This is a genomic window from Pontibacterium granulatum (genome assembly GCF_029961155.1).
Taxonomy (GTDB): domain Bacteria; phylum Pseudomonadota; class Gammaproteobacteria; order Pseudomonadales; family Balneatricaceae; genus Pontibacterium; species Pontibacterium granulatum.
The window spans coordinates 57672-171193 of the sequence record NZ_JASBRH010000002.1; the positions used below are offsets into that span (position 1 = coordinate 57672).

Below are 113522 nucleotides of genomic sequence, written 5' to 3' on the forward strand. Positions count from 1 at the left end.
TACGAACTGACGTTCGATGATTGCCTGTGCAGTTTTTGCGTCCAGCGCGCGGTTGAAGGCGATGATGCCGCCAAACGCGGAAGTCGGATCGGTCTGGAACGCACGGTTGTACGCTTCCAGGATATCTGCGCCGATGGCTACGCCACATGGGTTAGCGTGCTTTACGATCACACATGCCGGCTCTTTGAATGGCTTAACGCATTCCAGGGCTGCATCGGTGTCTGCAACGTTGTTGAAGGACAGTTCTTTACCCTGCAGCTGACGTGCGGTAGATACAGAGGCTTCAGCCGGGTTGGACTCCACGTAGAACGCCGCGCGCTGGTGTGGGTTCTCGCCGTAGCGCATGTCCTGTGCTTTAACGAACTGGGTGTTGAAGGTACGTGGGAAGTCCGCTGGCTCTTCCTCTTCACCTTCTACGATTGCGCCCAGGTAGTTCGCGATCATACCGTCGTATGCAGCGGTGTGCTCGAACGCTTTAACAGCCAGGTCGAAACGGGTTGTGTAACCCAGACCGCCGTCTGCTTCCAGTTCAGCTGCAACAGCGTCGTAGTCAGATGCATTTACAACGATCGCTACATCTTTGTGGTTTTTCGCTGCGGAACGCACCATGGTAGGACCACCGATGTCGATGTTTTCGATCGCCAGAGGCAGATCGCAATCAGGACGGTTGATGGTCTGTTCGAATGGGTAGAGGTTAACTACGACCATATCGATCGGAGTGATGCCGTGCTCGGACATAACTGCATCGTCGGTACCGCGACGGCCCAGAATGCCACCGTGTACTTTCGGGTGCAGGGTCTTTACACGACCATCCATCATCTCCGGGAAACCGGTGTAGTCAGATACTTCGACTGCAGGGATGTTGTTTTCTTTCAGCAGCTTGTAGGTGCCGCCGGTAGAAAGAATCTCAACACCGCGTGCGTTCAGTGACTGAGCGAATTCTACGATGCCGGTTTTGTCTGACACGCTGATCAGCGCGCGGCGTACAGGAGTGGTGTTCTCTGCCATGGTGATTGGAGTTCCCATTAACTAACAAAAAGCACTAATAAGAAGTACTAGTAAAAAGCGATTACAGCAGACCGTATTGTTTCAGCTTCTTGCGCAGGGTACCGCGGTTCAGGCCCAGAACCTGAGAAGCTTTGGTCTGGTTGTCCTTGGTGTATGCCATTACAGATTCGAACAGTGGTGCTTCGATCTCAGACAATACCATCTGGTATACGTCGGTAACCGGCTGTCCGTCGAGCTGACGGAAGTAGTTGTTCAGCGCCAGGTGCACACTGTCGCGCAGGGTAGTGCCGGTTTCTGCAGTTGCGTTCTGAGTAAGGGTCGGCTGATTAATTTCTTTATATTCCACGGTAATACGTATCCAGTTTGTCAGGCAGCCAGAGGGTCGGCAGCACGCTCAAAGTAAAGCTCAAGCGCTTGCGTCTGCTCTTCTGCTGTTTCCAATACATTGAATTCCTTGCGGAAGGTCTTGCCTTCCGGCTGAGCTTGCAGGTACCACCCTACGTGCTTTCGAGCGATCCGAACGCCTAAGTAGTCGCCGTAAAAGGTTCGTAGCTCCTGCAAATGTCCCAGCAGAACAGTTCTGATCTCATCCAGTGAGGGTTCTTCCATTAACTCACCTGTTGCCAGGTAATGGTTGATCTCCCTGAATAGCCAAGGGCGTCCCTGTGCTCCCCGGCCAATCATGACGGCATCGGCACCGGTGTGCGCGATAACCTGTTTGGCCTTGTGTGGTGAATCGATATCGCCGTTGGCGAAAACCGGGATGGATACCGATTGCTTAACCTCTGCAATGGTGTCGTATTCGGCTTCGCCCTTGTATCCACAGGCGCGGGTTCTGCCGTGCAGTGCCAACGCTGCAATACCGGCGTCTTCCGCCATACGCGCGATGTTCAGCGCGTTGCGGTTATCCATATCCCAGCCGGTACGGAATTTAAGCGTGACAGGTACATCAACAGCCGCAACAACGGTCTGCAAAATGTCAGCAACCAGTGCTTCGTCCCGCAGTAACGCGGACCCCGCAGCTTTGTTGCACACTTTTTTTGCAGGACACCCCATGTTGATATCGATTATTTGAGCACCCCGTTCTGCGTTCATCCGCGCGGCATCCGCCATCATCTGGGCATCACCGCCCGCGATCTGTACAGATCGTGGCTCGGCTTCACCTTCGTGATTCAGGCGGTAGGTAGACTTGCGGGATTTCCACAGACGGGTATCGGAGGTCACCATCTCGGACACAACCAGGCCCGCACCAAACTGCCGACAAAGCTGCCGGAACGGTCGGTCCGTGACGCCTGCCATTGGGGCCAGAATAGTCTGACTGTCAATGGAATATGGTCCGATTCGGAACATGGTTAACCTTAATTTTGGGTAAAAAAATACCGTGAGGCTGCACAGAGCCCCAAAGCGATTTAATACAAGGAAGGCGGACAATGATAACGCTTCAGCGGCAGAGCTCCAAGCCGTTTTTGATGCTTTTTTGTACGATTTTGGCTTGACTGTTTTGGTCTTTTCAGCTCTCGCAGGGCGCATCAGCGCTGGGATGAGGGACGACATTAGGGTCGTCCCTTAAATTTGGCGGGGCGGTATGGAGTCTGCTTAGCGTTTGGTGCCGGTAATGCGGATCCAGCCTTCGCGTTCTACCGGTGCATCCAGGTCAAACCATGGAGAATAGGCTTCGTTAATGGCGTCCGCCTGTTCAGCCAGCAAACCGGATAAGGCCAGTTTGCCACCGGACTTTACGTGCTTGGCGATGGTTGGTGCCAGCTCCACCAATGGACCTGCCAGGATATTGGCAACAATCAGGTCGCCCTCTACGTCCGGGGTGTTCTCCGGTAGGTAAACGTTGAGGCGGTCTTCACTTAGCTTGTTGCGTGCCAGGTTGTCTTTGCTGGCCTGTAGTGCCTGCAGGTCGATATCCACGGCAGTGACGTGGTCAGCGCCCAACAGCAAGGCGGCGATGCCCAGGATGCCGGAGCCGCAGCCGTAATCGACAACCTTGAAGCCGTCCAGGTGCTGCGCATCCAGCCACTCCAGACAGAGGGCGGTGGTTGGGTGGGTGCCGGTGCCAAACGCCAGACCCGGGTCCAGCATCATGTTTACGGCGTCCGGTTCCGGGGCTTCCTTCCAGCTTGGGCAGACCCACAGGCGTTTGCCGAACTGCATCGGGTGGTAGTTGTCCATCCACTCCCGTTCCCAGTCTTTGTCTTCCAGGATCTCCTTTTTGATTGGTGGCAGTGGTTGGCCTGGAAAGAGTTGATCGTGCGCCTGCTGGATAAAGCGGTTGGTGGCGTCCAGATCGTGGTCGGCGGAAAACAGGCCGGTAATCACCGTGCTGTCCCAGAGTGGGGTAGTGCCCTGGTCCGGTTCAAAGATTGGTTGGTCTTTGTTGTCCTGAAAGGTTACGGATGCACATCCGGCAGCCAGCAGCAGGTCTTCATACTGTTCGGCGTGGTCCGGTGTCGTGGTGATTTTAATCTGTAGCCAAGGCATGGTGTTTTCCAATTCACGAGAGAACACCCAGTATATCGCCTTCCAGCGCTGTACGGGAGGTTGAGGCTTTATTGTGCGCACAAAAAAGCCCGTGAAAACACGGGCTTTTGGGATTTTTAAAACCGGTCTTTTTACAGACCCAGTTTTTTCTCCAGGTAGTGAATGTTTACGCCACCTTTCTGGAAGTGGGTGTCACGCACGATATCCTGATGCAGAGGGATGTTGGTGCGAATACCGTCGATCAGCGTTTCGTCCAGCGCGTTGCGCATGCGGATCAGGGCAGTTTCGCGGTCCTCAGCAAAGCTGATCAGCTTGGCAATCAGAGAATCGTAGTGAGGCGGTACGGTGTAGCCACTGTAAAGGTGGGAGTCTACACGCATACCCAGACCACCAGGGGCATGGAAGTGCTTCACGGTACCCGGGCTTGGCAGGAATGACTTAGGATCTTCGGCGTTGATTCGGCACTCAAACGCGTGGCCCTGCACAACAACATCGTCCTGTTTAATGGACAGTGGCAGACCAGATGCGATGCGCAGCTGTTCTTTCACGATGTCGATACCGGTGATCATCTCGGTAACCGGGTGCTCTACCTGAACACGGGTGTTCATCTCGATGAAGTAGAAACCACCATCTTCGTACAGGAACTCAAAGGTACCCGCACCGCGGTAACCGATCTCGATGCATGCTTCCACACAGGACTGCAGTACTTTTGCGCGGGCTTCCGGGTCCAGATGCGGTGCGGGTGCTTCCTCAACCACTTTCTGGTGACGGCGCTGCATGGAGCAGTCACGGTCGTACAGGTGGATTGCATTGCCCTGACCATCGGCCAGAACCTGCACTTCCACGTGGCGAGGGTTTTCCAGGAATTTCTCCATGTACACCGTGTCGTCGCCGAATGCTGCAGCAGCCTCGGAGCGGGTCACATGTACGGAGTTCAGCAGGGATGCTTCGGAGTGGACCACGCGCATACCACGACCACCGCCGCCGGCAGCCGCTTTGATGATTACCGGGTAACCGATGCGCAGTGCGATTTTCTTCATCGCTTCGCCGTCGTCTACCGGCAGTGGGCCGTCAGAACCCGGTACGGTTGGTACGCCTGCTTTTTTCATCGCTTCGATCGCAGAAACTTTGTCGCCCATCAGGCGGATGGTTTCAGCTTTCGGGCCGATGAACTGGAAGCCGGAACGCTCTACCTGTTCGGCAAAGTCCGCGTTTTCAGCCAAGAAACCGTAGCCTGGGTGGATGCCCATGGCGTCGGTTACTTCTGCTGCAGCGATGATGGCAGGGATGTTCAGGTAACTCTGTGGAGATGGCGCCGGACCGATGCAGACAGCTTCATCTGCAAGGCGTACATGCATCAGGTCGCGGTCAGCCTTGGAGTGGATCGCTACGGTCTTGATGCCCAGCTCTTTGCAGGCACGCAGGATGCGCAGTGCGATCTCGCCTCGGTTGGCAATGACAACTTTTTCCAGCATCTGGATGTCCTTGAATCAGGTCTGTGGGAACGCTTAAACGATAGTAACCAGTGGCTGGTCAAACTCGACCGGCTGACCGTCTTCTACCAGGATCGCTTCCACAACGCCGGCTTTGTCTGCTTCGATCTGGTTCATCATCTTCATCGCTTCAACGATGCAGATTACGTCGCCCACTTTTACAGTCTGGCCTACTTCAACGAAAGCAGGGGAGCTAGGAGATGGGGAACGGTAGAAAGTACCTACCATCGGAGACGTTACAACATGACCGGAATGAGCCGCTGGTGCTTCTGCTTCAGCAGCAGGCGCAGCTGCCGGAGCGGCTGCAGGGACAGGCGCTGCCATAGGCGCAGGTGCTGCGTAAGCTACCGCTGGTGCAGCTACGCTGCTGCCACGGCTGATGCGTACAGACTCTTCGCCTTCTTTGATTTCGATTTCGTTGATATTGGATTCTTCAAGCAGTTCGATAAGCTTCTTAACTTTACGAATATCCATTCTGAATTTTGTCTCTTTAGCTGTTTACTGTTGCTGTTCGGTATCACGCAATCTGCGTCATCGCAGATTGCAGCGCAAATTGGTATCCCTGCGCGCCCAGGCCACAGATCACGCCTACTGCTTTATCGGAGAAATAGGAGTGGTGGCGGAACGCCTCGCGAGCATGCACGTTAGATAGGTGGACCTCGATAAACGGTATAGCAACACCCAGTAGGGCGTCGCGCAGGGCTACGCTGGTGTGAGTGAACGCCGCCGGATTGATAATAATGAAGGCAACACCTTCATCACGGGCCCGGTGAATACGTTCAATCAGCTCAAATTCGGCGTTGCTCTGAAAACTGTCGAGGTCGTGACCGGCGGTACCGGCCTGCTGGCTAAGTTCCTGATTGATATCGGCAAGCGTTGTCGAACCGTACACCTCGGGTTCCCGGGTGCCGAGAAGGTTCAAATTCGGGCCGTGCAATACAAGAATTTTCGCCATCGATGCAGCCTTATGCAAACGTGCTGAATAGCACCGCAGAGAGAGATTTAGCGCTATAGTGTGCACAACTCCGAACTCGATGTCTACAACATGGCAAGTTTTAGTTGTTTTCTATCAAATTACCCGAATTTACCCACGATTTCCCTGCGGAGTTTGACTAAAGTCCTGGTTGTTTTTGCAGCAATTTTTATTCCAGGCTGAAAAGCGATTATTTCCCGTTAGTTTGACGTAAATTCCCCACATAACGATTGACGATCGCTTCAATATTTCGGATATTGCAGTGCGGAATCGCTGTTTTTGGCGGGCTCGGAAAACTGGGGATGGAGAGGAGCAATTACGATGATCAGACGCGTTGTATTTAACCAGAAAGGTGGGGTGGGTAAATCCAGTATCGCCGTTAACCTGGCCTCAATCAGCGCCGCCCGTGGATTGCGGACATTGGTTATCGATCTGGACCCGCAGTGCAACTCCAGCCATTACCTGATGGGTGACGATTATATGGAGCTGGACCCAACGGTGCGTAGCTTCTTTGAGCAGACCCTGAGCTTCCAGGTAAATCCGGCTGCGCCATCAAGCTTTATCCACGAAACCCAGTACGAAAACCTGCACATGTTACCGTCGGCGTACAATCTGGGAGACTTGCAATCCAAGCTGGAGTCCAAGCACAAGATCTACAAGTTACGCGATGCGCTGAATAAGCTGGAGAGCGAATACGATGCGGTTTATATCGATACGCCACCTGCATTCAACTTCTTCACTCTGTCTGCATTGGTAGCGGCACAGCGCTGTCTGATCCCGTTCGACTGTGATGAGTTTGCCCGTCAGGCACTCTATAGCCTGCTGGCAAACGTGCAGGAAACCCAGATGGACCATAATGAAGATCTGCAGATCGAAGGGATTGTGGTCAACCAGTTCCAGCCGCGCGCCACATTGCCACAGGCGATCGTTGATGAGCTGCTGGCGGATGACCTGCCGGTGCTGGGTACCAAAATCTCCTCATCGGTGAAGATGAAGGAATCTCACAATGAGGGCATTCCGCTGATTCACCTGGCGCCCAAGCACAAGATGACGCAGGAATACGTCGCGCTTTTCGAAGAGTTGCACGGAAACGGCTAACCAGAACTGGGTGAATAGGTCCAGAAGGGCCCGTTCGTGGTGGCTTATTCCCGATGCTTATTCCCGGTAAATGGGTTGATCGTCGCCAGTTAGGCTATCGGAAACAGGCTGGCGGCGCATCTCGACCGCTTTTGCTCGAAGGCTGAGGAGCCAGAAAAAGAGCAGTGTGGTGGAGACCACCAGAATGACGACTTCCGTCATGATTTAACCATTGGTTGTTTATAACGGTTTCGATTCTATCCAATTTATCCCCGCTGGCAACAGAGAAAAATTCAATCGCCGATTATCCCTTTGTCTTAGGAAGGTGGTGATTGGGAAGAATAGGGCAACAATCAGGTCTAAACAGGTTTTTCCGGTGCTTATTTGCCTTTAATTGCAAAAATTCCGGGGGCGTTACGCCAGTATCCCTGATAGTCCATGCCGTAGCCGAACAGGTAGCGATCCTCTACATCCAGACCAACGTAATCCGCTGTCATATTCGGGCGTGCTTTACGACCGTGCAGTTTGTTGACCAGTACGGCGACGCGTACTTCAATGGCACCGTTTTGCTGACAGTAGTCGCAGATTTCAGCCAAGGTATGACCTTCATCGAGAATATCATCGACGATCAGCACGCTACGACCCTGAAAATCAATGGAAGGTCCAACCTTCCACTCCAAGTCGTTGCCTGAAGTGGTGTTGCGATAGCGGGTGGCATGCAGGTATCCCGCTTCTAATGGAAAGACCAGCTTGGTGAGGAGTTTGCCGCCGGTGACCAAGCCGCCGTTCATCACTGTAAAAACCACCGGATTCTTGTCCATCAGATCGTTGGTGATTTCGACCGCCATTCGCTGCAGGGCTTGCTCAACCTCTGCCTCGCTGTACAGCAGATCAGCCTGCATATATGCCTGCGTAATCTGTTCCAGATCAGGCCTGCTCATGTTCCTGACATTTCTCCATGTTTAGGGACTAAACGAAAGTTGTATGACGCGGTAATATACGCGGCTGAAATGGCGTCGTTTAAATGACATATTTGAACGATTTCGCTAATATTAGCAAGTTTTTCCAATCCTTTCCTTTTGTTTCCAAAAAGCTTCACTTGAGGTCCAAAAATGAGTGTAAAAGAGATCAATCACCCGCTGGTTAAGCACAAGATCGGCTTAATGCGGGCACGGGATATGAGTACCCGTAGCTTCCGTCAGCTGGCTGCTGAGGTAGGCTGTCTGTTGACCTACGAAGCGACTAAGGATCTTGAGCTGGAGACTTACACCCTGGACGGCTGGTGTGGCGATGTGGAAGCGCAACGGATCAAAGGGAAGAAGATTACCGTCGTACCAATCCTGCGCGCCGGTCTCGGTATGCTGGACGGTGTGCTGGAGCTGGTGCCAAGTGCCAAAATCAGTGTCGTGGGCCTGTATCGTGATGAAGAAACCCTTGAGCCGGTTGCTTACTTCGAGAAGTTGGCAGGCGATATCGACAACCGTATCTCCCTGGTGATCGATCCGATGCTGGCGACCGGTGGTTCCATGATTGCGACCATCGATATGCTGAAGAAAGCTGGTTGTACCAGTATCCGTGCTCTGGTGCTTGTGGCCGCGCCGGAAGGTATTGAAAAATTGCAGGCAGCGCACCCGGACGTGGACCTGTACGTGGCGTCTGTGGACAGCCACCTGAACGAAAAGGGATACATTATCCCGGGTCTTGGCGACGCGGGTGACAAAATCTTTGGTACTCAGTAAGTAACAGGAGCTGACCTGAATGAGTGATTCTTCCTTCACAAACCTGCGCACTATCCTTGCGGGTTCGCAGATGCTGTTTGTCGCTTTCGGCGCCCTGGTGCTGATGCCGCTGCTGACAGGTCTGAACCCAAGTGTTGCGCTGTTTACCGCGGGTATTGGTACCCTGTTGTTCCACGCAGTGACCAAAAACTCCGTGCCGGTCTTTCTGGCGTCTTCGTTCGTGTTTATTGCACCGATCACCTACAGCACACAGACCTGGGGCGTTTCCGCTACCATGGGTGCGCTGTTTGCGGCGGGTCTTGTGTACATGGTGCTGGCGCTGCTGGTTAAGATCAAAGGCTCCGGTTTCATGCACCGCATCATGCCTCCGGTGGTAACCGGTCCTGTGATCATGGTGATTGGTCTGGGCCTTGCCCCAATCGCCGTGAATATGGCGATGGGTAAAACCGGTGACGGCGCTATCGAGCTGTTCCCATACCAGGACGCAATGATCGTTTCCATGATAGCACTGCTTACCACGCTGCTGGTTGCGACCCTGGCGAAAGGTGTCTTCCGTTTGGTGCCAATCCTGGCGGGTGTGCTGGTAGGTTACGTCGCGGCAAGCGCCATGGGTATGGTTGATCTGACCAAGGTCGCTGAAGCACCTGTATTTGCGATGCCTGAATTCGTAACCCCGGAGTTCAACCTGGCGGCGATTCTATTCATGCTGCCGGTTGCGATTGCACCGGCAATCGAACACGTGGGTGACGTACTGGCCATCGGTAACGTAACCGGTAAAAACTACCTGAAAAAACCAGGCCTGCACCGCACCCTGCTAGGTGACGGCATCGCGACCTCTGCTGCTTCCCTGTTCGGCGGTCCGCCTAACACAACCTACTCCGAAGTAACCGGTGCAGTGATGCTGACCAAGGCGTTTAATCCGAAGATCATGATCTGGGCGTCAATTTTCGCGATCCTGCTGGCGTTTGTGTCCAAGTTTGGTGTGCTGCTACAGACCATTCCTGCACCGGTGATGGGCGGTATCCTGATCCTGCTGTTTGGTTCCATCGCAAGTGTGGGTCTGAACACGCTGGTGAAGGCGCGCGTTGATATGAGCGAGCAGCGCAATCTGGTGATCGTTTCGACTACCCTGGTATTTGGTATCGGTGGTATGGCAATCGGCAACGGTGACCTGAATCTGCAGGGTGTAAGCCTGTGTGGTCTGGTTGCCATCGCGCTGAACCTGATTCTGCCTATGCATGAAACCGTAGCGGATGATCTGCACGAAGAGCAGGCCGTGGTAGAGGATATGGTAAGTCACGGTAAGTCGTGATTTTCGCCTAATCCCGTATTCGAAAAAGCCCGCCTCATGGTGGGTTTTTTTGTGGGCGAAAAAAATTCAGGCTTTGATATGATTGTCCTGCAATCGACAATGTGATGGGTATTCAGGAAGAGATGAATAAATCGGCAAAGATCAGCAAGCGCAGCCTGGAAAGTCAGGCGGCCGATCTGATGCGGGAAGACATTATAAACGGGAATCTGACCCCGGGAACCCGCTTGGTGGAGACAACCCTGGCCAAAGAGTATGGCTTGTCCCGTGGCACCATCCGTATCGCACTGCACCAGTTGGGGAGCGAAGGGTTGGTAACCCAGGTTCCTTATGCCGGCTGGTCGGTTACTGAACTGAACGATCAGGACCTGTGGGAGCTGTATACCCTACGCGCCACATTGGAAGGGATGGCGGCGCGCTTGGCGGCAGAGCGGATCTGTGAGGAGGGAGCTGAGCGATTGCGTGAGGCCTATCAGCAACTTCTGGCTTTATGTAAGTTGGGGGATCTCAAGGCGATCACCCGCGCCGATCTGGATCTCCACAAGCTGATTATCGAATTGTCCAGTCACTCCCGCTTAGCCAGTCAGTACCAACTGGTCGAGAACCAGTTTCTGGCTTATATCGCGGCCGCCAACCGGGACTTTGAACCGGAGAGTGTGGGCCTCAGTCATGCAGCCCTGGTGGAGGCAATCTGCGAAGGGGAGAGTGATAGGGCGGAAGCGGAGGCAATCCGTAATATCACCGGCTTTGAGGAGCTAAGATAAGCAAACAGCTAAAGGCGTCAGCCGACGCCTTTGTTCGTTTCGGGAGCTCTGCTAGGTAACTCGGTAACGCTGGATGATCTCATCATCCAGCTCCATCCCCAGACCAGGCCCCGTTGGCAGTGGGATCATCCCGTCGAGGGTGATCTGAGGGCCGTTCGTTGCGAGCTGCCAGCGTAAAGGGGATGTGGAGGTTGAAAACTCCACGTATTCCGCCTTCGGTTGTACAGCCAGAAAATGCAGGTTGGCCGCCAGGGTGAGGTCCGTATTCCAACCGTGGGGAATCAGTCGGCAGCTATGTTCAGCGGCCATGCCTGCTATCTGTTTCAGTGCGGTGAAGCCGCCTACCCAGCTGATGTCGGGTTGGGCGATATCAATGCCCGCCTCGGTAAAGAACGGGGTCCACTCTGCAGGGGCGGTCAGGCCCGTATCCCCGGCACCGACCGGTATGTTCGCAGCGCGCAGGGCGGCGAATTGATCGATGAGATCCAGTGGGAATGCTGCTTCAAGCCACTGAATCCGACACTCATGCAATGCAGGCAAAAGTGGCTCCAGTTCCTGATAGCTGCGAAAGCTGGCAGTCGCGTCCAGCATCAGCTCCATCTCATCACCCACAAAACGACGTGCGGCACAGAGCAGCTCCGCGCCGAGTTCAGGCTCCTCCCGCCAGAAGGGATCAATCGCCAGTTTCAGGGCCCTGACCGGGTACACCATCGCCCGCTCCAGTGCCTGTTGCAGTTCTGTCACTGTACGTCCCAACGGGTAGACGGTTGTATAGGCAGGCAGGTGTTGCTGCTGAACATTACCCAGCAGTTCGGCTACCGGTTTTTTTTCCAGTTTGCCTAACAGGTCCCACAAGGCGATATCGACACCACTGATGGCATGCATGACAACGCCACGCCGTCCGCAGTAGCTGGTTTGGTGATACATCTTCTGCCACAGGTCGCTAATATCCGTCGGGTCCTGGCCCAGCAGGATCGACTTCAGACCCATCAGCGTGTTGATGCGGGGAGGTGCGTCAACGATTGCTTTTATAACCGAGGGTAAGCTGTCGACCTCGGCAATACCGCTGACCCCGGCGTCCGTATCAATCCGGATCAAGCAGTTGTTATTGGTCGGATCCAGGTCCAGTTCGCGCTGACCGGGTACCCGCAGCTCAATGACTTCGACATCTGTTATTTGAACCACTTAACCACCTATCGTGTAGTGCCAGACTGCGTGATCCTGAACCGCCTGCCAATCCATTGTGATACCCAGGCCAGCGCCGGAAGGGGCCCGGACTTGACCGTCTACTGTGCGTATTGGTGTTAAGCAGCAGGCTTCGTGGCTGGGATAAGGTACAGGCTGTTCGAAGTACTGACTGTTAGGCAGCGATAACATCAGGTGCAGGTTAGCGGCCTGAGTAAGGCTGTAACCCCAGGACTGCAGTTCAAGGTTTAAACCATTGGCTTCTGCCAGGGCTGCAATAGTGCGACCGGCGGTAAAGCCACCGGCATAGGTAACGTCGGTGCGCAGTGCATCCCAGGCGTCCTCTTTCAGGGCCAGATTCAGAAGGCCCGGGGTGAGCAGGGTGTTGCCGGCCGGCAGTACCGGAACCGTCGTCGCACTGCGCAGTTCGGCATAACCGCGCAGGTCGGTATCCAGCAAAGGGGCTTCCAGCCAGACACAGTTCATCTTCTCCAGGCGTTTGGCGATGACTAATGCATCCTGGCGGTTGTAACGTTCCTCCAGATCGATCATAAATGGCAATTCAGAGCCAAAGACTTCTTCGATTGTATCGAGCAGCGCCAGATCCTGCTCCAGATTGCACCAGACATGGAATTTGATCGTACGGTGTCCCTGGGCCAGCAGTTGCCGGACAAAAGCCACATACTCGGATGGCTGATCGAATACCGGTGTGCTGGCATAGGCATCGATGCTGTTGCGGCTGCCGCCCAACAGACGGTAGAGCGGCAGATCCAGCGCCTTGGCTTTGAGGTCCCATAAGGCGATATCGATGATCGATTGGGGTTTTGGTGTCATGCTGTTGTAGCGCCCCATCAGGTGTTGCCAAATCGCATCCGTATGCCAGGCGTTGCGCCCCAGCAATTCCGGTAGCAGGGACTTCAGGGCGGCTGCCGGCGCGCTGTCAAAGTCGTGTTCCGAGTAGGTGGTAATCCCAGCGAATCCTTGCGCACCACAACGGGTGTTCAGGCGCAGCAGGGTCAGGGTTTCAAATACTTCGCCCATATCTCCCGCCAAGCGGTAACGCTCCACCGGAGGTGTAACGGCGAAGACCTCTGCACTTTTAATTTCAAGCTCTTTCATTCACACAATCCCAAAGTTCGGGGAGTTGTGATCGCCGCCCGATCGGACGGCGGTCACGGTACTCATCTTCAGATGGTTACGTCTGCGGTTGTTTCTTCGCGGCGAGGGGGATGAACCGCTACCGGCACTGGAGCCACGGCTGGCTGTAGACGGTATTCGTCTTCCCGTAACCAACGCACCAGGGAGATCGCCATAATGGCGGTGATGAACAGTTGCGGCAGAGCAAGTGTGATCGCCGCGGTCTGCAGCGCTTTCAGACCGCCAACAAACAACAGGCTGAGTGGCAGTCCTGCCAGGGCAAACGCCCAGAACAGACGGTGCCAGCGCGCCGGATGTTCATCTTCCTTCAGCTCGACCGTTGCGACAGCCGCCATGGTGTAGGCTGCCGAGTCAAACTGGGTGGCGAGGAAGATCAGGGCCAGAATACAGAACAGGGGCAGTATGATGCTGGACAACGGCAAGGAGTTGATCACTGCGATAATGGCCGTTGGCGCATCCTTTTCATTCAGCAATGTGGTCACAGACAGGATGTCGTTCAACTCCAGATGCATAGCATAGTTGCCCAGTGCACCGAAGTAGGCCCAGCAACCCAGGCTGCCAAAGATCAGCATACCGGCGATAACCTGGCGAATGGTGCAGCCGCGGGAGATCTTGGCGACAAACAGCCCCATAAATGGACCGTACGCGATCCACCACGCCCAGTAGAAAATAGTCCAGCCTTCCGGGAAACCGGAATTGGTCACCGGATCGGTCCAGAAGTTCATGCGTATAAAGTTCTGGAACATCAGACCGATGCCGTTGGTGGTGGTTTTGAGGATAAACAGGGTCGGACCCACCGCGACAATGAAGACCAGTAGGGCGATTGCCAACCAGACATTGATATCACTCAGCACCTTAATCCCTTTCTTCAGACCGGAGTACGCGCTGATACCAAAGATGGCTGTGCAGAGCAGCATGACAAATACGCTCAGGCCCATGGTGTTCTCGATACCCAGGATATCGCTCAGACCCGCTGCCACCATCGGTGTGCCCAGGCCCAGGCTGGTGCCGACACCACCCAGCAAACCAAACATAAATAGAATATCGATAACACGACCCAGCGGGCCGTGGGCATGTTTGCCGATCACGCCTTCGCAGGCAGCACTGAGTTTCAATTCCGGCTGCTTGCGGACATGGTAGAGGTACGCCAGAGGAATGGCAGGAACCCCATAGAACGCCCAGGCGGTTATGCCCCAGTGGAACATGCCGTAGGTAGCAGCCCATTCTGCGGCGGCATCAGAGTTTGCTTCAATGCCCAGTGGTGGTGACTGCAGATAATACGCCCACTCGATCACACCCCAATACAGAATACCGGAACCGATACCGGCGCAGAACAGCATGCCGGCCCAGCTAAAAGCGGTGAATTCCGGTTTATCTTCAGGACTACCCAGTTTTACTTGCCCGTAACGGCTCATTGCCAGCCAGACCAGCAGAACAACAGCCGCGATCCCGCCCCAGAGATAAAGAATGCCAAATTTAGACGTCATGATGCCGAAGGCAGCATTGATAAATGCATTCGCTTGCTCGGGCATGGCTAGCAAGGGAACGCAGATGCCGAGCAGTACCACCAATGTGGTGACGAAGGTCGGCCAGTCAGTACGAATACCCATCTTAGGTACCTCATTTATTTTTATTTGTCTGAATCGGTCTTTCCGAATTGTTCGTTTAGTGAACAAGAACAGGGTGGATAATATCATCATATTGTAGATTGTCCAACAATCTACAATATGATGATTGAAATTATATGCCTAAAAGCTCATCGCTTTAGTGATGCAAAAGCAGCACAACGTGGTATCTGATGTTAGAGCTTAGGCGCTTGGTAAACGGTGGATGCTGCAGGAAAGATGGAGGTTCTAAGGTTGTTTGGGAGTTATGTGGGTCGCAAAAAAGCCACCCTGAGCTAAGCTTCAGGGTAAATTTTTGTTTCTTGAACAGGACAAGGTAAGTCGGAGAGACTCAAGGATGCAGATGAAAAGGAACACCGCCCCCTGTGTGCGCAACTGTTGCCTGGATGAGCACGATATCTGTCTCGGATGCGGGCGCTCGCTGGAGCAGATCCTCAATTGGAGTGAAGTCGATCAGGCGCAGCGCCAGCTCTGGTTGGACGAGGCGGCCGAGCGACGGCAAAAGCGCCGCTTGTCGATCTGAATTACCTGATTTAACTGAGCATCTCCACCCGCTTCGCTTGCTGCTGAAGCTGGTACATGGAGCGGTATAAACCCGCCTCTTTGCCCATCAACGCGCTGTGGGTACCCCTTTCCTCAATCCGTCCGTGGGACAGTACCAGTATCTGGCCGGCGTGTTTAATCGTCGAAAGCCGGTGCGCCACAATGATCATGGTAACCTGGCCGTGTAACTCTTTCAGCGCCCGCTGGATCACCTGTTCTGTTTCACTGTCCACATTGGCGGTCGCTTCATCGAGCAGCAGAATGCGCGGTGATGCAGCCAGGGCTCTGGCGATCACCAGTTGCTGACGCTGGCCGGTGGAAAGGCGGGTGCCGCCTTCACCCAGCAGAGTGTCGAGACCCTCCGGCAGTTGCATAAGGGTGTTGCTCAGGTGGGCTTGCTGTGCGGCGCGCAGCAGTTCAGCTTCTGGAAGACCGCGGCCCATATCGATGTTATCGCGTAGGGTGCCGGCAACGATGAACGGCTCCTGCGGAATCAGGCCGATACCCCGGCGCAGGTTGTCGTGGCTGAAACTTTCCAGCGGCTGGCCATCCAGTTGGATAGCATCCGGGTTGCCCTGATAAAAGTTGAGCAGCAGGCTGAGCAGGGTGCTCTTGCCGCTGCCGGTATGGCCAACGATTGCATAGAGTTCGCCCGGTTGCAGGCTGAAGCTGATATCGTGCAGCACCGGTTTATCTGCCTGATAGGCGAAGTTGAGATGGGACACCGATAAGCGACCTTCGCTGACCTGTGCCGGGGTGTTGTGGTACTGCTGCTCGTTTTCCTCGATCAGGGTGTGGACGCGGTCCCCAGCCACCATCGCCTGCTGGTAGAGGTTGAAGCGTTGGGTCACTTCGGCCAGCGGTTCGGTAAACCGGCCCAGGTAGTTAAGGAAGGCGTAAAGCACCCCGACTTCGGCCACACCGGTGGTGACCTGCAAGCCAAACATCCAGATGATCGCGACCAGCACCAGAACACTGAGCAGGTCGATGGCCGGGCGCAGCAGCAGGGCGCTCACCTTGATGGTGCGCATGCGGGCGCGGTAGTAATCGTCGTTGACAGCATCGAACTTGCCGATAAAGCGCTGTTGCTGGTTGGTGGCCTGCAAGACCGACATGCCGGCGATCGATTCGCTGACGTTGGCGTTGATCTCGGAGCGTAGGTGGCGACTGTGCTGCACCGCCGGACCGCTGAACTTTTCGTACAGAAAGATCACGCCAACGACGGTGGGAATCAGCAGGGCAGACGCCAGCATCAGTTGAAGGTCCAGCAGCGCCATGGCAATCAGGATGCCCACCAACAGGATCAGGTTGCTCATTACCACCGACAGAAACTGCACGTAGAGATCCTTGATCGCTTCGGTGTCGTTGGTGATACGGCTGACCAACTGGCCGGTGCGGGCATGATCGAAATAGGCCATCGGCAGGTTGAGTACGTGCTTGAAGGCGCGCTGACGGATGTCCTGCACCGCATTCAGCGCCATGGTGGTGAAATGCATGGTCTGCTTGTAACGCAGCCAGGCGGCTGCAACCTGCGTCACCAGATACAGGCCCAACAGGATGCCCAGCGCCTGGGTATCAAAGTTGCGTGGCATCAGGTAGTCATCGATAAATACCTTGCCCAGGTAAGGACCGAACACGTCGGCCGCAGTCGCCAGCAGCAGGAAAATCGTGGCTTTGCTGAGTAGGGCCTTGTCGCCATAGATATAAGCCGACAGCAGCTGGAAGGTGCCGCGGCGATTGTGGTGTTTTGCAATGCGCTGCTGATTATCGTTCATCCAGTGCCGCCTCCATCTGCTGGTAGGTCCACATGCGGCTGTACCAGCCATCCTGCTGCGTCAGGCTGTTGTGGTGACCCCGTTCGCTGATCTCCCCATGGTTGAGTACCAGGATTTCGTCGGCATCCTCGATGGCCGAGAGGCGGTGGCTGATAATGATCACGCTGCGATTCTGGGTGTCACTGCGGAGATGCTGCAGGATCTGTTGTTCGGTATGTACATCCACTGCCGACAGGGCATCGTCCAGAATCAACACCGGTGCATCGGTGATCAGGGCACGGGCGATTGCCAGGCGCTGGCGCTGTCCGCCCGACAGGGTGATACCACGCTCACCCACCTGGGTGTCGTACCCCTCGGGGAAGCGCTGGATATCTTCGTCCAGCGCCGCAATCCGGGCCGCGTGGCGGATCTCTTCGCGGGATGCATCCGGTTTCGCCAGCGCAATGTTGTCTGCGATGCTGAGGCTGAACAGGAAGCTGTCCTGTGGCACGTAGGCAAAACAGGCGCGCAGCTCATGCAGCGAGAGATCCTGCAACGGCGTGCCGTCGATACGGATCTGCGCGGTGCCGGATTCCCAATGACGCGTCAGCAGCTGGATCAGCGTGGTTTTGCCCGACCCGGTTGGACCGGCGATCCCCAGACGTTTGCCGGGGGGCAGGGCGAAGTTCAGGCCTTTCAGGATCTGTGGGCCGCCAGACTCGTAGCCGAAGTTGAGATTTGCCACTTCAATCGCGGGTGTCTGCGGGCGTGTCTCTCCGCGATCATCGATGGTATCGGCGGTATTGAGCAGCTCATCTACCCGTTTGAATGCCGCACTGCCCCGTTCAACGATGTTCAGCAGCCAGCCAAAGGCCCACATAGGCCAGATCAGTTGGCCCATGTAGAGGGTAAAGCTGGCCAGCTTGCCGACCGTGAGTTCCTGTTGCCACACCAGCCAACCGCCGACCGCCAGGATCAGCAGCAGCGAGGTGGTCAGGCAGAGGTAGATCACCGGTTCGTACAGGGCTTCGTAGCGAGCCACCTGGTAGTTACAGCGTGCGGCTTTTTCGGCGATGCCGTTAAAGGTATCGCTTTCCGCCTGCTCTCGTCCCATCGCCTTGACCAGCCGGATGCCGGCCAGCGCTTGCTGGGTCTGGTTGTTCAGATCGGAAAAACGCTCCAGTGACTCCTGAAAGTGTTGATGAACGGAACGGGAGATCTTGTAAAAGCCGTAGCCCATCAGCGGGAACGGCAGCAGGGCGATCAGTGTCAGGCGCCAGTCGATGGCAAACAGCATCATGGCGATTACCAGAACAAAGGTGAGCGCACCGTCGAAGCCGGACAGCACACCTTCACCGGCCGCCAGCTCGATGGCATCGATATCGTTGGTGGCCTTGGCCATCAGGTCGCCGGTACTTTGCTGGCTGTAGAAGGCCGGTCCCAATCGGGTCAGGCGCTGGTAGAAACGCTGGCGCAGGATGCCGCCCAAGCGGTAGGAGGTGCCAAACAGGATCAGGCGCCAACCTACACGTAACAGATAGATCAACAGACCCATGACCAGCAGCACCAGCAGATACTGTTCAACCGGGCGGCTCAGTTTGCCTTCGGCCAGCAACAGGTCGATGGTCTGGCCGATCAGGTAGGGCAGAGCGGCGTTGAGCAGGGCAACGCCTGCCAGCATCATCAGGGCCAGGGCATAAGTGCGCCGGTTGGCTTTAAAAAACCACGCCAGTTGGTGAAACAATTGCATCTGCAGGTGAGTCCGTTGCTGTCTGCGGGAAAGTTAGGGTCAGGAGCCTGCTGGGGTTGACCGAGCATGAAACCCAACAGGCTCCTAGTTTACAGCGTAGACCGGGTTGAGGTGCAGAGGGAGAGGAGCCGCATAACTGCAACAGAGTGATGCGGCGAATGTATGGAAAGTAGCGCAGGCCTACCTGGACAGGTACTTGATGCCCTGTTCGATGCCGTCGAGTGTCAGTGGATACATCCGGTCCTCCATGATCTGCTGGATCATGCTGATGCTGTGGGTGTAGTTCCAGTAGCGCTGCTGACTCGGATTGAGCCAGATAACCTTGTCCCAGGTCGCCTTGATGCGTTGCAGCCAGACTTGGCCCGGCTCATCATTCATGTGCTCCACACTGCCGAAACGGTCGACGATCTCGTAGGGAGACATGGACGCATCGCCGATAAAAATCACCCGGTAGTCGGGGCCGTAGGTGTGTAATACGTCGAGGGTGGGGATCTTCTCGGCAAAACGGCGGCTGTTGTCCTTCCAGACGTGCTCGTAAACACAGTTGTGGAAGTAGAAGTATTCCAGGTGCTTGAACTCGGTGCGGGCGGCGGAGAACAATTCCTCACACATACGGATATAGGGATCCATGGAACCACCCACATCCAGAAAGAGCAGTACCTTGGCGGCGTTGTGACGCTCGGGCACCATCTTGATGTCCAAGAGGCCAGCGTTGTTGGCGGTGGACTGGATTGTGTCGTCCAGATCCAGCTCATCGGCGGCACCGCTGCGGGCAAACTGGCGCAGCTTGCGCAGGGCTACCTTGATGTTGCGGGTGCCCAGCTCGACGCTGTCATCCAGATTGCGGAACTGGCGTTTCTCCCACACTTTTACCGCACGTTTGTTTTTGCTCTCGCCGCCGACCCGAATCCCCTCCGGGTTGTAACCACTGTGCCCGAACGGTGAAGTGCCACCGGTGCCGATCCACTTATTCCCGCCGGAGTGGCGTTCCTTCTGCTCGTTCAGCCGCTCTTTAAGGGTATCGAGCAGGGCTTCGAGTCCCCCCATGGCCTCAATCTCGGCCTTCTCTTCGTCGGAGAGCTGGCGCAGGAAATTGGCTTCCAGCCAGTGCTCCGGGATCAGTGCGTCGGTAAAGTCTTCGACCAGTTCCAGATCCTTGAAGTAGGCACCGAAGGCCTGATCGAAGCGGTCGAAGTACTTCTCGTCCTTGATCAGGCAGGTCCGCGCGAGCAGGTAGAATTCGTCTGCACTGCAGAAAGCCAGTCGCGCTTGCAGGGCTTCCAGCAGGATCAGCAGCTCCTTGATGGTGACCGGAACACCACTCTTACGCAGGTGGTAGAAGAGGTCGATCAGCATCAGCGGTTATCCCGACGGGCCATAAAGGCCAGGCGCTGCAACATGTGAAGATCCTGTTCGTTCTTCAACAGGGCACCGTACAGCGGCGGCATCGCCTGGCTTGGATCGCGGTTGATCAGGGCGTCGCGGGAGATGTCGTCGGACAGCAGCAGTTTCAGCCAGTCGATCAGTTCGGAGGTGGATGGTTTCTTGCGCAGGCCGTTCACGTTGCGTACCTGGAAGAAGATCTCCAGCGCTTCGCGCACCAGCTCCTGCTTGATCTCGGGGAAGTGCACATCCACGATCTGATGCATGGTCGCCTGGTCGGGGAAATTGATGTAGTGGAAGAAGCAGCGGCGCAGGAAGGCGTCCGGCAGCTCCTTCTCGTTGTTGGAGGTGATGATAATGATCGGGCGGTGCTTGGCTTGTACGCGTTCGCCGGTTTCGTAAACAAAGAACTCCATCTTATCCAGCTCGACCAGCAGGTCGTTCGGGAACTCGATGTCAGCTTTATCCACTTCGTCGATCAGCAGTACCACCTGCTCGTCGGCGTCGAATGCCTGCCACAACATCCCTTTTTTGATGTAGTTGGCGATGTCGTGCACCCGGTCGTCACCCAGCTGGGAGTCGCGCAGGCGGCTTACCGCATCGTATTCGTACAGACCCTGCTGGGCTTTGGTGGTGGATTTGATGTGCCAGCGCAGCAGCTTTTTGCCTAGGGAGGCGGCAACTTCTTCCGCCAGCATGGTTTTACCGGTGCCCGGCTCGCCTTTGATCAGCAGTGGGCGCTGCAGCGTAATGGCGGCGTTAACAGCCATCTGCAGGTCTTCGGTGGCTACGTACTGGTCGGTACCTTCAAATCTCATCCAACATTTCCTCCTATGTCCGGAACCGGCAGTGTACCAAAAGCGTTTCACTGGGTACTAATGAATAAGGGTAATCATGTAATCCGGTGTGATCCATTTGTGTTAAAAATGACCAGTCCGGTTCTATTTAAGGGGTACTGACGGTAGTATTGCTGGACGTCTGATTTGAGATCTATTGATTGGAAGGTGTATGGCAGGTTCCGTCGATGAACTTAGCGCTGAATCCAAGTGTGCAGTAGCGCAAACCGAAGTCCCGATGACAGTGGAGGAGCTGGACCAGATCCTCAAGCTGCAGCAGGAACTGTTTGCCAGTGTGGCGCGTAACGATGATCATCTGTCGATCATTGCGCAGATCTGCGCCTTGGCAGAAGGTTTTCTACCCAATGCGGTGGCGTCGGTCATGTTGCTCGATCCGCAAACTGGATTGATGAGTGTGCTTTCCGCACCGAGTGTGCCGCAGCAGGGAATCGAAGCGCTGCGTGGCCTCAAGCCCGGTAAGTCGGGTGGTTCCTGCGGTAACGCGGTTTTTTCCAATCAGCCTGTGTATGTTCAGGACACCTTCGCCGATCCCCGTTGGGCGGATCTGAGGCAGATCGCCTACGACTTCAATCTGTGTTCCTGCTGGTCGACGCCGGTGCGCAACGAAAAGCTGGAAGCGATCGGTTCTTTTGCGCTGTCCTCCTTTGAGCATCGTTTCCCATCTGCTTTTCATAAACGCTTGCTGGAAGTTGGTGCCCACATTATCAGTATCGTACTGGCGCGCCAGGGACAGGTTGAAGATCTGGAGGCCAGCCGCAAACGGATCGAACTGATGGGTACAGTGCTGACCCAATCCTCGGAAGGTGTATTGGTGACTGATGAGCACAATCGCATTGTAGAAACCAACGCAGCGTTTGAACGCATCACCGGTTACCGCAACCATGAAGTGCGTGGTCGCGACCCCAAATTACTCTCCTCTGGTTTGCAAGATGCAGCTTTCTATGAGCGGATGTGGGCCGAATTGCTGCTGCATGACAATTGGCACGGTGAAATAATCAACCAGCGCAAAGACGGCTCCGAACTGTGTCAGTGGATGAGCTTGAGTGTCATTCGTGACCCGATGGGGCGTGTCCGTAACCATGTGGCGGTGTTTACTGACCTGACCGAGCTGAAAGCGGGTAAGGAGAAACTGGTACACGCGTTGGAGCATGACCAGCTCACCGGTTTGCCCAACAAGTCCAAGCTGACCATGCTGCTGGATGAGGGAGTTCATAGCCGCTCGCTGTTGCTGCTGAATGTGGATAACTTCAGCTACATCAATACGGGCTATAGCCTGGCCTTTGGCGACAAGTTGCTGTGTGCCATTGCTAGGCGTTTGCTGGAGATCGAACCCCACGCCCAGATATTCAGAATCAACGCCGACGAGTTTGCGTTGTACTTCGATCGGGAAGTTGATCTGGTGGCGGTCAATGCCCGCGTACAGAAGCAGTTCTTCTCCCGTCAAATTGACGTGGAAGACTTGGGATTCAACATTACCTTTACCGCAGGAGGTGCCGTTGGTCGCGAAGGCCTGGCGAGCAAAGCGGTGCAGGCGCTACGCAAAGCGCGTGAGTTGGGTAAGAACCAGTTCCACCTCTATGCTGCGGACAGCGACGAGCCGGATCAGGCAAAACGGGCCGAGCATATTTATTGGAACGGTATGTTGCACGATGCGCTGGCGAACGGCGGCATCGAACCGTATTTCCAGGGGATTCGTGATAACCACACCGGCGAGATCGTTAAATACGAAGCATTGGTGCGCCTGCTTGAGGGCGGCACGGTGCATAGTCCATTCCATTTCCTGGACGCGGCGCGTCTATCGGGATTACTACCGCTGATCACCCGTCGTGTGATCGACCGAGGTTTTTCTCAGATTGCCGGTACAGCCATTGAGCTGTCGATCAACGTCACTGAAGAGGACCTCAACCAGCACTACTTGGAGCAATACCTGGAAACCAAGCTGGCTGAATATGCGGTGCAGCCGGAACAGGTGACGCTGGAGATTCTGGAGGGGGTCAGCTCCACCGGTAAGAAGAACCATATTAAGCAGCTGCGTGCGCTGAAGGCACGCGGTTATCATCTGGCGATCGATGACTTTGGCACCGAATACTCAAACTTCGAACGTATCCTCGAGCTGAATGTGGATGTGGTGAAGATTGACGCCAAGTACATCAAGAACATCGCCGAAGACAGAGCGAGTTACGAGATCACGCGGGCGATTGTGTATTTTGCCAAGAACGCGGGAATCGAAACCGTGGCCGAGTTTGTCCACAGTGAAGCTGTGCAGGCGATTGTTGAAGAGTTGGGAATTGAGTATTCGCAGGGTTATTTGTTCAGCGAGCCTGCGGCAGAGATCCATCTGTAAGAAAAGGAAGGTGGGAACCTTCTTACACCTCAATATCAATCAGTGTGCCGATACGTTCGCTGTCGGCCTGCAAAACCTTGGTGCCTGCTTCCGCTTCTGTTTTTGCCAGCTGCAGCTCTACCAGTGATGACTCGATCGGTTTATTGGCCACCGGTGCAAAAGTGTTGGAAGACTTCTGGGCGTCGGTAGTTTCAACCGGAGTATCGATCGGTGCTTGTGCGATCTCGGTTGCCGCCTGATCCATGCGTTGTTGAGACTGGCTGATGGCCTGGTACGCCGACTGACTGGCGGGTTGAATATCCATGGCGGTTCTACCTGATTGGGTGGGATTCAGCCCCTAGGGTAGAGGTTAAAGATGACCGTTACTAGTGTGACTCATGCTTTTTTCGTAGTTCTGTTCTTGCATCAGGCTTTTTGTTGATCTCAGGCAGATAAAATAAAACCCCGCCCAGGTTGCCCTGAGCGGGGTTTTCTAAAGTGTTAAGCAGCCTGAGACTGCTTACGTATTATTTAGCGGCTTCGTATGCAGCGGCAGCTTCAACAATCGCAGCGCGTGCAGCGTCAGCGTTGTCCCAGCCTTCAACCTTAACCCACTTGCCTTCTTCCAGACCTTTGTAGTTCTCGAAGAAGTGCTTGATGCGGTCACGCATCAGCTGAGGTACGTCTTCGATGTCGTTTACATCTTTGTACGCTTTAGTCAGCTTGTCGTGAGGAACAGCAACCAGCTTAGCGTCTTCGCCTGCTTCGTCGGTCATGTTCAGAACGCCTACAGGACGGCAACGGATTACGGAACCTGGGATTACCGGGTATGGCGTCAGAACCAGTACGTCCAGTGCGTCGCCGTCGTCCGCCAGGGTGTTGTTGATGTAACCGTAGTTAGCTGGGTAGAACATAGGAGCAGCCATGAAACGGTCAACGAAGATCGCGTCTTCCTCTTTCTCGATCTCGTATTTTACCGGAGAACTCTCTGCCGGGATTTCGATCACAACGTAGATGTCGTTTGGCAGATCTTTGCCTGCAGGGATTTTAGCGAAGCTCATGCTTGTCTTCCTGTTAACGATTAATAAATTCAGTGATGAGCGGATTATACCCGGATCGTAAACACTCGATGAATACGACTTAACGCTGAGGATAATCCGCTGAAAAGAGTATTTTCGCTTAGCTGTTCAGCTTAGCCGCCTGGGATTCTTCATTACCCTGGTGGTACTCGATCGCAGTGGCCACTTCGTTATGAGAACCCAGTGCGACGGAAACGCGCTGGTGAATGTGGCTTGGCTCAATGTCCAGAATGTTTTCGTAGCAGGTGCTTGCCTTGCCGCTGGCCTGTTCGATCAGCAGTCCCATTGGGTTGCCTTCGTACATCAGGCGCAGTTTACCCGGCTTGTTAGGATTGCGCTGATCCCACGGGTAGGTGAAGATACCGCCGCGGGTCAGTACGCGGTGTACCTCTGCAACCATGGATGCAACCCAACGCATGTTGAAGTTCTTGCCACGTGGGCCTTCTGCGCCCTGCAACAGGTCACCGATGTAGCTCTGCATCTGTGGTTCCCAGAAACGCTGGTTGGACATGTTGATGGCAAACTCTTTGGTGTCCGCCGGGATCGTTACGTTCTGCTCAGTCAGCAGGAAGTCACCGGTGTGTGCCAGAGTGAACATGTTTACGCCGGAACCGGTGGTCAGGGTCAGTACTGCGGATGGGCCGTACAGTACGTAACCGGATGCTACCTGTGCGCGTCCCTTCTGCAGGTACGCTTTTTCGTCAGCACCGGTCAGGCCTTTAGGCAGTTCCAGAATGGAGAAAATGGTACCCACGGAGACGTTTACGTCGATGTTGGAGGAACCGTCCAGTGGGTCGAAGATGATCAGGTAGCGACCGTCCGCGTGACCTGCAACCGGGTCGTCTTCCTCTTCAGATGCGATACCGGCAACCAGCGGGTTATCCAGCATGACCTTTTTCAGTACGTCGTTGGCGATAACATCCAGCTTTTTCTGTGTCTCACCCTGAACGTTGGTATTGTCTGTGGTGCCCAGTACACCCGCCAGTGCGCCTTCACGCAGCTGAATGGCGATCTCTTTACAGGCGATCATCAGGGTGTCAATCAGGTCAACCAGGTTGGTGTCCGTTTTTTGGTGGGTCAGAAACTGGCTCAGAGTCTGCATCAGATCTGTATCTCTCCGCTTGTGGCAGGTTGGTAAATTGCAGGTTGGTAATTGGGTGGCGATTTTACGTGATATGGCCACGGATTGCATGGCCTGCAGGTCAATTAGTGGGCTTTTTTACGAATTCCTTCGTAGCGGCAACGTGACCGCCGGGAAAGCGGTAAAAAACTGTTATTATGGAACGTATTGATTGATCAGGGAGTTTGCTAAGTGCATATCCACATTCTTGGAATTTGCGGCACCTTTATGGGGTCGCTGGCGTTGTTGGCGAAAGAGCTGGGTCATAAGGTGACCGGATCTGATGCCAACGTATATCCACCTATGAGCACCCAGCTGCAAGCGCAGGGGATCGAGCTGATGGAGGGGTACGATCCTGCCCATCTGCAACCTGAGCCGGATCTGGTGGTGGTCGGTAACGCCATGAGCCGCGGCAACCCGGCAGTGGAGTATGTACTGGATAAAGGGCTGAAATATACCTCGGGGCCGGCCTGGCTGCACGATGCATTGCTGCGTGATTGCTGGGTGTTGGCGGTGTCCGGTACCCACGGTAAAACCACCACAGCCACCATGCTGGCCTGGATTCTGGAGCACGCCGGTATGAAGCCGGGTTTCCTGATAGGTGGTGTGCCGCAGAACTTTCCGGTATCGGCGCGTGTCGGTGACTCGCCGTTTTTTGTGATCGAGGCGGACGAATACGACACCGCCTTCTTCGACAAACGCTCCAAATTTGTTCACTACTGCCCGCGTACCCTGATCCTGAATAACCTGGAATACGACCACGCGGATATCTTCCCGAATCTGGCGGCGATCCAGACCCAGTTCCACCACCTGGTGCGCATTGTGCCGGGTAATGGTCAGATCATTCTGCCAAAGGGGCAACCAGCACTGGATGAGGTACTGGAACAAGGGTGTTGGACCGACGTTGTACAGACCAGCGTGGACGGAGGGGAAGCGGATTTTCAGGCCAATCTGCTGAAAGAAGACGGTTCCCACTTCGAAGTGCGTTTTGACGGTGAGATGAAAGGCATTGTGGAGTGGTCGATGACTGGCTTGCACAGTGTGAACAACGGTCTGGTTGCCATCGCTGCTGCACGTAACGTGGGCGTCCAGCCGGAACATGCCATTGAAGCCCTGAACGAATTCGGTGGCGTTAAACGTCGCATGGAGCTGGTGGGCGATGTGGATAACATCCGTGTGTATGACGATTTTGCCCACCATCCAACCGCGATTGAAACCACCCTGGCAGGCCTTCGTGCCAATGTGGGGGACGCGCCGATCATTGCGGTGATCGAACCACGCTCTAACACCATGCAGCAGGGCGTGCATCAGGATACGCTGGCTGCTTCCACCGTGATGGCTGATCAGGTGTTCTGGTATCAGCCGTCCCATCTGGATTGGTCGCTGCAGGACGCTGTATCTGACAGCCCGGTACCGGCAAAGGTATGCAGTGACACCCAGAACATCATCGACCAGGTGGTGGCGCTGGCTGAACCGGGTACCCATGTGGTGGTGATGAGCAACGGTGGCTTTGAAGGTATTCACAGTCGACTGGTGAATGCTCTGCAGGAGAAACAGGCATGAGGTTGGATCGTGTAACGCTAGCCATTACAGGGGCCTCCGGTGCCCAGTACGGTTTGCGCCTGCTGGAGTGTCTGGTGGCCGCAGATATTCAGGTGATGGTATTGATCTCCCGTGCTGCTCAAGTGGTGATTGCGACGGAAACCGATCTGAATCTGCCGGGCGGTACCGCCGAGCAGGAGCGGTTTCTGACCGCCCACTGCAACGCCAAAGAGGGACAGGTCCGTGTCTTTGGGCGCGAGCAGTGGATGTCGCCGGTGGCATCCGGCTCCGGCGCACCGTCGGCGATGGTGGTGTGCCCGTGTAGCACAGGTACATTGTCCGCGATCGCCTGTGGTGCCAGTAATAACCTGATAGAGCGGGCGGCGGATGTGGCCCTGAAAGAGCGACGCCAGCTGATTCTGGTACCCCGGGAGGCGCCGTATTCTGAAATCCACTTGGAGCACATGCTCAAGCTGACCCGCATGGGGGCGGTAGTGATTCCCGCCAGTCCGGGCTTTTACAATAAGCCAACTTGTATTGAGGATATGATCGACTTCGTGGTGGCACGTATCCTCAATCAGCTGGGTATCGAGCAGGATCTGATGCCACGCTGGGGCGATGATCTGATCAGGTGAAATCAGGTCGCGCACAGAGTAGAATTCGCCCCTTATCTGATAACAGGTTTGAGTCATGCCCAAGATTTTAGCGCTGGATACCTCCACTGATGCCTGCTCCGTGGCGTTGGATATCAACGGAAACGTAACGCAGGATTTCCGCATTATTCCTCGTCAGCACACCAAGCAGTTGTTGCCGATGGTGCAGGATATGTTGCGCGAACATGACCTGACTGTAGCGGATCTGGACGCCATCGCCGTAGGGCGCGGACCGGGCTCGTTTGCTGGCATCCGTATCGCCACCGGTGCGGCTCAGGGTCTGGCGTTCGCGGCTGAACTGCCGATGCTGCCAACCTCCACCTTGGCGGCGATGGCGCTGAAGATTCACCGTGATACGGGCGCAGAGTTTATTGTCACTGCACTGGATGCGCGGATGGACGAAATCTATTGCTGTGCGTACCAGATTAAGAATGGCCTGCCCGTTGAATTGATGCCGGAAACCGTGTGTGCACCGCAGCAGCTGAAACTGCCGGATGCGGCAGATAGCTGGACCGTGGGTGGCAGCGGTTGGGTGTATCTGGAGGCGATGTCTGCAGAGGTACAGCAGGCGGTAAACCCGCTGGAAACGATGATTTATCCGGCGGCCGCAGAGATTGTTACATTGGCATTGGAAGATTGGAACGCAGGGAAAGCGGTGGCGCCGGAAGAGGCGTTGCCGGTTTATTTGCGTGATGAAGTTGCATGGAAAAAGAAGGACCAGCAATAAGTTATGGATTGGCTACAAGTTACCATTCTCGCCCTGATTCAGGGGTTGACCGAGTTTCTCCCGATCTCAAGCTCCGCCCACCTGATTCTGCCGTCGCAGTTGTTGGGGTGGGAAGACCAGGGGTTGGCGTTTGACGTCGGCGTACACGTCGGCACCCTGAGTGCGGTGATGCTCTACTTCCGCAAGGATATTGCTGCCATGATTGGTGCGTGGCTGAACTCCCTGCGGGGGCGTCAAACCACGGAAGGCTGGCTGGCCTGGTATGTGGCCTTTGCCACGATTCCCGCTGTGGTCTTTGGCCTGGCGATTAACGATATCATCGACGTATATGGTCGTTCGATTCTGGTGATTGCGGGTACCACTCTGATCTTCGGCGCACTGCTGTGGTGGGCGGATAAGAACCGTACCGAGGTACGCTCGCTGGATAAGATCACCTTTAAAGATGCGATGATCATCGGTGTGGCCCAGGCTGTAGCCTTGATTCCGGGTACATCGCGTAGCGGCATTACCATTACTGCAGCACTGATGTTGGGTCTGGAACGTCAGGCCGCGGCTCGCTTTTCGTTTCTGCTATCTATTCCGGTGATTCTGGGTGCCGGTCTGCTGAAAGGTAAGGAGCTGGTGGAAACCGGCACCGATGCTCAGTGGGCGATGGTGATCGGTGGCGCAATGATCGCCGCCGTCAGTGCGTTCAGCTGTATCCATCTCTTCCTGAAATGGTTGGATCGCATTGGCATGATGCCGTTTGTGATCTACCGTTTAGCATTAGGTGTAGCATTGCTGGTGGTATATTTCGCTGCATAAGCCATCATGGTCATAACGCTGGATAGCTGAAAGAGAGTTTAAATGCAGGTTGGTGCGCACAATACACTGCCACAACTCGCAACGTTGCAGAAGCAGCGGGCGGTGACACGTGCGCAGCCCCTGCAGAAACCGGTTGATAGCCAGCGTACCGATGCCAGTCGCAAAACCAATCACTTTGCTGTGCTGCAAGGCGAATACCTGCAGCAGGGCAGCCGCAGCGAAACCTTTGAACACCTTAAAGGAATAGGTCTTTCGGTGCGAAATGCGCTGGAAACCTACACCGAAACCGCCAGCTTTCAGCCGCGTAACCTGAGCGGTGAGCTGGTGGGTGTTGATCTCTACGTTTGATCCCACTCTGTCCCGAGACTTCCATGAGCGATACTCCCCTGAATCCCTACGCCGTCCTTCCGCTTGGCCCCGCATTTGTTGAGGCAGCGACTGCCCTGGCTGCAGAGATTAACTGTCCGCTGCTGCGCGAGGGTGATGATCCCGAGCAGTTTGAGGTATTACTGCAGGTAGGCGTGCATGGGTTGGGTCTGCAAGCGACGGGCAAGAAAGCGCCCGGCGCGATCAACGCGGACTTTCTGGCCGGGGCCACGGCCCACCGCCGCAAGTTTGGTGGTGGCAAAGGGCAGATGATCGCCAAAGCAGTGGGTATTAAGGGAGGGATTCGTCCTCAGGTGCTGGATGTGACTGCCGGCCTGGGTAAGGATGCTTTTGTGTTGGCGACACTGGGGTGTGAAATGACTCTGGTTGAGCGCTCACCGGTGATCCATGCGCTGCTGCGAGACGGGATCGAACGTGCCAAGCAAGACCCGGAAGTTGCAGAGATTGTAGAGCGTATGCAGCTGAACCATGCCAACAGCATTGACTGGATGCGCGAGCACGCCGCAAACGGCGAACGTTATCAGGTGGTGTATGTGGATCCGATGTTTCCCCACAACGACAAGTCTGCGCTGGTGAAAAAGGAGATGCGTGTCTTCCGTCCGGTGGTGGGTGACGATACGGATGCGGAGGAGCTGCTGGAGGCAGCGCTGGGCATTGCCGAGAATCGGGTGGTGGTCAAGCGCCCGCGCAAGGCGCCAACGATCGGCTCACGGGCGCCGAGTTATCAGCTGGAAGGCAAATCCAGTCGTTACGATATCTATACCCTTAAAAAGTTAGGCTGATAAGGCCAGCGTTTTAAGGCTTAGCGCAGGGGCGTTGAAGCGGTTTTTAACCAGCGCTGCCCAGTTTCTGATCCACTGTCACAATCAGGTGGGGGCGCAGGATACGGCGTGCCAGCTTGAACACCGGCTGCGGATCTTCACCCAGCATTAATCGTCCTTTCGTTTCCCGCAGCAACCCGTTACTCAGGGCCTGTTCGATAAAGCTGCTAAATACCCGTTTATCCGCGTACTCCCGTGACTGGAAGCCATAAGAGTGGTGAATCTGCTTGGCCAGGCGGCTGCTTTGGCTAAGCAGATCGTTCTGATTGATCTGTTGATAGCGATCGACAACGCGCAGTACCAGATAGTAGCGCAGTAACATAGGTTCGGTGCTCAGTTGCAGTAGTTGGCAAATAACCGATTCGGTGGCGCAGACCCGCTGCTCAGACTGGATAAGTAGGCCTGTTTCAGTCAGGCTGTCGCGAATATCACGTAGCACCAGTGTCAGTTCTTCCGGTTGCCACGGGAGGGTGAGTTCAGCGTCCAGCGTGGGATAGAGCTGGCCGATCAGGCGGCTGATCGTTTGTGAGCGACATCCGCCCAAACGCCTTGCTGCCAGGAGATAGAGGCCAGGCAGTGCCACCAGGTGAGAGATCATATTACGGTAGAAGGTGAGGTTTTGTGCCTGCTCTTCACTGACACAGATTACATTTTCCCGGCGGGAGACCAGTTGGTGACGCACCGCTTCATCCAGCCAGGCGTGTGGGGCAGTTTCTGGCAGGCTTAGGTTGACCTTGGGTAAGCGGCGCAGAACATCCAGCAGTTGCTGGCTTCGGGTCAGGAGCTGATCACTGGCCATACGACGGCTTGGTTGGCTGAGCAGGCAGGTGGCCAGCAAGGAGATCGGCAGGGCCGATGCGACCCGGTTTACCTCTTTCAGCGTCTGGCGTCCCAGCAAACGAGCCTGCTCGAAGACGGATTTTTCCGGATCATCCTGCTCTGCCAGAAGCAGAGGTTTGCCTATGTTCAGGTGCACACTGCCAAAGCGTTTCCCCAGGATACCGAGTGACATCAAGCTGTTGCCCAGACTCTCCTGGTTCTTGGCTGCACCGGACAACTCGGCCTGATAACTGGCGCCCTCGATCAGCCGATCATAGCCGATCCATACCGGCACAATGGCCAGTGGTACATTGGGGGTGGTTCGGAAGGACTCGACGGTCATGCGCAGCAGGCCGGTACGGGGATGTAAAAGCCGCCCGGTGCGACTGCGGCCTCCCTCAATAAAGTACTCAATGGCGTGGCCGTGGTGGCTCAACGCTTCGAGGTAAGCCTTGTAGAGGCTGTAATACAGCTTATCGCCCTGGAATGAGCGACGCATAAAGATAGCCCCGCCACGCTTCAGGATCGGTCCGATTACCGGCAGGTTGAGGTTATCCCCTGCCGCTACATGCGGCAACATCAGCCCATGCTGATAAAGTGCCCACGACAGCATAATGTAATCCATGTGGCTGCGGTGGCAGGGTAGATAGATGAGCTGATGGCTTTTCGACAGGCTGTGCAGTTGCTCGGCATTGCGAAGGTGCACACCTCCGGGGTACAAGCGGCGGGTGGCAGCGGTGACGATACTGTTCAGAATCCGGGCGATATTGGGGCTGAAGTCCGCGGCGATGATATCGAGAATCTGGCGACTCTGCTGTTCCGCTGCAAAGCGATTACCGCCGTTTTTACCGCTACTTTGATCCAGTGCTGCTTGCACCTCTTTATGCTGCATCACCTGACCCAGCAGCGTCCGTCGATGGGAGAGGTCCGGTCCGATCACCGTACGGCGGCTGATCTGGAAGTGGGTACGCAGCACGCGGGTCAGTTTACGACTCGCTTCCTCCAGTGGCAGGTCATCCAGTTCGTTCAGCAGGACTGGTTTATCAACGGAGATCAGGGTGTTGCGGCCGTTCAGCAGAATACGCAAAGCGCGGGTCAGCGGGTTGCCCTTAGCCCAGCTTTCGCCAAACAGAGTGCGCAGCAGGCTTTTTTCACGATGGGGCAGGTGGCCGTAGAACACGGACACCGGCACCAGGCGGATCTTGATGTCGGTGTTGCTGCGCTGTGCCTTGAGTAGGGAGTATAGGTCTTCCCCCAGTGGCTGCTCACCACCGGAATCGGCAAACAACAATTGATCTTCAGTGAGTGAGGGGAGTAGGTTACGCAGCACCAGGGGTTGGCTGCTGCGTTTGTATTCGAGAACGTAGTATGTGTGTGGTGCTGTATTTAGGGGGGATTCCCCCACTATGGACGGCTTTACGAACAGTTTCAGCAGTCGTTGCTGCAGCGGTGCGGTCCAGTGCATATACCCGTCTCCCGTACTCCGACTTCAGTAGTGTGGTGGCGGTGGTTCGTCTTCCGTTGAGCTTAGCGGATCGCCGCGCAGGGATTCAAGGTTGCGGTTCAGAATCTTGACCATCTGGGTCAGCATCTCGATTTGCTTCTCCTGATATGCCATTTCTTCGCTCATTTTATCCAAAGCATCTTCCTGAAAAGCGACACGGCTTTCCAGCTCTGTAATGCGTTCTTCGTGTGACACGGAAAACCTCTAAAACGGGTTAATGTTTGGAGTTTAACCTAATTAGGTCAAATTTTATTCAGTATTTGTTACTTAAGCTGTTGAATAAAGTAACTAAATTGATTATATGTGTGAGGTTGATGCTGTTTAGTAGCATTGTTTCATTAAAAACAAATAAAGACGAGTTAAGAGATAGCTAAATGAGTGGTAATAAGCTTATCCGTGGTATTGTGATTAGTGCTTTAGCTGCCGTTCTGTTGCCCGTTTTACTGGGCGCCGTCGGTGGTGTAGAAGTACCAATGAGTGTTCCTGTTCTGTTGGTTGTGTTTGTTGTTGTATTGGCGAGTACTCTGCTTTCATCTATAGGGGAAAGTCCAGCAGCTGCATCTGCGAATATGCAGTCCGGTGCAGAAGAAACTGACCTGTCTGATAAGGATGATGGTCGCGAAATGGGCACGGTTAAATGGTTTAACGTTTCCAAGGGGTTTGGTTTTATCACCCGTGATAATGGAGACGATGTATTTGTTCACTTCCGCAATATTCGAGGTCGTGGACATCGCTCTCTGTCTGAAGGTCAGAAAGTACTGTTTAGCGTGCGCGAAAGCGACAAAGGTTTACAGGCTGAGGATGTTTCTGTCGTACGTGCCTGATAACTTCTCGCGGGGATAGATCCTTATCCCCGCTTTACTTTCTTCGTAAGTTTCCCGCCTTGTTTCTGCGACTATATATAGCGTTCCAGAGTCCTCTGAACCTGAGTCCAGTCCGAGTATCCCAAGCTGATCGGCGTTAGTTTGTCCTCATCTGTTGCCAGGTAGAGGCTGGGAAATCCATTGGCGCCAATCTGCGCGGCCAGGCGCAGATGCTGTTGCAGCCGTTGTTCTGTCTCTTCCGAATACAGCTGGTCGGTAAAGGCTGCCCGGTCCAGCCCCATGTTGTCTGCCAGCTGAATCAGCGTGTCTGCGTCGGACGGATTTTGGGCCTGCAGATAATAGGCGTGCTGAATGGCACGAATCATCGCTTTGCTGCTTCCCGCTTGCTGCTGTTCCGCCGAGATTACGGCACGGCATGCCGGGTAGGTACTGCGCCGTGGTTTGCAGTTTTGCCAGAACTCGTGGTTAAAACGGGTGCCGGTCTGTTGCTCGATTCGGCGCCAGGTGGCACTGATCATCTGTTGCAGTTCCTGTGGCATCGGCACATCAGAGTCGGGGGCAAGGCCTCCCATCACCGTATCAAACGGAATGTTGGGATAGTTGCTGTGTAGTCGATCAATCACCGGGGCAAACGCCCAGCACCAACTGCACATCGGGTCCATTACATATAAGAATCGCATCAGAAAAGAGCACTCTGTTGTTGCTGAAGGTCGGGCCAGTCGCTGAAGCAGACCTGGCCCGGTCGCTGTTCTTCCAGTTTAGACGCAAAAAGGCGTGCGACCTCAGGCGAGCGTTTGTTGTCGGGAGTGTGCAGGAAGAAGAAGGGTGAACGACCTTCGTCGAGCCACTGCACTGCTTTATTGATCCAGGGGTTCAGATAATCCATGCTGCTTTGCCAATCCAGTGCAGTAATAAAGCGCACCATCGGTCGCTGACCGGTCGCCAGAACATGCACAGGCATATTGGGTTTTGCGGATAATGCTTCGCGGGTCACGGGATCATTCTGTGGATGATTAAACAGGGGGCGGGTGTCAAAGGTGATGCGGTTTATATCACGCTCCATCAGCAGGCGATTAAAACTGCGCTCCTGTTCATCTTTTTGGAAAAAACCAATATTCCGTACCTCAACGGCGTAGCTAAAATCCTCGGGCAAATCCTGGAAAAACCGGCTGAGCAGGTCGAGGTTGTCCACGCCAAAACTTTCCGGTAGTTGCAGGCAGAGTAATCCCAGCCGGTCTTCAAACCGATCCATGCAGTTGAAGAGTTCGGTCAGCTCTTTATTGCAGTGCCGGAGTTGTGCCTGGTGGCTGATCGTTTGTGGAAACTTGAAGCAGAACTGAAATGGCGTGTGTGCTTCATTTAACCAACGGCTGATGGCATCGCTGCTGGGTAACCCATAAAACGTGGTGTTGCCTTCCACCGATGAAAAGTAACGGCTGTATCGGATTAAAGGAGAAAGCTGGCTGCTACCAGCCAGCGGGCCGTCATCCCAATCAGGATGATTCCACTGTGGCAGGCCGATATAACACCGGGCTGATCCTGGCTGCACTTGATCTCCTCCCACGTTGTCTAAAGAATAGCGGACGTTACCAAATCAGTATGGAAATACCAGCCCGGAGCTTGTTGATCGGGTTTGTTGTGCGTTATTTGCGCGGTGCAGCAATTTATTTTTATTTCTTTAAAACAAAAGGTTGTCAAAATTGTAACGGAGCTATAGTATACGCCCCACGTTGATGCGGGGTGGAGCAGCCTGGTAGCTCGTCGGGCTCATAACCCGAAGGTCGTCAGTTCAAATCTGGCCCCCGCTACCAATTTTTGGAATTATCAACGTAGTTTATTGATGCGGGGTGGAGCAGCCTGGTAGCTCGTCGGGCTCATAACCCGAAGGTCGTCAGTTCAAATCTGGCCCCCGCTACCAATTTATTGGAATAATAAACGAATTTTATTGATGCGGGGTGGAGCAGCCTGGTAGCTCGTCGGGCTCATAACCCGAAGGTCGTCAGTTCAAATCTGGCCCCCGCTACCAATAAATCATCAGCTAGTATTTGCTACCAACTAGCACTAAGAAACCAGCTTTAGGCTGGTTTTTTTGTGTCTGGAGGTTGGCCTTCGAAGAAGCTGCGTGAGTCGTCAGCCTAGGCGGCCCCAGCTAGGCGCCCCCGATCAAATCTGGTCCCCTGCTACCAATAAGCTATCAGCTAGTATTTGCTACCAGCTAGCGACAAGAAACCAGCCTTGAGCTGGTTTTTTTGTGCCTGAAATTTGCCGCCTCTTGGATGTTAAGTTTTTAGCTTTGAGATATCAGGTAAGTTAGAGTGAAGGACTGCACCGCGGGGGCGGTGCAGTGGAATGGGGAGGATTAACCCATCTGAGACTGCAGGTAGTTCTGGATGCCGATCTTATCGATCAGGCCCAGCTGCTGTTCCAGCCAGTAGGTGTGGTCTTCTTCGGTATCGCGTAACAGGACTTCCAGGATTTCGCGGGTCTGGTAGTCTTTTTCCTGCTCGCAGACTGCAATCGCGTCTTTCAGGGCCTGACCTACTTCGTATTCCACCTGCAGGTCGTTCTTCAGCATCTCCGGGACGTCTTTGCCTACTTTTAGTGGGTCGCGGGATGCGACGTCCGGTGTGCCTTCCAGAAACAGAATGCGTTCCACCAGTGCGGAGGCGTGTTCCAGCTCCTCTTCCTGCTCATGGGAGATACGTTTGTGCAGCTTTTTCAGGCCCCAGTCTTCGTACATGCGGGAGTGAATAAAGTACTGGTCTGCCGCTGACATTTCGTTGGTGAGCAGTTTGTTCAGGATGCCGATAATCTTGGTGTTGCCTTTCATTTGTATACTCCTCAACGAATTTTAGTCGTCCATGGAGGACTGCAGGTAATTTGGCAGGCCAACGTTGCCGATCAGGCTGATTTGGGTCTCCAGCCAGTCGATGCGTTCTTCTTTCACTTCCAGTAGCTTTTCCAACAGCTCGCGGCTTATGTAGTCCTGCAAGGCTTCCGCATCCGCAATGGCTGCAACCAGGTCGGTGCGTGCTTCAGTGTCCAGTTGAAGGTCGCCTTTGAAGATCTCTTCAACGTCTTCGCCAAGAATCAGTTTGCCCAGGTCCTGCAGGTTTGGCAGGCCCTCCAGGAACAGAATGCGTTCGATCAGGTCGTCGGCCACTTTCATGGCTTTGATCGATGCCTTGTATTCATGTTCGTTGAGCTCTTCAAAGCCCCAGTTTTTGCACATCCGCGCATGCAGGAAATACTGGTTGATGGCGGTCAGCTCGTTTTTCAGTACCAGGTTGAGGTGTCTGAGTACTTTCGGATCACCTTTCATAGTTAGGACTCCGCTGTATTTCTTTTTTATCCGGTAGGGGAATCAGTATAGGACAGTCCCCATGGAGTAGGGATTTTCTATCTGATTCAACAGTGGATTGTGTTGTATGAGAATAATTAATGCAATTGATATTGCAAACTGTTCTCATTAAGTAGTAAGATTTGGTCATCTCTTAATCAGGGGCTGACTATGTACGTATGTATCTGTAACGCTGTCACTGATCGTGACATTCTGAAAGCGATCGATGAAGGTGTATCTACTGTTGAAGGGCTGGGTGAAGCACTGAATGTGGGGACCTGTTGTGGTCGCTGCAAAAGTTGTGCTGAAGGTCTGATTCAGAATACGCAGATGAAAGCGGGTTACGATAGCGATATGTTCCAGCTGGCGGTCAGTGCCTGAACGCATCTCCAGAGAGTTGTCTCATATAAGAAAGCCCGGGTGTTCCGCACTCGGGATTTTTTGTGTCCTGAGCCTGTTTGTTAGCAGCGGGAGAAGCTGCTCAGGTGGACGTCCAGAAAATGCTGGTAGCACCAGTGTTCGGGCATCAGCTCAGAGAAATATTCCGGTTTAATCAGATAGCACCAGGCCTGCAGATGTTCGCTGTCCGCTTTGACGGTCACTTGAGTGCGTTTGTAAAGGTATCCCTCGTATCGGTCCAGTTGGTCGATGTCCTGAGTGGTGAGGTTAGGGTAAAGCAGTCCTTGAGTGATCGCGTCTTCTGTCGGGCGTACGCCGGGAAACGTCTCGCGCTTCACCTTGTAGCAACCGTAGTTATGCAGACTGGCGTTTTGACCAGGCGTGATAGAGCGGCCGGTAACGCGTTGCATGATCTCTGGCACCATCAGGGTGCCATAACAGAACAAGGGGAGTGGCATGGTTTACTGCGATTCCTGAATACTTATTTCTTATCATCATACCGACTCTTCGGACGGAGAAAAGTCTGTGTCTGGTTCGGATCTTCACTCCTTGGTTGTAGCGGGGGATATTCACTTTAGGGTGTGGGCCCCGTCTATATGCGCTGTTCTGGCGTGAATTGTGCGCTATCGTCACGGAACTAGTTGCTGAAATCGCTGCCATAGCTAGGATGTTTAGGATTTTGAGTTCTGCATCTGTCAATTGGCAGGGGCCGAGCTGGAGGAAAAATATGAAGCTATCTGTAAAAGTATTGGGTGCGGCAGGTCTGGCGGCGTCTTTATTTTTGGCAGGGTGTGCGGGGCAGCCGCAGCAGGGCCGTTCTGATCTGGCCTGTAAAACCGGGATCGCAACGGCCTACGATGAGCTGAGTTTCGCCCGCAGTCAGGGCTTTAGTGGTTCGGTGGCCTGGAGTAAGGCGGCGAGCCTGCTGGGGTCGGCCAAAGTGCTGGAACAGGTGGAAAACTACAGTCAGTGCATCGATAACGTCGAAAAAGCCCGCTTTTACATCCGTCAGTCGCAGGGTGGCTGATACTGCATCAGGATAACGTCTTCTCCTCGTTGTTGATAACTTCGCAGTTTCCGTAGCAGGTGCTCGGGGGCTTGTTCATCTGGATGCAAAAAGCCGTGCTTTGCGTAAAACGCGTCCAGATGACTGAAGGGGTAGCAAAAGCAGGTGTGCTTTTCCCAATAGCGGCTGCACCCGGTTAGAAGCGTGCTGCCCAATCCTTCTCCGCGTCTCTCTTTATGGACCCACAAGCCGCGTAAGAGTATGTTGTCTCCCTCTGTAGTGAAGCGAACTGCGGCCAGGATCTCTTTCTCGTGTTTTAACCAGAATGCTGTGTCGCCTGTTTCTGCCTTGCCTTTGTGTCCGTGGCGCTTATAGAACCGGTTGAGGCGAAACAGCTCGGATTCCGGTACGAACTCCACGGAGGGAAGGTGATTGTCTGGGGTGGGCATTGTATTTCAGCTCGGTGGTATGGGGTGTGTTCCGACAGTGTACTGCACGAGGGCCGTGTTCGGGAGTTTGGGGGTATGATGATCGGGTTGCTACGAAAAAACCGTGTAGGTTGGTCATCGTGAAGCGATGCCTAACCAGTTGACGCAGCGTTGTCCCGCAGATGTTGGGCTTTGCGTTGCGAAGGTCGGTCTACAACCTCGTCGCTTTTAGTGTTGCCCTTCGGTGAACCAAAAAAAACCGCAGTCAGGGCTGCGGTTTTCTGTTTTGTGTCTGTGGCTTAGTCGCAGAGTGCGTCCAGCTTTTTCTTCAGGATGCCAGTGACGGCACCCGGATTGGCCTTGCCGCCGGTCGCTTTCATCACCTGGCCCATAAAGAAGCCGATCATCTTGCCGCGCTTCTCTGGTTCAGCAGACGTGTACTGCTCAACCTGCTTGGTGCAGTTGGCGATCACTTCGTCGACGGTCTTCTCAATCGCGCCGGTGTCGGTTACCTGCTTAAGGCCTTTGGCTTCGATGATTTCATCTGCAGTGCCACCCTCGCTCCACATCGCTTCGAACACCTTCTTGGCAATATTGCCGGAGATGGTGTTGTCCTTGATGCGAACCAGCAGGCCGCCCAACTGATCAGCGGAAACCGGGCTGTCAGCAATGGTGGTGTCGTTCTGGTTCAGGTGCTTGGACAGCTCGCCCATCACCCAGTTGGCTGCCAGTTTGGAATCCTTGGCCGTTTTGGCAACGGTTTCGAAGTAGGTGGCCATGTGGTGGTCGCCGGACAGTACCATCGCGTCGTAGTCGCTCAGTGTGTACTCTTCGATGAAGCGGGCTTTGCGTGCATCCGGCAGCTCCGGCAGATTGTCGCGAATCACGTCGATGTAGTCTTCATCGATCACGATCGGGAGCAGGTCCGGACAAGGGAAGTAACGGTAGTCGTTGGCTTCCTCTTTGGAGCGCATGGAGCGGGTTTCGTTCTTGTTCGCATCGTACAGGCGGGTTTCCTGTACCACGCGACCGCCGTCTTCGATCAGGTCGATCTGGCGTTCGATCTCGCCCTTGATCGCTTTCTCGATGAAGCGGAAGGAGTTGATGTTCTTGGTTTCGGTGCGAGTACCGAACTCTTCTTCACCTTTCAGGCGTACGGAGACGTTGCAGTCACAACGGAAAGAGCCTTCCGCCATGTTGCCGTCGCAGATGCCGAGACTGGTGACGATGGAGTGAATCTTGCGGACGTAAGCGACCGCTTCTTCAGCCGAGCGCATATCCGGCTCGGATACGATCTCCAGCAGCGGGGTGCCGGCGCGGTTCAGGTCGATACCGGTCATGCCTGGGAATTCGTCGTGCAGAGACTTGCCTGCATCTTCTTCCAGGTGTGCACGGGTTACGCCGACGCGCTTGGTGGTACCGTCTTCCAGCGTGATATCCACATGACCTTCGCCAACGATCGGGAAGAACAGCTGGCTGGTCTGGTAACCCTTCGGCAGGTCCGGGTAGAAGTAGTTCTTACGGTCAAACACAGAGGTGCGACCGATGTTGGCGTCGATAGCCAGACCGAACTTCACCGCCATGCGCAGTGCTTCTTCGTTAAACACCGGCAGGGTGCCCGGCAGAGCCAGATCGACCGCACATGCCTGGGTGTTGGGTTCGGCACCAAACGCAGTGCTGGCACCGGAAAAGATTTTGGAGTTTGTGGCGAGCTGGGCGTGGATCTCAAGCCCGATTACCGCTTCCCATTCCATTAGTCGTTAACCTCTCAGATGCCTTGTGGTGTTTTCTTGTGCCAGTCGGTTGCCACCTGGAACTGGTGCGCAACGTTCAGCAGTTTCTCTTCGGCGAAGTAGTTGCCGATGATCTGCAGGCCAACAGGTAGGCCTTCTGTCATGCCGCACGGGATGGAGATGCCGGGCATGCCTGCGAGGTTCAGGGAGATAGTGAAAATATCTTCCATGTACATCGCAACCGGATCGGAGGTTTTCTCGCCCAGTTTGAACGCAGGGTGTGGGGTGGTTGGGCCCATGATTACGTCGACGTCGTTCAGCGCGTTGACATAATCCTGCTTGATCAGGCGACGGATCTGCTGTGCCTTTTTGTAGTAGGCGTCATAGAAACCTTCGGACAGGGCGTATGCGCCCACCATGATGCGGCGTTTCACCTCGGGGCCGAAACCTTCACCGCGGGAGCGCTTGTACAGGTCTTCCAGATCAACCGGGTTTTCGCAGCGGTAGCCGTAGCGTACGCCGTCAAAACGGGACAGGTTAGAAGAGGCTTCGGACGGTGCGATGATGTAGTACGCAGGGATCGCCAGCGCGGTGTTTGGCAGGCTTACCTCTTTAACTGTAGCACCCAGAGCTTCGTATTCCTTGATCGCCGCCTGAACCTGTTGGGCTACAGCCGGGTTCAGGTCGTCCGGGAAGAACTCTTTCGGCAGACCAATCTTCAGACCGGTCAGCGGCTTGCTCAGATCAGCAGTGTAATCCGGTACGTCCTTCTGCATGCAGGTGGAATCGTTTGGGTCAAAGCCTGCCATGACGTTCAGCATCATTGCCGCGTCTTCAGCGGTGCGTGTCATTGGACCGCCCTGGTCCAGAGAGGAGGCGAATGCGATCATGCCGAAACGTGAAACACGACCGTAGGTTGGTTTCAGGCCGGTGATGCCACACAGTGCTGCTGGCTGTCGGATAGAGCCGCCCGTGTCGGTACCGGTCGCTGCCGGTGCCAGGTGCGCAGCGACTGCTGCTGCAGATCCGCCTGAGGAACCGCCCGGTACGCGGTCTGTGTCCCATGGGTTCTTGGACGGGCCATAGAAACTGGATTCGTTGGAGGAGCCCATGGCGAACTCGTCCATGTTGGTTTTGCCCAGCATTACCGCGCCTGCAGTATTGAATTTGTTCACTACGGTGGCGTTGTACGGTGATACAAAGTTGTCCAGCATCTTGGAGGCGCAGCTGGTGCGTACGCCTTCGGTGCAGAAGATATCTTTGTGTGCAATCGGCAGGCCGGTGAAGGCGCCTGCATTGCCCGTGGCGCGGGCTTCGTCTGCGGCTTTAGCCTGTTCCAGTGCCTGTTCGCCGGTCACTGTGATGAAGCTGTTGTATTTGCCATCTTCCGCGGCGATGCGGTCAAGGTAGGCTTGCGTCAGCTCGACACTGCTGAAATCGCCGTTTTCCAGCCCCTGGGCCAGTTCGGCTAGCGTTTTGTCAAACATGAGAATCTGAGTCCTTCGATATTCCGATAAGGTGCAAGAAGAGGTTCGCTGTCGTGAAGCGGTAATGCTTATTCGATAACTTATTCGATCACTTTAGGAACCTGGAACAGACCGTTTTCTACTGCAGGTGCGACGGACTGCAGCTTGTCGCGGTTGTTCTCTTCGGTAACGACGTCTGCGCGCAGGCGTTGGACGGCATCCAGAGCATTGGCCATCGGCTCAACGTTGCTGGTATCCACAGCCTGCATCTGGTCGACCAGATCCAGAATGCTAGACAGGTTTTTGGTGTATTCCGGGATGTCCTGCTCATCAATCTGCAGGCGTGCCAGATGGGCAATTTTTTCCACATCAGAGCGGTCTAGAGCCATAGTTGCTTCTCGCTGGGTTGGAAGTCGTTTCGACGAAAAGATATAAGGCGGTAACGTTATCACATCGGTCGTTTTACATGAAGGCTGCACAGGCGTGATTCCGCAGCTTCGCGCCTTCCGTCCAACGTGCTTTTTGGTGACGGCTGGTGTGAACCCGGGTGTCGCAATCAGCCGACTTTGTTGGTGATCTGGCGACAGTTTTTTAGAAATGGTTAAAAATCATTGAGAAACGGGCACTTGATTCAGGTTTAGTCCACTTATGGGGCGCTTTGAATCTTGCTGAACGGGCACCCGATTGTTAGAGTTAGCGGTCTGAAAATAGTGCTCATTCCGTCCTTTAGATTCCCAGGATAAAGAATTCCATGCTCAAGAAAATTCGTGGCCTTTTTTCCAGCGACCTGTCCATCGACTTGGGCACCGCAAACACCCTGATATACGTTCGTGATAAGGACATAGTACTAGATGAGCCTTCTGTTGTTGCGATTCGCGAAACAGGTAACCAGAAATCGGTAGCTGCGGTAGGTGCTGACGCGAAGCGCATGCTGGGGCGTACGCCAGGCAACATCACTGCGATCCGTCCAATGAAAGATGGCGTAATCGCCGACTTCCACGTGACTGAGAAGATGTTGCAGTACTTCATCAGCAAAGTTCACGATAACAGTTTCCTGACACCAAGCCCGCGCGTACTGGTGTGTGTGCCCTGCAAATCCACCCAGGTCGAACGTCGTGCAATCAAAGAATCTGCGATGGGCGCAGGTGCCCGTGAGGTATACCTGATTGATGAGCCAATGGCCGCGGCAATTGGTGCTGGTCTGCCGGTAGAGGAAGCCGCCGGTTCTATGGTGGTGGATCTCGGTGGTGGTACCACCGAGATCGCAGTGATCTCTCTGAACGGTATCGTGTACGCTGACTCTGTGCGTGTCGGCGGTGACCGCTTTGATGAATCTATCGTCACCTACGTGCGCCGTAACTACGGTAGTCTGATTGGTGAATCCACTGCAGAGCGCATCAAGCAGGAGATTGGTACTGCGTATCCGGCGAGCGAAATTCGCGAGATCGACGTACGTGGTCGCAACCTGGCTGAAGGTATTCCACGTAGCTTCACCCTGAATAGCAATGAAATCCTGGAATCCCTGCAGGAGCCGCTATCTTCCATCGTGCAGTCTGTGAAGAGCGCACTGGAACAGTGTCCGCCAGAACTGGCATCCGATATTGCTGAGCGCGGTATTGTGCTGACCGGTGGTGGAGCCCTGCTGCGTAACCTGGATCGCCTGATCAGCGAAGAGACCGGCCTGCCGGTTGTCGTGGCTGAAGACCCGCTGACCTGTGTGGCACGTGGCGGCGGTAAGGCGCTGGAGATGCTGGACAAGCACGCGGTAGAACTGGTTACTCACGACTAATCCGTGCATTGTGATGATGTTACACGCTGTGGGCACCTGGTAACCGAACAACGGAGTTGGGGGGTGTCCCATTAATCCTATCTTTCGAAGCGGGTCCTCCCGCTTCTTCATGATTGTCCTTCTGCTGTCCTTTATCCTGATTGCCGCCGATGTAACCTGGAATGGCATGCGGCAGGGGCGTGCCTATATCGCACTGATCCTGACGCCGGTGCAGTGGCTGGTGGATCTGCCCGCAGAGGTAGCCGATGAGGTGTCCGACGTGGTGGTGGACCGCGGCCTGTTGATGAAGGAGAACGCGCGTCTCAAAGCAGATGCGTTGTTGCTGGAACAGAAAGGCCAACAGCTGGCGAGCCTGACCGAAGAGAACAAACGTTTGCGCGCACTGTTGAGCGGTCGCCAGCGTATTCCGGACGAAGTAACCCTGGTTGAGCTGATCGGCGTGAACCCCGATCCGTTCCAACATCAGGTGATTATCGATCAGGGAAGTGAAGACGGTATCTATCTGGGGCAACCTGTACTAGATGCCGGCGGCGTAATGGGGCAGGTGGTGGAGATGTCACACTACACCAGCCGGGTCATGCTGATTACCGATACCCGTCATGCGATTCCGGTTGAGTTGAACCGGACAGGCTTCCGCGCCATTGCGCTGGGTAAAGGCGAGCCCGACGAGCTCGAACTGCAGCATGTATCTGATACCACCGATATTCAGGTGGGTGACCTGCTGGTGACTTCCGGTTTGGGAGGGCGTTTCCCACGCGGTTATCCGGTTGCGGTGGTAACCGAGGTAATCCACGATCCGGGCCAGACCTTCTCCAAGGTGCGGGCGAAACCATCTGCGCGTCTGGATAAGAGCCGACACCTGTTGCTTGTGGATCGGGCTGAACCGATCGAGCCGGCTGATCTGGATGCATCCGCTGATCCGATCATTACGGAGAGTGGCGAGTGAGCGCACAAAAGCAGGGCGGTGGCCTGATCATCTTCGCCACCTTCCTGTGTGGCATTGTACTGAGTCAGATGCCGCTACCGGACTTTGTCGGTTGGGCGCGCCCGGAATGGGTGGCGATGATCCTGATCTACTGGGTGATGGCACTGCCGCATTCGGTTGGGGTCGGTTCCGGGTTTGTAGCTGGTTTAGTCCTGGATGTGATCCGTGGCAGTGTGCTGGGCGCCAATGCTCTGGCGCTGGCGATCGTGGCCTACTTTGCGTCGATTCTCTATCGCCGGATGCGTGTGTTTCCGATCTGGCAGCAGTCGTTACTGGTGATGGTCATCGTCGGCATTCACCAACTGATCCTGCATTGGGTGCAGATGGTGGTTGGATTTACCGGTGACAGCCTGCTGTTTTTGTTACCTTCTCTGGTCAGTGCGGTCTTCTGGCCATTTATATTCCTCTTTTTACGCCGGATAAGGCGAACTTTTTATGTCTCCTGACACTCATAGAGACTCGTGTGCTGAACATAGAATCGGGCTGGTGCTTGCGTCTGCATCGCCCCGGCGCCGTGAGCTGCTGCAGCAGATCGGTGTTCGGTTCAGCGTGATGCCGGTGGATATCTGTGAAGACGTTCATCCTGGAGAAAATCCTGCGGCTTATGTCGCGCGATTGGCCAAAGAAAAAGCGGAAGCGGGACTGGCGCACAGCGATGCGGCGGCGGTCCTGGGATCCGATACCTCGGTGGTGATGTCTGGACAGATCCTCGGTAAACCGGTGGATGCGGACGATGCGGAACGGATGTTGATGTCTCTGTCGGGCAGCAACCACGAGGTTATGACTGGTGTTGCACTGGCAACAGCACAGGAAACACAGGTGTGTGTTGTTACCACTGTTGTACACTTTAAAGAGTTAAGCCCTGAAACCTGCCGTGCATACTGGCAGAGTGGTGAGCCGCACGACAAAGCGGGCGCCTACGGTATTCAGGGACTGGGTGCTGTATTTGTTGACCGCATTGAGGGCAGTTACTCCTCTGTGGTTGGATTACCGCTGGCCGAGACGGCCGAGATGCTCATAAAGGCGGGAATCCCGATCTGGCAACCGGAATAAGTTGCATCTGCGCCAAGGAGCAAACATGGGCGAAGAGATTCTGATCAATTTTACTCCGATGGAAACCCGCGTAGCCGTGATCGAAAACGGCATGCCTCAGGAGGTTTACATCGAGCGAGTCCGTCGTCGCGGAATCGTTGGCAACATCTATCAGGGCAAGGTGGTACGTGTACTGCCTGGCATGCAGGCGGCATTCGTCGAGATCGGCCTGGAGCGTGCTGCATTTATTCATGTAGAAGATGTACTGCCACAAACTGCAACCGCGGAAGAAAAAAGCAATGCTTCTATCGCGCACCAGCTGCGTGAGGGGCAATCCCTGCTGGTTCAGGTGACCAAGGACCCAATCGGTACCAAGGGCGCACGGCTAACCACCCACCTCTCGATCCCTTCCCGTTACCTGGTATACATGCCGGGCAATGATCATATCGGTGTCTCTCAGCGAATTGAAGATGTAGAGGAGCGTGATCGCCTGCGCAGCATCATCAATGAACTGCTGGATGAGCTGAGTGAAGGCGAAGAGGGCGGCAAGTCGAAAAAGGGCGGCTTCATCCTGCGTACAGTGGCTGAGGGGGCTTCGGAGGAAGAGTTACGTGAGGATATCAAGTTCCTGCGTCGTCTTTGGGGTAAGATCCAGCGCAACTTGAAGGGCGCAAAGGCCCCGTCGGTGATCTACGAGGATCTGCCGCTGAACATGCGTACCCTGCGTGATATGGCGCATACCGGCCTGGAGCGCATTCGTATCGATTCCCGCGAAACCTACCAGAAGGCCACGGAGTTTGTGCAGTCGCTGGTACCGGAGATTGCCGAGAAGCTGGAGTACTATCCGGGTGAGCGCCCGATCTTCGACCTCTTCAATGTGGAAGAGGAGTTGCAGCGTGCGTTGGGGCGCAAAGTGGAGCTGAAATCCGGTGGTTACCTGATCTTCGACCAAACCGAAGCGATGACCACGGTAGACGTGAATACCGGTGCCTTTGTCGGGCACCGCAATCTGGAAGAGACTATCTTTAAGACGAACCTGGAGGCCGCAACGGCTATCGGTCGTCAGTTGAGGCTGCGTAACCTGGGCGGGATCATCATTATCGACTTTATCGATATGGAAGATCCGGATCACCAACGCCAGGTACTGCGGACCCTGGAGCGGGTGCTGGAGAAAGATCATGCCAAGTGCAAGGTGACCGGCGTCTCTGATCTGGGCCTGGTCGAAATGACCCGCAAACGCACCCGTGAAAGCCTGGAACATGTGCTCTGTGAAACCTGCGAGCAGTGCCAGGGCCGGGGCTCTATCAAAACGGCGGAAACGGTTTGCTACGAGATTTTTCGTGAGATACTGCGTCAGCACCGCGCCTATGATACCGACTCCTATCTGGTGTTGGCGGCTCAGAATGTGGTGGAGTACATGGTTGATGATGCGTCCGACCATGTTGCCGAGTTGGAAGATTTTATCGGTAAGACAATCCGTTTCCAGGTGGAAACCATGTATAGCGCAGAGCAGTACGACGTAGTGCTGCGATAGCAGGTAGGCAATGATCGCCCATACAAAACGTTTGATCTGGCTGTGCTACTGGGTTGCAGTGGCATTGCTGGGGCTGGCCGCATTGCTGGTTGTTATCCTGCGACTGGCATACCCTCAGCTGCCTGCCTATCAGCAGACCATTGAAACCCGTCTTTCTGAGGTCGTGGGTGCTGAGGTATCGTTTGGGCAGATACGTACCTACTGGCGTGGTCAGAATCCGGTGTTGGAGCTGGACGCTGTCCGTGTCGAGGGTGATACCGCTGTGCGTGTGGATAAGGCGGTTGTTGCGTTGGACCTGCCCCGTTCGCTTGCCTACCAGCAGTTGGTGTTCACCCAACTGGAGTTGGAGCAGCCCGATATCCGTATCCGAGCAGGCTTGCCGGCACCCGCTCAGGAAGCGGTAAGCGATCCCGTCTCTCGTCCATTTGATCCTGAACACGCCAAAGGTGCGGCGCTGTTGAAGTTGCTGCTGCGTCAGGAGCGGATATCCATAAACAACGCCTCGCTTGACCTGCAGCTGGGTGACTTGCCGGCGATACAGTTTGATTCCCTCTCCGCCAACTTACGCTCATCTGGTGAAATGCATCAGTTGAAGCTCGACGGTGCGTTCGTGAACGGTGAGCAGCGGGTTCCTGTTCGTTTTACCGCAGAAGTAAAAGGAAGTGTCCGCAGCCAGCCGCTGAACTTTTATTTCGATCTTCCCGAGATTTCCCAGGATGTGATCAATCCCTGGCTGGCGTATGCCAAGCTGGAACCTTTGGAAACACTGGATGCCCACCTGCGTCTGTGGGGTGCCTATCAGCGTCGGGCACTGAACTACCTGTATCTGGATACCGAGATTGCTTCTTTGAAAGCGGCTGCGCAGACGCTGTCCGATGTGGATCTGAACCTGACATTGCAGCAGGCAGAGAGTGGGTATCAGGGGCAGTTGAGCGGTGAACTGACTGCCAATGAGAAGCCCTATCAGCTACCGCTTCTGGCTGCGACCTGGGAGGAAGGTCTGGGCTTGATGCCGGACCGCTTTTCAATGGATGCACTCGACCTGCAGAAGTTGATGAGCTGGCTGGACGGTCAGCCGTTTCTACCCTACATGGCGCAACGCGCGGTGACCATGCTGAAGCCACAGGGATATGTCGAGAACCTGCAGGTACGCTGGCAGGCCCCGGAATGGAAGGCGTTTGTCGCCAACGCGGACCTGATCAACGTCTCCGTTTCGCCATGGGGGGGCGCGCCGGGGCTCAGGTACATTACCGGGCGGTTACGGCATGATGTATCGGGCGGCTCAATCGATCTGGATAACAACCGGTTTGCGATGTCCTTCCCTGACCTGAAGATGCCGGAGTGGCAGTACAGCTTCGCCCGTGGTCACGTGAACTGGGCTCTAACCGATACTGCAGTGGAAGTCGGCTCTGGCTTGCTGCAGCTAAAAAACAAAGATGTCACCGCATCGGGACGTTTCTATTTCCGCATGCCGTACGACAAGGACGGGCAGACCGACCTCACATTGCTGATTGGCGTGCGCGATAGCTTGGGAACCGCCTTTAGAGAGTATATTCCGCCCAAAGAAGTGGGATTGCAGACCCACAAGTGGTTGATGGAGGCGATCCAGGGCGGAACTGTACGCAGTGGGGGCTTTATGTTGAATGCCAATACTCGCGCACGTTTACCGGATTATCAGAAACCTCTAGTGCAGTTGTTTCTGAACGTTGATGGCTTGCAGTTTGGCTTTGATCAGGAATGGCCAAGTGTGACTTCGGGGCAGGGACACTTCCTATACCGCGATTTCGGTTTCCTGGCGGAAGCCAAAGGTAAGTTTTTCGACTCGACGGTTAAGGAAGCTTGGGTCTACAGCGCACCGGGCGCGACTCGGCTACAGATCCTGGGCAATGCGAGCGGCGACGCCAGCGATATTCGCCGTACACTGATGGAGACGCCAATCCGCTCCGAAGTGGGTGAGGAGCTGCCACGCTGGGAGTGGTCGGCGAATGCGGACACTGCCCTTGATGTTGATATTGCGTTGGACCGCTCTCGTAAGCCTCGAGTTGTGGCATCAACCCGGCTTGAAAATGGGCGCTTTGTCTCGGTTGAAGATCGCCTGTCGTTTGAGAACCTGGCAGGGGACTTGAGCTTTTCCACCGCGAAAGGCTTACAGAGTGACAAGCTGGCTGGCACCCTGTTTGGCCAGCCCGTGAGTGCAACGATCAAGTCTGAGCCCGATGAGAAGTCTGGACAGGTGACAAAGGTAGCCCTCACGGGCAAGGCCAATATGCGTCAGATTGAGCAATGGCTGAATCAGCCGTATTTGGCGGTTGCGGAAGGGATAACCGATTACACGGCAGATCTGGAGTTGTGTACGGCCAGCCCGTTCTGTAGCTTCCTGAAAATACGTTCTAACCTGCAGGGCGTAACTGTAGTGGCACCGGCACCGCTGGGTAAGGAGGCAGATCAGAAACGTCATTTCGACATGATGTATGCCTTGGGAGACCCCAGACGACAGAAACTTTGGTTGAACTATAACGGTGATCTGCGCGCTGTGTTCCAGCTGGCGCAAGATAAAGTTGAATCGGGTCGGGTGGTGATTGGAGGCAAAGAAGCCAAATTGCCGGTGAATCCAGGATTATGGATTGAAGGGCAGCTTGCACAACTTGATGTGGCAGAGCTTCGTGCCTTCCTGAATAAAGCGGGATTTGTTCAAACAGACCTGCAAGCCGATTTAGTGCAGGATGCACCCGATATCGCAGGTGATTTCTCGCTGCAGGATATTCGCATGCAGATCGGAGAGCTGACGTCAGGTGGCTTGGCGTTGGACAACCTTTCTAGTGAGATCCGGAAGGTAAAAGATGGCTGGCGCATCAGTGGGGAAAACCCAATGCTTAAAGGTGTGTTATTTCTGCCTGACGATAAGAAGCGGATTGCCAGTCTCAACCTGGATTACCTGAATATTCAAAAGGGGCAGTTCGACACCGAGGGTGAAAAGGCTGAAAGCTCCGGCTCGGAGGCGCAAGGGTTTAACGCGTCAGAACTACCGCTGATCGATCTGGCCGTCAAATCGGTGACCGTCAACGATAAGCCTTACGGTGCCTGGATGTTGGAGATGCGACCGGATGCCACTGGCGCTACCTTCCAGAATGTCAGGGGGGATCTGTTTGGCGTAGAGGTTACCGGGGATGCGCGTTGGGCGACCGCTGGCATAGAGCATTCCGTGATGCTGATGCGTTTCCAGGGAGAAGACTTAAACCCGCTGTTCAGTGCCTGGGGCTACGACCGGTTCGTTGAGACCAAGTACCTGGAGGCCAATGCCAATATGATCTGGCTTGGTGCGCCCTGGGCGTTTGGTGTGGATAAGTTGAATGGCCACGTTGAGATGTTGGCTAAGAACGGCCGCATCATCCAGGCGGGTGAATCCGGACAATTCCTGCGTGTGTTGGGGATTCTGAACCTGGAGACGGTGGGGCGACGTTTACGCCTCGATTTCTCCGACCTGTTTGCACAAGGGCTGGCGTTTGACCGTCTCAGTGCGGACTATGACCTGAGAAATGGAGTGGCGATAAGCCGTCAGCCGTTCAGCCTGAAAGGCCCGTCAGCGGATATGACCCTATCGGGTTCGTTGGATCTGGTGAACGAGACGGTCGACAAAGACATGGAAGTGGTGCTACCGGTGACCAAGAACTTGCCGGTGATGAGTGTATTACTGGGGCAGCCTCAGGTTGCCGGTGCGGTGTTCCTGATCGATAAACTGATTGGTGACAAACTTGAGAAGTTCACCACCATCAAATACCACCTCTCCGGTGACTGGAGTGATCCGCAGCTGAAACTGGAGCAGAAGGCGAAATCGGGCAATCTGCAGCGCAATGAAGATACGCTCTTTCAGGGGGATAACTGATGATTAACTCGGCAGATGCTGCAGGGCAGAGTGGTAACACGGTAGCGCTGCTGCAGATGGTGTCGACCGATTCGGTTGCTGACAACCTGCAGCAGGCTGAGGTGTTGTTGGCGGATGCGGCGCGGCAGGGCGCTGTGATGGCAGTGCTGCCGGAGAACTTTGCGTTGCTCGATACCGCGAATCTTAGATCACTGGCGGAAACCGGACTGGACCATGTCGTGCAGTTTCTCTGTCGTCAGGCTGTGGAGAAGGGGTTGTGGATTGTAGCCGGCAGTCTGCCGATGGCGACTACATCGCAAGGGGATGAGGTATCTGCCCCTCACGTACGCTCGGTCTGTCTGGTGATTGATACGTTGGGCCATATTCGTGCTCGCTATGACAAAATACACCTTTTTGATGTCGACGTGGCGGATGCGCAGGGCTGTTACCGTGAGTCAGATAGCGTAGAAGCGGGTAATGAGTTGGTGGTGGTTGATACTCCACTGGGGAGGTTGGGCCTAACGATCTGTTACGACCTGCGTTTCCCGGAACAGTATCAACGGCTGCGCGATGCCGGTGCCGACATGATCGTGGTGCCCTCAGCCTTTACCTATGTGACCGGGGAGGCGCACTGGGAGGTGCTGCTGCGTGCCCGGGCGGTCGAAAACCAGGTGTACATGCTGGGGGTAAACCAGGGTGGGGAGCACAGCCCATCGCGTCAGACTTGGGGGCACTCAATGGTGGTGGATCCCTGGGGACGAATGGTTGCCGCTTGTGAGATGGGCGTCGGTGTTGTGACAACGACGATTGACCTTGATGCACAGGCTGATCTGCGCAAAAAAATGCCGGTGCAGGAGCACCGGCATCGGAGTGGATTCTGAGACGATCTGACGTCTTTATCCCAGTTGCGCTTCTGCCAGCTCGCGCAGGTATTTGAACAGCTTGCGGGCTGAAGCCGGTGGCTGCTGTTTCTCCGCTTCCTTCTTAGCGTTACGGATAAGCTGACGCAAGTGCTGAATATCGGCACTGGGGTTTTCGCTCAGGTACGCCTGCAGCTCGTCATTGCCACCTTCTATCAGTCGGTCGCGCCAGCGCTCAAGTTTATGGAACATGGCGGTATAGGCTTGGCTGCCTGCATCAAAACGATCTACGGCGGTCTGGATCGTTTCTGCATCTTCAGAGCGCATCAGGCGGCCCACATAGTTCATGTGACGCTTCATGGCGTTACTGCGCGGCTTGATACGGCTGCACTCTACGATAGCGGCGCGCAGTGCGTCGGACATCGGCACGGTTTTCAGCTGATCAGCTGTCAGTGTGGCGAGTTTTTCACCCAGATCCTGCAGCGCGTGCATTTCGCGCTTCATCTGTGTTTTGCTGACCCACTCGATATCGTCGTCGTGAGAATCGTTGGAAAAATCTTCTTCGTTAACCATGAAAAACCATTAGCTATAAAACACCGTGGCCAGGCCCAGGAAGGCAAAAAATCCGACCACATCGGTAATTGTTGTTAGCAGGACGCTACCGGCCAGTGCCGGGTCGATGCCTACTGCTTTTAGGCCCAGCGGCAGCAATGTGCCCGCGATGGCGCCTGCGATAAGGTTGATGACAATCGCCAGAGCGATGATCATGCCGATCGTCATATCCTGGAACCAGACCACGGCAACCGCCGCAACCACCAGGGCCCAGAGAACGCCGTTCATGGCGCCTACCACCATCTCACGGTTGAGTAGCCAGCCGGCGTTGGAACGTTCCACGTGGCCCAGCGCCTGACCACGGATCACCAGGGTCAGTGTCTGGGAGCCGGCAATGCCACCCATCGAGGCGACAATCGGCATCAGGACTGCAAGGGCGACCACCTTGTCGATTGTCTCTTCAAACAGGCCGATAACCGCTGAAGCTACAAAGGCGGTGATCAGGTTGATCCCCAGCCACAGCGCACGGCGGCGGGTCGTTTTCATGACTGGGGCGAAGGTGTCTTCGTCCTCGTCCAGACCCGCCATGCTCATCAGAGAGTGCTCGGCATCCTCTCGAATGACGTCCACCACGTCATCGATGGTGATACGGCCCAACAGGTGGCCTTCTTCGTCGATTACCGGGGCTGAGACCAGGTCGTGCTGTTCGAACAGTACTGCCACTTCGCTGTCGGGCATATCCGCTGGAATTGGCTCGATATCGGTCACCATGATCTCGCGAACGGTGATGTTCGGGTCAGATACCAGCAGTTTGGTCAGTGGCAGGATGCCGATGTAGGAGTCCTTTCGGCTGACCACGATCAGGCTGTCGGTCATCTCCGGGATCTCTTTGTGGCGACGTATATAACGCAGCGCGGTATCCACAGACACGTCCGGACGGATGGTTACCGTATCGGTATTCATTAAGCCGCCCGCAGTATCCTCAGGATAGGACAGCGCGTCCTCGACACGCTTGCGGTTCTGCTTGTCCATGATGCGCAGCAGCTCTTTCATTACCGTGTCAGGTAGCTGCTGGATCACGTCGACCATATCGTCGGTGTCCAGGGATTCGGTGATCGCCAGTACCTCGGATGCGTCCATTCGGCTCAGGATTTCAGCCTGAACGTCGTCGCCAAGATACTGCAGGACATCACCTTCAAGATCTTTGCTGATCAGGTTCCACAGTACCTGACGCTCTTTTGGTGGTGACTTCTCGACCAGGCGGGCAACTTCCGCCGGACGCAGACTATGGTTGAGGATAAAGCGGATCTGCTGAAACTCACCACTGTCCAGCGCATCGGATAGCTTTTCGAAATGTGTTCTCTGCGCTGATGAAGTCATACCACGGAATCTCGTCACTGAGGGTTGGAGGGCAAAACCCGCCCCAATTATAGCGGAATGTAAACCGTGGAATAACCCATCAAATGGGTGCGGATTGCAATTAGGTGCGTGTGAAGAGTATCTAAACTACGGAATATTACGAGGATTGGTAGGAGATGATTGTAGCGGGGAGGAGCCTGTCACTCCTCCTCGTCGAAACGGTTGTTAACGAGCGTTTCGATAGCCTGCATCGCTTCGATTTCGTCTTCGCCTTCAACCGAAAAAACCAGCTCGGTACCAATGCTGGCCGCCAGCATCATGACAGACATAATGCTTTTTCCATCCACCTGGCGCCCTTCTTTAGCGATTTTGATGTTGCTGGAAAAGCGGCTGGTGACCCCGGTCAGCTTGGCCGCAGCACGGGCGTGGAGGCCCAGTTTGTTGATGATCTCTAGCTTTTTTTCAATCATTGGCGCAGGTCTGTCACTTCAGTTCCCGATGGCGGACATGAACATTATCCATAAGTTGTTCGAAATGAGAAGCTAAACGGGTCGCGAGGTATACCGAGCGGTGGTGGCCACCGGTACAGCCGATGGCAATCGTGATGTAGCTGCGGTTATTTGCAGCGAAACGGGGCAGCCAGCATTCCAGATACTGGGTGATGTGCTCCTGCATCTCGTTGACTTCCTCGGATTCGGAGAGGAAGTCGATCACCGGCTGTTCAAGGCCGGTGTGTTGGCGCAGTTCCGGAATCCAGTACGGATTGGGCAAAACGCGCACGTCGTATACGATGTCAGCATCCAGCGGCACACCGTGCTTGAAACCGAATGACTCGAACTGAACCGCCAGGGCCTGTTCGCTACGGTCGGCAATCCGGTGTTTGACCGAGTCGCGCAGGTCATACAGATTCAGGCGGGTGGTGTCGATGCGCAGATCGGCCATTTTTGCGATCGGTTCCAGCAGTTGTTGTTCAAGCTGGATCGATTCGAGCAGACCACGGGTGTCATCGGAGAGCGGATGTTTGCGGCGTGTAGAGCTGTACCGTTTCAGCAGTGTTGCTTCAGACGCATCAAGATACAGGACCTCGTAGGAGGCTTCCTGCTTCTGCTTGAGGTCTTCAAGTATGCCGGGTAGTTGCTTGAGGTTGCTCAGCAGGTTACGGGCGTCGATGCTGATGGCGATCCGCTCCGGATGTTGTGGATCGCTGGTCATCTGCGTAACCAGCGAGGGCAATAGGGTCGCTGGCAGGTTATCAATGCAGTAAAAACCGATATCTTCCAGCGCCTGCAGGGCGGTACTTTTACCGGATCCTGAGCGGCCGCTAATAACAACGAGCTTCATGTCCCTCTCCTGTATGTGGTGAAGCGTTTGTTATGTTACTTGCTCAAATCGGAAATTACGTTAAACAGCGCAGCGTCACTTTGAGAAGCACGCAACGCGCTGCGCACCGCTTCCTGGCTGAAGAGCTCCGCTGCTGACGCCAAGGTCTGCAGATGTTCTTCGCAAGCCTCTTCGGGTACGACAAGGGTAAAAATCAGATCAACCGGCTTCCCGTCAATTGAGTCAAAATCGATCGGCTCGCTGAGGGTGATGAGATACCCCAGTGCAGTCGGGCAGTCCTTCAGGCGGCAATGGGGAATGGCAACGCCGTCCCCGATCCCTGTACTGCCAAGGCGTTCACGCCCAAGCAAGCCGGCAAAGACGGTGTCAGCGTCCAGGCCCGGGTTCTGGTCGGCGATCAGTTGGCTGGTTTGTTCCAGTAGACGTTTTTTGCTGCCACCCTCAAGACCACACAGGGTTCTTGAGGGTGTCAGTAGCTTTTGGATCAACATAGGTGGTGTTGAATGGATAAGACTTATTTGTGTTTTTTCATTTTTTCTTTGTGCTTGATGATCTGACGATCCAGTTTATCGATCAGGCCATCAATCGACGCATACATATCGTCGTGTTCGTGGGTAGCGAAAATCTGACCGCCTGCCACGTGCATATCACCTTCTGCAATCTGACGTTTTTTGTCGACGCTGAGCGTTACTTGAACGTTGGTGATGTTGTCGAAGTGGCGCTCCAGCTTCTCGAACTTGGAGTGCACGTAATTGCTCATAGATTCAGTCAGTTCGACATGATGACCAGTGATATTGATCTGCATAGGTCTCTCCTATTGGCAGTGACTGTATTCGTCCTGTGTTTCCGTTTCCATTAAACCAGACGCTTGCGTTCATTAGAAGGCGGAATGTTCATCGCCTCCCGATATTTTGCGATTGTACGTCTGGCAACTTTGAATCCCTGTTCGTCCAGGAACTGTGCAATTTTGTTGTCGCTGAGTGGTTTGGCCGGGTTTTCCGCGGCGACCAGCTTCTTAATCAAGGCTCGGATTGCGGTCGAGGAGGCCGCTCCGCCGTCGTTGGTGTTAACGTGGCTGGAGAAAAAGTACTTGAGTTCAAAGATACCCCTGGGGGTGTGCATGTACTTCTGGGTGGTCACGCGGGAGATGGTGGATTCGTGCATCTCTACTGCTTCCGCAATATCATGAAGCACCATCGGCTTCATCCCTTCTTCCCCGTGCTCAAGGAATCCTTCCTGGCGTTTGACGATCTCGTTAGCCACTTTCATCAGGGTATCGTTACGGCTTTGCAGACTCTTGATGAACCAGCGGGCTTCCTGTAGGTGGCTTTTCAGGTAGTTGTTGTCGGCGCTGTTGTCGGCACGGCGAACCAGGTCGGCGTAGCCGGAATTGATGCGCAGGCGAGGTGATACTTCCGGGTTAAGGTTGACAGTCCAGACTCCGCGCTGTTTTGTCACGATCACATCCGGGATCACGTATTCCGCAGCGCTGGAGGTGATGGATGCACCCGGCTTAGGGTTCAACTGCTGAATCAGCAGAATCACCTGCTGCAGCTGGGGTTCTTTCAGACGTGCTTTGCGCATCAGCTGGCGGTAGTCATGAGTGCCCAATAGCTTCAGGTAGTTGCGCACGACGGTTAGCGCCTGTTTCTTCCAGGTCGTATCGTCAGGCATCTGTTCCAGCTGAATGGCCAGGCATTCGCTCAGGTCACGTGCGCCAACACCGGCTGGATCAAACTGTTGGATACGGCGCAACACGGCTTCGATCTCATCCAGTTCCAGCTCTTGCAGGCTATCTTCCTGCCGCAGGTGTTCATGGATCTCTTCCAGAGCGACTGTGAGGTAGCCGTCAGGATCGATACCGTCGATCAGGCTAGTCGCGATAAGACGATCCTGGTCGCTCATTGGCGTCAGGTTCAGTTGCCAGTGCAGATGATCCTGCAGGGTTTCTTCGGCGGTGTCGTTGGATTCGAAGCTGCCTTCACCATCATCTCGTGAACCCGCGGGGGTAGTGCTTTGGAAGGTATCGTCCCAGCTGCTGTCAGTGCTCAGTTCGGCCGGGATCTCATCGTTCCAGTTGTCATCGGCAACTTGAGTGTCTTCGGTATGCTCCTGCTCGACGGCGGCGGTTACTTCGGTTTCTGGCTGAGTCTCGGGCCCCGCGTCTTGCTGACTCTTTTCTTCGTTGCCGGAGGGCGCATCGGAGTCGCCGTCTTCGCTGACGTCCAGCATCGGGTTGTTCTCAAGCGCTTCCTGAATTTCCTGTTGCAGGTCCAGTGTGGAGAGCTGCAGCAACCGAATCGCCTGCTGTAGCTGCGGCGTCATGGTGAGTTGCTGGCCAATTTTCAGTTGTAGCGCTTGCTTCATAACTACTCGATAGAAACCTATTGCGTTTAAAGAAAGTAGAGCTTTTTTAACAGCTTAGAGCTGGAATGTATCACCCAGATAGGCAGCACGCACAGCATTATTCTGCATAATAGCATCCGGTGCACCACTTGCGAGGATTGTGCCCTCACTTACGATGTAGGCTTTTTCACAGATATCCAGGGTTTCGCGTACGTTGTGGTCGGTGATCAGAATTCCGATCCCTTTGCTCTGAAGATGCTTGATCGTGCTTTTGATGTCGTTGACTGAGATCGGGTCTACACCGGCAAAAGGTTCATCCAGCAGGATAAAAGAGGGTTCGGTTGCCAGTGCACGCGCTATCTCGACGCGCCGACGCTCACCACCGGACAGACTCATGCCGAGGCTATCGATGATGTGGGTGATGTGGAACTCTTCCAGCAGTTCGAACATCTTTGTTTCGCGCTGCTGCTTGTTCAGGTCCTGGCGGGTTTCCAGGATCGCCAGAATATTGTCGCGTACGCTGAGTTTCCTGAAGATCGAGGCTTCCTGTGGCAGATAGCCGATCCCGCAGCGGGCGCGGCCATGCATTGGAAGCTGGGTGATTTCCTGCTTATCGATCATAACCTTGCCGCGATCGGCGCGGATCAATCCAACAATCATGTAGAAACAGGTGGTTTTGCCGGCACCGTTAGGGCCCAGCAAGCCGACGATCTCTCCGCTCTTGATTGAGAGAGATACGTCTTTGATGACCTCGCGGCCTTTATAGCTTTTTGCCAGGTTGCTCGCCTGTAGCTTACTCATTGAGCATCCTTATTATTAGACGGCTGGATGATCATCTCTACGCGACCTGCACTGCCTTCTTTTGTGTCACTGAAGGCATCTACGATTGAGGTTTTCAGATCATAGAGAATACGGTCACCGGTGAAAGTGTCTTTGTCGCTGATTACCTTGGCGTTTTTTTTCAGCGTCAGGTGCTCTTTTTCCACCTTGTAGATTATGGTGTCACCCCAGGCGTCAGTGTACGGCTTGTCTAGCTCTGGTTTCTGGCGGAAGTGGGCCTGTTCGCCATACGCAGTCACGATCTCAACACCTTTATTGCCACGCTGTAGCTCCACACGTTCGGCCTCGATCAGCAGGGTGCCTTGTGTGATCTTGACGTCACCACGATACACGGTTAAGCCGGTCTTTTCGTCGATGGATGCGCTGTCAGCACTGACGTGGATCGGCTTTTCACGGTCTTCCGGCAGGGCCTGTGCCGTCATGCTGAACAGTGCGGTGACCATTAGCGCCAGAAACTTATTTCTCATTCTCATGCTTTCCCTGAACATTGGATAACAGATTAAGCGTTTGCTCTTCAAACGAGGCCTTCATGCCTACCGCGTCGTATCGCACATTGTCGGACAGGATGGTAACGGGTAGATCTGTTTCAGCAAACTTGGTGTCGGGGTAGAGCGTCAGCTTTTCCGTCAGGACGCGAGTCTCGATACCGGTGGTGGACCTATCATTAACGCGAACATCACCTGTTAGCAAGGCTTTGCTGCGGTCGTCGGGTAGGGTGCCTTTGTTGGAGTCAGTTGTGGTAACGGTGCCGTCTTCTCTGTACAGCACGATATGCGGGGTGCTAAGCGCGCTGATTTGCTGGTCCGGATAGTGATCCAGACGCGGTGAAATAAGTTCCTGCTCAAGCTGCCCTTTCATGTTAAACACCCGGGTATGGGCATCGGTGGCAAAGTAGTCTTCACCTTCCTGCAGGGCGCGAGGAGGTTCTGTACGGTGCTCACTGGGTGCAATGCCCAGTCCCCAGTACAGCAGGATCGGGCCTAGCAGTAGGGCAGCAATAAACAGGCGGATACGGGCGCTTAGCACTACAGGTAAGGCTCCTGAACCTGATCAAGCTTGTTCTGGGCGGCCAGGATCTTTTCGCAGAACTCGCGGCCTGCACCTTCGCCACCACGGCGTTTAGTACACCAGTCGGCGTGCTGCTGTACCAATGGGTGGCCATTGGGTACGGTAGCACCGAAGGACACGGCGCGAATTGCCGAAAGGTCGGGCAGATCGTCACCGATGTAGGCGGTAGTCTCCGCACTGTGTCCGCTACGCTGCCACAGCTCCTGCAAGGCAGTCAGTTTGTCTTCCCTGCCCTGTTCCAGATAGGTAATGCCCAGCGCGCGGGCGCGCAGTTCAACCTGCGGTGAACGACGGCCAGTAATGATGGCGGTTTCGATACCCCCTTTTTCCAGCAGCTTGATACCAAGCCCATCCAGGGTATTAAATTGTTTTACTTCCTGGCCGTCCGGCAGGAACAGAAGCTGGCCGTTGGTCAGGATGCCGTCGACATCAAAAACGGCCAGTTTAACGTCCTGTAATTTTGTGATCTGTTCGTCAGTCAGGTCCTGACACCAGTCCATAACGGCTTGCTCCAGCTGTATTGTTAAAACGCAGTGTTCATTAAAAGGCGATAAAATCAGAGTACGCCTGCTTTTAGCAGGTCGTGCATGTTCAGTGCGCCTACCGGTTTGTTGGCATCATCAACAACCAGCAGAGCATTGATCTTTTTGCTCTCCATAATCTGCAGACACTCGGCAGCCAGAATATCGGCTTTGATGGTGGTGCAGTTGGCGGTCATCACCTGTTCGATCGGGGTGCTCTTCAGGTTTACGTCCTGATCCAGCGCGCGTCGCAAGTCGCCATCGGTAAAGATGCCGATTACAGCGCCATCTTCATCCAGTACGGCAGTCATGCCTAAGCGTTTTTGGGTCACCTCAAACAGTGCGTCGTAGAGCAATGTACCGGCTTTAACACTTGGTACATCCGTGCCGGTGTGCATGACATTTTCGACTTTGAGCAACAGGCGGCGGCCCAGGCTGCCACCCGGGTGTGAAAACGCAAAGTCTTCTTCGCTGAAGCCTTTGGCTTCAAGCAGGGCAATCGCCAGTGCATCACCCAGTACAAGCTGGGTGGTGGTGCTTGAGGTCGGTGCCAGATTTAGCGGGCAGGCTTCTTTCTCAACGCCGATATGCAGATTAGCATCCGCAGCACGGGAGAGGTTGGAATCCGGTTTGGCTGTCATGCTGATCAAGGGGATATTGATACGTTTGAACAGCGGTAGAATGGTTACGATCTCAGAGGTTTCGCCTGAGTTGGACAACGCCAGAACTACATCGTCTCGCGTGAACATGCCCAGGTCGCCGTGACTGGCTTCACCCGGATGTACGAAGAATGCCGGGGTGCCGGTGCTCGCTAGCGTGGCTGCGATCTTACGGCCAATATGACCAGACTTACCCATGCCGGTCACAATGATGCGACCCTTGCACTGACTCATCAATTCGCATGCGCGCTGAAAGTCACCGTCCAGATGGTTTTCCAGTTCCTGTACTGCTTCGGCTTCCAATTGGATGGTACGGCGTGCGGACGCCAGAAAATCAGCTTGTTTTGTCATAGTACTCTCAGGGACTGAAATTAAACCGCCATATTGTATAGCAGGACCAGATAGCCTGCATACACCGCTGCCAGTACTGCGCCTTCGGCGCGGCTGATTGACGGCGGTTTCTGTAGGAAACCAAACACCATCAGGGCAACAGTTAATGCCAGCATGGTGCTGTAGTCTCGTAGGATAACGATGTTGTCGATATCCAACGGTGCGATCAGGCCCGGTACGGCCATAACTGCGACCAGGTTGAAGATGTTGGAGCCAACCACGTTACCGATTGCCATATCATGGTGGCCTTTGAGTGCGCTTGCTATAGAGGCGGCGAGTTCAGGTAAGCTGGTTCCGATCGCTACGATAGTCAGGCCGATCACCAGTTCGCTAACTCCCAGTCCCAAGGCGACTTCGGTGGCACCCCAGACCAGCAGGCGAGAGCTTCCGGCAAGAATGATAAGGCCAACGACCAACCAGAATACTGCGATACCGGTTTTGAGTTCGGGCAGTTCTTCCTCTTCCTCTTCGCTCTCCTCTGCGGAGGCTGTTTTTTGGAAACGCTGGAAGAGATATAGGCTAAGCGCCAGCATCGCCAGCAGTACAACGCTGTCGATCATGTTGAGTTTCAGGTCCAGCAACAGCATGCCAGCCATGATCGTGATACCTAGCAGCAGCGGAATTTCACGTCGCAGAACACCTGATTTCACCGGCAGTGGTGCGATTAAGGCGGTGATACCCAACACCAATGCAATGTTAGCGATGTTTGAACCTAAAGCGTTGCCTACCGCCAGATCACCCGCATCGTTGATGGACGCCATATAGGACACCAGAATTTCAGGGGCCGATGTCCCAAAGGACACAATTGTCAGGCCGATGAGCATCGGCGACATGCCGAAATTACGGGCTGTGGCAGCTGCGCCAATAACAAAGCGGTCAGCACTCCATACTAAAAGCACCAATCCAGCGATGATTGCAAGTGAAGGGTAGAGCATTACTTCTCTCGTTGCCGTTGATTTGAGGGGCTATTAAAACAGAATGCGCATTGCGATTAAACGCCGTTTACCGCGGCGAGCGGAATAATCTTATGCAGTGTACAGCACTATAATTTGTTCAGATTTTAAGACCCCAGTGTTACAATCTGCCCCCTTTTGAACTATGGCAGGGAGAAATGGGCCGTATTTCATTCGTAAAGTTTTGCAAGCGTAGCGAAATGAATGAATCAGTCAGGGCTCCGTGCATCTATTAGGCCTATGGATAGCTTCGAAGACGTTATCATCGATATACAAAACCTGAGCTTTGCGCGTGGGGAGCGGGCGATCTATAACAACGTGGACATTCAAGTGCCACGGGGAAAGATTACCGCCATCATGGGGCCTTCGGGTACCGGTAAAACCACCTTGCTGAAGCTCATCGGTGGGCAGTTGAAGCCTGATCAGGGCTCAATTTTGGTTGCCGGAAAAGATATTCCACGCCTCGGCCGGCGCGAGCTATTTGATATGCGTGCCCGCATGGGAATGCTGTTTCAAAGTGGCGCGCTGTTTACCGATATCAGTGTCTACGAGAATGTTGCGTTTCCATTGCGTGTGCATACGGATCTGTCTGAAGAGATGATCCGTGATGTAGTGTTGATGAAGTTACATGCGGTCGGACTGCGTGGTGCGCGGGATCTGATGCCAAGTGAATTGTCAGGCGGTATGGCGCGTCGCGTGGCACTGGCGCGTGCGATTGCACTGGATCCGGAAATCGTGATGTACGACGAGCCGTTTGCAGGTCAGGATCCGATTGCTATGGGTGTGCTGGTCAATCTGATTCGGCGTCTGAACCGCGCACTGGGTCACACCAGTATTATCGTATCCCATGATATTCAGGAGACGCTGGGGATTGCAGACTATATCTATCTGATCTCCGATGCTGAAGTGATTGCTCGAGGTACACCGGAGGAGATCGCGAATACATCCTCGCAGAAGGTCCGTCAGTTTATCGATGGACTGCCCGATGGGCCGGTGCCGTTCCACTTCCCGGCTGGGGATTATCAGTCAGAACTTTTGCAGGACAGCTGAGTATGCTGGATTTAGTTGCCCGTCTTGGGCACAAGGGATTAAAAAAGCTGGAAGCGTTTGGTTCGGCCGGCGTTATTTTGATGCAGGCGCTGGTTGCCCGGCCGCAGCCGTTTACCATGTTGCCGTTGGTGGTAAAACAGATCCACTTTGTCGGCGTATTGTCGCTGATAATTATCGTCGTATCCGGTCTCTTTATCGGTATGGTGCTTGGGCTGCAGGGCTACACAATCTTGGTGGACTACGGTTCCGAGCAAGCAGTGGGGCAGATGGTGGCCTTGAGCCTGGTGCGTGAGTTGGCGCCGGTGGTGACCGCGTTGCTGTTTGCCGGCCGTGCCGGGTCGGCGCTGACGGCGGAAATCGGTCTGATGAAGGCAACTGAACAGTTGTCGAGTCTGGAAATGATCGGCGTCGACCCACTGAGACGCATAATTGCGCCTCGTTTCTGGGCGGGTTTTATTTGCTTACCGGTGTTGGCGACTATTTTTTCCCTCGTGGGGATTATGGGTGGTGCACTGGTAGGGATTGATTGGCTGGGAATTTACGAAGGGTCTTTCTGGTCGAATATGCAGAATTCTGTCGATTTCCGTGAAGATATTCTAAACGGATTGATCAAGGCAGTGGTCTTTGGTTTTGTCGTCACCTGGATCGCAGTATTTCAGGGGTACGATTGTGTTCCGACGTCAGAGGGGATCAGCGATGCTACCACTAAAACCGTGGTGTACTCATCGCTTTCAGTGTTGGCACTGGATTTCGTTCTGACTGCATTAATGTTTGGAGATCTATAGTATGCGCATCCGAGTCATGGAGATCGGAGTTGGTGCTTTTTTGCTGGCGGGCATGGTTGCCCTGTTGATGCTGGCACTGAACGTAAGCGGCCTGAATCTGGAACGTAAGAATACTTACAAGGTCTATGCACGTTTCGAGAATATTGGAGGGCTGACCGAGCGCTCCAAGGTGACTATGTCGGGTGTACTGATTGGTCAGGTCAGCGATATCCGTCTGGATCAGGATGCGTTGCAGGCGTTGGTTGAGATGGAGATTCATGAGGAGGTGGATTTCCTGTCCATCGACAGTTCTGCTTCTATACTGACTGCGGGTTTGTTGGGTGAAAAGTACATCGGTGTTGTCGTTGGTGCAGAAGAGGAGTATCTGCAGGACGGAGATTTCTTTGAGGATACCCAGTCGGCACTGGTGCTGGAGGACTTGATTGGTAAGTTCCTCTTCAACGAAGTTTCAGAGTAAGGATTGTCTATGATTGAGCAGCTGTTTAGTCGTGTGCTGGTTATTGTTTCCGCTTTTATGCTGGTGGTCGCAATGCCGGCTACTGCATCGTGGGAGGAGGCTAGCCAGGTGGTGGACGATGCCACCGGAAAAATGTTCTCGCTACTGGAAGATCCAAGCTACAGAGAGGAAGCGAAGTTTGATGCTCTGATGTCCGAAATAGACAGCTTGCTCGAGCCAGTAGTCGATTTTCCATACATCTCCAAGCTGGTGATGGGTAAATATTACCGTAAGGCATCAGAGGCTGAGCGTGCCCAGTTTTCAGATGTGTTCCGTACAACGCTGCTGAAAACTTATGCCAAAGCGATCGTTGGGTTCGACATCAAGGGGTATGAGATTGTCCCGGCTAAGAATAAGAGTCCGAAACCGGACAAGCAGATTGTCACTGTTGAAGTAACTTCCGGTGCAGGCACCAAGTACCTGCTGGTTTATTACATGCGCAAAAAACAGGGTGAATGGCGTCTGGTTAACGTAGTTCTCGACGGTGTAAACCTGCGTCTGACGTTTAAAAACCAGTTTGCAGATCTGGCGCAGAAATCCCGTGGCGATGTGAGCAAGACAGTTGCGCTGTGGAAAGAACACGTTGATCCGGATGCGAGCACTGCAGGCAATGGCTGATTGGAGTGTTGAGCGCGCGGGGGAAAACGAAGTACGTTTGACCGGTGAATTGCGCTTTGCGGATATCATGTCCATCCGTAAAACGCTGGATCAGCTGCTAGGTAAGATGAAGGGTGATGTGGTTGTGGATTTCTCCGGCGTGACCCGTGTCGATAGCTCGGCCTTGTCTCTCTGGATGTGTGGCCTGAGGCGCGCTGAAGCGCTTAGTATTACCCTGAAACCGGCAAACGTGCCGGCTGAGATGCAATCGATCGCCGGCCTGGTTGGTCTGAGTCAGTGTCTCAGTTGATTCCCGCTGTTCAGAAGGCGATCCCACGGATCGCCTTTTTTGTTCCGTTCCGGTATGATTTCGCGTTTATTTGAACTATTGCTTAAGTCGCCAGTTGGAGTATCAGATGCAAGCTGAAGACGTCAAACAGATCATCGAGTCCAAACTCGAAGGGTGCACCGCATACACCGCCGGTGAGGGGTGTGATTTTCAGGTAACAGTTGTGGGTCCTCAGTTTGCTGGTTTGCGCCCAGTGAAACAGCAACAACTGGTATACGGTTGTCTGAACGAATATATTGCTGACGGCACCATCCACGCCTTGACCATCAAAGCTTACACTCCTGAGCAGTGGGACGCACTGCAACAATAACCCTCCAGCGAACTTCGGGTAAGTCAATGGATAAACTGATTATCTCAGGCGGTTCTCCGCTGCGTGGAGAGGTGAAAATCTCGGGCGCAAAAAACTCAGCCTTGCCGATTTTGGCTGCGGCGCTGCTCTCGAAAGAGCCTGTGAAGATAGGCAACCTGCCGCATCTGCATGACATAACCACCATGCTGGAGCTTTTACGCCGCATGGGCGTCGATCTGGTGATTGACGAAAAGATGTGTGTCGAGATCAATGCCGGCACGTTGACTGAGACTGTCGCACCGTACGAACTGGTGAAAACCATGCGTGCCTCGATCCTGGTATTGGGACCGCTGCTGGCTCACTTTGGTGAAGCCGAGGTTTCCCTGCCAGGTGGTTGTGCAATTGGCTCTCGTCCGGTGGATATGCACATTCAGGGTCTGCGGGCCATGGGCGCCGATGTGGTTGTCGAAGGCGGCTATATCCGTGCTAAACGCGAGGGTCGTTTGCAGGGGGCTCGTGTGTTCTTTGACGTAGTTTCCGTAACCGGCACCGAGAACATCCTGATGGCAGCAGCGCTTGCCGAAGGTCAGTCTATCCTCGAGAACGTGGCGCGTGAGCCGGAGGTAGTCGATCTGGCAAACTGCCTGAACGCGATGGGGGCAGACATTCAAGGTGCGGGTACCGATACCATTATTGTTAACGGTGTTGAGGCTCTGCACTCCTGCCACTATGACGTACTGCCGGATCGTATTGAAACCGGTACCTTCTTGGCGGCGGCGGCGGCAACCGGTGGTAGTGTTAAGGTTAAAAATACCGATCCGACTATTCTGGATGCAGTACTGCAAAAGCTGACCGAAGCGGGCGCGGATATCACTTGCGGTGAGGACTGGATCGCGCTGGATATGCACGGAAAACGTCCAAAAGCGGTGAATATCACCACGGCGCCATATCCTGCGTTCCCGACCGATATGCAGGCTCAGTTTGCCGCTATGAATGCAGTTGCTGAGGGTGTTGGCAAGATCAAGGAGACGGTGTTCGAAAACCGTTTTATGCACATGCAGGAGATGATCCGCATGGGCGCAAAAATTACCATTGACGGTAATACCGCTGTAACTGAAGGTGTTGAAAGATTGCAGGCAGCACCGGTTATGGCCACCGACTTGCGCGCATCCGCAAGTCTGGTTATCGCCGCCCTGGTGAGCGATGGCGATACGATTATCGATCGTATCTACCACATTGACCGTGGTTACGAATGTATTGAAGAGAAACTGCAATTGTTGGGTGCGCGTATTAAACGTGTACCAGGTTAAATACAGGTATTGAGAGTAGCATGAAGCAGCAACTGACTATCGCGCTGTCCAAAGGGCGTATCCTCAAAGAAACTCTGCCGTTGCTGGCAGCCGCTGACATTGTTCCAGCTGAGGATATCTTTAGTAGCCGTAAGCTTATCTTTGATACCAACCATGACCATATCAAGCTGGTGGTGATTCGCGCCACCGATGTACCAACCTACGTTGAGTACGGTGGTGCAGATATGGGTATCGCTGGTAAGGATGTGTTGCTGGAGCATGGTGCTAAAGGCCTGTATGAGCCACTGGATCTTAAAATTGCCCGTTGCAAACTGATGGTTGCAGGCATGAAGGATGCCCAGCCTGTGGAAGGTCGCATGAAAGTGGCCTCCAAGTTTGTTAATGTGACCCGGGACTACTTTGCCAAGCAGGGGGTTCAGGTCGACATCATCAAGCTGTACGGCGCGATGGAGTTGGCACCGATCATGGGATTGGCTGATCGTATCGTGGACATTGTTGATACAGGCAACACCCTGCGTGCCAACGGCCTGGAGCCGATGGAGTCTATCGACGATGACATCAGCTCTCGTCTGGTAGTGGGGCAGGCGTCCATGAAAATGAAGCATAGCGTTATCCAGCCGATTCTGGATAAGCTGGCGGAAGCGGTCGATGCCCGTGAAGCGGAGGCAACTGCATGAGTGAACTGAACCTCAGACGACTCGATTCCCAGCAGGCAGACTTTGCTGAGCAGATGGACAAGCTGCTAGCGTGGGAAGCGGTGTCCGACAGCAAAGTCAACCAGATCGTTGATGAAATTCTGGCGCGCGTAAAGGCAGAAGGTGACGCGGCGGTAGTGGAGTATACCAACCGCTTTGATCGTCTGCAGGCGACCGGGATGGCTGAACTGGAGATGAGTCAGGCGCGTTTACAGCAAGCGTTGGAAAACCTCCCGGCAGAGCAGCGTCAGGCGTTGGAAACGGCGGCAGAGCGTGTACGTGGTTACCACGAGCGCCAGAAAGGTGAATCCTGGCGGTACACTGAAGCTGACGGCACCATGCTGGGTCAGAAAGTGACACCAATGGACCGTGTTGGCCTTTACGTGCCGGGTGGTAAGGCTTCTTACCCATCGTCCGTATTGATGAATGCAATGCCAGCTAAAGTGGCGGGTGTTGGCGAGATCATAATGGTTGTGCCAACCCCTGACGGTGAGGTGAACGAGCTGGTATTGGCTGCCGCCGCGCTGGCAGGTGTTGATCGCGTGTTCTGTATTGGTGGTGCTCAGGCAGTAGCTGCTTTGGCTTACGGCACAGAAACGGTCCCCAAGGTCGACAAGATTGTTGGCCCGGGTAACATCTTCGTGGCTACCGCTAAACGTGCGGTGTTCGGCGCGGTAGGGATCGATATGATCGCTGGCCCGTCCGAAATTCTGGTGGTTTGTGACGGCAAGACCGATCCTGATTGGATCGCCATGGATCTGTTCTCCCAGGCGGAGCATGACGAAGATGCCCAGTCCATCCTGGTCTCGCCGGATGCTGACTTTATCGATGCGGTCGAAGCAAGCATCAACACGCTGCTGCCAACCATGGAGCGCGAAGGCATTATCTCTGTTTCTCTGCGTGACCGTGCTGCGCTGGTTAAAGTCCAGAATATGGATGAAGCGATGGTGGTGACCAACCGTATCGCGCCGGAGCATCTGGAGTTGTCAGTGGAAGATCCGGAAGTGTTGCTGCCACAAGTGCGCCACGCCGGAGCAATCTTTATGGGACGCTACACTGCGGAAGCGCTGGGTGACTACTGTGCGGGACCAAACCACGTTCTGCCAACGTCCGGTACGGCACGTTTCTCCTCTCCGTTGGGAGTGTATGACTTCCAGAAGCGCTCTTCTCTGATCATGTTCTCTGCGGACGGTGCATCGGAGATGGGTAAGGTCGCTTCTGTATTGGCACGTGGTGAGAGCCTGACGGCGCATGCGCGCTCGGCGGAATACCGGATCAAAGAAGACTGATCAGCCAGTGTCCATGTCTTGTCCTGAAATAGTGTCAACCTATATCAGGACGGGACACCAGAAACAAAAAAGGCTCCCTTGGGAGCCTTTTTATTGGATAAAATTCATCGCATTAACTGCGACTACGCGGCCGCTCTACGATTTTAACAGGCAGTGAAAGCGCCTGATTATTGCGGATTACCTCGATTGTGATTTCTTCGCCTGGTTTGTATTTGGCGATCTGGTCCATAGAGCTGCGGCGATCCAGAATCGGCTGCTTGTTGATAGACACCATGATATCGCCCGGCTGCATACCGGCAATATGGGCCGGGCTGTTGCGGAAGATGCCTGCGATAATCAGGCCGCGTGTGTCAGCCATACCGAAGGACTCCGCCAGCTGTGGCGTGAGCTCCTGCACTTCGATTCCCAACCAGCCACGGATTACACGGCCGTGCTGAATCAGGTCCTGCATGACCTGTTTGGTCAGGTTTGAAGGGATGGCAAAGCCGATACCCTGGGAGCCGCCGGACTTAGTGTAGATCACGGTGTTGATGCCGATCAGGTTGCCATAGGCGTCGATCAAAGCTCCGCCGGAGTTGCCCGGATTGATTGCTGCGTCGGTCTGGATGAAATCCTCGTAGGTATTGAGGCCTAAGCTGTTACGGCCGGTTGCACTGACAATGCCCATGGTGACCGTCTGGCCGACTCCGAACGGGTTGCCTATGGCCAGGGTGACATCACCCACCTGCAGGCTGTCGGAGTCGGAGAGGGTAATCGTTGGCAGGTCGTTCAGCTCGACTTTCAATACTGCCAAATCGGTTTCCGGGTCATTGCCGACCAGCGTGGCCATCGCTTCGCGACCATCCTTCAGCGCAACAACGATGCTGTCGGCGCCGTCAATCACATGGTTGTTGGTGGCGATGTATCCCTGGGGGCTGAGAATTACACCTGAACCCAGACTGGATTCGATACGCTGACGTTGTGGTGTATCGCGACGTTCCAGAAACTGCTGATAGAACGGATCATCCTTTAGCGGTGCTTTTTGCTGGACCAGTGTGCGTGTATAGATATTTACCACCGCGGGGGCGGCGACATTGACCGCATCAGCATAGGAAACCGGGCCGTGTCCAACACCACCGGTTGCTGCCTGCGGATTGGCCTGGTTAGTCTGGCGAATCTCAACGGTAGTGACCTTTGGCGCAAACAGGTCCGGAAAAAACTGCAGCAAAATAATCGCCGCACAAATACCTGTGATCACGGGCCAGAGCAAAAAAGAGAATCGTCGCATGGTCTCGGGGGTTGAAGGTTATAAGGGATTTTAGAATTATACGAAGATAACAATGGTTATGTGAATCTGAATCAGGATTATATGTCGATAAGTAGGAAAGAACTGATCCGCTATCTGGATCAAAGACTTAGCCCCGAGCGTTTTCGTGATTACGCGCCCAACGGTTTGCAGGTGGAAGGAGCTGGCCAGATCAGCCGAGTAATGACCGGCGTAACCGCTTCTCAAGCGTTGCTGGATGAGGCGGTGGCCTGGGGAGCTGACACGGTGCTGGTGCACCACGGTTATTTCTGGAAGGGCGAGAATCCGTGCATCACCGGGATGAAGCAGCGTCGTCTGAAGACCCTGCTGCAGAATGATATGAACCTGATCGGTTATCATCTGCCGCTGGACGCCCATCCGGAGATTGGAAATAACGCCATGTTGGCGGCGCTATTGGGAATCGAGATTACCGACGGTCTGGAATCGGGAAATCCGCTGAGTATCGGGATTGTTGGCGAATTCGATGAACCGCTTAGCCTGAACGATCTCGGAACACGCATTGCAAAGGTGCTGGGGCGTGAACCTGTCCTGATTGAGGGCGGCGATCACCTGATCAAATCAATTGGTTTGTGCACCGGTGGTGCGCAAGACTATATCGACAAGGCGATTGATCTGGGTCTGGATGCCTACTTGTCTGGGGAGATATCGGAACGGACGGTTCACAGTTCGCGTGAAAATGGCGTGCATTATATCGCTGCGGGTCACCATGCAACTGAGCGTTATGGTGCCAAAGCACTCGGCGAAGAACTGGCCCGGGAATTCAATCTGGAAGTGCGTTTTGTGGATATTGATAACCCGGTCTGAATCAAGGGCTGACGTCAGGCATAAAAAAACCGGCTGGAAAGCCGGTTTTTCTTGAGGGTATCAGAGTCCTTTAAGCCGTCTTGGTTTCTTCTGCTTTGTTGGCTTCAGATTTGTCGGCAAAGTCTGTCGGATCTTTTGGTGTTTCTTCCTGACCTTCCTTCAGACCGTACGTCTCGGACAGTGTGCCTTCCTCATCAGGGTTTTTCGGCGCGTAGTCACGAGGTGCTTCCATGCTGGAAGACTCTTCTGTTGCTGGTTTTTCTGCTTTGGCATCAGCGACTACTTCAGCGTCGCTTTCAGCAGTTTCGTCGCTCAGACGAGGCTGGATAGCTGCTTCCAGAGTGCGGGTTGCTGCCTCGTTGCTGCACAGTTCCATGGAGCTGGTTGCCAAGTGCTGGTGAACCGCTTTGTAGCTTTCAGTCAGGTTGCTGACCAGGTTCGCGGTTTCTTCAAAGTGCGAGGTCACTTTTTCTTTATATTCGGCCAGCTCGCGTTGGGTGTCATCCAACTGCTCGATCAGTTCCAGCTGGCGGCTGTCGTTGCCGCCGGAACGACCCAGTAAATAGCCGATCACTGTGCCTACAATCAATGCAACGACGGCACTAATCAAAACTGTACTGCTTGCGTCCACGAGTGCTCCTTCTTTTCCGAGAGGGGTACAGATATATGTCTTTTATGTTGCGACAAGGATATAGCAATCGCGGCTGAAAGCCCATATTCCCGATACCTGCTTATTGTGCAGTTTGCGCCAGATCATGGGTATAAGCGATTAGTCGGCTCCGCCCGTATGATGATCAGCGGGAGTGGCTTGCGCGCCAGGCCTGGGCATCCTGATGGCGTGCGGCCAGATATTCGATCTGTTCGCGCAATACAGTGCAGGCTGTATCTGCGTCACGGTTATGCAGGGCCTCCAGCAATCGTTGGTGCTGATCCACAATAACTGCCCGTTCCCGAAAACGGTAGGAGATCATGTTGGAGACGGGCTGGAGTGCTTCAATCACCGCGTACATCACAAAGCTCAGCATGCGGTTTCCGCTCGCATCAGCAATGATACGATGGAAGCGAACATCGGAGGCGCAGAAATCTTCAGCGGTGATCTGGTCATCTCGCTGGTGTTCCAGCTCATTGGTCAGTGCGGCAAGTTGATCTTCGCTCCTTTCTGCTGCCGCAAGTCGGCAGCAGGTCGTTTCAAGCTCCAGGCGTGCCGCGTTGACCTCATCCAGATCCACCTCTTTTAAGCTCACCAGCATGGTGGCGGCACTGGTCAGACTGTCGCTGAGCTGGGCCACAGAGGGTTTAGTTACAAACGTGCCGCCGGTGGGACCGCGCTTGGAACGCACGAGGTTTTTCGCCGCGAGCCGTTTCAGGGCTTCACGAATGGTTGGGCGCGACACCTGATAGCGCTTGGATAACTCTTCTTCGGTTGGCAGGCGATCATCCGCCTTCAACGTGCCGTCCAGGATCGCTTCCTGCAGCTGATCGGCAATCTGGCTGGATAAACTACTGCGGTTTACCGGTTCGACTTCAAAACTCAAAGAACGTACTCCGACAGATGAAAGAAGATCAGTGATCTATTCTAACGTAAGAAGTCGTTGACTTGAATTTTTATTAATTTATATTTGTAAGACAAATTAACTTAATGGTTGAGGGCGAAGTGATGTTCAAGGCATTGGTGCTGAATGAGGTTGAGGGTAAAACGGTTTCCTCGGTGGAATCGCTGGAGCTGGATGCGCTGCCGGCAGAAGAGGTGCTGGTCGAGGTCGATTATTCGTCACTTAACTATAAAGATGGCCTGGCGGTGACCGGTGCAGGCAAGATTGTGCGCAATTTCCCGATGGTGCCAGGGATCGATCTGGTGGGCACTGTGGTCGAGTCGGCATCCGATGAATACAAGGCCGGTGACAAGGTTGTGATGACCGGCTGGGGCGTAGGTGAGAACTATTGGGGCGGCTACTCTCAGATGGCACGTATGAAAGCGGAATGGTTGGTTCATCTGCCTGAAGGGATGGAACCCCGTAAGACCATGGAGATTGGTACCGCAGGCTTGACCGCTATGCTGTGCGTAATGGCGCTGGAGGAGGGAGGCGTAACCCCGACCAGTGGTCCTGTCATTGTGACTGGTGCCGCCGGTGGTGTGGGCAGTGTGGCTGTGAGCATTCTGGCTGGCCTGGGCTATGAGGTGGCTGCGGTGACCGGTCGCCCGGAGACTGCTGATTACCTGCGTGAACTGGGCGCAACGACCATTCTGACCCGTGATGAAATGGCTGAAAAAAGCCGTCCGCTGGAGCGCCAGCGCTGGGCGGGTGCGGTTGATACCGTGGGTGATACGATCCTGGCACGTGTACTGGCAGAAACCAACTACGGTGGTGTTGTTGCCGCCTGCGGTCTGGCGGCAGGTTTCAAGCTGCCAACCACCGTGATGCCGTTTATCCTGCGCAATGTACGTTTGCAAGGCGTGGATTCGGTGATGTGTCCGGTCAAGCGTCGTCAGGAAGCCTGGACGCGTCTTAAAACCCAGTTGCCAGAATCTGCACTGGGCGAGATCTCTGAACTGATCTCGCTGGAGCAGGTTGGAGAGTACGCAAACAAAATTATCAACGGTCAGGTGCGGGGCCGTGTGGTTGTTGATCTGAAGAAGTAATCGCCTCGGTGAAATAAAAAAGCCTGTCACAAAGACAGGCTTTTTTGTGTCTGAAATTAATAAATGCTGTGTTAGCCGAACAAGCCATCGGCACGTGGTTTGATCAGTATCGGCAGGTAGCGGATAAGGAACAGAATCCACGCCAGCATCCACAGGGTGCCCGACAGGTGCAGGCCGGCCAGGTACGGAATCGGCAGGTGGGTGATTGATACCCGGATCACTGCAGCCAGCGTGATCAGTACAAATGCTGCCACGATTATCGGCGTAACCGTCAATGGACGACCTGTATGACCGAGGGACACACGGGCCATCATACCCAGTGTGATCAGGCCAATCGCGCCTGCTGCAAAGCTGTGGATCGCAATCGAGCCGCTGATTTGTCCCGCTGCTGCCAATGCGGTCAATGCATACCCCAGGGGGATGAAGAGGTAACCCAGCTGCAGAATCCACACCAGCGGCACTTTGAAAACTGTCGGGCTAAACCAGCCGTACAGGCGGATGGCGCTTAATAACGCCAGGATCGCAGAGGTGGCAATTTGCAAAGTGTCGTAGCTGGTCAGCATAGAGATCAGCCAAAGGCCTGTTGCGGGCAGGACAGTCTTTTCAATCCAGGCGAATCGCGTGCAGGACACACCTTCAACACCGCGTTCGGTAAAGAACGGGATTACGCGGCCACCGATAACCGTGATAACCATCACAGCCAGGTACAGTGCCAGATGCAGGCCATTCATCGCAGTATTGTCGGTTACCCCCAGAGTCTCCAAGTGTACCATTAGATTGGCTGCGAAAAATGCAGCCAGGATTGGGATAAACACCAGGTTGCGGTAATTGCCCGAGCGAACGATTGGAATGCCAATGCCGACGGCAACAGCCGGGGCAAATGCGAGATCGATGACTGCGATGACCTCGCCTGGTATGCCGGGAATGAAGGGCAGAATGCGTGCGGTCAGCCAAAGCAGAAAAATCCCGGCCAGCGTATTGCCGAACGGAGTCTGGACGTTGGTCCAGTTGCGCACCGCGGTTAGCAGGAAGCCCGCGATAATTGCCATGCTGAAGCCAAACAGCATCTCATGGGCATGCCAGTGCATGGTATTGCTGTAGTAACTCACGCCTAGACCGCTGCTGTAAAACACCAGCCAAAGGCCGAGCAGAATCACCGCGGCAACAGCGCCAAACAGGAAAAATGGGCGGAATCCTAAATTAAACAGGGCAAAAGGCGAACTTTTGCGGGGCTCACCGATCGGGATCATGAATGCGGTCTCCGGGAAGATTAATGCGATGGTATACTGCGGGCAATCCTGCCGTCTGAATCATGTGTACCTCTATGTTTACGATCCTGTGCAACCAACATCGCTATGCTGTTTATCAGCTACGGTGAGCATTATTCCATAATATGCATAAAAAATACATTTTAAATCTTATCGCTTTTGTCTGGTGCTTGTTGCTTTCTGCATCGGTATTGAGCGAAGTCAGGGTTGTGGATGATCTGGGGCGACCGCTGGTGCTGCCCCAGGCTGCAAAACGTGTGATCAGTCTGGCACCCCATATCACCGAGAATCTTTACAGCGTTGGAGCGGGTGACCAGATTGTAGCTGCGGTCAGCTACAGTGATTACCCAGAGGCGGCCAGGGCGCTGCCTCGGGTGGGCGACTTCGCCAATCTGAATATTGAACGTATCTTGTCTCTTAACCCGGATCTGGTAATTGCGTGGATCGATGGGAGTTCTGCTGCCCAACTGGAGCGGTTGGAGCAATTGGGTATTCCCGTGTTGCGGGAGTCGCCGGATAGTTTTGCCGAGATCGCGAATAGCTTACGCCGTTTGGGGACCGTTACCGGTAATGCTCACGAAGCAGAAAGAGTCGCGGCCGACTTGGAAGCTCGGGTCGGCCATCTGCGCGAGCGTTTCCAGGAGCAAACAACGCTGACCGTGTTTTATCAGCTTTGGCACCAGCCATTGATCACTAGCAACAACAGCCAACTGATTGATCGCATCGTGCGTTTATGCGGCGGCCGGAACATCTTTGCTGAGCGGCCCGAAATAGCGCCCAGGGTAAATATTGAAGCGGTGATCGCTGCCGATCCGGATGTGATTCTGTCGGGAGTTGAAAAACACGATCCCCAGTGGCGCCAGTACTGGCAGCGCTGGACGCAGATGAAAGCGGTTGAGCATGGTTTTCTGTTTACCACCGATGCCGATCAGATACACCGTGCCACGTTGCGTGCGCTTGCCGGGGCGGAAGCTGTGTGTGAACAGTTTGATCAGGCCAGGCAGAAGCTTGCCGCTGAGCAGCACTCTAATAAGGACTAGACGTTGTTTATGAAGCAGTTGATATTGGGGGGCGCCCGCTCCGGAAAAAGTCACCTTGCTGAAATGCGTGCCGAATCCTCAGGCAAACGCGTGATATATGTGGCCACCGCGCAGGCTTGGGATGAGGAGATGGCGGAGCGTATTCGTCGCCACCGAGAGCAGCGACCAGATCATTGGCAATTGATTGAAGAACCTGTTTCTCTGGCCGATGTATTGCAGGCACATGCTTCAGCAGACACCTGTGTACTGGTGGATTGCCTGACCCTGTGGGTGACAAACCTGTTGTTGGCAGAACCCGGTGAGCTTGAGCGAGAGCTCGATGCATTTTATAAGGTTCTGGCGGACCTGCCCGGTGAGGTCATTCTGGTCAGCAATGAGGTCGGTTGGGGCATCGTGCCAATGGGCGAATTGAGCCGACAGTTCCAGGATCAGGCAGGGTGGTTGCATCAGCGGTTAGGCGAGATCTGTGAACGGGTGACGCTGACGGTGGCCGGAATACCGATGGAGATTAAACAACCCTCATGAGTACAGACGTCGATATGCAGTGGCTGAATCAGCCGGTAAAAGCCATCTGTCAGCAAAGTGCACAAGCTGCGGCACAGCATCAGACGCAACTGACCAAACCGCTGGGTGCGTTAGGTGAGCTTGAAACCGTGGCGGTTCGTCTTGCCGGTATGCAAAACCGGGTGAAGCCGGAGATTAATCGGGTGCAGCTCTCGGTTTTTGCCGCCGATCACGGCATTGCTGCGTCGGATGTATCCGCCTATCCACAGGAGGTGACATCGCAGATGGTGATGAACTTTGCCTTTGGCGGGGCGGCGGTCTCTGTGTTGGCGCGGCATCTGCAAGCGGCGTTTGAGGTGGTGAACCTAGGAACGCTGACCGCGCTGCCGGCTCACGAAGCGGTGGTGTCACGCGTGATCGCTGCCGGCACTAGAGACTTCTCCAGCGAAGCGGCTATGTCCAGCGCGCAGCTGTGCCAGGCGCTTGCGGTCGGTTGCGAGCGCGTCGATGCCTGTGCAGAGAATCATCCCGATCTCTTCATCGCAGGTGAGATGGGTATTGGCAACACCTCCGCGGCCAGTGCAATCGCAGCGGCCTTGTTGCAATTGCCTGCGGTGCAACTGGTAGGGCCTGGCACGGGCCTGGATACTGAACGGGTGGTGCTAAAAGCGGCAAGAATCCAGCAGGCTCTGGATTTTCATGCACTCTGTGCAGATCAGCCTCTGGAAATTCTGCGTTGTGTCGGCGGGTTTGAGATTGCCGCGATGACCGGTGCTTATATACGCGCCGCGCAACAGGGTATTCCGGTGCTGATTGACGGATTTATAAGTAGCGCTGCGGCAATGGTAGCCGTGGCATTTAAACCCGAGGTGAGGGGGTGGCTGCTCTACGGGCACTGTTCAGAAGAACCTGCCCATCGGTTGCTGCTGGATCATCTGGGGGGCACACCTTTGTTGTCGTTAGGCATGCGCCTGGGTGAGGGCAGTGGTGCCGCCCTGGCTGTGGATATTTTGCGGTCCGCCTGCCGATTGCATGCGGAGATGGCCACTTTTGCTGACGCCGGTGTCAGTGATAAGACGCCAGAGGCCTGAGTGATGCGTACCCTGACGCTGGATCTGTTGCGCCATGGTGAAACCACTGCATCGGGCATTTATCAGGGCCGTACAGATGTCCCCTTGTCTGAGAAGGGCAAACAGCAGATGCAGCAGGCGCTGGGTAAAACGGCGGGTTGGCAACGGATGTTTTGCTCGCCGTTACAGCGCTGCCGCTGTCCTGCAGAAGACGCTGTCAACAGATTAGGCCTGACATTGCAGTCGGAAGCTTGGCTGCAGGAATATGACTTTGGTGACTGGGATGGTCGGGCATTGGCTGATGTTTATAACGAGCAGCCGGAAAAGGTTGATACTTTCTGGCGTGACCCGCACGCCAATCCGGCACCCGGTGGTGAACGGATCGACGACTTCTGTAAACGTGTCACTGTTGGTCGGGATCGCTTGCTGGAAACGGATGAGCGACACGTGCTGATGGTCACCCATGGCGGGGTGATTCGCGCATTGATTGGCGAGTGTTTGGGGATTAAACCTGCACAGTGGAGCCGCTTAAAGCTGGATCATGCCCATTTTACCCGCCTGAACTACTACACTGACCGGGATCAGGTTTGGCCTGAACTGGTATGCTGCAATACGGCTACACTTCCTGATTAAACGTTGTAATAGATTGATGGAAAACCTCTGGTGAAGTTCTCAGATACGCTGCGCATTATTTACGAAAAACTCGATAAGCTTGGAGACCTGCCGGTATTCAGTGCGACCATCAACCGTATTCAGCAGGTCAGCAGTTCCGAAGAGAGCGACGCCATGGCATTGGCAATGGCGATCATGAAGGATGCCAACCTCTCTGCCAAAATTCTGAAAATTGCCAACTCCTCGTCCTATCACCGGGGTGGTCCGGCGATTACCGTGGTATCCCGTGCGGTGGTTCTGATCGGCTTCAAGAAGATCAAGAACCTCTGCCTTACCTTGAAACTTATCGAAGGTTTTCACCAAAGCCATCCTGATCTGAATGTGCCGGGATTATTGATGCGCTCGTTCCTCAATGCCAACATTGCCAGCGATCTGTCGATGCGCAGCCGTCATTATGGTGACGCCGAAGAGACTTATATCAACGCGTTATTGTTCGGCTTGGGAGAGATTGTGGTCGCCCACACCATGCCCAATGTTTACCGTAAGATGTTGACTGAGCGTCGCAAGGGCATGCATCGCTGGCAGAAAATCCAAAAGGCGATGTTGGGCGGGACCTTTAGTGATATAGGTCAGGACTTGGCGCGTAGCTGGGGGCATCCACCCCAGGTGGTTCAGGCGATGGTTCACAAAGACGAAGTGACCGAGGGGAATCAGGCTATTCAGATTGCCGGTCTGAGTTACGAGTTGTTGGAGCAACTGTATGGTTTGGATGATCCGGGTGAGCACAGCTTCAGCGAATCCCTGGAGGATCTGGGTACCGTGACCGGGCTAAGTCCTGAGGAGATCAGTGAGTCAGCCCTGCGTTGCTATCAACGGGTATCACACACCGCCACCGACTATGGACTGAGCTGCGGCAGTATGGTGCGTAATTTTGTGCCAAGCGGTGATGACGCCAAGGATGAGCTGATGCGTCAGATGGCGTTTATTACCGCGCAGAACACGGACGCTGAACGAGAAGCGGATGTACCTGTTCGGGAGACTAAAGAAGCCAGCCGTTATAGCCATGCCGAGCAGCAATTGGATTACCTGCATCAGGTCACCGAGATGATTAATCAGGGGGAGGCGCTGCCCCAAATTTTGAAAACGATCGTGACCGCGATGGAGAAATGCTCGCGATTGGATCGTGTCCACTTGAGTCTGGTCAACCGTGTGGGTGATCAGTTGCAGGTGAAAATAGCGGAAGGTGAAGCGCTAGACCCAATCCAGTCCTACTTTACGCGCCGTAAAGATGGCAGTCGCAACGACATGTTTTTTCACGTCATGGCGCGGGGGGCAACCTTGCTGGTAAGTGATCTGGATGAAAATGGTTGGCTGGAACGTATCCCGCAGGACTTCGTCAGAGAAGTGGCATGTCAGGGATTTGTAGTGGCGCCCATCGTGGTAAAGGACCGGGTGATTGGGATGTTGTACGGTGACCGTTTGAAAGGACATGGACCGCTGGATGAAGAGGATTTTAAGGTCTTCAGTCAGTTTGCCAGTCAGGCGCGGCTGGCGTTACTTAACGCCTAGCCGCTGCGTGGGAGCTGTTATTCAGTTGCACCTTTGATAAACGACTTGGTGTTTTCCCAAGCGGACTGGCCGGTTTCGACGACGGCATCAGCGCCTTTTTTACCCGCTTCCATCACAGTTTCCGCACCGGATTCGGTAGAGCAGACGGCGCGCTGCGCGATGCACTTGGATTTGCAACCCGCGTAAGCAGCATCGTCTGTCAGGTGTGCTACTTTGCACTTGGTTTCACAAAAAGTCTGTTCGGTGCCGCAATCGGCAAAGACCGGGCTGGCAACCAGCAGGGCTGCGGACAGCAAAACATAACGCATGGATTTCCCCTCAAACATGTTCAAAACCGAGTTTCAGATCTGACAGGATCTTTTGCCGCCATTATAGGGAGCGGGCCTGAATATGTCCTTAATTTAGTCAGCCGGTTACTCGGCCTCAGGCGTCACGTTGCTTGCGTGGCCGCCAAAGCACCTCGCCATCCCCTTCACGCGCAAGAATGCGAGCCACAACAAACAGCAGGTCTGACAGACGGTTTAGGTAGGCGGCCCCTTGCGGGTTGATGTACTCCTCGTGGCCCAGTTCAACCATGCGGCGTTCCGCGCGACGACAGATGCTGCGTGCCAGTTGGCAGTTGGCTGCGACACGGCTCCCACCCGGCAGAATAAACTCCTTCAGGGGAGGTAGATCTTCGTTCAGCCGATCCAGAACCGCCTCCAGGTCTGCGACGACCTCTTCGGTGATCACTTGGTAGGACTCATCAGCGACCGCCAGTTCTCCGCCCAGATCAAAAAGATCGTGTTGAAGTGGCTGCAGTTCCTTCAGCAGCGGGTGATCCGGTGCCAGATCGGCAATTAGGACACCCAGCAGAGAGTTCAGTTCATCCACGGTGCCCAACGCTTCGATACGAGGGTGTGTTTTGGCGACACGCTGTCCGTTAGCCAGTGCGGTGGTGCCTTCGTCACCGGTACGGGTATAGATTCGATTCAGACGATCAGACATTCTCAGCCCCATATGAAACAGGGCCCGATCAGGCCCTGTTGTAAGTAGTTGTGTTAGAAACTATAGCCTAACGTCAGCATGACCTGGCGGCCAGCAGCAGGATAGTGAGCAACACCTCCGGACACCCAGGACGCGGCCAGGGCATAGGCATCATATTCTTTATCGAACAGGTTGTTGATGCGCAGGGATGCATCCCACTCCTGCATCTTCCAGCGCAAGTTGGTATTCACGACAGTGTAACCACCGATTTTATCCAATGCGTTGGCTTCGTCGTCATCCAGGAACTGGGTACCGGTGTATTTGGCATCGACGTACAGATTGGTGCTGGTGTTCAGCTGGTAGTCCAGAGCCACGGTTGCACTGTGGTTGGGAACGTAAGGGACTTCGTTACCTGCGTACGTACCGGCTTTGATCTCGGAATCGGTGAAGCTGTAGTTAGCGGTCAGTTGCAGTGCGCTGGAGTAGCGGTGTGCTGCATTCAGGATCAGACCGCGACGACGAGACTCTTCCAGGTTGTCGTTGACGAATGCCGCAGCGTTGTATTTGATCTCGTTATCCAGATCCAGCTGGAACACCGTCGCCTGAATCTGGGTAGCTGTCTGGTTCCATTCCCAGCCCAGCTCAAGGGAGGTACCTTCCTGCGGCTCCAGGAAGGTTTTGCCTGAAGGCAGTGCTGCCAGTTCATCCATATTGGCGTGACGGAAGCTCTCGTCACGACGCAGGAAGACACGCTGTTCATCGTTCAGCTGGTAGCTCAGACCGATCTCTTTTACGAAGCGGGACTGAGAGTTATCCACGCTATTGCGGATATCACGATCTTTCACACGGCTATCGCGGCCACCCACTGTGAGCTGTAGGCCATCGGTCAACAGAGGCATCTGGGCACGGGCATACAATGCATTGACGGTCTGTTTGCGGGTCTGAGGAGAGAAACCACCACGAACATAGTCGGTGCTGTGGCGGTCGTAGCCCAGAGTAATCTCGGCATCGCCAACCTGACCCAGCATGCGCGGTGTGAAAGATTCTACGCGGGTATCCTGAGTGTAGTTGGAGAACAGAATACCTTTGCCGTCGGTATCACGCAGACTGTATTCACCCAGCAGTTGCCAAGTGTCGGACAGGTCCTGCTCCAGACCCAGAACGGTTACATCGCTGTCGTAGTTCAGGAAATCGGACGAGGTGCTCTGACGGCGATCAGCCTGCTTCTGAGCTGCGGATAGGTGGTTTGGCAGCTCAACGTCGTCTTCCGTCTTCTGCAGCTCTAAAAATACGCGGCCGGAGTCGTAAACCTTCTCAATCTCGGTAAACAGGTTATTGAAGTCGGTAGCGCTGTGGTCACGGTAGTTATCCGCGTGGGCAGATTCACTACTCAGGCGGATACCAAAGCCGTTATCAAAACCGCGGCTGTAGGACAGTGTGTACTGCTCACGGTCGTCAGACCCACGACCCGCGGTGACACGGCCCTGTGCATCGGTGATTGGTTTGGTAATGATGTTGATCACACCACCGACGGCCTGGTCACCGTACAACGTACCAGCACTGCCCTGCATCACTTCGATACGCTCAACGTCGCCCAGTGCAATCAGATTCAGGTTAGGCGCTTCCAGCGTCTGGTTGTTCAGGCGGCGGCCATTCACCAGTACCAGCACGTTGTTGGCGCTGTTCTGACCAAAACCGCGCATGGAGATGGCGACGCGGTTGCCGTTACCGGCAGCATCGCGCAGGTGAATGCCTGGCTGGGTCCGCAGCACATCGGCGATGTTATTCGCGCCACTTGCCGCAATCTGTTCGGCCGTTACGACATTAACGACGGTCGGAGTACTGTTGCTGGATTCTTCGAAACGGGTAGCGGATACAATCACCGTATCCAGTTCGGTTTCCTGCGCATACGCAGGCTGAGCCGCCAGCAGGGCTGCTGACAGAGACAGAGTAGTTTTCATTGTTCCCCTCGAGATGTGCCCACCGCACATGGTCTGAATTTGAGGTTACTGGTCGGTCTCCGGGCTTACGACGTGCATCAAGTGATGCAGACAACAGCACCTTCCCAGATCCAGGGATCCAGTGGTATCCAGCTGTTGTTATGGTCGTTTACCGTTGCGGGGGCAGCGTTGGACTTGCACCAACTTCCCAATTCTCCCAACTGTTGGTCCGTCAACGAGTGGGCACCAGTAACAGGCGGGCGCTAGTGTAGGCATTGCAGCGATGGTGAGCAAATGAATCTGGATCAGTTAACTATGAAGTTTATTCAATAACCGGAGGTTATTTTGTTGTTTTCTTCAAGTGTTCGTACAGCGTCTGGTTTTCCGGCAGTGCCAGCCCGGCCTGTTTGGCCTGCTTGAGAAGGTAACCGGTGATGTAGTCCAGCTCTGTTTTTCGCTTATGCCGCACATCCTGCAGCATGGAGGAGAAGTTGGCGCCGGTTGCGCGGGCTACCGCTTCAGCCTGTTGAACCGCCGGGCCATCAAACAGCTGGAGTTTAAGCTGCTGGCACAATCGGTCGATCTCAGCACAGACGCGGCTCATATGCTGAAATTTAGATGGATCTTCGGCCAACTCGCCATTACGGCAGTCATAGTAGGCGGTCAGCGGGTTGATCGCACAATTGATCGCCAGCTTGCGCCACAGGCTCAGTTCGATCTGTTCGTCAGCAACCAACGTTAGGTCTGATGGTGCTAACTCAGTTGGGATAGTTGGTAGCGATGGCACCGTCTGCAACAGAGGGCCAACCTTGGTTTCGCCTTTGCCTGCAAACACCACATGGAAAGGCTCCTTTAGCCAGGCACCGTCGGTGGTGGACGCCGCCCAGACGTTAATGGGCGCAAGTCGGGTTGCTGTTTCCTGTTGGGCGCCCATACCGTTCTGCATCATTACAACACAGGCGTCGTGTGTTAACTGATGGGCAATGGGCTTGAGGGCGGGCAGGGTGTCGTAAGCCTTGGTGGTTATCAGCAGGTGGCTGATTGGGCCGCAGTTAGCCGGTAGGCAAGCGTTCACCGGAAATAGATGTTGTTTCCCATCACTTTCCAGTACGACCGCACCGTTTTTCTTAAAGGTATCCAGACGCTCAGAGTTTCGAAGGATCAGCGTAACCCGGTGACCTGCTTTAGCCAGGTGTGCTGCCCACAGGCAACCAATCGAACCTGCGCCAAGAATATGCCAGTGTGCTGCCATCGATCAGATCCTTTCTATATATGTGGAGTGAATAGTCGCTCATGATAACTATCTGAGTCTTTGGGTGAAATGGCTTGTGGCCTCATATAATATTCCTCTATAAATCGAATTTTCAGGAGCAATCGATGCCATCTTTTGACGTTGTATCCGAACTGGATACCCATGAACTGACCAACGCTGTAGACCAGGCCAACCGTGAAATAGACAAGCGTTACGACTTCAAAGGTGTTGATGCCAAGTTCGAACTGAATGACGACTCCATCGTGATGACCGCTGAGGTGGACTTTCAACTGCAGCAGATGATGGATGTTCTGCGCACCAAGATGGTGGCGCGTAAGATCGATGTGCGCTGTATGGATGTGAAAGACCCGGAAATGGCAAACATGCGTGCCCGCCAGACCATTGTTCTGAAGCAGGGCCTGGACCAGCCAACGGCGAAAAAGATCACCAAGATGATCAAGGAAGATAAAAAGCTGAAAGTGCAGACCCAGGTACAGGGTGAGCAGGTACGTGTCACCGGTAAGAAGCGTGATGATCTGCAGGCGGTTATCGCAATGCTGCGTGAAGCCGAGTTGGAAATTCCACTGCAGTTCAATAACTTCCGCGACTGATTGTGGTCACATCTAGGAACCTGCGAATAAGTCCGAGACTTTCTCTGCGGTCGATAAAACAGCTTTATGTGCGAAAGGCAGCGCAGCGGAATGACTGCTCCTTTCCAAGCTGCCTGACAAAGCAGAGAGCTGTTTTAGCATCCGCCCTTCAGGGCATTCAGAGCAATCCGCTCTCTATGTTAGCGATTTTCGCCAGGTAACCAACATGGCTGTAACCGCTGCCTTGATCTCGAATCGCTCTGAATGCCAGAGGCGCTTCGGACTTGTTCGCAGGTTCCATAACCTGTCATTTACTGAATCAGGGAGCTACCTATGCAGGGGCCTCAAGCCAGCTGGCGTGAATCGCTTGGGGCTTTTTTTCACCCTCGGGTGATTGTGATGTTGTTGTTGGGGTTCTCTGCCGGAATCCCAATCCTTCTTATATTCTCCTCTCTTTCCCTGTGGCTGCGAGAAGCGGGTATTGAGCGTGCCGCGATCACCTTCTTCAGTTGGGCCGCATTAGGGTACTCATTTAAGTTTGTTTGGGCGCCGCTGGTGGACCAGCTCCCCGTGCCCTGGCTCTCACGCGCCTTGGGCCGTCGACGCAGTTGGTTGTTACTGGCACAGCTTGCGATCATTGCCGCGATTGGGGCGATGGCAAGCATTGATCCAGCGCTTGGGGAGGGCAGTCAGACAGCCATGGCATTGGCGGCAGTTGCGCTGGGTTTTTCGTCGGCGACCCAGGATATCGTGATCGACGCCTACCGTATCGAGGCGGCTGATACCCGATTGCAGAGTATGATGTCGGCGGCTTATATCGCCGGTTACCGTGTGGCTATGGTGGTGGCGGGTGCCGGAGCTTTGGTTTTGGCTGCTGGCTTTGGTACCGAATTGGGTAACTATCAGTACGCCGCCTGGAGCAGCACGTATTGGATTATGGCGGCGGTGATGCTGGTGGGTGTTATCACCACCCTCAATATCCGCGAACCGGAAGTCAGTGCACAGCGTAGCTATAATCACAGCGCGGTTGAATACGGCTGCTTTGTTGTACTGTTTGCGTTGGCGCTGGTCGGTTTTATCCTCTGCTTCTACTTCACCTCTGAACCCGCTCGCGAACTGAAAAAGGCACTGGCTGAGCTATTGGGTAACCATGCGTTGGGTTCTTTCCTGATTGAAACGTTGCGCCTTGGTTTGGCTGCGTGTGTGAGCTTTATCCTGGCCCGGGCGTTGTTAAAAACCGGACTGGTTGAACGCTCGATGGTTGAGGAAACCTACGTCGCACCGGTACGTGATTTCTTTGATCGTTATGGCGTAAAAGCGGCCTTGTATCTGTTGTTGCTGGTGGGCAGTTACCGTATATCCGATATCGTCTTGGGTGTGATCTCCAACGTGTTTTACCTGGATATGGGCTTCAGTAAAGAGGAGATCGCTACCGCGGTTAAAACCTTTGGTGTAGTGATGGCCATTGTGGGCGGCTTTCTGGGCGGTTTGTTGGCCATGCGCTGGGGGGTGTTGCGTATTCTCTTCCTGGGTGCGCTGCTGTCGGCGGCAACCAATCTGCTGTTTATGATTCTGGCGGATAAAGGCGCTGACTTGCTCTGGCTGTATATTGTGGTGGCAGCGGATAACCTGTCGGCAGGGCTTGCTGGAGCCGCATTTGTGGCATTCCTCTCCAGCCTGACCAGTATCTCGTTTACAGCGATGCAATACGCAATTTTCAGCTCATTGATGACGCTGCTGCCTAAGCTTCTGGGTGGTTACTCCGGTTCCATCGTGGATAGCGTGGGCTATGACTGGTTCTTTATCTTTACTGCGCTGATTGGCTTGCCGGTACTGGTGCTTATTCTGATGGCGCAGCGTTGGCTGGGGTTCGAAGAGCCTGAAGCGGTTAGTACTGAAAAGGCTGATTCTGTGTAGGTTGGGTCGAGCGAACATTCCTTTCCATGGAGCACCATGGCTTGTAGGGCAGGCTTTAGGCTGCCGGTAGGCTTAAGCCTACCCTACAAAGACACTGCTCAATTACCATTGAGTTAAAGCTGAGCATCACAAAAAAAACCGGCCAATAGGCCGGTTTTTTAAAAAGGGGACAGTATCGAGGTGTTAGATGCGCAGCGCGCCGTCTACTTCGATGCAGCGACCGTTGACGTAGTCGTTTTCCAGGATGAAGGAAACGGTACGCGCGATCTCTTCTGGCTTACCCAGACGCTTAGCAGGAATACCCGCAGCGATCTTGTCCAGGGCTTCCGGTTTCATGCTCATTACCATCTCGGTACCGATGTAGCCCGGTGCGATGGATGCTGCACGGATACCGTAGCGAGCCAGTTCTTTCGCCCAGGTTACGGCCATTGCTTCTACGCCTGCTTTAGTTGCGGTGTAGTTGGTCTGGCCCATGTTGCCGTGACGGGAGATGGAGGAGATGTTGATGATGCAGCCTTCAACACCCAGGTCGATCATCTGCGCAGCAGCTTCACGTGCACACAGGAATGTACCGGTCAGGTTTACATCCATCACCAGGTTCCACTGGTCCATACTCATTTTGCTGGCAACTTTGCCGGTTTCACGGTCAACCTTCAGGAACAGGCCGTCGCGGGTAACACCAGCGTTGTTCACAACGCCGTTAAGCGTGCCGAAATCGGCAACCACATCCTGGAACAGTTTTTCTACATCTGCTTCGTCCGCAACGTTACAGATATAGCCGCGTGCTTCCACGCCTTTTTCCATGCAAAGACCGACAGTCTCGTCGATAGCTTCCTGGCTCAGATCGGCCAGTGCCAGCTTTACACCCTTACCAGCGAGTTCCAGTGCCATTGCGCGACCCAGACCGCGACCACCGCCAGTAATAACAATAACTTTATCTTTCAGTTCCATCGTGGGTTACCTTATTCTCGGTTAACTCTTTTTTATTGTGCGTTGCGTCATTTTGCGTACCACGACGTTATATCGCTTTCGCACAAAAGTCTAGAATCTGTACAGTGAAAATTAAGAGCTTTCCCGTATTTTTCAAGCGGAAAGCCTCATCTCTTCGTTTGCTGCGTATGCTAAAGTTCTGAAATTAATGGCTTTTTGCAGTTGCGTGAATTTTTTGTGCAAGTGCGTCACGTATGAATTTTTATCCCAAAGTAGGGGGTGAAAAATGCCCGATCAGCCCCATATAGAAGTACTAATGGCGGGAAGAACAAATCGTTGCCGGACTGGGGTAAAGGCTCTGTTTACAGCTTTTTATAGTACTGCCCGATAAGGGTGAAACCCGCTATAGTCTGGTGGTCCCGTTTATCTGAGTATCCAGAGGTTATGAATGCGGTTTCTTTTTCTTCTCTTCATCATTGTGCCGATCATTGAGATCACACTGCTGATTCAGGTTGGTCAGGCGATTGGCGCCTGGTACACCGTGGGTTTGGTACTGCTGTCTGCATTTATCGGTGTAAATATGTTGCGCTATCAGGGGATATCTACTCTGGCGCGGGCTCAGCAGCGTGCCAATCAAGGTGAGATTCCTGGACGGGAAATGGTTGAAGGGATTGTACTGGCGGTGGGAGGTGCCTTGCTGGTAACGCCTGGTTTTGTGACCGATGTGATTGGTTTCTGCTGCTTGGTCCCTTATACACGTCAAGCGTTTGCCAATGCGATGATCAGTCGGTTTACGGTTGTGGCGATGAGCAGTCGTCAGGCTTCGTTTGAGAGTACATTCAGTGGTCCGGGTTTTGATCCTTCTCCGGAAGGGGGGGAGCCAAGAGAGCAAAGCCAGCAGGATGGGGCTCATTACGCGGATTCCCCGTTTCGCAAAGATAAGCCGCAGTCACACGCTGGTGATGTGATTGATGGTGAATATCAGCGCAAAGAGTAATAGAAAAAAATCAAAAAATTTTGCGGTGGGGTGTTGAAAACGATTTTGACGGCCCCATCTCTGAAACAACCGATACGGAACGGTATTCCGTTTCGATACAAAACAACTAATTCAATTGTTTTTCGATCAGTTAGATCAGGAGAATGAACTAATGAAAATTCGTCCACTTCACGACCGTGTTGTTATCCGTCGTAGCGAGGAAGAAGCGACCACAGCGGGTGGCATCGTACTGCCAGGTGCAGCAGCAGAGAAGCCTAATCAGGGTGAAGTTGTTGCAGTAGGTACAGGCCGTGTCCTGAACAACGGTGATGTACAGCCACTGACCGTTAAAGTGGGTGACAAAGTTCTGTTCGGTGCTTACGCAGGTTCCAACACCATCAAAGTTGAAGGTGAAGAGCTGCTGATCATGACCGAAGGCGAAATCTACGGCGTACTGGAAGACTAATCGTCTCCATCTTTATTTGTCGTTTTTTTAAGAATTTATCGATTACAGGATTATTTGAATCATGGCTAAAGACGTACGTTTTGGTGATGACGCTCGTCAGCGCATGCTGGCTGGTGTGAACATTCTGGCTGACGCTGTAAAAACTACCCTGGGTCCTAAGGGCCGTAACGTTGTACTGGACAAAGCGTTCGGTGCTCCAACCGTAACTAAAGACGGTGTATCTGTAGCGAAAGAGATCGAGCTGGAAGACAAGTTCGAGAACATGGGCGCGCAGATGGTTAAAGAAGTTGCGTCCCAGGCTAACGACGTAGCGGGTGATGGTACTACGACTGCAACTGTACTGGCTCAGGCGATCGTTAACGAAGGTCTGAAATCCGTTGCGGCTGGCATGAACCCAATGGACCTGAAGCGTGGTATCGACAAAGCGACTGCTGCTGTTGTTGAGCAGCTGCAGGGTATGGCTGTGCCATGTGCTGATTCCAAAGCGATCGCTCAGGTAGGTACTATCTCCGCTAACTCTGATACTCAGGTTGGTGAGATCATCGCAGAAGCGATGGAAAAAGTAGGTAAGGAAGGTGTTATCACCGTTGAGGAAGGTTCCGGTCTGGAAAACGAACTGGACGTTGTAGAAGGTATGCAGTTCGACCGCGGTTACCTATCTCCTTACTTCATCAACAACCAGGACAACATGAGTGCGGAGCTGGAACAGCCGTTCATCCTGCTGGTTGACAAAAAAATCTCCAACATCCGTGATCTGCTGCCAGTACTGGAGCAGGTTGCTAAATCCTCCCGTCCACTGCTGATCATCGCAGAAGACGTTGAAGGTGAAGCGCTGGCTACTCTGGTAGTTAACAACATGCGCGGTATCGTTAAAGTTGCTGCTGTTAAAGCACCAGGTTTCGGTGATCGTCGTAAAGCTATGCTGGAAGACATCGCAATCCTGACTGGCGGTACTGTGATCTCTGAAGAGGTTGGTCTGAACCTGGAAGGTGCGACTCTGGAGCAGCTGGGTCAGGCAAAGCGTGTTTCCATCACTAAGGAAAACACCACTGTTGTTGACGGTATTGGTGCGCCAGAAGCTATCGAAGCGCGCGTTAACCAGATTCGTGCGCAGATGGAAGAAACGTCTTCCGACTACGACCGTGAAAAACTGCAGGAGCGCGTTGCTAAGCTGGCAGGCGGTGTTGCAGTAATCAAGGTGGGTGCTGCGACCGAAGTAGAAATGAAAGAGAAGAAAGCACGCGTAGAAGATGCTCTGCACGCAACCCGTGCAGCGGTAGAGGAAGGCGTGGTTCCTGGCGGCGGTACCGCTCTGATCCGTGCTCTGGACGCTGTTAAGGACCTGGAAGGCGAAAACCACGACCAGCGCGTAGGTATCGAGCTGGCGTTCCGTGCGCTGGAAGCTCCTCTGCGTCAGATCGTTGGTAACTGCGGTGAGGAAGGTTCCGTAATCGTATCCAACATCCGCGAGAAGGGTGAAGGCAACTACGGCTACAACGCTGCTACCGGCGAATACGGTGACATGCTGGAAATGGGTATCCTGGATCCAGCTAAAGTAACCCGTTCCGCACTGCAGGCTGCTGCGTCCGTTGCTGGCCTGATGATCACTACCGAAGCGATGGTTGCTGATAAGCCATCTGAAGGTGGTGCAGGCATGCCAGACATGGGTGGCATGGGCGGTATGGGTGGCATGGGCGGCATGATGTAATCATCCCCCACGACACTTTCGTCAGAAAAAGCCCGGCTTCTGCCGGGCTTTTTTGTGCCTGAAACAAATGTGAAAACTCAACATTGGTGGGGGCTGTAGCCCGATACGTATCACGTATACAGATTCTCTATACGTGATACGTATAACCCTTTCCGTAATTCCGATTGGTGTCGTATTGGCCATCATTTAGTCTGTTTCTTGAACCTTAATTGAGTAATCACTCAAACCTAAGAAGAACAAACAAGGGACACACAAAATGAAAAAGACCGCTTCGATTCTCGCCGGAGCCATGTTGAGCCTGGGTCTAATGACTGGGGCACAGGCCGCAACCCTGAAAATGGCATACGATGCCGATCCGGTTTCCCTCGATCCTCACGAACAGTTGTCCGGTGGTACCCTGCAGCTGTCCCACATGACGTTTGACCCGCTGGTACGCTGGACCCGCGATCTGGGCTTCGAACCACGCCTGGCTGAAAAGTGGGAGCGTGTCGATGATCTGACCATGCGTTTCCACCTGCGCAAAGGCGTGAAGTTCCACAGTGGTAATGACTTCACCGCGCAAGACGTTGCTTTCACCTTTGAACGTCTGCGTAACTCCCCAGACTTCAAGGCGGTTTTCTCACCGTTCAAAGAGATCAAAGTTGTAGATGCTCACACCGTTGATCTGGTGACCAACCAACCGTTCCCGCTGGTTCTGAACAACGCGACTTACCTGTTCCCAATGGACAGCAAGTTCTACAGCGGTACCGATGAAAACGGTAACGCGAAAGATATGCTGGTGAAGCATGGTAACTCCTTCGCGTCCCGCAACATCTCCGGTACCGGACCGTACACCGTGAGCTACCGTGAGCAGGGTGTGAAAGTTGAGTTCGCTCGTAACATGGATTACTGGGATAAGTCTTCCCCAGGTAACGTTGACAAGATCGTGCTGACGCCGATCAAAGAAGCACCTACCCGTGTTGCAGCGCTGTTGTCCGGTGATGTGGACTTCATCGCACCGGTGCCACCAACCGATCACAAACGTATCGGAGGTTCTGACAAAGTGGATCTGGTAACCATGGGTGGTACCCGTATTATCACGTTCCAGATGAACCAGGAGCGCGTAGAAGCGTTTAAGGATGTGCGTGTACGCCAGGCGATCGCTTACGCGATCAACCAGGAAGGCATCGTGAAGAAAATCATGAAAGGCTTCGCGACCCCGGCAGCACAGTTCTCCCCTAAGGGTTACCTGGGTTACAACGAAGCGCTGACGCCACGTTACGACGTGAAAAAAGCGAAACAGTTGATGAAAGAAGCGGGTTACGAGAAGGGCTTCAGCATCACCATGATGGCGCCGAACAACCGCTACGTGAACGATGCCAAAATCGCACAGGCTGTGGCCTCCATGCTGTCTAAGATCAACATCAAGGTTGACCTGAAGACCATGCCAAAAGCCCAGTACTGGCCTGAGTTCGACGCGCGCGCGGCTGACATGATGTTGATCGGTTGGCACGCGGACACCGAAGACTCCAACAACTTCTACGAGTTCCTGTCGACCTGTCCTAACAAAGACAGCGGTGCGGGCCAGTACAACAGTGGCAACTACTGCAACCCGAAAGTAGATGCCATGGTTGCAAAGGCTAACGCCGAAACTGATCCGGCAAAACGTGCTGAGATCATGCAGGGCATCGAGAAGATCATCTACGATGAAGCGGGCTTCATCCCTCTGCACTGGCAGAACCTGGCTTGGGCTGCGAACAAAAACGTAGACCTGGAACCTGTTCTGAACGTGATGAACTTCCCATACCTGGGTGATCTGGTCGTAAAAGACTGATAGCAGGTAGGCCGAGTGTTCGGTCATGGTGACAGCCCCCGTGCGGGGGTTGTCCTCGTCTTCAAAGTTCTGTCTGTGGTTGGGGATAGCGGCCCTGACTGCCTGTGGATACATGTCCACACGTTGCATTCGCTACATAACTCAAAGAATAAAAGTCCGTTCAGGGAAGTGCGGGCGCATCAAGGCTGAAATACCATGATTGCTTTTCTGATTAAACGGTTGGTTCAGGCCGTAGTCGTAATGTTTGTTATAAGCCTGATCAGCTTTTCCATTCAGGATAACCTGGGTGACCCGTTGCGTGAACTGGTGGGCCAGTCCGTTTCCGAAGAGGAACGTCAGGCGCTGCGTGACGAGATGGGCCTGAATGATCCTTTCCTGGTGCAGTATGCGCGCTTTGCCTCGAATGCCCTGCAGGGCGATCTGGGCACCTCCTATTTCTTTAAGGAGCCAGCGCTGGAAGTCATACTGAAGAAGCTGCCAGCCACCCTCGAGCTGGTATTTGGCGCCACCCTGATTATCGTGTGCGTGTCTGTGCCGTTGGGTGTGTACTCGGCGATTAATCCCCAAAGTCTATTTTCACGTGCGGTCATGGGGATGAGTATTGTCGGTATCTCCATCCCGGTATTCCTGACCGCGATTGGTCTGATCTATCTGTTTTCCATCGAGCTGGGCTGGATGCCATCCTACGGGCGCGGCGAGACCATGACCGTGCTTGGTGGTTGGGACACCGGTTTTACCACCGGTGACGGTTTGGCGCATCTGGTGCTGCCGTGCTTCACCCTGGCATCCATCATGTTACCGCTCTTTATCCGTCTGATCCGTGCCGAGATGATGGAAGTACTGCAGTCTGAATATGTGCGTTTCGCCTGGGCCAAGGGGCTGAAGGCACGTCGTATCTATTTCCTGCACGCGCTGAAAAATACCATGTTGCCGGTTATCACTGTTGGTGGTGTGCAGATCGGTACCATGGTCGCGTACACCATCCTGACTGAAACTGTCTTCCAATGGCCGGGCATGGGTTTCCTTTTCCTGGAAGCCGTTAACCGTGTGGACACACCTTTGATCGTGGCATACCTGATTGTGGTGGGTGCGATTTTCGTGATCACCAACACCATCGTGGACCTGATCTACGGCCTGGTTAACCCGACTGTGAAACTGGCAGGTAAGAAATAATGAATGATCAATCTCAGATTCTGGAAGCCGCGCCAGCTGCCCCTTCTGCCTGGGAACGCATGAAGGACAGTAACCTGTGGCACAGCTTCAGCCGTGACCGCGTCGCTCAGCTGAGCTTTGCGATCTTTGTTGCCTATGCCGTGCTGGCGTTGTTCGCACCGCTGTTGGCGCCGTTTGACCCATACGACGTGGCGTCTATCGACATCATGGATTCGGAAATTGCGCCCAGCTGGGCGGAAGAGGGCGACGAGCGTTTTTGGCTGGGCACCGATGCCCAGGGCCGTGACCTCTGGTCTACGATTCTCTACGGTACCCGTGTATCCCTGACCATTGGTCTGTGCGCGGTTGCACTTCAGGCGGTATTGGGGATCTGTATCGGCCTCTGTGCAGGTTATTTCGGTGGTCGTATCGACAGCCTGCTGATGCGTGTGGCCGACGTGCAGCTCTCTTTCTCCACCATGATGGTGGCGATCGTCGTGCTGGCGGTTTTTCAGGCCGCTTTTGGTACCGAATTGTATCAGCAATTGGCGATGTTCATGTTGATACTGGTGATAGGTATCGCCGAGTGGCCGCAATATGCCCGTACCATCCGTGCCTCCGTATTGGCCGAGAAGAAAAAGGAATATGTGGATGCGGCCCGTGTCATCGGCCTGCGCTCGCCACGTATCATGTTCCGCCATATTCTGCCTAATACCCTGTCGCCAATCCTGGTGATCTCCACGGTGCAGGTGGCAAACGCCATCATTTCGGAAGCGTCACTGTCCTTCCTGGGGTTGGGGATGCCGGTGTCCGAACCGTCGCTGGGTTCCCTGATCTCCAGTGGTTTTGAATACATCTTCTCCGGTTCCTGGTGGATCACCGTGATTCCGGGCGTAATTCTGGTGGGCCTGGTGCTGGTGATGAACCTGCTGGGTGACTGGTTGCGCGATGTACTTAACCCGAAACTGTATAAGGGGTAATCAAGATGACGACGCTGTTAGAAGTTAAAAATCTCGAAGTACGCTTCGGGCTGCGCAGCGGCGAAGTGAAAGCCCTGCGTAACATCAATTTCACTTTGGAGCGGGGTGAGCGCCTCGGTCTGGTGGGTGAATCCGGTGCCGGTAAATCGGTACTGGGTTTCTCTATCCTCAATCTGATTTCCAAGCCGGGTTACATCGCTGACGGCGAGGTCCTGTTTGAGGGGCGTAACCTGGCAGACCTGTCGGCTGAAGAGCTGCGCAATATCCGTGGCAACCGCATCTCGATGATCTTCCAGGATCCGATGATGACCCTGAACCCGGTGTTGACCATCGGTGAGCAGATGATCGAGTGTCTGATGACCCATCGCAAGATCAGCAAGCAGGATGCTCGTACCATCGCTTTGCAGAAACTGCAGCAGGTGTATATTCCGTCCCCGGAAGCGCGTCTGGACCAGTATCCGCATGAACTGTCCGGCGGTATGCGGCAGCGTGTGGTGATTGCTATCGGTCTGCTGATGGACCCGGATATCATCATTGCTGATGAACCGACCACCGCACTGGACGTAACCATCCAGGCGGAGATCATGGAGCTGATGTTGGAGCTGTGTGAGCGAAACAACGTGGCACTGATCCTGATTACCCATGATCTTGGTGTGGTCTCTCAGGTGACGCAGAAAACCATTGTGATGTATGCCGGCCGTATTATCGAACAGGGGCCGACCAAAGAGATCATCAACGATGCCCAGCATCCATATACCCAGGGGCTGATGAATGCACTGCCGCAGATGGCGGTGCCGGGGCAGCGATTGAACCAGATTCCGGGTTCGATGCCGCCGCTGCAGCGCATCCCAACCGGTTGTGCCTTCAACCCCCGTTGCGGCTACGTACTGGAAGTCTGCAAGCACAACATGCCGGAATTTACACAGTCCGGTGGTTGCCAGGTAGCCTGCCACATGGTGGCTGAAATGAAGCGCGAAGAACAGGCCGCGCGGATGCAGGAGGTGTAAGCAGCCATGACCAATTTGAAACAACAGGCTGCTGTGGCCCAGCAGCAGACCGCAGATAATCAGGCACCTCAGGAAACGCTGGTGCGGGTGGAAAACCTGTACAAGAAGTTCTCTATCTCCGGCGACTTCCTGGACCAGCTCAAGTTCAAGAACGGCAAGTTTGTCCGTGAACAGGAGTATGTACACGCGATCAACGGTGTGAACCTAGAGGTCAAACGCGGCGAAGCGCTTTGCGTGGTGGGTGAGTCCGGCTGCGGTAAATCGACCGTGGCACGTACCGTGATGGGACTGCTGAGCCCAACAGCAGGTTCGATTCACTACCAGGGGCAGCGTATCGATAACCTGAGCGATCGACAGCTGATGCCGTACCGTCGCAAGATGCAGATGATTTTCCAGAATCCGTACGCCTCCCTGAACCCACGTATGACCATCGCCGAGACCCTGATGGAACCGGTAGCGTTACACAATCCTCAGTGGAGCGCGGCAGAATTGCGTGACAAGGTGCACGAGGTGATGTTCTCGGTCGGTATCGACCCAAGCTGGGGGGAGCGTTACCCTCATGAGTTCTCCGGTGGTCAGCGCCAGCGTATCAGTATCGCTCGCGCCCTGGCAGTAGACCCTGAGTTTATCGTGGCCGATGAACCGATCTCGGCGCTGGACGTATCAATTCAGGCACAGGTGTTGAACCTGATGATGGATGCGCAGGAGAGCCGTAACCTGACCTACCTGTTCATCACCCACGACCTGTCGGTGGTTGAGCACTTCGGTACTCGGGTGGCGGTCATGTATTTGGGCACATTGTGCGAGCTGGCGCCGACCAAGGCGCTGTTTGCCACCCCGCGTCACCCGTACACCAAGGCGCTGTTGTCGGCGATTCCGCGTCTGGAAGATGACCGTCCACAACACATCAAGTTAAAAGGCGAGGTGCCGACACCGGTTAACCTGCCGTCCGGTTGTGTGTTCCATGGGCGTTGTCCACATGCCGACGAACGCTGCAAACGAGACATACCGCAGCTGATCGCCACCTCCGACGGTGGTCAGGTTGCCTGTCACGCAGTGGAGGAAGGCCGCATCTAAGAGGATATGTAAAAACTAATGAGGCTTGCCTATAGGGTGTTAAAAAACCACTCAAAATGCTCATTTACTTCAGTAATACCCCAAAAGGGTACGCTGACATGCGCTTTTTCGTGTCTTTTTGCCTACTCTAGCCTGCGCCCATTACGTTTTTGCACACCCTCATGTTAGGCGGATGTTGAACGAATTCACGGAATCTGGCGCGGCCGGGTTCCGCACACCAATGAGGTTTACATGCTGAAGATCAGCAGCGGTTTCGATGCCGGCAATATCGACGTAGTCAGCCTGGAGCGGGCCGACGACATTCAACTGAAGATCCGTAAAGACAACAACTCGGAGTTCTTCCAGTGGTTCCACTACCGCGTTCAGGGGGCGGCTGACCGTGCCCTGCGCATGCGCCTGACCAACGCTCATGAAGCGGCGTACGTGGATGGTTGGGATGACTACCAGACTGTAGCGTCCTATGACCGCCAGCAGTGGTTCCGCGTTCCCACCCGTTATGAAAAAGGCGAGCTGGTGATCGAACACCAGCCTGAGCAGGACAGCATCTATTACGCCTACTTCGCGCCTTACAGCTACGAGCGTCACCTGGACCTGATCGGTTGGGCGCAGCAGTCGCCGCAGGTGAAAGTGGAAGCGCTGGGTGAAACCCTGGACGGCCGCGATCTCGATCTATTGCAGATCGGTCAGCCTGCGTCTGACAAGAAGGTGATCTGGGTTATCGCCCGTCAGCACCCGGGCGAGACCATGGCGGAGTGGTACATTGAAGGATTCCTGGAGCGATTGCTGGATATGGACGATGCCCAGGCCAGCATACTTCTGGAGCAGGCGGTGTTCTATGTAGTACCAAATATGAACCCGGACGGTTCCGTGCGTGGCCACCTGCGCACCAATGCAGCCGGTGCCAACCTGAACCGCGAATGGCAGACGCCGACTGCAGAAAACAGCCCGGAGGTTCTGCTGGTGCGTGGCCGTATGGAGGAGACAGGTGTGGACCTGTTCCTTGATATTCACGGTGACGAAGCGCTACCGTGCAACTTTATTGCCGGTCAGGCGGGTGCGCCGGATGTGACCGATGAAATCCTCAAGCAGGAACGTGAGTTCGAAGAAGACCTGCTACTGGCGAACCCGGACTTCCAGCTGGAACGTGGTTACGAGCCGGGTAAATTTGGCCCAGAGACCATGACCATTGCAGCCTTCTGGGTGGGCGATCAGTTCAGTTGTCCGGCAATGACATTGGAGATGTCGTTCAAGGATTACGATCTGCGTCCGAATCCGGCTACGGGCTGGTCTCCGGAGCGTTCTGCCAAACTGGGTGAAAGCACCCTGTACCCGCTGGCACGCTGGCTGAAACGCAGGGATGAGGAGGCCTGAGTTGGCTAATCATCCGATCTTCGTCTAGTGATATAAGTCATAAGAGCTGAGAGAACACTATGGAACTCAGATGGCTGGAAGACTTTATTGCACTGGCGAAAACCCGGCACTTTTCCCGCGCTGCTGATGATCGTAATGTCACGCAGCCCACACTCAGTCGCCGCATCAAGCTGCTGGAAGACGAGATGGGCGTGACGCTGATCGACCGCAACAGCCTGCCGTTGTCCCTGACCCCAGCCGGAGAGGTATTTCTGGCCGGGGCCGAGCAGATCTCGCGTATTGCGCGGGAAACCAAGGCGCGTTGTGGTGAAATCCGGGAACAGGAAGCCAACCAATTGATCTTTGCCACCACCCAGACGCTTTACCTCAGCCTGTACAAATCCTGGCTGCTGCCGCTGTCGGGCGAGCATGGCATCGACATCGATCTTAACCTCAAGTCCACCGCCTGGGTGGGCACCGATTTCGTCAACGCCCTGGCGCAGGGTGAGTGTGATCTGGTGCTCTGTTTCTGGCACCCGGTGATCGACTTTATCCACACCCTGGACGATGACCGCTACGAACACCTGGTGATAGGCAACGAAATGCTGGTGCCGGTGACAGCGGTGGATGATGCGGGCATGCCGATGTATCAATTACCGGGTGAGCGTAAGGACCCGCTACCCTATATCGGCTACAACGATCGCTCCTTCCTGCGGCCGGTGATCCAGCAGATGCTGAGTCAGCAACTGGAACAGCCACAGCTGGTTACCATGAATGAAAACGTTCACTCGGTTAGCGTGAAAGCGATGATCAAAGAGGGCTTTGGTCTGGGATGGGTGCCGCAGCGGCTGGTGGCGGACAACCTCAAGTACAACCGTCTGGCGTTGGCAGGTGACGAGCAGTGGAACATTCCACTGCAGATCCGCCTGTACCGTTTACGCGATAACACCAACTCGCAACTGCTGGCGTTGTGGACCGTTTTGGCGGATACCCTGAGTCGGGGGCAGATACCCGCACTGAGCACTGAATAAGGAAAAACTATGCACGCATCGTTCTTTCAACATATTGAAGCACTGGAGCAACGTACCCTGGGTGTATTGGAGAGCCAGGGGTTCAGCGGTTTGCTGATCGGTTCCGGCGTGCTGCACAAACGGTTTCGTGACGATAACTATTACCCGTTTCGTGCCAATCCACAGTTCCTGCAGTGGGTACCGTTTCTGAGTGCGCAGCCTGATTGCTGGCTGCTGGTTCGCGCAGGCAGCAAGCCCAAGCTGTTTTACTACTTGCCAACTGATTTCTGGCATCTAACGCCGGCGTTGCCGAGTGAGTGGTGGTGTGAGGCGTTTGAGATCATAGCCTACAGCGACGCGGCAGAATTACGCAGTGCGCTGGCCGACACCGCCAACCTGGCGGTGACTGCCGAACGCCAGCCGGGTTTCGCTCAGGAAAGCTGGACGCTGAACCATGACAGACTGAATACCGAGCTGGACTTTCATCGTGCAGTGAAATCCGAGTGGGAGCTGCACTGCCTGCGAGAAGCGAACCGTCTCGCCGTCAAAGGCCATATCGCAGCAGAGGGATGCTTCCGTGCCGGTGGCAGCGAATACGAGATCCACCAGACGTATCTGCAGGCCATCGCCCACAATGAACGGGATATGCCCTACGACAATATCGTGGCCCTGAATGAACATGCGGCGGTGTTGCACTACCAGTTCCAGCAGCGCCAGGCTCCGGAAACCAGCCAGACCCTATTGCTGGATGCAGGTGCTAACTATCAGGGTTACGCCGCAGACATTACCCGCACCTTTACCGCAGGGGAGGGCGTGTTTGCCGATCTGGTGCATGCGTTGGATATGAAGCAGAAGCAGCTGCTGAAAGCGGTTGGAGCAGGTACGGATTTTGTAGTGTTACACCGTCAGATGCATACGCTGATTGCCGAAGTGCTGCAGGCATTTGATCTGGTGAGGCTGGATCCGGAAGCTCAGCTCGAACGCGGCATTACGTCCGTTTTCTTCCCGCATGGCTTGGGTCATCTGTTGGGTCTACAGGTACACGATGTAGGTGGTTGGCAACAGGATGCAGCGGGCACCTTGCGTGAGCCCCCACAGGAACATCCGTTCCTGCGTCTGACTCGCATTCTGGAGCCTGGGCACGTGGTGACCATCGAACCTGGACTGTATTTCATTCCGTCACTGCTGGAGCCGCTGCGTAGCAACGGGGCTGGCAGTGCGGTTAACTGGACACTGGTGGATGAACTGATCCCTTACGGTGGTATCCGTATTGAGGACAACGTGGCGATCACCGCAGAGGGGATCGAAAACTACACCCGTGATGCGTTTGCTGCAGAGCAGCGTCCGGATCTCTGATTTTGCACGCAATAATCTCCTAAACCTCACTTCTTGTGCCGCCCGTTTCATCCCATGATTCGGGCTTTTTTTTGCTGCGATTGAGCGTAATCTGCGCTAGGGTAGGCGCTGGATGAGGTGTATGTAGAGGACCTAGTACAGAATGAGCCGTGACGACGATTTTGATTTGCCTGATCTTGGCCCGGCAGAACCGGAGCGTGTAAGCACGAATAATCGGCATGTCGATGTAGTGAACCCACCTGCGCAAACTGTAAAACGCAGCGGTGGCTGGTTTACCTCCCTGATGTTGATCCTGTTGGTGGCCTCCTGCTCCGGACTTGGCTACTGGGGGCTGACTATGTTCGAGCAGTTGCAGGCGGAGCGCAAAGTGGTTGCCGAACTGCAGCAGCAGATGAGAGAGATGCGCGAGCTGCTTAACCTGGCGGAAAGCAGTGCCCAGAAATCCGGTGATACCCTGCTGGATCAGCTGACCAACATGGGTAAGACGGCTCAGGATAAGTACAAACATTTTGATTCTGAGATCGCCAAGCTCTGGACGGTGGCGTACCAGACAAACAAGCCGGAGCTGGAAAAGCAGGCCAAGCAACTGGCAGAGCAGAAAAAGCAGCTGGCCGAACAGGGCAAACAGCTGAAAGCTCAGAGCGATAAGCAGGCGGGATACATACAGCAGATTGCAACGCAGAAGAAAGCGTTGGATGAAGCGAAAACAGCCCTGGCTGCACAGGATAAGAAGTTGAGTACAATCACAGGCAAGCTGGACCAGAGTGAGTCCACGGTTAAGTCGCTGGTGGATGCTGAACTGAAGAAAAACCGCTCCGATCTGGCTGCTACACAGACGGCGATTCGTTTGAGCGAAGAAGCGATGACCGAAGAGGTAACCGCGCTGACCACATCCATGCGTAAACTGACCGACCGGATTTCAGCACTGGAGAGCGCACAGCGTCAGAACGGTCTCGAGCGCCGTGTGAAGAACAACGAAGACGCAGTGAAATCCTACGACGCCACCCGTCGTGAACTAAACCGCAGCCTGTTGCAGATCAGGAAGAAGATCAACGAGCTGCAACTGAAGCTGGAAAGCCGGGCTTAAGTCTGACAACGGAAGGAAAAGGGCGACAATGATTAAGGTATACGGTGGTGTATTTTCCCGCGGCAGCATGGTGATGTGCGCGCTGGAGACCCTCGGTGTTGAGTACGAAATGGTGTCGATGACGGCACGGGACGAAAACACCCAAACAGCAGAATACCGGGCGCTGAATCCTACCGGAAAGATCCCGACCATTATCGACGGTGATCTGGTGTTGTTCGAAACCCAGGCGATCCTGTTTTACCTGGCTCAGAAGTACGGCAACAACCTGCTGTGGGCTGAAACTCCGGAGGAGATCGCTGATATTTACCGCTGGTCGCTCTATGTGAGCAACCAGATGGAGGGGCCTGCGCTGGATCTGTTGCTGCAGTTCAAGTTCAGCCCGGACGGTAAAGGTGATGCCGACAAGATCGCCGCAGCGACTGCCGAGCTGGATCGCTTCCTGCCAGTACTGGAAAAACACCTGGAAACACGGGAGTTCGTCGCCTGTGGTAAACGGACGGTAGCTGATATCCACGGTGCAAGTGTGCTGGCCTGGGCTAAACTGTCGGGGTTCGATTACGAGCGTTACCCGAACGTACATGCGTGGATCAAGCGTCAGCTGAAATCCGATGCCGCCCAGCGGGTTATGGCCAAAGCGAACGGCTGAGCAAGATATTCCGGTGGGAATAACCACCGGAATCACTCGGATTTGATCATGGCCTGTGGAACAGGCAAAATACACGGTTTCTCTGAACACATGTTGAACTGACTCCATGAAAATACGTGCGTTTTTTGCACTGACACTTCCAGATTCCGTTGTGCGCTGGCTTGCCGACCACGCGGATACCCTATGTGAATACGACAAACAGGTAGAAGTGGAGTGGGTCGATTCAGACACCTACCATCTCACGCTCTGTTTCCTGGGTGACATCACTCTGGAACAGGTCGACCAGCTGGAAGCGCTGGCGCGCAAGCGTTTGGAGGATTTTACTTCGTTTCAGGTACACCTCAACGCCACCGATTACTATCGGGTCAGCAAGAAGCTGGCGATTGTGGCGGCGATGCCTGACGGCGGTGAAGAGATCATGAACCTGCATGAGTTGATGGAGCAGGTTGCCGAAGAGGCGGGTATCCAGCAAGAGGATAAGGGCTTTAAAGCCCACGTGACACTGGGCCGTCTACCGGGCAAGAAAAACGGATTTAAGCCACCTGAAGAGTGGCCCGAGGTCGATCTGATCAGCCTGGCTGATTCGGTGGTCCTCTTTCAGAGTAAACCGGGGGAGCGTGGATCTATCTACACGCCACTGTTCGAAATCCCCCTGCAAGATCTGGCTTAAACGCGTTATCCACTGCGGTTTGTTAAGTCACCCAGCCATCTCAAACAGATACTTTTAATTTATGCGTGCTCCTGAACTTCTGTCCCCCGCCGGGACACTGAAAAACATGAAATACGCGTTCGCTTACGGTGCGGACGCGGTCTACGCAGGTCAGCCTCGTTACAGCCTGCGAGTGCGTGAAAACGACTTCAATATGGATAACCTGCAAACAGGTATCGATCTTGCTCACAGCCTGGGCAAGAAATTCCTGGTTGCCAGCAACATCATGCCGCACAACGGCAAGCTGAAAACCTACCTGGACGACATGCGCCCGGTGGTTGCGATGAAGCCGGATGCACTGATCATGTCCGATCCGGGCCTGATCATGATGGTCAAAGAAAACTTCCCGGATATGCCGATCCACCTGTCGGTACAGTCCAACACCATGAACTGGGCAACCGTTAAGTTCTGGGAGCAGATGGGCATCGAGCGTGTCATCCTCTCCCGTGAGCTGTCTCTGGACGAGGTGGAAGAGATCCGCCAGAAATGCCCGGATATGGAACTGGAAGTGTTCGTACACGGCTCTCTGTGTATTGCCTACTCCGGTCGTTGCCTGCTGTCCGGTTACATCAATCACCGCGATCCGAACCAGGGGACTTGCACCAACGCGTGCCGCTGGAAGTACGATGCCCATGAAGCTAAACAGGACGAAACGGGTGACTTGATCCCTGTAACACAGGAAGGTCAGGAAGCGGTTGCCGCGGCGGCTGCACAGCAGTTTGACCCGACCACCGACCTGGGTCTGGGTGGTCATACGGATGCTGCATACCTGCTGCAGGAGCGTTCTCGTCCAGGTGAGTACATGCCTGCGTACGAAGACGAGCACGGCACCTACATCATGAACTCCAAGGATCTGCGTGCGATCCAGCACGTACACCGTCTGGCGGAGATCGGTGTTGACTGTCTGAAGATCGAAGGTCGCACCAAGTCCTACTACTACGTAGCGCGTACTGCGCAGGCGTACCGCAAGGCGATCGACGATGCGGTTGCGGGCCGTCCGTTCGACATGAACCTGATGGACGAGCTGGAAAACCTGGCGCACCGTGGTTACACCGAAGGTTTCTACCGTCGTCACGTCCACGACGAGTACCAGAACTACGAAACCGGTAACTCCATCGGTTATCACCAACAGTTTGTCGGTGAAGTCTTGGGCCGCGAAGGTGACATGCTGAAAGTGGATGTGAAAAACCGCTTCCAGAAAGGTGACACCCTGGAACTGATGACCCCGCAGGGCAACCAGAAGTTTGTACTGGAAACCATGCAGAACAAGAAAGGCCAGGCTATCGATGTCGCACCGGGTTCCGGTCACATTGTTGATATCCCGGTGGGGGGCGATTTCGATCCGACCCATGCGCTGCTGATGCGCGATCTGCGCGACACCGAGAATACCCGCTCTAAATAACAGAGTGACGCGCGCGATGGAGTGTAACGGCGAGCTGAAAGAAGATCTGCATCTCGATCTGAGCAAGTACAGCTTCTGGCGTGCACTCCGGCCCTTCTCCTTTACCGTGGCGCTGGTGATCTGCCTGACGGGCATCACCAGCGCAGCGGTATCAACATCCTTCGATCCCCTCTCCGCCATACTGGTTCTCACCGGTGGTCTGCTTCTGCAGGCGGGGGTTAACCTGATCAATGACTACGCCGACCGGCAGCAGTTAAGGCAGGAGTCCGGCAATGCCGCTCATCTGCTGGCGCTAAACCGGGTTGAACAGAACTTCCGTGTCGGCATGGGCTGCTTTCTGCTGGCATCCGCGATCGCTTTTTATCTGGTGAGCCAGGTCGGCACCGGTCTGCTCTGGTTGGCATTGATCGGCCTTATAGGTGCGCTCGGCTATACGTTGGAACCGATCAACTACAAACGTCGGGGCCTCGGTGTCGTGCTGGTGTTCTGGTTTATGGGCGTGCTGATGGTGGCGGGCAGCTACTTTGCGGTGAGCGGTGAACTGACGGCACAGGTATTGTGTCAGTCGTTGCCGGTCAGCCTGCTGACGGCCCTGTTGCTGCTCTCCAATGAACTGCGCGATTACGAAGCAGACCAGCGCGACGGGATTGACACCCTGAGCGTGCGGATCGGTTTTGCACCTGCCGTAACACTCTATATAGCGGCCGTGCTTCTGACCTACCTGAGTGCAGTGCTGCTGTGGGCAAACGGTGCACTGCAATCTTTCTGGCCGCTGTTGCCTAGTCTGCTTTGCCTGCCCGCGCCCTACCGCTTGTTGCGGGTGGAAGCGGTGCAGCGTAAACCGCTGACGCCACTCACCGGGCGGCTGTTTCTGGTATTTGGACTCGGCTACTGCCTGGCCCTGGCGATCTGATATCCATAGGTTTCCGCGCTGCCACAATTAAGACTAACGCCGAGCACCGAAAGCGGGGTGAATTGGTGTATAATCGCGCCACTACTAAAAACGGCCCTATGGTAGTTGTCTGAAAACGAAGCAAGTTTGGCTGATTTCAGCGTACTTACCGTGTGCCTCGTCTTCGACGGGAGCAAGCCGTTACCTTAATGACAAAGAGCCTATTGGAGTGTCGCCGAATGAGTGTTATTCGCCAAGACGACTTGATCAGCAGTGTTGCTGATGCCTTGCAGTTTATCTCCTACTACCACCCGATCGACTTCGTTCAGGGCGTACACGAAGCGTATCAGAAAGAGCAGAACCCAGCGGCGAAAGACGCGATGGCTCAGATTCTGATCAACTCCCGTATGTGTGCCGAAGGTCACCGTCCAATCTGTCAGGATACCGGTATCGTAACCGTGTTCGTGAAAGTGGGCATGAACGTGACCTGGGATGCGACCATGAGCGTAACTGACATGGTGAACGAAGGCGTTCGTCGTGCGTACACTCACCCGGACAACGTACTGCGTGCGTCCGTACTGGCTGATCCTGCTGGTGCGCGTAAAAACACCAAGGACAATACTCCAGCGGTTATCCACTACGAAATCGTAGAGGGTGACGAAGTGGAGGTTCATGTTGCAGCGAAAGGTGGCGGCTCCGAGAACAAATCCAAGATGGTTATGCTGAACCCATCCGACAGCATCGTTGAGTGGGTTAAGAAAACTGTACCAACCATGGGTGCTGGCTGGTGTCCGCCGGGCATGCTGGGTATAGGTATCGGTGGTACTGCAGAGAAAGCGGCAGTACTGGCGAAAGAATCCCTGATGGATCCGATCGACATTCACGAACTGCGTGAGCGTGGTCCTCAGAACCGCATCGAAGAGCTGCGGCTGGAGATCATGGATGCAGTGAACGCACTGGGTATCGGTGCACAGGGTCTGGGCGGCCTGACCACTGTTCTGGACGTTAAGATCAAGGACTACCCAACGCACGCGGCGTCCCTGCCGGTATGCATGATCCCTAACTGTGCGGCGACTCGTCACACCCACTTCACCCTGAAAGGTGACGGTCCAGCAGTCCTGACGCCACCGAGCCTGGAAGACTGGCCGGAAGTGACCTTCGAGGTGGGTTCGAACACCCGTCGTGTAAACCTGGATGAGATCACCCCGGAAGCCGTTAAAGAGTGGAAAGTAGGCGAAACCGTTCTGCTGAACGGTAAGATGCTGACCGGTCGTGACGCAGCTCACAAAAAGATGGTTGAGATGCTGAACAACGGTGAAGAGCTGCCGGTAGACCTGAAAGGTCGTTTCATCTACTACGTAGGCCCGGTTGATCCGGTACGTGATGAAGTTGTCGGCCCTGCAGGCCCAACTACGTCTACCCGTATGGATAAGTTCACCCGTCAGGTTATCGAAAGCACTGGCCTGCTGGGCATGATCGGTAAGTCTGAGCGTGGTCCGGTGGCGATTGAAGCGATCAAGGACAACGGCGCAGTTTACCTGATGGCTGTAGGTGGCGCGGCATACCTGGTATCCAAGGCGATCACCAACGCCGAAGTTCTGGCATTCCCAGAGCTGGGCATGGAAGCGATCTACGAGTTTGAAGTGAAAGACATGCCGGTAACCGTTGCGGTAGACGTAAACGGTGAGTCTGTTCACAACACTGGCCCTGCCAAGTGGAAACAGATCATCGCCGAGCAGGTGGGTTAAACAGCGTTCCAGAAAGCAATATGCTTTAACGAGAATCCGGTGTCCGCAGGGGCACCGGATTTTTTTTTGCCCATGCATCTGCTCACGCGTGATATGTGGGGTATTTGGGCATTACGGTGTCGTGTGTTGCACAGGGATGGTGCCAAGGTGTCTGAAAGACAGATAATCATTTGTTGTTTTTGTTAATAAAAACAAATGATTAGGTTTTTTGGCATGTCGTGTGCTTTTTGTATTGTACAACACTGCCAACGGCGGCAGCCTAACCTGAAAATCGGACTGGACCTTTCTTGGGTCAGAGCAACGGCGCTCAATCTTCATTGCATCGGCGATGGGGGTTGGGCGTTTTTTTTGGGGGGGAAAGCGGTACGCAGGGCGGTAACAACTTTCAAACATCTCATGAGGTACACACTATGGCTTATTTGATGCCCACTGAATTTGTCACCAAAATGGTGGACGCAGGTGAAGCGAAAATCTACATGTCTACACGCGATACGCTGGTGCGCGCCTATATGGCCGGTGCAATTCTTGCGCTGGCGGCCGTATTCGCGGTCACGGTTGCGGTGAAAACCGGTGTATTCCTGATCGGCGCCATCCTGTTTCCGGTCGGCTTCTGTATGCTGTACTTGATGGGTTTCGACCTGCTGACCGGTGTGTTCATGCTCACGCCGCTGGCCTGGCTTGATAAGCGCCCCGGGGTGACGCCAGGTCAGATCCTGCGTAACTGGGGCCTTGTATTTGTGGGGAACTTCCTCGGCGCGTTTACCGTTGCGGTGATGATGTCCTACATCTTCACCATGGGGTACAACACCGATGGCGGAGCGATCGCCGAGAAAGTGGCCAAGATTGGGGAAGCGCGTACGGTCGGTTACTCCGCGTATGGCGCAGACGGCTGGATGACAATCTTTATCCGCGGCATGCTGTGTAACTGGATGGTGTCCCTGGGGGTTGTGGGTGCGATGATCTCTACTCACGTGTCCGGCAAAGTGCTGGCAATGTGGATGCCGATCATGCTGTTCTTCTTCATGGGTTTTGAGCATTCTGTTGTGAACATGTTCCTGTTCCCGTTCTCCATGATCATGGGGGGGAACTTCTCTGTCGCGGACTACCTGATCTGGAACGAAATCCCGACTGCACTGGGCAACCTGGTCGGTGGTCTGGCATTTACTGGTTTGACCCTGTACAGCACCCACGTAAAAACTGCCAAGAAACGTGTGCTGGTTCATAGCTAATCCTCTGACAAAGGACCCCGTGCGCTGCGGCTGCGCACGGGGTTTTCAGGTTTAAGCTATGCGATCCTCCCTGAAGCTCTCTATCGGGCAATACTCCGACAAGGGGTGTAAGCCAACGAATCAGGACTTTCACGGTGCACTGGTGCCAAAAGAGCCGCAGCTCAGCATGAAGGGAGCGGCAGTGGTACTGGCTGATGGTATTAGCAGCAGCGATGTCAGTCAGGTTGCCAGTGAAACAGCGGTGAAAGGGTTTCTGCTGGATTATTTTTGTACCTCCGACGCCTGGAGCGTACAGCACTCCGTCGAGCGCGTGCTGCATGCGACCAACTCCTGGTTGCTCAGTCAGACGCAGAAATCCCAGTATCGTTTCGATACAGACCGCGGTTACGTCTGTACCTTCAGTGGCATCGTCTTCAAAGCAGCCGTCGCGCACCTTTTTCATGTAGGCGATAGCCGTATCTACCGGCTGCACAGCAACGCCCTGGAGCAGCTTACCAATGATCATCGCCTGTATGTTTCCCAAGAGGAGAGCTACCTCAGCAGGGCGATGGGGATGACCCCCGAACTGGGGCTGGATTACCGCGCTGTACCGGTGAAAGCGGGGGATCTCTTCCTGCTGGCAACGGACGGCGTATATGAATATCTTGATGCGGTGCAGGTGCTGAATGCACTGGAGCAACATGAGGGGCTGGACGATGCCGCGCGTGTTCTGGTTGAGCAGGCGCTGGCAAAGGGCAGTGATGACAACCTGACATTGCAGTTGGTGCGTGTCGACCAGTTGCCTTCAGCCAACGTACCGGGCTTGCAACAACAGATTGAAGAGCTACCGTTTGCGCCTGAACTGGATGCGCGCATGCAGTTTGACGGGTATGAGATTCTGCGGGAGCTACACAGAACCAGTCGCAGCCATGTGTTTCTGGCACAGGATCTCGAGACGGATGAGCGGGTGGTGATCAAACTCCCATCTGTCGATCTGCGCGGGGATACGGAATACCTCGAACGTTTCCTGCTGGAGGAGTGGGTCGCACGGCGTATCAATAGCGCCCATGTGCTGAAAGCGCCGACACAGGTACGCCCGCGTAACTATATCTACACCGTTGCCGAGTATATCGAGGGGCAAACGCTGAAACAGTGGCTGGTGGATAACGCCAACCCGTCGCTGGAGACGGTGCGTGGCATCATCGAACAGGTTGCAAAGGGGCTGCAAGGGTTTCACCGCAAGGAGATGCTGCACCAGGATCTGAAACCGGACAACATTATGATCGACAGCAACGGGACCGTGAAGATCATTGATTTTGGCTCGACGCAGGTAGCCGGGTTGGATGAGATCATGCGCACCGAAGAGGTCGGCGGGATTTTGGGCACCGCGCTTTATACCGCACCGGAGTATTTTTTGGGTGAGTTGGGCAGTGTGCGTTCCGATCAGTTTTCGCTTGGCGTACTGACATACTACATGCTGAGCGGGCGCTTCCCCTACAGCACGGCCGTCGCGAAGGCCAAAACGCCCGCGGCGCAGCGGCGACTCAGTTATGAAAGCGTGCGCGATGACCACAGCGAAATTCCAGCCTGGGTGGATGAGGCGCTGAAAAAGGCGGTGCATCTGAACCCGTACAAGCGCTATGACGAGATTTCTGAGTTTATCTACGCCTTACGCCAGCCAAGCCAGGCGTTTCTGAGTCGCACCCGCCCGCCGCTGATGGAGCGAAACCCCGTTGCATTCTGGCAGGGCGTCTCGTTGGTGCTGGCGATCATCATTGTGATGTTGCTTGAGCGCTAGAAAACCGATTTTTCTCTCCCCGAGACGCTTTCGTGGTGCCCCCATTGTCTGGTCGCTTGTTAGCTTAATGGGCGATGTGGGAGCACGCGTCTGGACGCTGAAATCTCCGGAGTTTCGTTATTGCTTCAGCCACAAACTAATGCTGATGGCGATACAGACGCCTACGGTCATCAGGCGTATAAAACCTACCCCTTGGCGGAGTGCAGTTGCGGCGCCCAAGCGTGCGCCAACAAACTGGCCGACAGCCATGCTCAGGCCAATGCTCCACATGATTTTGCCTGACAATACGAAGACTGCTAGTGAAAGGATGTTTGTTGTGAAGTTCATCAGCTTAGTGTGAGCCGTAGCCTGCAGCATATTCATACCTCTGAGCTGGCAGTAGCCAAGGGTAAAAAAGGTACCGGTGCCGGGGCCGAAGAAACCATCGTAAAACCCTATACCGGGGATCAAGCTGGCGTTAAACGACTTCTCACTGAGTTTTGCTTTTGATTCGCGGTAACCCGCCTTATGCGCGATGAGCAAATAGAGTGCGATTGCGATGAGGGCGAAGGGCATCACTTTCAGCAGCCAGTCTGTGGAAAACCACTGGATCGCCACGGCTCCGGATGCCGCTCCTGCAGCCGCGGCCATAAGTGCCCAGCCCTGATTGGAAGGGATCACCATTTTGCGGCGCACGAAGTACAGCGTTGCGGAGAAACTGCCGAAACTGCCTTGAAGTTTATTGGTGGCCAGCGCCTCAACCGGGGGAATACCCGAAAATATAAGTGCAGGAATGGTGATTAAACCACCGCCTCCGGCTACGGCATCGATAAACCCAGCGGCAGTTGCAGCCAGAGTCAGCAGAGCAATCAGCTCGAAAGAAAGTTCAGGCATGGAGTATGTCTAGAGTGGATTAGGGCGCAGAGTATGTATGAGACGGCCTTGTCCACCAAGGAAATTTTTCTATTGCGCAGGAAAAGCGTAGAGGAGGGAAGGCGGCGCCCGAGTGGCAGACGCCGTCATCTGCAACTATTTCAGTACAACGATTGGTGTCAGACCGTTGCGCTCGGCATATTCCGCCAGCTTGCCGTTTTCCTTCATCGCTGCAACAAAGCGGTTCACCTCAGCCAGCCATACCTTGTCACCTTTGGGTACGGCATAGGCGTAAGGCGTCGGCGCCAGCGGGTTTTCCGGAATAAGCAGGCGCGCCCAGCGGGTTAATTCAGCCATCCGCTTGCCATACGGAAAGTCAGTCATGAACACGTCGGCACGGCCGCTTTGTACTTCCTGTTCGCGCGCCTTAAAGCTGTCTACCACGCTTAGCTCTGCCTGCTTCAGGTAGTCACGCATCACCGGTTCCATGTAGGTGCCTTTCTGAACGACTACAACGTTGCCTGTTTGGTCGATCTCATCCCAGCTTTTAATGTCGCCGGACTTCATGGAGATTGCGTAGATACCGCTGGCCAGGTGTGGTTCAGAGAAGTCCATGTGCGGTTTGCGGCTCTCACGCACCCCCACGCCGTGCATGGCGATATCGCAGGCATCGTTTTTCATATTTTTCACCAGCGTACCAAAGGAGCTCTCCACATAGGTCAGTTTGACATCCAGCCAGTTGGCGAGGGCATTTGCCATATCAATATCGATACCCTCAAGCTGGTTGGTACGAGGGTTGCGATAGGTGATGGTGAAGTAGTCGGGCCAGATACAAACTTTCAGTTCACCGCGAGCTTTGATCTGGTCGAGGCGAGAATCCGCGTATGCCGCAGGCATTAGCATGCTTAAGCCGAGAAAAAGAAAGGACAATCGTTGTACTGCGCGTTTCATGGTGTGTTTCCTGACTCAACGAAAGGGAGTAGTCGCTATAAATATCACGAACTTTCTACCATGGGCTACTTTGTGACGGCGTTGTATCTGTTATATTTTGCCTTCTATTGAGTTGGGCCAATAGTTTTTGCAGTTCTGTTTTTTGCAGTCCAGCTCTGTATCTGTAACAGTTTTTGTTCTGCGGAATGGGATGCGCCTGAATAATCGTTCAGTATAATCAGGCGGGTTGGCATGGGTTTTTCCGGGAAACGCATGGGCCGGCGTGGTTTATCTGTTGAGTTGTATTGATAATGTCTAGCCCTAGGGACCTGAACATAGGTGTAAGCAAGAAGCCCTTTATTGCGTGGGTCGGCGTGATTGCGTCTGCTGTTCTGGTGATGTTTACCGCTGTTCTCTGGTTTAGCTTCAACCAGGCAGTGCATTCTCGCAATGTGTCAGCAGAACTTTACACCCGTATGGTGGAGGGCTCGGTCACCCGTACTATCGAATCCCTCGAGATCAGCCTGATCTCCATCGTTGATGAGTTGGCGGATCAGGCTGGGCACAAGGCGCAACATAACGATGCGCAGGCACGCATCGAACAGATTCTGCGTTTTGCACCCCATATCCGTCAGATCACTATTGTCAAAAACGATGAGATTTGGCTGGATTCTGCTGGCCGTATGCCAGGCCAGCTCAATATGGCGTTGATCGGTTGTGATACCGAGCAAAAGGGTAACTTTGATTCAGACCTGAAGATCGGCCTCCCTGTCTCCGGGCGCTTTCTACCGCTTATCGGCAATCCTGAGCCGGCCAGCAAGCGCCGCTTGATACCCTTTGGCCTCAACTACACCGATATCGAATCCGGCGACGAGTATAAGGTTATTGCCGCCCTGAATCCTGCCTACCTGAATAACTTCATTACCGAACTGGACCTGGGGATTAACGATAATCTCTACCTGCTGAATTTTGATGCCGATGCGTTGCTGATGCATGGTGAATATGACGACCATCGGGTGCAGGTGTCCTCGCTTCTGCAGAAACTGGTTACGCTGGGGCAGGATGAAATCGCGTTGGCGACCGATGCCGGCTATATCCCGGAGGCTTACACAACGGTTCGCTTGTCGGAGAAGTATTCACTGGCAGTGGCGCTGAATATCGATCACTACGATACCTTTGTGATGTGGCGTTCTGAAAACTCTGCACTGTTCTCTGGCCTGTTATTGGCCGCGGTGGTAATCCTGCTTTCCGCGGTCGGCTTGATCATCAGCTATCGTCGTTCCCTGGCGATGCGTGAGCAGGTGCATCTGCTGTCGGCAGCGATTCAGCAATCCTCCATTGCCACGGTGATTACCAATGAGCAGCGTGAGATCCAATACGTCAATGAGGCCTTCACCCGACTGTTCGGCTATAAACTCGGCGAGCTGATCGGCAAGACCCCCGCGGTTTTGCAGTCCGAGTTGACCGATGAATCGGTGTATGCGGCGCTGGAAGAGAAGTTGATCGACGCTAAGCCCTGGCAGGGGGAATTTATCAACCGGGATAAACAAGGTGACCTGATCACGGTAGAGTCTAACATCTTCCCGGTACAGCACTTACACGGGGAGGACATCCACTACATCTGTATGCTGAACGATATTCGTGAGCGTAAGGATGCTGAAGAGCATATCCGTCTGTTGTCGCGGGTGGTGGAACACTCACCAACGATTGTGGTGATTACTGACCCGGATGGGCATATCGAATATGTAAACCCTAAGTTCGAAGAGGTGACCGGTTACAGCAAAGAGGAGGTGTTGGGTGAGAATCCGCGTATCCTTAAATCCGGAGAGACAGAGCAGGAAGAGTACGAACACCTCTGGCAGGTAATCTCCAACGGTGGTGTCTGGGTGGGCGACCTGCACAATAAGCGTAA

General features: G+C 54.4%; 114 protein-coding genes, 3 tRNA genes and 1 riboswitch (2 of these 118 cut by a window edge). Of the genes, 63 read left to right on the forward strand and 54 right to left on the reverse strand.

Annotated features, from left to right (window positions below):
• The 7 genes from purH to aroQ all read right to left on the reverse strand — a co-directional run.
• Nucleotides 1–1008, reverse strand: partial view of a bifunctional phosphoribosylaminoimidazolecarboxamide formyltransferase/IMP cyclohydrolase gene (gene purH / locus QKW35_RS02040; protein WP_282350453.1) — the 5' portion only. The gene continues 573 nt to the left of window position 1, outside the view; the window shows 1008 of its 1581 coding nt (coding positions 1–1008); it begins with the start codon at nt 1006–1008; its stop codon lies off the left edge, out of view.
• 61 nt (nt 1009–1069) lie between these two features.
• Nucleotides 1070–1354 carry a DNA-binding transcriptional regulator Fis gene (gene fis, locus QKW35_RS02045; protein WP_370279845.1) on the reverse strand — a complete coding sequence of 95 codons (285 nt, stop codon included), beginning with the start codon at nt 1352–1354 and terminating at the stop codon, nt 1070–1072.
• Between the two features lie 20 nt (nt 1355–1374).
• Nucleotides 1375–2358, reverse strand: coding sequence for a tRNA dihydrouridine synthase DusB (gene dusB, locus QKW35_RS02050; RefSeq protein WP_282350454.1), 984 nt, complete (start codon nt 2356–2358; stop codon nt 1375–1377).
• A 246-nt stretch (nt 2359–2604) separates the two neighbouring features.
• On the reverse strand, nt 2605–3498 hold the full coding sequence (prmA, locus tag QKW35_RS02055) for a 50S ribosomal protein L11 methyltransferase (RefSeq protein ID WP_282350455.1): 894 nt from the start codon (nt 3496–3498) through the stop codon (nt 2605–2607).
• A 131-nt stretch (nt 3499–3629) separates the two neighbouring features.
• Nucleotides 3630–4973: an acetyl-CoA carboxylase biotin carboxylase subunit gene (gene accC, locus QKW35_RS02060; protein WP_282350456.1), complete on the reverse strand. Its 1344-nt coding sequence runs from the start codon at nt 4971–4973 to the stop codon at nt 3630–3632.
• A gap of 33 nt (nt 4974–5006) precedes the next feature.
• Nucleotides 5007–5465 carry an acetyl-CoA carboxylase biotin carboxyl carrier protein gene (accB, locus tag QKW35_RS02065; RefSeq protein WP_282350457.1) on the reverse strand — a complete coding sequence of 153 codons (459 nt, stop codon included), beginning with the start codon at nt 5463–5465 and terminating at the stop codon, nt 5007–5009.
• Nucleotides 5466–5508: 43 nt separating this feature from the next.
• Nucleotides 5509–5946, reverse strand: coding sequence for a type II 3-dehydroquinate dehydratase (gene aroQ / locus QKW35_RS02070; RefSeq protein ID WP_282350459.1), 438 nt, complete (start codon nt 5944–5946; stop codon nt 5509–5511).
• A 342-nt stretch (nt 5947–6288) separates the two neighbouring features.
• On the opposite strand from aroQ, the gene QKW35_RS02075 reads away from it, so the two are divergent.
• Nucleotides 6289–7062 (forward strand): ParA family protein, encoded by a 774-nt coding sequence (locus tag QKW35_RS02075; RefSeq protein WP_282350752.1) that lies wholly within the window; start codon nt 6289–6291, stop codon nt 7060–7062.
• 57 nt (nt 7063–7119) lie between these two features.
• Here the strand turns inward: QKW35_RS02075 and QKW35_RS02080 are convergent, their stop codons facing one another.
• Nucleotides 7120–7263, reverse strand: coding sequence for a hypothetical protein (locus tag QKW35_RS02080; protein ID WP_282350460.1), 144 nt, complete (start codon nt 7261–7263; stop codon nt 7120–7122).
• A gap of 158 nt (nt 7264–7421) precedes the next feature.
• Nucleotides 7422–7982, reverse strand: a complete 561-nt coding sequence (locus QKW35_RS02085; RefSeq protein ID WP_282350461.1) for a hypoxanthine-guanine phosphoribosyltransferase — start codon at nt 7980–7982, stop codon at nt 7422–7424.
• A 171-nt stretch (nt 7983–8153) separates the two neighbouring features.
• Between QKW35_RS02085 and upp the strand changes: the two genes are divergently transcribed.
• From upp to QKW35_RS02100, 3 genes are all read left to right on the forward strand, one after another.
• Nucleotides 8154–8780, forward strand: a complete 627-nt coding sequence (gene upp / locus QKW35_RS02090; protein WP_282350462.1) for a uracil phosphoribosyltransferase — start codon at nt 8154–8156, stop codon at nt 8778–8780.
• 19 nt (nt 8781–8799) lie between these two features.
• A complete protein-coding gene (locus QKW35_RS02095) occupies nt 8800–10092 on the forward strand; it encodes a uracil-xanthine permease family protein (RefSeq protein WP_282350463.1) in 1293 nt (430 codons plus the stop codon).
• A 104-nt stretch (nt 10093–10196) separates the two neighbouring features.
• Nucleotides 10197–10853, forward strand: a complete 657-nt coding sequence (locus QKW35_RS02100; RefSeq protein ID WP_282350465.1) for a GntR family transcriptional regulator — start codon at nt 10197–10199, stop codon at nt 10851–10853.
• 51 nt (nt 10854–10904) lie between these two features.
• Here QKW35_RS02100 and QKW35_RS02105 read toward each other — a convergent pair whose 3' ends face one another.
• The 3 genes from QKW35_RS02105 to QKW35_RS02115 form a co-directional block, all read right to left on the reverse strand.
• Complete coding sequence (locus QKW35_RS02105) at nt 10905–12038, reverse strand: mandelate racemase/muconate lactonizing enzyme family protein (RefSeq protein ID WP_282350467.1); 1134 nt, start codon at nt 12036–12038, stop codon at nt 10905–10907.
• On the reverse strand, nt 12039–13157 hold the full coding sequence (locus tag QKW35_RS02110; protein WP_282350468.1) for a mandelate racemase/muconate lactonizing enzyme family protein: 1119 nt from the start codon (nt 13155–13157) through the stop codon (nt 12039–12041).
• 68 nt (nt 13158–13225) lie between these two features.
• Nucleotides 13226–14806, reverse strand: coding sequence for a BCCT family transporter (locus tag QKW35_RS02115; protein ID WP_282350469.1), 1581 nt, complete (start codon nt 14804–14806; stop codon nt 13226–13228).
• A gap of 352 nt (nt 14807–15158) precedes the next feature.
• Between QKW35_RS02115 and QKW35_RS02120 the strand changes: the two genes are divergently transcribed.
• On the forward strand, nt 15159–15344 hold the full coding sequence (locus QKW35_RS02120) for a DUF1289 domain-containing protein (protein WP_282350470.1): 186 nt from the start codon (nt 15159–15161) through the stop codon (nt 15342–15344).
• Between the two features lie 10 nt (nt 15345–15354).
• Here QKW35_RS02120 and QKW35_RS02125 read toward each other — a convergent pair whose 3' ends face one another.
• The 4 genes from QKW35_RS02125 to QKW35_RS02140 form a co-directional block, all read right to left on the reverse strand.
• Nucleotides 15355–17139 (reverse strand): ABC transporter ATP-binding protein, encoded by a 1785-nt coding sequence (locus QKW35_RS02125; protein WP_282350471.1) that lies wholly within the window; start codon nt 17137–17139, stop codon nt 15355–15357.
• Entirely contained in the window at nt 17129–18868 is a 1740-nt protein-coding gene (locus QKW35_RS02130; protein WP_282350472.1) for an ABC transporter ATP-binding protein, read from the reverse strand. Before QKW35_RS02130 ends, QKW35_RS02125 begins: the two co-directional genes overlap by 11 nt.
• Before the next feature lie 180 nt (nt 18869–19048).
• On the reverse strand, nt 19049–20224 hold the full coding sequence (locus QKW35_RS02135; RefSeq protein ID WP_282350473.1) for a vWA domain-containing protein: 1176 nt from the start codon (nt 20222–20224) through the stop codon (nt 19049–19051).
• Nucleotides 20224–21069, reverse strand: coding sequence for an AAA family ATPase (locus QKW35_RS02140; RefSeq protein ID WP_282350474.1), 846 nt, complete (start codon nt 21067–21069; stop codon nt 20224–20226). Before QKW35_RS02140 ends, QKW35_RS02135 begins: the two co-directional genes overlap by 1 nt.
• Nucleotides 21070–21259: 190 nt before the next feature.
• Between QKW35_RS02140 and QKW35_RS02145 the strand changes: the two genes are divergently transcribed.
• Nucleotides 21260–23452, forward strand: coding sequence for a sensor domain-containing diguanylate cyclase (locus QKW35_RS02145; RefSeq protein WP_282350475.1), 2193 nt, complete (start codon nt 21260–21262; stop codon nt 23450–23452).
• Between the two features lie 22 nt (nt 23453–23474).
• On the opposite strand, the gene QKW35_RS02150 is transcribed toward QKW35_RS02145, so the two are convergent.
• The 3 genes from QKW35_RS02150 to QKW35_RS02160 all read right to left on the reverse strand — a co-directional run bounded on the left by QKW35_RS02150 (nt 23475) and on the right by QKW35_RS02160 (nt 25612).
• On the reverse strand, nt 23475–23756 hold the full coding sequence (locus QKW35_RS02150) for a hypothetical protein (RefSeq protein ID WP_282350476.1): 282 nt from the start codon (nt 23754–23756) through the stop codon (nt 23475–23477).
• 202 nt (nt 23757–23958) lie between these two features.
• Nucleotides 23959–24492, reverse strand: a complete 534-nt coding sequence (gene ppa / locus QKW35_RS02155; RefSeq protein WP_282350477.1) for an inorganic diphosphatase — start codon at nt 24490–24492, stop codon at nt 23959–23961.
• 118 nt (nt 24493–24610) lie between these two features.
• Nucleotides 24611–25612, reverse strand: a complete 1002-nt coding sequence (locus QKW35_RS02160; RefSeq protein WP_282350478.1) for a class 1 fructose-bisphosphatase — start codon at nt 25610–25612, stop codon at nt 24611–24613.
• 210 nt (nt 25613–25822) lie between these two features.
• On the opposite strand from QKW35_RS02160, the gene mpl reads away from it, so the two are divergent.
• The 6 genes from mpl to QKW35_RS02190 are packed head-to-tail and all read left to right on the forward strand — an operon-like array spanning nt 25823 to nt 30525.
• The gene (mpl, locus tag QKW35_RS02165; RefSeq protein WP_282350480.1) at nt 25823–27193 is read left to right on the forward strand and encodes a UDP-N-acetylmuramate:L-alanyl-gamma-D-glutamyl-meso-diaminopimelate ligase; all 1371 of its coding nucleotides are present in this window, start codon (nt 25823–25825) and stop codon (nt 27191–27193) included.
• Nucleotides 27190–27807, forward strand: a complete 618-nt coding sequence (locus QKW35_RS02170) for a flavin prenyltransferase UbiX (RefSeq protein WP_282350481.1) — start codon at nt 27190–27192, stop codon at nt 27805–27807. The genes mpl and QKW35_RS02170 overlap by 4 nt, the downstream gene beginning before the upstream one ends.
• Before the next feature lie 55 nt (nt 27808–27862).
• Nucleotides 27863–28552, forward strand: a complete 690-nt coding sequence (gene tsaB, locus QKW35_RS02175) for a tRNA (adenosine(37)-N6)-threonylcarbamoyltransferase complex dimerization subunit type 1 TsaB (protein ID WP_282350482.1) — start codon at nt 27863–27865, stop codon at nt 28550–28552.
• Between the two features lie 3 nt (nt 28553–28555).
• Nucleotides 28556–29356, forward strand: coding sequence for an undecaprenyl-diphosphate phosphatase (locus tag QKW35_RS02180; protein WP_282350483.1), 801 nt, complete (start codon nt 28556–28558; stop codon nt 29354–29356).
• A 42-nt stretch (nt 29357–29398) separates the two neighbouring features.
• Nucleotides 29399–29704 carry a hypothetical protein gene (locus QKW35_RS02185; protein WP_282350484.1) on the forward strand — a complete coding sequence of 102 codons (306 nt, stop codon included), beginning with the start codon at nt 29399–29401 and terminating at the stop codon, nt 29702–29704.
• A 23-nt stretch (nt 29705–29727) separates the two neighbouring features.
• Nucleotides 29728–30525, forward strand: a complete 798-nt coding sequence (locus QKW35_RS02190; protein ID WP_282350485.1) for a class I SAM-dependent methyltransferase — start codon at nt 29728–29730, stop codon at nt 30523–30525.
• A gap of 46 nt (nt 30526–30571) precedes the next feature.
• Here the strand turns inward: QKW35_RS02190 and QKW35_RS02195 are convergent, their stop codons facing one another.
• Together QKW35_RS02195 and QKW35_RS02200 are read right to left on the reverse strand one after the other, a co-directional pair.
• Nucleotides 30572–32848, reverse strand: a complete 2277-nt coding sequence (locus QKW35_RS02195) for a 1-acyl-sn-glycerol-3-phosphate acyltransferase (protein ID WP_282350487.1) — start codon at nt 32846–32848, stop codon at nt 30572–30574.
• Nucleotides 32849–32872: 24 nt separating this feature from the next.
• Complete coding sequence (locus QKW35_RS02200) at nt 32873–33082, reverse strand: SlyX family protein (protein ID WP_282350488.1); 210 nt, start codon at nt 33080–33082, stop codon at nt 32873–32875.
• 179 nt (nt 33083–33261) lie between these two features.
• Here QKW35_RS02200 and QKW35_RS02205 point away from each other — a divergent pair, with 179 nt between their 5' ends.
• On the forward strand, nt 33262–33711 hold the full coding sequence (locus QKW35_RS02205; protein WP_282350489.1) for a cold-shock protein: 450 nt from the start codon (nt 33262–33264) through the stop codon (nt 33709–33711).
• Nucleotides 33712–33782: 71 nt separating this feature from the next.
• Here QKW35_RS02205 and QKW35_RS02210 read toward each other — a convergent pair whose 3' ends face one another.
• Nucleotides 33783–34391 carry a DsbA family protein gene (locus QKW35_RS02210; RefSeq protein ID WP_282350490.1) on the reverse strand — a complete coding sequence of 203 codons (609 nt, stop codon included), beginning with the start codon at nt 34389–34391 and terminating at the stop codon, nt 33783–33785.
• Nucleotides 34391–35260, reverse strand: a complete 870-nt coding sequence (locus QKW35_RS02215) for a DUF72 domain-containing protein (protein ID WP_282350491.1) — start codon at nt 35258–35260, stop codon at nt 34391–34393. Before QKW35_RS02215 ends, QKW35_RS02210 begins: the two co-directional genes overlap by 1 nt.
• Before the next feature lie 185 nt (nt 35261–35445).
• On the opposite strand from QKW35_RS02215, the gene QKW35_RS02220 reads away from it, so the two are divergent.
• The 3 genes from QKW35_RS02220 to QKW35_RS02230 all read left to right on the forward strand — a co-directional run bounded on the left by QKW35_RS02220 (nt 35446) and on the right by QKW35_RS02230 (nt 35737).
• A tRNA-Met gene (locus tag QKW35_RS02220) sits at nt 35446–35522 on the forward strand.
• A gap of 30 nt (nt 35523–35552) precedes the next feature.
• Nucleotides 35553–35629 (forward strand) — tRNA-Met (locus QKW35_RS02225).
• Between the two features lie 31 nt (nt 35630–35660).
• Nucleotides 35661–35737: transfer RNA gene (locus tag QKW35_RS02230), tRNA-Met, on the forward strand.
• Between the two features lie 333 nt (nt 35738–36070).
• On the opposite strand, the gene bfr (QKW35_RS02235) is transcribed toward QKW35_RS02230, so the two are convergent.
• Nucleotides 36071–36541 (reverse strand): bacterioferritin, encoded by a 471-nt coding sequence (bfr, locus tag QKW35_RS02235; RefSeq protein WP_282350492.1) that lies wholly within the window; start codon nt 36539–36541, stop codon nt 36071–36073.
• 21 nt (nt 36542–36562) lie between these two features.
• Nucleotides 36563–37033 (reverse strand): bacterioferritin, encoded by a 471-nt coding sequence (gene bfr / locus QKW35_RS02240; protein ID WP_282350493.1) that lies wholly within the window; start codon nt 37031–37033, stop codon nt 36563–36565.
• 189 nt (nt 37034–37222) lie between these two features.
• Here bfr (QKW35_RS02240) and QKW35_RS02245 point away from each other — a divergent pair, with 189 nt between their 5' ends.
• Complete coding sequence (locus QKW35_RS02245) at nt 37223–37432, forward strand: (2Fe-2S)-binding protein (RefSeq protein ID WP_282350494.1); 210 nt, start codon at nt 37223–37225, stop codon at nt 37430–37432.
• A gap of 80 nt (nt 37433–37512) precedes the next feature.
• Here the strand turns inward: QKW35_RS02245 and QKW35_RS02250 are convergent, their stop codons facing one another.
• On the reverse strand, nt 37513–37908 hold the full coding sequence (locus QKW35_RS02250; protein WP_282350495.1) for a gamma-glutamylcyclotransferase family protein: 396 nt from the start codon (nt 37906–37908) through the stop codon (nt 37513–37515).
• Nucleotides 37909–38177: 269 nt separating this feature from the next.
• Here QKW35_RS02250 and QKW35_RS02255 point away from each other — a divergent pair, with 269 nt between their 5' ends.
• Nucleotides 38178–38477: a hypothetical protein gene (locus QKW35_RS02255; protein WP_282350496.1), complete on the forward strand. Its 300-nt coding sequence runs from the start codon at nt 38178–38180 to the stop codon at nt 38475–38477.
• On the opposite strand, the gene QKW35_RS21310 is transcribed toward QKW35_RS02255, so the two are convergent.
• From QKW35_RS21310 to gatC, 4 genes are all read right to left on the reverse strand, one after another.
• The gene (locus QKW35_RS21310; RefSeq protein ID WP_425607984.1) at nt 38459–38905 is read right to left on the reverse strand and encodes a GNAT family N-acetyltransferase; all 447 of its coding nucleotides are present in this window, start codon (nt 38903–38905) and stop codon (nt 38459–38461) included. The genes QKW35_RS02255 and QKW35_RS21310 overlap by 19 nt on opposite strands.
• A gap of 278 nt (nt 38906–39183) precedes the next feature.
• On the reverse strand, nt 39184–40638 hold the full coding sequence (gatB, locus tag QKW35_RS02260) for an Asp-tRNA(Asn)/Glu-tRNA(Gln) amidotransferase subunit GatB (RefSeq protein WP_282350497.1): 1455 nt from the start codon (nt 40636–40638) through the stop codon (nt 39184–39186).
• Nucleotides 40639–40652: 14 nt separating this feature from the next.
• Entirely contained in the window at nt 40653–42104 is a 1452-nt protein-coding gene (gatA, locus tag QKW35_RS02265) for an Asp-tRNA(Asn)/Glu-tRNA(Gln) amidotransferase subunit GatA (RefSeq protein WP_282350498.1), read from the reverse strand.
• Nucleotides 42105–42184: 80 nt separating this feature from the next.
• Entirely contained in the window at nt 42185–42472 is a 288-nt protein-coding gene (gene gatC, locus QKW35_RS02270) for an Asp-tRNA(Asn)/Glu-tRNA(Gln) amidotransferase subunit GatC (RefSeq protein WP_282350499.1), read from the reverse strand.
• A gap of 362 nt (nt 42473–42834) precedes the next feature.
• Here gatC and QKW35_RS02275 point away from each other — a divergent pair, with 362 nt between their 5' ends.
• The 7 genes from QKW35_RS02275 (at nt 42835) to QKW35_RS02305 (ending at nt 52166) form a co-directional block, all read left to right on the forward strand.
• Nucleotides 42835–43872 carry a rod shape-determining protein gene (locus tag QKW35_RS02275; protein WP_282350500.1) on the forward strand — a complete coding sequence of 346 codons (1038 nt, stop codon included), beginning with the start codon at nt 42835–42837 and terminating at the stop codon, nt 43870–43872.
• A 109-nt stretch (nt 43873–43981) separates the two neighbouring features.
• On the forward strand, nt 43982–44818 hold the full coding sequence (gene mreC / locus QKW35_RS02280) for a rod shape-determining protein MreC (protein ID WP_282350501.1): 837 nt from the start codon (nt 43982–43984) through the stop codon (nt 44816–44818).
• A complete protein-coding gene (gene mreD, locus QKW35_RS02285; RefSeq protein ID WP_282350502.1) occupies nt 44815–45303 on the forward strand; it encodes a rod shape-determining protein MreD in 489 nt (162 codons plus the stop codon). Before mreC ends, mreD begins: the two co-directional genes overlap by 4 nt.
• Nucleotides 45293–45910, forward strand: coding sequence for a Maf family protein (locus tag QKW35_RS02290; protein WP_282350503.1), 618 nt, complete (start codon nt 45293–45295; stop codon nt 45908–45910). Before mreD ends, QKW35_RS02290 begins: the two co-directional genes overlap by 11 nt.
• Before the next feature lie 25 nt (nt 45911–45935).
• Nucleotides 45936–47423, forward strand: coding sequence for a ribonuclease G (gene rng, locus QKW35_RS02295; RefSeq protein WP_282350505.1), 1488 nt, complete (start codon nt 45936–45938; stop codon nt 47421–47423).
• Nucleotides 47424–47433: 10 nt separating this feature from the next.
• Nucleotides 47434–51306 carry a YhdP family protein gene (locus QKW35_RS02300; RefSeq protein WP_282350506.1) on the forward strand — a complete coding sequence of 1291 codons (3873 nt, stop codon included), beginning with the start codon at nt 47434–47436 and terminating at the stop codon, nt 51304–51306.
• On the forward strand, nt 51306–52166 hold the full coding sequence (locus QKW35_RS02305) for a carbon-nitrogen hydrolase family protein (protein ID WP_282350507.1): 861 nt from the start codon (nt 51306–51308) through the stop codon (nt 52164–52166). Before QKW35_RS02300 ends, QKW35_RS02305 begins: the two co-directional genes overlap by 1 nt.
• A gap of 15 nt (nt 52167–52181) precedes the next feature.
• On the opposite strand, the gene yjgA is transcribed toward QKW35_RS02305, so the two are convergent.
• The 13 genes from yjgA to QKW35_RS02370 form a co-directional block, all read right to left on the reverse strand.
• On the reverse strand, nt 52182–52718 hold the full coding sequence (yjgA, locus tag QKW35_RS02310; RefSeq protein ID WP_282350508.1) for a ribosome biogenesis factor YjgA: 537 nt from the start codon (nt 52716–52718) through the stop codon (nt 52182–52184).
• A gap of 9 nt (nt 52719–52727) precedes the next feature.
• Nucleotides 52728–54077: a magnesium transporter gene (mgtE, locus tag QKW35_RS02315; protein WP_282350509.1), complete on the reverse strand. Its 1350-nt coding sequence runs from the start codon at nt 54075–54077 to the stop codon at nt 52728–52730.
• A 179-nt stretch (nt 54078–54256) separates the two neighbouring features.
• On the reverse strand, nt 54257–54526 hold the full coding sequence (locus tag QKW35_RS02320; RefSeq protein ID WP_282350510.1) for an HPr family phosphocarrier protein: 270 nt from the start codon (nt 54524–54526) through the stop codon (nt 54257–54259).
• Nucleotides 54527–54539: 13 nt separating this feature from the next.
• Nucleotides 54540–55397 (reverse strand): RNase adapter RapZ, encoded by an 858-nt coding sequence (gene rapZ, locus QKW35_RS02325; protein ID WP_282350511.1) that lies wholly within the window; start codon nt 55395–55397, stop codon nt 54540–54542.
• Nucleotides 55398–55432: 35 nt separating this feature from the next.
• Nucleotides 55433–55888 carry a PTS IIA-like nitrogen regulatory protein PtsN gene (gene ptsN / locus QKW35_RS02330; RefSeq protein WP_282350512.1) on the reverse strand — a complete coding sequence of 152 codons (456 nt, stop codon included), beginning with the start codon at nt 55886–55888 and terminating at the stop codon, nt 55433–55435.
• A 23-nt stretch (nt 55889–55911) separates the two neighbouring features.
• Complete coding sequence (gene hpf / locus QKW35_RS02335; RefSeq protein WP_282350513.1) at nt 55912–56202, reverse strand: ribosome hibernation-promoting factor, HPF/YfiA family; 291 nt, start codon at nt 56200–56202, stop codon at nt 55912–55914.
• Nucleotides 56203–56252: 50 nt separating this feature from the next.
• Nucleotides 56253–57764, reverse strand: coding sequence for an RNA polymerase factor sigma-54 (locus tag QKW35_RS02340; RefSeq protein WP_282350514.1), 1512 nt, complete (start codon nt 57762–57764; stop codon nt 56253–56255).
• A gap of 54 nt (nt 57765–57818) precedes the next feature.
• Nucleotides 57819–58544 carry an LPS export ABC transporter ATP-binding protein gene (gene lptB / locus QKW35_RS02345; protein ID WP_282350515.1) on the reverse strand — a complete coding sequence of 242 codons (726 nt, stop codon included), beginning with the start codon at nt 58542–58544 and terminating at the stop codon, nt 57819–57821.
• The gene (lptA, locus tag QKW35_RS02350) at nt 58541–59050 is read right to left on the reverse strand and encodes a lipopolysaccharide transport periplasmic protein LptA (RefSeq protein WP_282350516.1); all 510 of its coding nucleotides are present in this window, start codon (nt 59048–59050) and stop codon (nt 58541–58543) included. The genes lptB and lptA overlap by 4 nt, the downstream gene beginning before the upstream one ends.
• Nucleotides 59040–59609, reverse strand: a complete 570-nt coding sequence (lptC, locus tag QKW35_RS02355) for an LPS export ABC transporter periplasmic protein LptC (protein ID WP_282350517.1) — start codon at nt 59607–59609, stop codon at nt 59040–59042. Before lptC ends, lptA begins: the two co-directional genes overlap by 11 nt.
• Nucleotides 59609–60151, reverse strand: coding sequence for a KdsC family phosphatase (locus QKW35_RS02360; protein WP_282350519.1), 543 nt, complete (start codon nt 60149–60151; stop codon nt 59609–59611). The genes lptC and QKW35_RS02360 overlap by 1 nt, the downstream gene beginning before the upstream one ends.
• A 56-nt stretch (nt 60152–60207) precedes the next feature.
• Nucleotides 60208–61182 (reverse strand): KpsF/GutQ family sugar-phosphate isomerase, encoded by a 975-nt coding sequence (locus QKW35_RS02365; protein ID WP_282350520.1) that lies wholly within the window; start codon nt 61180–61182, stop codon nt 60208–60210.
• Between the two features lie 20 nt (nt 61183–61202).
• On the reverse strand, nt 61203–62156 hold the full coding sequence (locus tag QKW35_RS02370; protein WP_282350521.1) for a calcium/sodium antiporter: 954 nt from the start codon (nt 62154–62156) through the stop codon (nt 61203–61205).
• A 258-nt stretch (nt 62157–62414) separates the two neighbouring features.
• On the opposite strand from QKW35_RS02370, the gene QKW35_RS02375 reads away from it, so the two are divergent.
• From QKW35_RS02375 to hisD, 9 genes are all read left to right on the forward strand, one after another.
• A complete protein-coding gene (locus QKW35_RS02375) occupies nt 62415–63224 on the forward strand; it encodes an ATP-binding cassette domain-containing protein (RefSeq protein WP_282350522.1) in 810 nt (269 codons plus the stop codon).
• A 2-nt stretch (nt 63225–63226) separates the two neighbouring features.
• Nucleotides 63227–64009: a lipid asymmetry maintenance ABC transporter permease subunit MlaE gene (gene mlaE / locus QKW35_RS02380; protein ID WP_282350523.1), complete on the forward strand. Its 783-nt coding sequence runs from the start codon at nt 63227–63229 to the stop codon at nt 64007–64009.
• 1 nt (nt 64010) lies between these two features.
• Nucleotides 64011–64466: an outer membrane lipid asymmetry maintenance protein MlaD gene (mlaD, locus tag QKW35_RS02385; RefSeq protein WP_282350524.1), complete on the forward strand. Its 456-nt coding sequence runs from the start codon at nt 64011–64013 to the stop codon at nt 64464–64466.
• A 9-nt stretch (nt 64467–64475) separates the two neighbouring features.
• Nucleotides 64476–65123, forward strand: a complete 648-nt coding sequence (locus QKW35_RS02390) for an MlaC/ttg2D family ABC transporter substrate-binding protein (RefSeq protein ID WP_282350525.1) — start codon at nt 64476–64478, stop codon at nt 65121–65123.
• The gene (locus tag QKW35_RS02395; protein ID WP_282350526.1) at nt 65116–65412 is read left to right on the forward strand and encodes an STAS domain-containing protein; all 297 of its coding nucleotides are present in this window, start codon (nt 65116–65118) and stop codon (nt 65410–65412) included. The genes QKW35_RS02390 and QKW35_RS02395 overlap by 8 nt, the downstream gene beginning before the upstream one ends.
• 106 nt (nt 65413–65518) lie before the next feature.
• The gene (locus QKW35_RS02400; protein WP_282350527.1) at nt 65519–65761 is read left to right on the forward strand and encodes a BolA family protein; all 243 of its coding nucleotides are present in this window, start codon (nt 65519–65521) and stop codon (nt 65759–65761) included.
• A 26-nt stretch (nt 65762–65787) separates the two neighbouring features.
• Nucleotides 65788–67050: a UDP-N-acetylglucosamine 1-carboxyvinyltransferase gene (gene murA / locus QKW35_RS02405; protein ID WP_282350528.1), complete on the forward strand. Its 1263-nt coding sequence runs from the start codon at nt 65788–65790 to the stop codon at nt 67048–67050.
• Between the two features lie 20 nt (nt 67051–67070).
• Entirely contained in the window at nt 67071–67727 is a 657-nt protein-coding gene (gene hisG / locus QKW35_RS02410) for an ATP phosphoribosyltransferase (RefSeq protein WP_282350530.1), read from the forward strand.
• Complete coding sequence (hisD, locus tag QKW35_RS02415) at nt 67724–69034, forward strand: histidinol dehydrogenase (protein WP_282350531.1); 1311 nt, start codon at nt 67724–67726, stop codon at nt 69032–69034. Before hisG ends, hisD begins: the two co-directional genes overlap by 4 nt.
• A 112-nt stretch (nt 69035–69146) precedes the next feature.
• On the opposite strand, the gene QKW35_RS02420 is transcribed toward hisD, so the two are convergent.
• Nucleotides 69147–70241 (reverse strand): S1C family serine protease, encoded by a 1095-nt coding sequence (locus tag QKW35_RS02420; RefSeq protein ID WP_345774474.1) that lies wholly within the window; start codon nt 70239–70241, stop codon nt 69147–69149.
• A 141-nt stretch (nt 70242–70382) separates the two neighbouring features.
• On the opposite strand from QKW35_RS02420, the gene QKW35_RS02425 reads away from it, so the two are divergent.
• Complete coding sequence (locus QKW35_RS02425; protein ID WP_282350533.1) at nt 70383–71144, forward strand: Nif3-like dinuclear metal center hexameric protein; 762 nt, start codon at nt 70383–70385, stop codon at nt 71142–71144.
• Between the two features lie 70 nt (nt 71145–71214).
• On the opposite strand, the gene QKW35_RS02430 is transcribed toward QKW35_RS02425, so the two are convergent.
• Complete coding sequence (locus tag QKW35_RS02430) at nt 71215–71775, reverse strand: Z-ring associated ZapG family protein (protein WP_282350534.1); 561 nt, start codon at nt 71773–71775, stop codon at nt 71215–71217.
• Between the two features lie 163 nt (nt 71776–71938).
• The gene (locus QKW35_RS02435) at nt 71939–72679 is read right to left on the reverse strand and encodes a FadR/GntR family transcriptional regulator (RefSeq protein ID WP_282350536.1); all 741 of its coding nucleotides are present in this window, start codon (nt 72677–72679) and stop codon (nt 71939–71941) included.
• Nucleotides 72680–72801: 122 nt separating this feature from the next.
• On the opposite strand from QKW35_RS02435, the gene acuI reads away from it, so the two are divergent.
• Complete coding sequence (acuI, locus tag QKW35_RS02440; protein ID WP_282350753.1) at nt 72802–73785, forward strand: acrylyl-CoA reductase (NADPH); 984 nt, start codon at nt 72802–72804, stop codon at nt 73783–73785.
• Between the two features lie 71 nt (nt 73786–73856).
• Here acuI and QKW35_RS02445 read toward each other — a convergent pair whose 3' ends face one another.
• Entirely contained in the window at nt 73857–75035 is a 1179-nt protein-coding gene (locus QKW35_RS02445) for an NnrS family protein (protein ID WP_282350537.1), read from the reverse strand.
• A 209-nt stretch (nt 75036–75244) separates the two neighbouring features.
• Here QKW35_RS02445 and QKW35_RS02450 point away from each other — a divergent pair, with 209 nt between their 5' ends.
• Genes QKW35_RS02450 through QKW35_RS02470 form a run of 5 tightly spaced genes read left to right on the forward strand, consistent with a single transcriptional unit; the run spans nt 75245 to nt 79848 of the window.
• The gene (locus QKW35_RS02450) at nt 75245–76093 is read left to right on the forward strand and encodes a cobalamin-binding protein (RefSeq protein ID WP_282350539.1); all 849 of its coding nucleotides are present in this window, start codon (nt 75245–75247) and stop codon (nt 76091–76093) included.
• Nucleotides 76094–76102: 9 nt separating this feature from the next.
• Nucleotides 76103–76618 (forward strand): bifunctional adenosylcobinamide kinase/adenosylcobinamide-phosphate guanylyltransferase, encoded by a 516-nt coding sequence (gene cobU, locus QKW35_RS02455; protein WP_282350540.1) that lies wholly within the window; start codon nt 76103–76105, stop codon nt 76616–76618.
• On the forward strand, nt 76615–77688 hold the full coding sequence (gene cobT / locus QKW35_RS02460; RefSeq protein WP_282350541.1) for a nicotinate-nucleotide--dimethylbenzimidazole phosphoribosyltransferase: 1074 nt from the start codon (nt 76615–76617) through the stop codon (nt 77686–77688). The genes cobU and cobT overlap by 4 nt, the downstream gene beginning before the upstream one ends.
• A 3-nt stretch (nt 77689–77691) precedes the next feature.
• Nucleotides 77692–78300, forward strand: a complete 609-nt coding sequence (locus tag QKW35_RS02465; protein ID WP_282350543.1) for a histidine phosphatase family protein — start codon at nt 77692–77694, stop codon at nt 78298–78300.
• Between the two features lie 30 nt (nt 78301–78330).
• Complete coding sequence (locus QKW35_RS02470) at nt 78331–79848, forward strand: HDOD domain-containing protein (RefSeq protein WP_282350544.1); 1518 nt, start codon at nt 78331–78333, stop codon at nt 79846–79848.
• A gap of 17 nt (nt 79849–79865) precedes the next feature.
• On the opposite strand, the gene QKW35_RS02475 is transcribed toward QKW35_RS02470, so the two are convergent.
• The 4 genes from QKW35_RS02475 to QKW35_RS02490 all read right to left on the reverse strand — a co-directional run bounded on the left by QKW35_RS02475 (nt 79866) and on the right by QKW35_RS02490 (nt 84006).
• Nucleotides 79866–80156, reverse strand: a complete 291-nt coding sequence (locus QKW35_RS02475; protein ID WP_282350545.1) for a hypothetical protein — start codon at nt 80154–80156, stop codon at nt 79866–79868.
• Nucleotides 80157–80271: 115 nt separating this feature from the next.
• Nucleotides 80272–80835, reverse strand: a complete 564-nt coding sequence (locus QKW35_RS02480) for a cob(I)yrinic acid a,c-diamide adenosyltransferase (RefSeq protein WP_282350547.1) — start codon at nt 80833–80835, stop codon at nt 80272–80274.
• Nucleotides 80836–80888: 53 nt separating this feature from the next.
• A complete protein-coding gene (locus QKW35_RS02485) occupies nt 80889–82775 on the reverse strand; it encodes a TonB-dependent receptor family protein (RefSeq protein ID WP_282350548.1) in 1887 nt (628 codons plus the stop codon).
• Between the two features lie 33 nt (nt 82776–82808).
• A riboswitch (cobalamin riboswitch) is annotated at nt 82809–83020 on the reverse strand.
• Nucleotides 83021–83094: 74 nt separating this feature from the next.
• The gene (locus QKW35_RS02490; protein ID WP_282350549.1) at nt 83095–84006 is read right to left on the reverse strand and encodes a ketopantoate reductase family protein; all 912 of its coding nucleotides are present in this window, start codon (nt 84004–84006) and stop codon (nt 83095–83097) included.
• Between the two features lie 125 nt (nt 84007–84131).
• On the opposite strand from QKW35_RS02490, the gene QKW35_RS02495 reads away from it, so the two are divergent.
• Both QKW35_RS02495 and QKW35_RS02500 read left to right on the forward strand, forming a co-directional pair.
• Nucleotides 84132–84617: a YajQ family cyclic di-GMP-binding protein gene (locus QKW35_RS02495; RefSeq protein WP_282350551.1), complete on the forward strand. Its 486-nt coding sequence runs from the start codon at nt 84132–84134 to the stop codon at nt 84615–84617.
• 312 nt (nt 84618–84929) lie between these two features.
• Nucleotides 84930–86513, forward strand: coding sequence for an AmpG family muropeptide MFS transporter (locus tag QKW35_RS02500; RefSeq protein WP_282350553.1), 1584 nt, complete (start codon nt 84930–84932; stop codon nt 86511–86513).
• 183 nt (nt 86514–86696) lie between these two features.
• On the opposite strand, the gene QKW35_RS02505 is transcribed toward QKW35_RS02500, so the two are convergent.
• Complete coding sequence (locus QKW35_RS02505) at nt 86697–87464, reverse strand: SDR family oxidoreductase (protein ID WP_282350555.1); 768 nt, start codon at nt 87462–87464, stop codon at nt 86697–86699.
• A gap of 427 nt (nt 87465–87891) precedes the next feature.
• On the opposite strand from QKW35_RS02505, the gene QKW35_RS02510 reads away from it, so the two are divergent.
• From QKW35_RS02510 to QKW35_RS02600, 19 genes are all read left to right on the forward strand, one after another.
• Nucleotides 87892–88440 (forward strand): FxsA family protein, encoded by a 549-nt coding sequence (locus tag QKW35_RS02510; protein ID WP_282350556.1) that lies wholly within the window; start codon nt 87892–87894, stop codon nt 88438–88440.
• Between the two features lie 151 nt (nt 88441–88591).
• Nucleotides 88592–88885 (forward strand): co-chaperone GroES, encoded by a 294-nt coding sequence (locus tag QKW35_RS02515; protein WP_282350557.1) that lies wholly within the window; start codon nt 88592–88594, stop codon nt 88883–88885.
• A 58-nt stretch (nt 88886–88943) separates the two neighbouring features.
• The gene (groL, locus tag QKW35_RS02520) at nt 88944–90593 is read left to right on the forward strand and encodes a chaperonin GroEL (protein ID WP_282350754.1); all 1650 of its coding nucleotides are present in this window, start codon (nt 88944–88946) and stop codon (nt 90591–90593) included.
• 256 nt (nt 90594–90849) lie between these two features.
• Nucleotides 90850–92406, forward strand: coding sequence for an ABC transporter substrate-binding protein (locus QKW35_RS02525; protein ID WP_282350559.1), 1557 nt, complete (start codon nt 90850–90852; stop codon nt 92404–92406).
• 195 nt (nt 92407–92601) lie between these two features.
• Nucleotides 92602–93579 (forward strand): ABC transporter permease, encoded by a 978-nt coding sequence (locus QKW35_RS02530; RefSeq protein ID WP_282350561.1) that lies wholly within the window; start codon nt 92602–92604, stop codon nt 93577–93579.
• On the forward strand, nt 93579–94538 hold the full coding sequence (locus QKW35_RS02535) for an ABC transporter permease (RefSeq protein WP_282350563.1): 960 nt from the start codon (nt 93579–93581) through the stop codon (nt 94536–94538). Before QKW35_RS02530 ends, QKW35_RS02535 begins: the two co-directional genes overlap by 1 nt.
• 5 nt (nt 94539–94543) lie before the next feature.
• Entirely contained in the window at nt 94544–95545 is a 1002-nt protein-coding gene (locus tag QKW35_RS02540) for an ABC transporter ATP-binding protein (RefSeq protein ID WP_282350565.1), read from the forward strand.
• 6 nt (nt 95546–95551) lie between these two features.
• Complete coding sequence (locus QKW35_RS02545; RefSeq protein ID WP_282350566.1) at nt 95552–96622, forward strand: ABC transporter ATP-binding protein; 1071 nt, start codon at nt 95552–95554, stop codon at nt 96620–96622.
• A gap of 231 nt (nt 96623–96853) precedes the next feature.
• Nucleotides 96854–97993: a M14 family metallopeptidase gene (locus QKW35_RS02550; protein WP_282350567.1), complete on the forward strand. Its 1140-nt coding sequence runs from the start codon at nt 96854–96856 to the stop codon at nt 97991–97993.
• A 59-nt stretch (nt 97994–98052) separates the two neighbouring features.
• A complete protein-coding gene (locus tag QKW35_RS02555; protein WP_282350569.1) occupies nt 98053–99003 on the forward strand; it encodes a LysR family transcriptional regulator in 951 nt (316 codons plus the stop codon).
• Between the two features lie 9 nt (nt 99004–99012).
• Nucleotides 99013–100338: a Xaa-Pro dipeptidase gene (gene pepQ, locus QKW35_RS02560; RefSeq protein WP_282350570.1), complete on the forward strand. Its 1326-nt coding sequence runs from the start codon at nt 99013–99015 to the stop codon at nt 100336–100338.
• Nucleotides 100339–100480: 142 nt separating this feature from the next.
• Nucleotides 100481–101425, forward strand: coding sequence for a hypothetical protein (locus QKW35_RS02565; RefSeq protein ID WP_282350571.1), 945 nt, complete (start codon nt 100481–100483; stop codon nt 101423–101425).
• Nucleotides 101426–101453: 28 nt separating this feature from the next.
• Nucleotides 101454–102071 (forward strand): glutathione S-transferase family protein, encoded by a 618-nt coding sequence (locus tag QKW35_RS02570; protein WP_282350572.1) that lies wholly within the window; start codon nt 101454–101456, stop codon nt 102069–102071.
• 106 nt (nt 102072–102177) lie between these two features.
• Nucleotides 102178–102741, forward strand: a complete 564-nt coding sequence (thpR, locus tag QKW35_RS02575; protein WP_282350573.1) for an RNA 2',3'-cyclic phosphodiesterase — start codon at nt 102178–102180, stop codon at nt 102739–102741.
• A 61-nt stretch (nt 102742–102802) separates the two neighbouring features.
• A complete protein-coding gene (trhP, locus tag QKW35_RS02580; protein WP_282350574.1) occupies nt 102803–104182 on the forward strand; it encodes a prephenate-dependent tRNA uridine(34) hydroxylase TrhP in 1380 nt (459 codons plus the stop codon).
• A 16-nt stretch (nt 104183–104198) separates the two neighbouring features.
• Complete coding sequence (locus tag QKW35_RS02585; RefSeq protein WP_282350575.1) at nt 104199–105095, forward strand: prenyltransferase; 897 nt, start codon at nt 104199–104201, stop codon at nt 105093–105095.
• 218 nt (nt 105096–105313) lie between these two features.
• Nucleotides 105314–106822 carry a fumarate hydratase gene (locus tag QKW35_RS02590; RefSeq protein WP_282350576.1) on the forward strand — a complete coding sequence of 503 codons (1509 nt, stop codon included), beginning with the start codon at nt 105314–105316 and terminating at the stop codon, nt 106820–106822.
• A 410-nt stretch (nt 106823–107232) separates the two neighbouring features.
• Entirely contained in the window at nt 107233–108051 is an 819-nt protein-coding gene (locus QKW35_RS02595; RefSeq protein ID WP_282350577.1) for a formate/nitrite transporter family protein, read from the forward strand.
• A gap of 58 nt (nt 108052–108109) precedes the next feature.
• Nucleotides 108110–109828 (forward strand): bifunctional protein-serine/threonine kinase/phosphatase, encoded by a 1719-nt coding sequence (locus tag QKW35_RS02600; protein ID WP_282350579.1) that lies wholly within the window; start codon nt 108110–108112, stop codon nt 109826–109828.
• A gap of 117 nt (nt 109829–109945) precedes the next feature.
• Here the strand turns inward: QKW35_RS02600 and QKW35_RS02605 are convergent, their stop codons facing one another.
• Both QKW35_RS02605 and QKW35_RS02610 read right to left on the reverse strand, forming a co-directional pair.
• Entirely contained in the window at nt 109946–110701 is a 756-nt protein-coding gene (locus tag QKW35_RS02605) for a TSUP family transporter (RefSeq protein WP_282350580.1), read from the reverse strand.
• A gap of 135 nt (nt 110702–110836) precedes the next feature.
• Nucleotides 110837–111631, reverse strand: a complete 795-nt coding sequence (locus QKW35_RS02610; RefSeq protein WP_282350581.1) for an ABC transporter substrate-binding protein — start codon at nt 111629–111631, stop codon at nt 110837–110839.
• A 290-nt stretch (nt 111632–111921) separates the two neighbouring features.
• Here QKW35_RS02610 and QKW35_RS02615 point away from each other — a divergent pair, with 290 nt between their 5' ends.
• Nucleotides 111922–113522: the 5' end (the start) of a sensor domain-containing protein gene (locus QKW35_RS02615; protein WP_282350582.1), read on the forward strand. The gene runs 1801 nt beyond the window's last position; the window shows 1601 of its 3402 coding nt (coding positions 1–1601); its start codon is at nt 111922–111924; its stop codon lies beyond the right edge, outside the window.

Coding starts and splice junctions, on each gene's coding strand:
- dusB (WP_282350454.1), bottom strand. CDS start 2,358: ATGTTCCGAATCGGACCATATTCCATTGACAGTCAGACTATTCTGGCC.
- prmA (WP_282350455.1), bottom strand. CDS start 3,498: ATGCCTTGGCTACAGATTAAAATCACCACGACACCGGACCACGCCGAA.
- accC (WP_282350456.1), bottom strand. CDS start 4,973: ATGCTGGAAAAAGTTGTCATTGCCAACCGAGGCGAGATCGCACTGCGC.
- accB (WP_282350457.1), bottom strand. CDS start 5,465: ATGGATATTCGTAAAGTTAAGAAGCTTATCGAACTGCTTGAAGAATCC.
- aroQ (WP_282350459.1), bottom strand. CDS start 5,946: ATGGCGAAAATTCTTGTATTGCACGGCCCGAATTTGAACCTTCTCGGC.
- QKW35_RS02080 (WP_282350460.1), bottom strand. CDS start 7,263: ATGACGGAAGTCGTCATTCTGGTGGTCTCCACCACACTGCTCTTTTTC.
- QKW35_RS02085 (WP_282350461.1), bottom strand. CDS start 7,982: ATGAGCAGGCCTGATCTGGAACAGATTACGCAGGCATATATGCAGGCT.
- upp (WP_282350462.1), top strand. CDS start 8,154: ATGAGTGTAAAAGAGATCAATCACCCGCTGGTTAAGCACAAGATCGGC.
- QKW35_RS02095 (WP_282350463.1), top strand. CDS start 8,800: ATGAGTGATTCTTCCTTCACAAACCTGCGCACTATCCTTGCGGGTTCG.
- QKW35_RS02100 (WP_282350465.1), top strand. CDS start 10,197: ATGGGTATTCAGGAAGAGATGAATAAATCGGCAAAGATCAGCAAGCGC.
- QKW35_RS02110 (WP_282350468.1), bottom strand. CDS start 13,157: ATGAAAGAGCTTGAAATTAAAAGTGCAGAGGTCTTCGCCGTTACACCT.
- QKW35_RS02115 (WP_282350469.1), bottom strand. CDS start 14,806: ATGGGTATTCGTACTGACTGGCCGACCTTCGTCACCACATTGGTGGTA.
- QKW35_RS02120 (WP_282350470.1), top strand. CDS start 15,159: ATGCAGATGAAAAGGAACACCGCCCCCTGTGTGCGCAACTGTTGCCTG.
- QKW35_RS02125 (WP_282350471.1), bottom strand. CDS start 17,139: ATGAACGATAATCAGCAGCGCATTGCAAAACACCACAATCGCCGCGGC.
- QKW35_RS02130 (WP_282350472.1), bottom strand. CDS start 18,868: ATGCAATTGTTTCACCAACTGGCGTGGTTTTTTAAAGCCAACCGGCGC.
- QKW35_RS02135 (WP_282350473.1), bottom strand. CDS start 20,224: ATGCTGATCGACCTCTTCTACCACCTGCGTAAGAGTGGTGTTCCGGTC.
- QKW35_RS02140 (WP_282350474.1), bottom strand. CDS start 21,069: ATGAGATTTGAAGGTACCGACCAGTACGTAGCCACCGAAGACCTGCAG.
- QKW35_RS02145 (WP_282350475.1), top strand. CDS start 21,260: ATGGCAGGTTCCGTCGATGAACTTAGCGCTGAATCCAAGTGTGCAGTA.
- QKW35_RS02150 (WP_282350476.1), bottom strand. CDS start 23,756: ATGGATATTCAACCCGCCAGTCAGTCGGCGTACCAGGCCATCAGCCAG.
- ppa (WP_282350477.1), bottom strand. CDS start 24,492: ATGAGCTTCGCTAAAATCCCTGCAGGCAAAGATCTGCCAAACGACATC.
- QKW35_RS02160 (WP_282350478.1), bottom strand. CDS start 25,612: ATGCAGACTCTGAGCCAGTTTCTGACCCACCAAAAAACGGACACCAAC.
- QKW35_RS02170 (WP_282350481.1), top strand. CDS start 27,190: ATGAGGTTGGATCGTGTAACGCTAGCCATTACAGGGGCCTCCGGTGCC.
- tsaB (WP_282350482.1), top strand. CDS start 27,863: ATGCCCAAGATTTTAGCGCTGGATACCTCCACTGATGCCTGCTCCGTG.
- QKW35_RS02180 (WP_282350483.1), top strand. CDS start 28,556: ATGGATTGGCTACAAGTTACCATTCTCGCCCTGATTCAGGGGTTGACC.
- QKW35_RS02185 (WP_282350484.1), top strand. CDS start 29,399: ATGCAGGTTGGTGCGCACAATACACTGCCACAACTCGCAACGTTGCAG.
- QKW35_RS02190 (WP_282350485.1), top strand. CDS start 29,728: ATGAGCGATACTCCCCTGAATCCCTACGCCGTCCTTCCGCTTGGCCCC.
- QKW35_RS02195 (WP_282350487.1), bottom strand. CDS start 32,848: ATGCACTGGACCGCACCGCTGCAGCAACGACTGCTGAAACTGTTCGTA.
- QKW35_RS02205 (WP_282350489.1), top strand. CDS start 33,262: ATGAGTGGTAATAAGCTTATCCGTGGTATTGTGATTAGTGCTTTAGCT.
- QKW35_RS02210 (WP_282350490.1), bottom strand. CDS start 34,391: ATGCGATTCTTATATGTAATGGACCCGATGTGCAGTTGGTGCTGGGCG.
- bfr (WP_282350492.1), bottom strand. CDS start 36,541: ATGAAAGGCAACACCAAGATTATCGGCATCCTGAACAAACTGCTCACC.
- bfr (WP_282350493.1), bottom strand. CDS start 37,033: ATGAAAGGTGATCCGAAAGTACTCAGACACCTCAACCTGGTACTGAAA.
- QKW35_RS02245 (WP_282350494.1), top strand. CDS start 37,223: ATGTACGTATGTATCTGTAACGCTGTCACTGATCGTGACATTCTGAAA.
- QKW35_RS02250 (WP_282350495.1), bottom strand. CDS start 37,908: ATGCCACTCCCCTTGTTCTGTTATGGCACCCTGATGGTGCCAGAGATC.
- QKW35_RS02255 (WP_282350496.1), top strand. CDS start 38,178: ATGAAGCTATCTGTAAAAGTATTGGGTGCGGCAGGTCTGGCGGCGTCT.
- QKW35_RS21310 (WP_425607984.1), bottom strand. CDS start 38,905: ATGCCCACCCCAGACAATCACCTTCCCTCCGTGGAGTTCGTACCGGAA.
- gatB (WP_282350497.1), bottom strand. CDS start 40,638: ATGGAATGGGAAGCGGTAATCGGGCTTGAGATCCACGCCCAGCTCGCC.
- gatA (WP_282350498.1), bottom strand. CDS start 42,104: ATGTTTGACAAAACGCTAGCCGAACTGGCCCAGGGGCTGGAAAACGGC.
- gatC (WP_282350499.1), bottom strand. CDS start 42,472: ATGGCTCTAGACCGCTCTGATGTGGAAAAAATTGCCCATCTGGCACGC.
- QKW35_RS02275 (WP_282350500.1), top strand. CDS start 42,835: ATGCTCAAGAAAATTCGTGGCCTTTTTTCCAGCGACCTGTCCATCGAC.
- mreC (WP_282350501.1), top strand. CDS start 43,982: ATGATTGTCCTTCTGCTGTCCTTTATCCTGATTGCCGCCGATGTAACC.
- QKW35_RS02290 (WP_282350503.1), top strand. CDS start 45,293: ATGTCTCCTGACACTCATAGAGACTCGTGTGCTGAACATAGAATCGGG.
- rng (WP_282350505.1), top strand. CDS start 45,936: ATGGGCGAAGAGATTCTGATCAATTTTACTCCGATGGAAACCCGCGTA.
- QKW35_RS02300 (WP_282350506.1), top strand. CDS start 47,434: ATGATCGCCCATACAAAACGTTTGATCTGGCTGTGCTACTGGGTTGCA.
- QKW35_RS02305 (WP_282350507.1), top strand. CDS start 51,306: ATGATTAACTCGGCAGATGCTGCAGGGCAGAGTGGTAACACGGTAGCG.
- yjgA (WP_282350508.1), bottom strand. CDS start 52,718: ATGGTTAACGAAGAAGATTTTTCCAACGATTCTCACGACGACGATATC.
- mgtE (WP_282350509.1), bottom strand. CDS start 54,077: ATGACTTCATCAGCGCAGAGAACACATTTCGAAAAGCTATCCGATGCG.
- QKW35_RS02320 (WP_282350510.1), bottom strand. CDS start 54,526: ATGATTGAAAAAAAGCTAGAGATCATCAACAAACTGGGCCTCCACGCC.
- rapZ (WP_282350511.1), bottom strand. CDS start 55,397: ATGAAGCTCGTTGTTATTAGCGGCCGCTCAGGATCCGGTAAAAGTACC.
- ptsN (WP_282350512.1), bottom strand. CDS start 55,888: ATGTTGATCCAAAAGCTACTGACACCCTCAAGAACCCTGTGTGGTCTT.
- hpf (WP_282350513.1), bottom strand. CDS start 56,202: ATGCAGATCAATATCACTGGTCATCATGTCGAACTGACTGAATCTATG.
- QKW35_RS02340 (WP_282350514.1), bottom strand. CDS start 57,764: ATGAAGCAAGCGCTACAACTGAAAATTGGCCAGCAACTCACCATGACG.
- lptB (WP_282350515.1), bottom strand. CDS start 58,544: ATGAGTAAGCTACAGGCGAGCAACCTGGCAAAAAGCTATAAAGGCCGC.
- lptA (WP_282350516.1), bottom strand. CDS start 59,050: ATGAGAAATAAGTTTCTGGCGCTAATGGTCACCGCACTGTTCAGCATG.
- QKW35_RS02360 (WP_282350519.1), bottom strand. CDS start 60,151: ATGGACTGGTGTCAGGACCTGACTGACGAACAGATCACAAAATTACAG.
- QKW35_RS02365 (WP_282350520.1), bottom strand. CDS start 61,182: ATGACAAAACAAGCTGATTTTCTGGCGTCCGCACGCCGTACCATCCAA.
- QKW35_RS02370 (WP_282350521.1), bottom strand. CDS start 62,156: ATGCTCTACCCTTCACTTGCAATCATCGCTGGATTGGTGCTTTTAGTA.
- QKW35_RS02375 (WP_282350522.1), top strand. CDS start 62,415: ATGGATAGCTTCGAAGACGTTATCATCGATATACAAAACCTGAGCTTT.
- mlaE (WP_282350523.1), top strand. CDS start 63,227: ATGCTGGATTTAGTTGCCCGTCTTGGGCACAAGGGATTAAAAAAGCTG.
- mlaD (WP_282350524.1), top strand. CDS start 64,011: ATGCGCATCCGAGTCATGGAGATCGGAGTTGGTGCTTTTTTGCTGGCG.
- QKW35_RS02390 (WP_282350525.1), top strand. CDS start 64,476: ATGATTGAGCAGCTGTTTAGTCGTGTGCTGGTTATTGTTTCCGCTTTT.
- QKW35_RS02395 (WP_282350526.1), top strand. CDS start 65,116: ATGGCTGATTGGAGTGTTGAGCGCGCGGGGGAAAACGAAGTACGTTTG.
- QKW35_RS02400 (WP_282350527.1), top strand. CDS start 65,519: ATGCAAGCTGAAGACGTCAAACAGATCATCGAGTCCAAACTCGAAGGG.
- murA (WP_282350528.1), top strand. CDS start 65,788: ATGGATAAACTGATTATCTCAGGCGGTTCTCCGCTGCGTGGAGAGGTG.
- hisG (WP_282350530.1), top strand. CDS start 67,071: ATGAAGCAGCAACTGACTATCGCGCTGTCCAAAGGGCGTATCCTCAAA.
- hisD (WP_282350531.1), top strand. CDS start 67,724: ATGAGTGAACTGAACCTCAGACGACTCGATTCCCAGCAGGCAGACTTT.
- QKW35_RS02425 (WP_282350533.1), top strand. CDS start 70,383: ATGTCGATAAGTAGGAAAGAACTGATCCGCTATCTGGATCAAAGACTT.
- acuI (WP_282350753.1), top strand. CDS start 72,802: ATGTTCAAGGCATTGGTGCTGAATGAGGTTGAGGGTAAAACGGTTTCC.
- QKW35_RS02445 (WP_282350537.1), bottom strand. CDS start 75,035: ATGATCCCGATCGGTGAGCCCCGCAAAAGTTCGCCTTTTGCCCTGTTT.
- cobU (WP_282350540.1), top strand. CDS start 76,103: ATGAAGCAGTTGATATTGGGGGGCGCCCGCTCCGGAAAAAGTCACCTT.
- cobT (WP_282350541.1), top strand. CDS start 76,615: ATGAGTACAGACGTCGATATGCAGTGGCTGAATCAGCCGGTAAAAGCC.
- QKW35_RS02465 (WP_282350543.1), top strand. CDS start 77,692: ATGCGTACCCTGACGCTGGATCTGTTGCGCCATGGTGAAACCACTGCA.
- QKW35_RS02475 (WP_282350545.1), bottom strand. CDS start 80,156: ATGCGTTATGTTTTGCTGTCCGCAGCCCTGCTGGTTGCCAGCCCGGTC.
- QKW35_RS02480 (WP_282350547.1), bottom strand. CDS start 80,835: ATGTCTGATCGTCTGAATCGAATCTATACCCGTACCGGTGACGAAGGC.
- QKW35_RS02485 (WP_282350548.1), bottom strand. CDS start 82,775: ATGAAAACTACTCTGTCTCTGTCAGCAGCCCTGCTGGCGGCTCAGCCT.
- QKW35_RS02490 (WP_282350549.1), bottom strand. CDS start 84,006: ATGGCAGCACACTGGCATATTCTTGGCGCAGGTTCGATTGGTTGCCTG.
- QKW35_RS02495 (WP_282350551.1), top strand. CDS start 84,132: ATGCCATCTTTTGACGTTGTATCCGAACTGGATACCCATGAACTGACC.
- QKW35_RS02500 (WP_282350553.1), top strand. CDS start 84,930: ATGCAGGGGCCTCAAGCCAGCTGGCGTGAATCGCTTGGGGCTTTTTTT.
- QKW35_RS02505 (WP_282350555.1), bottom strand. CDS start 87,464: ATGGAACTGAAAGATAAAGTTATTGTTATTACTGGCGGTGGTCGCGGT.
- QKW35_RS02510 (WP_282350556.1), top strand. CDS start 87,892: ATGCGGTTTCTTTTTCTTCTCTTCATCATTGTGCCGATCATTGAGATC.
- QKW35_RS02515 (WP_282350557.1), top strand. CDS start 88,592: ATGAAAATTCGTCCACTTCACGACCGTGTTGTTATCCGTCGTAGCGAG.
- QKW35_RS02525 (WP_282350559.1), top strand. CDS start 90,850: ATGAAAAAGACCGCTTCGATTCTCGCCGGAGCCATGTTGAGCCTGGGT.
- QKW35_RS02530 (WP_282350561.1), top strand. CDS start 92,602: ATGATTGCTTTTCTGATTAAACGGTTGGTTCAGGCCGTAGTCGTAATG.
- QKW35_RS02535 (WP_282350563.1), top strand. CDS start 93,579: ATGAATGATCAATCTCAGATTCTGGAAGCCGCGCCAGCTGCCCCTTCT.
- QKW35_RS02540 (WP_282350565.1), top strand. CDS start 94,544: ATGACGACGCTGTTAGAAGTTAAAAATCTCGAAGTACGCTTCGGGCTG.
- QKW35_RS02545 (WP_282350566.1), top strand. CDS start 95,552: ATGACCAATTTGAAACAACAGGCTGCTGTGGCCCAGCAGCAGACCGCA.
- QKW35_RS02550 (WP_282350567.1), top strand. CDS start 96,854: ATGCTGAAGATCAGCAGCGGTTTCGATGCCGGCAATATCGACGTAGTC.
- QKW35_RS02555 (WP_282350569.1), top strand. CDS start 98,053: ATGGAACTCAGATGGCTGGAAGACTTTATTGCACTGGCGAAAACCCGG.
- pepQ (WP_282350570.1), top strand. CDS start 99,013: ATGCACGCATCGTTCTTTCAACATATTGAAGCACTGGAGCAACGTACC.
- QKW35_RS02565 (WP_282350571.1), top strand. CDS start 100,481: ATGAGCCGTGACGACGATTTTGATTTGCCTGATCTTGGCCCGGCAGAA.
- QKW35_RS02570 (WP_282350572.1), top strand. CDS start 101,454: ATGATTAAGGTATACGGTGGTGTATTTTCCCGCGGCAGCATGGTGATG.
- thpR (WP_282350573.1), top strand. CDS start 102,178: ATGAAAATACGTGCGTTTTTTGCACTGACACTTCCAGATTCCGTTGTG.
- trhP (WP_282350574.1), top strand. CDS start 102,803: ATGCGTGCTCCTGAACTTCTGTCCCCCGCCGGGACACTGAAAAACATG.
- QKW35_RS02585 (WP_282350575.1), top strand. CDS start 104,199: ATGGAGTGTAACGGCGAGCTGAAAGAAGATCTGCATCTCGATCTGAGC.
- QKW35_RS02590 (WP_282350576.1), top strand. CDS start 105,314: ATGAGTGTTATTCGCCAAGACGACTTGATCAGCAGTGTTGCTGATGCC.
- QKW35_RS02595 (WP_282350577.1), top strand. CDS start 107,233: ATGGCTTATTTGATGCCCACTGAATTTGTCACCAAAATGGTGGACGCA.
- QKW35_RS02600 (WP_282350579.1), top strand. CDS start 108,110: ATGCGATCCTCCCTGAAGCTCTCTATCGGGCAATACTCCGACAAGGGG.
- QKW35_RS02605 (WP_282350580.1), bottom strand. CDS start 110,701: ATGCCTGAACTTTCTTTCGAGCTGATTGCTCTGCTGACTCTGGCTGCA.
- QKW35_RS02610 (WP_282350581.1), bottom strand. CDS start 111,631: ATGAAACGCGCAGTACAACGATTGTCCTTTCTTTTTCTCGGCTTAAGC.